The 113385-nt window shown below is 64.1% G+C and carries 104 protein-coding genes, 1 tRNA gene, 1 pseudogene and 1 riboswitch (1 of these 107 only partly in view); of the genes and pseudogenes, 58 read left to right on the top strand and 48 right to left on the bottom strand.

Annotated features, from left to right (window positions below; all coding sequences use genetic code 11):
- The 3 genes from AB7M16_RS15795 to AB7M16_RS15785 form a co-directional block, all read right to left on the bottom strand.
- Positions 1–851: the 5' portion of an ABC transporter substrate-binding protein gene (locus tag AB7M16_RS15795; RefSeq protein WP_172786027.1), read on the bottom strand. The gene continues 4 nt to the left of window position 1, outside the view; 851 of the gene's 855 nt are visible here — the first part of the coding sequence; it begins with the start codon at positions 849–851; its stop codon lies off the left edge, out of view.
- A gap of 417 nt (positions 852–1268) precedes the next feature.
- The gene (locus AB7M16_RS15790; protein WP_172786026.1) at positions 1269–1502 is read right to left on the bottom strand and encodes a hypothetical protein; all 234 of its coding nucleotides are present in this window, start codon (positions 1500–1502) and stop codon (positions 1269–1271) included.
- Between the two features lie 917 nt (positions 1503–2419).
- A complete protein-coding gene (locus AB7M16_RS15785; RefSeq protein ID WP_260381169.1) occupies positions 2420–3298 on the bottom strand; it encodes a GNAT family N-acetyltransferase in 879 nt (292 codons plus the stop codon).
- Positions 3299–3626: 328 nt separating this feature from the next.
- On the opposite strand from AB7M16_RS15785, the gene AB7M16_RS15780 reads away from it, so the two are divergent.
- The 3 genes from AB7M16_RS15780 to AB7M16_RS15770 all read left to right on the top strand — a co-directional run bounded on the left by AB7M16_RS15780 (position 3627) and on the right by AB7M16_RS15770 (position 6574).
- Positions 3627–4550, top strand: a complete 924-nt coding sequence (locus tag AB7M16_RS15780) for a 2-hydroxyacid dehydrogenase (RefSeq protein WP_453944428.1) — start codon at positions 3627–3629, stop codon at positions 4548–4550.
- A gap of 13 nt (positions 4551–4563) precedes the next feature.
- Positions 4564–4920, top strand: a complete 357-nt coding sequence (locus AB7M16_RS15775) for a cupin domain-containing protein (RefSeq protein WP_172786023.1) — start codon at positions 4564–4566, stop codon at positions 4918–4920.
- A gap of 196 nt (positions 4921–5116) precedes the next feature.
- Positions 5117–6574, top strand: coding sequence for an NAD-dependent succinate-semialdehyde dehydrogenase (locus AB7M16_RS15770; RefSeq protein ID WP_453944427.1), 1458 nt, complete (start codon positions 5117–5119; stop codon positions 6572–6574).
- A 102-nt stretch (positions 6575–6676) separates the two neighbouring features.
- Here AB7M16_RS15770 and AB7M16_RS15765 read toward each other — a convergent pair whose 3' ends face one another.
- A complete protein-coding gene (locus AB7M16_RS15765) occupies positions 6677–7366 on the bottom strand; it encodes a haloacid dehalogenase type II (protein WP_453944426.1) in 690 nt (229 codons plus the stop codon).
- Between the two features lie 336 nt (positions 7367–7702).
- On the opposite strand from AB7M16_RS15765, the gene AB7M16_RS15760 reads away from it, so the two are divergent.
- Complete coding sequence (locus tag AB7M16_RS15760) at positions 7703–9079, top strand: aminotransferase class III-fold pyridoxal phosphate-dependent enzyme (protein ID WP_453944425.1); 1377 nt, start codon at positions 7703–7705, stop codon at positions 9077–9079.
- Between the two features lie 16 nt (positions 9080–9095).
- On the opposite strand, the gene AB7M16_RS15755 is transcribed toward AB7M16_RS15760, so the two are convergent.
- Both AB7M16_RS15755 and AB7M16_RS15750 read right to left on the bottom strand, forming a co-directional pair.
- Positions 9096–9557: an Lrp/AsnC family transcriptional regulator gene (locus AB7M16_RS15755; protein WP_453947194.1), complete on the bottom strand. Its 462-nt coding sequence runs from the start codon at positions 9555–9557 to the stop codon at positions 9096–9098.
- A 129-nt stretch (positions 9558–9686) separates the two neighbouring features.
- Positions 9687–11012 (bottom strand): NAD(P)/FAD-dependent oxidoreductase, encoded by a 1326-nt coding sequence (locus AB7M16_RS15750; RefSeq protein ID WP_453947193.1) that lies wholly within the window; start codon positions 11010–11012, stop codon positions 9687–9689.
- Positions 11013–11655: 643 nt separating this feature from the next.
- Here AB7M16_RS15750 and AB7M16_RS15745 point away from each other — a divergent pair.
- The 9 genes from AB7M16_RS15745 (at position 11656) to AB7M16_RS15705 (ending at position 23640) form a co-directional block, all read left to right on the top strand.
- A complete protein-coding gene (locus AB7M16_RS15745; protein ID WP_453944424.1) occupies positions 11656–13347 on the top strand; it encodes an ABC transporter ATP-binding protein in 1692 nt (563 codons plus the stop codon).
- Complete coding sequence (locus tag AB7M16_RS15740) at positions 13344–15014, top strand: peptide ABC transporter substrate-binding protein (RefSeq protein WP_453944423.1); 1671 nt, start codon at positions 13344–13346, stop codon at positions 15012–15014. Before AB7M16_RS15745 ends, AB7M16_RS15740 begins: the two co-directional genes overlap by 4 nt.
- A 59-nt stretch (positions 15015–15073) precedes the next feature.
- A complete protein-coding gene (locus AB7M16_RS15735; protein ID WP_453944422.1) occupies positions 15074–16024 on the top strand; it encodes an ABC transporter permease in 951 nt (316 codons plus the stop codon).
- 37 nt (positions 16025–16061) lie between these two features.
- Positions 16062–16940, top strand: coding sequence for an ABC transporter permease (locus AB7M16_RS15730; protein ID WP_453944421.1), 879 nt, complete (start codon positions 16062–16064; stop codon positions 16938–16940).
- A 55-nt stretch (positions 16941–16995) separates the two neighbouring features.
- Positions 16996–18306 carry an NAD(P)/FAD-dependent oxidoreductase gene (locus tag AB7M16_RS15725; RefSeq protein ID WP_453944420.1) on the top strand — a complete coding sequence of 437 codons (1311 nt, stop codon included), beginning with the start codon at positions 16996–16998 and terminating at the stop codon, positions 18304–18306.
- 286 nt (positions 18307–18592) lie between these two features.
- The gene (locus AB7M16_RS15720; RefSeq protein ID WP_453947192.1) at positions 18593–19360 is read left to right on the top strand and encodes a GNAT family N-acetyltransferase; all 768 of its coding nucleotides are present in this window, start codon (positions 18593–18595) and stop codon (positions 19358–19360) included.
- A 26-nt stretch (positions 19361–19386) separates the two neighbouring features.
- The gene (locus AB7M16_RS15715; protein WP_453947191.1) at positions 19387–20565 is read left to right on the top strand and encodes an alanine racemase; all 1179 of its coding nucleotides are present in this window, start codon (positions 19387–19389) and stop codon (positions 20563–20565) included.
- 22 nt (positions 20566–20587) lie between these two features.
- Positions 20588–22051, top strand: coding sequence for an aldehyde dehydrogenase family protein (locus AB7M16_RS15710; RefSeq protein WP_453947189.1), 1464 nt, complete (start codon positions 20588–20590; stop codon positions 22049–22051).
- A 266-nt stretch (positions 22052–22317) separates the two neighbouring features.
- On the top strand, positions 22318–23640 hold the full coding sequence (locus tag AB7M16_RS15705) for an NAD(P)/FAD-dependent oxidoreductase (protein ID WP_453944419.1): 1323 nt from the start codon (positions 22318–22320) through the stop codon (positions 23638–23640).
- A gap of 165 nt (positions 23641–23805) precedes the next feature.
- Here the strand turns inward: AB7M16_RS15705 and AB7M16_RS15700 are convergent, their stop codons facing one another.
- From AB7M16_RS15700 to AB7M16_RS15675, 6 genes are all read right to left on the bottom strand, one after another.
- Complete coding sequence (locus AB7M16_RS15700; protein WP_453944418.1) at positions 23806–25245, bottom strand: FAD-binding oxidoreductase; 1440 nt, start codon at positions 25243–25245, stop codon at positions 23806–23808.
- 216 nt (positions 25246–25461) lie between these two features.
- Positions 25462–26859 carry a dihydrolipoyl dehydrogenase gene (gene lpdA, locus AB7M16_RS15695; protein WP_453944417.1) on the bottom strand — a complete coding sequence of 466 codons (1398 nt, stop codon included), beginning with the start codon at positions 26857–26859 and terminating at the stop codon, positions 25462–25464.
- Positions 26860–26863: 4 nt separating this feature from the next.
- Entirely contained in the window at positions 26864–28138 is a 1275-nt protein-coding gene (locus AB7M16_RS15690; RefSeq protein ID WP_453944416.1) for a dihydrolipoamide acetyltransferase family protein, read from the bottom strand.
- A gap of 1 nt (position 28139) precedes the next feature.
- On the bottom strand, positions 28140–29153 hold the full coding sequence (locus AB7M16_RS15685) for an alpha-ketoacid dehydrogenase subunit beta (protein WP_453944415.1): 1014 nt from the start codon (positions 29151–29153) through the stop codon (positions 28140–28142).
- 3 nt (positions 29154–29156) lie between these two features.
- Positions 29157–30416 (bottom strand): 3-methyl-2-oxobutanoate dehydrogenase (2-methylpropanoyl-transferring) subunit alpha, encoded by a 1260-nt coding sequence (locus AB7M16_RS15680; protein WP_172786220.1) that lies wholly within the window; start codon positions 30414–30416, stop codon positions 29157–29159.
- A gap of 1 nt (position 30417) precedes the next feature.
- On the bottom strand, positions 30418–30777 hold the full coding sequence (locus tag AB7M16_RS15675) for a hypothetical protein (RefSeq protein ID WP_453944414.1): 360 nt from the start codon (positions 30775–30777) through the stop codon (positions 30418–30420).
- A gap of 32 nt (positions 30778–30809) precedes the next feature.
- On the opposite strand from AB7M16_RS15675, the gene AB7M16_RS15670 reads away from it, so the two are divergent.
- Positions 30810–31322, top strand: a complete 513-nt coding sequence (locus AB7M16_RS15670; protein ID WP_172786005.1) for an Lrp/AsnC family transcriptional regulator — start codon at positions 30810–30812, stop codon at positions 31320–31322.
- A 107-nt stretch (positions 31323–31429) separates the two neighbouring features.
- Here the strand turns inward: AB7M16_RS15670 and AB7M16_RS15665 are convergent, their stop codons facing one another.
- Positions 31430–32761, bottom strand: coding sequence for an MFS transporter (locus tag AB7M16_RS15665; RefSeq protein WP_453944413.1), 1332 nt, complete (start codon positions 32759–32761; stop codon positions 31430–31432).
- A gap of 635 nt (positions 32762–33396) precedes the next feature.
- On the opposite strand from AB7M16_RS15665, the gene AB7M16_RS15660 reads away from it, so the two are divergent.
- From AB7M16_RS15660 to AB7M16_RS15650, 3 genes are all read left to right on the top strand, one after another.
- Positions 33397–34290, top strand: coding sequence for an NAD(P)-dependent oxidoreductase (locus tag AB7M16_RS15660; RefSeq protein WP_453944412.1), 894 nt, complete (start codon positions 33397–33399; stop codon positions 34288–34290).
- 37 nt (positions 34291–34327) lie between these two features.
- Positions 34328–35809 (top strand): aldehyde dehydrogenase family protein, encoded by a 1482-nt coding sequence (locus tag AB7M16_RS15655; protein WP_453944411.1) that lies wholly within the window; start codon positions 34328–34330, stop codon positions 35807–35809.
- Between the two features lie 147 nt (positions 35810–35956).
- On the top strand, positions 35957–37036 hold the full coding sequence (locus AB7M16_RS15650) for an isocitrate/isopropylmalate dehydrogenase family protein (protein ID WP_453944410.1): 1080 nt from the start codon (positions 35957–35959) through the stop codon (positions 37034–37036).
- 11 nt (positions 37037–37047) lie between these two features.
- On the opposite strand, the gene AB7M16_RS15645 is transcribed toward AB7M16_RS15650, so the two are convergent.
- Positions 37048–37944, bottom strand: coding sequence for a LysR family transcriptional regulator (locus AB7M16_RS15645; protein WP_172786001.1), 897 nt, complete (start codon positions 37942–37944; stop codon positions 37048–37050).
- 56 nt (positions 37945–38000) lie between these two features.
- Here AB7M16_RS15645 and AB7M16_RS15640 point away from each other — a divergent pair, with 56 nt between their 5' ends.
- Positions 38001–38255 carry a hypothetical protein gene (locus AB7M16_RS15640; RefSeq protein WP_453944409.1) on the top strand — a complete coding sequence of 85 codons (255 nt, stop codon included), beginning with the start codon at positions 38001–38003 and terminating at the stop codon, positions 38253–38255.
- 27 nt (positions 38256–38282) lie between these two features.
- On the opposite strand, the gene AB7M16_RS15635 is transcribed toward AB7M16_RS15640, so the two are convergent.
- Positions 38283–38367, bottom strand: a tRNA-Leu gene (locus tag AB7M16_RS15635).
- A gap of 154 nt (positions 38368–38521) precedes the next feature.
- On the opposite strand from AB7M16_RS15635, the gene AB7M16_RS15630 reads away from it, so the two are divergent.
- Positions 38522–39061, top strand: coding sequence for a disulfide bond formation protein B (locus AB7M16_RS15630; RefSeq protein ID WP_453944408.1), 540 nt, complete (start codon positions 38522–38524; stop codon positions 39059–39061).
- 3 nt (positions 39062–39064) lie between these two features.
- Here the strand turns inward: AB7M16_RS15630 and AB7M16_RS15625 are convergent, their stop codons facing one another.
- Together AB7M16_RS15625 and AB7M16_RS15620 are read right to left on the bottom strand one after the other, a co-directional pair.
- Positions 39065–40150, bottom strand: coding sequence for an AbrB family transcriptional regulator (locus AB7M16_RS15625; RefSeq protein ID WP_453944407.1), 1086 nt, complete (start codon positions 40148–40150; stop codon positions 39065–39067).
- Positions 40151–40250: 100 nt separating this feature from the next.
- Entirely contained in the window at positions 40251–40541 is a 291-nt protein-coding gene (locus tag AB7M16_RS15620) for a PsiF family protein (RefSeq protein WP_453944406.1), read from the bottom strand.
- A gap of 199 nt (positions 40542–40740) precedes the next feature.
- Between AB7M16_RS15620 and AB7M16_RS15615 the strand changes: the two genes are divergently transcribed.
- Positions 40741–41223 (top strand): hypothetical protein, encoded by a 483-nt coding sequence (locus AB7M16_RS15615; RefSeq protein WP_453944405.1) that lies wholly within the window; start codon positions 40741–40743, stop codon positions 41221–41223.
- 124 nt (positions 41224–41347) lie between these two features.
- Here AB7M16_RS15615 and AB7M16_RS15610 read toward each other — a convergent pair whose 3' ends face one another.
- Positions 41348–41896: a TetR/AcrR family transcriptional regulator gene (locus AB7M16_RS15610; RefSeq protein ID WP_172785996.1), complete on the bottom strand. Its 549-nt coding sequence runs from the start codon at positions 41894–41896 to the stop codon at positions 41348–41350.
- A gap of 107 nt (positions 41897–42003) precedes the next feature.
- Between AB7M16_RS15610 and AB7M16_RS15605 the strand changes: the two genes are divergently transcribed.
- The 3 genes from AB7M16_RS15605 to AB7M16_RS15595 all read left to right on the top strand — a co-directional run bounded on the left by AB7M16_RS15605 (position 42004) and on the right by AB7M16_RS15595 (position 43657).
- On the top strand, positions 42004–42432 hold the full coding sequence (locus tag AB7M16_RS15605; RefSeq protein ID WP_172785995.1) for an acyl-CoA thioesterase: 429 nt from the start codon (positions 42004–42006) through the stop codon (positions 42430–42432).
- Between the two features lie 3 nt (positions 42433–42435).
- On the top strand, positions 42436–42885 hold the full coding sequence (locus AB7M16_RS15600; RefSeq protein ID WP_172785994.1) for a PaaI family thioesterase: 450 nt from the start codon (positions 42436–42438) through the stop codon (positions 42883–42885).
- A 112-nt stretch (positions 42886–42997) separates the two neighbouring features.
- On the top strand, positions 42998–43657 hold the full coding sequence (locus AB7M16_RS15595) for a DsbA family protein (protein ID WP_453944404.1): 660 nt from the start codon (positions 42998–43000) through the stop codon (positions 43655–43657).
- An 81-nt stretch (positions 43658–43738) separates the two neighbouring features.
- On the opposite strand, the gene AB7M16_RS15590 is transcribed toward AB7M16_RS15595, so the two are convergent.
- The 3 genes from AB7M16_RS15590 to AB7M16_RS15580 all read right to left on the bottom strand — a co-directional run bounded on the left by AB7M16_RS15590 (position 43739) and on the right by AB7M16_RS15580 (position 46095).
- Positions 43739–43945: a hypothetical protein gene (locus AB7M16_RS15590; RefSeq protein WP_453944403.1), complete on the bottom strand. Its 207-nt coding sequence runs from the start codon at positions 43943–43945 to the stop codon at positions 43739–43741.
- Between the two features lie 81 nt (positions 43946–44026).
- Positions 44027–45097: a carboxylesterase family protein gene (locus AB7M16_RS15585; RefSeq protein WP_453944402.1), complete on the bottom strand. Its 1071-nt coding sequence runs from the start codon at positions 45095–45097 to the stop codon at positions 44027–44029.
- 26 nt (positions 45098–45123) lie between these two features.
- Positions 45124–46095, bottom strand: a complete 972-nt coding sequence (locus tag AB7M16_RS15580) for a S1C family serine protease (protein ID WP_453944401.1) — start codon at positions 46093–46095, stop codon at positions 45124–45126.
- 282 nt (positions 46096–46377) lie between these two features.
- Here AB7M16_RS15580 and AB7M16_RS15575 point away from each other — a divergent pair, with 282 nt between their 5' ends.
- The 6 genes from AB7M16_RS15575 to AB7M16_RS15550 all read left to right on the top strand — a co-directional run bounded on the left by AB7M16_RS15575 (position 46378) and on the right by AB7M16_RS15550 (position 53674).
- Entirely contained in the window at positions 46378–47796 is a 1419-nt protein-coding gene (locus tag AB7M16_RS15575) for a M20 family metallopeptidase (protein ID WP_453944400.1), read from the top strand.
- Between the two features lie 258 nt (positions 47797–48054).
- A complete protein-coding gene (locus tag AB7M16_RS15570) occupies positions 48055–49845 on the top strand; it encodes a peptide ABC transporter substrate-binding protein (RefSeq protein ID WP_172785988.1) in 1791 nt (596 codons plus the stop codon).
- A 26-nt stretch (positions 49846–49871) separates the two neighbouring features.
- Complete coding sequence (locus AB7M16_RS15565; protein WP_172785987.1) at positions 49872–50831, top strand: ABC transporter permease; 960 nt, start codon at positions 49872–49874, stop codon at positions 50829–50831.
- The gene (locus tag AB7M16_RS15560) at positions 50797–51714 is read left to right on the top strand and encodes an ABC transporter permease (RefSeq protein WP_172785986.1); all 918 of its coding nucleotides are present in this window, start codon (positions 50797–50799) and stop codon (positions 51712–51714) included. Before AB7M16_RS15565 ends, AB7M16_RS15560 begins: the two co-directional genes overlap by 35 nt.
- Positions 51714–52709, top strand: a complete 996-nt coding sequence (locus AB7M16_RS15555; protein WP_172785985.1) for an ABC transporter ATP-binding protein — start codon at positions 51714–51716, stop codon at positions 52707–52709. Before AB7M16_RS15560 ends, AB7M16_RS15555 begins: the two co-directional genes overlap by 1 nt.
- On the top strand, positions 52706–53674 hold the full coding sequence (locus AB7M16_RS15550; protein ID WP_172785984.1) for an ABC transporter ATP-binding protein: 969 nt from the start codon (positions 52706–52708) through the stop codon (positions 53672–53674). The genes AB7M16_RS15555 and AB7M16_RS15550 overlap by 4 nt, the downstream gene beginning before the upstream one ends.
- A gap of 60 nt (positions 53675–53734) precedes the next feature.
- Here AB7M16_RS15550 and AB7M16_RS15545 read toward each other — a convergent pair whose 3' ends face one another.
- Positions 53735–54382 carry an HAD family hydrolase gene (locus tag AB7M16_RS15545; RefSeq protein ID WP_453947188.1) on the bottom strand — a complete coding sequence of 216 codons (648 nt, stop codon included), beginning with the start codon at positions 54380–54382 and terminating at the stop codon, positions 53735–53737.
- Between the two features lie 49 nt (positions 54383–54431).
- Complete coding sequence (locus AB7M16_RS15540; RefSeq protein WP_246708857.1) at positions 54432–55463, bottom strand: helix-turn-helix domain-containing protein; 1032 nt, start codon at positions 55461–55463, stop codon at positions 54432–54434.
- 148 nt (positions 55464–55611) lie between these two features.
- On the opposite strand from AB7M16_RS15540, the gene AB7M16_RS15535 reads away from it, so the two are divergent.
- Positions 55612–56064: a YncE family protein gene (locus tag AB7M16_RS15535; RefSeq protein WP_453944399.1), complete on the top strand. Its 453-nt coding sequence runs from the start codon at positions 55612–55614 to the stop codon at positions 56062–56064.
- 101 nt (positions 56065–56165) lie between these two features.
- On the opposite strand, the gene AB7M16_RS15530 is transcribed toward AB7M16_RS15535, so the two are convergent.
- From AB7M16_RS15530 to AB7M16_RS15495, 8 genes and pseudogenes are all read right to left on the bottom strand, one after another.
- Complete coding sequence (locus AB7M16_RS15530; RefSeq protein WP_453944398.1) at positions 56166–58070, bottom strand: sensor domain-containing diguanylate cyclase; 1905 nt, start codon at positions 58068–58070, stop codon at positions 56166–56168.
- A 160-nt stretch (positions 58071–58230) separates the two neighbouring features.
- The gene (locus tag AB7M16_RS15525; protein ID WP_172785980.1) at positions 58231–58452 is read right to left on the bottom strand and encodes a dodecin; all 222 of its coding nucleotides are present in this window, start codon (positions 58450–58452) and stop codon (positions 58231–58233) included.
- 265 nt (positions 58453–58717) lie between these two features.
- Positions 58718–59275: an HNH endonuclease gene (locus tag AB7M16_RS15520; protein ID WP_172785979.1), complete on the bottom strand. Its 558-nt coding sequence runs from the start codon at positions 59273–59275 to the stop codon at positions 58718–58720.
- A 203-nt stretch (positions 59276–59478) separates the two neighbouring features.
- Positions 59479–60455, bottom strand: a pseudogene (locus tag AB7M16_RS15515) (peptidyl-alpha-hydroxyglycine alpha-amidating lyase family protein).
- Between the two features lie 137 nt (positions 60456–60592).
- Positions 60593–62380 (bottom strand): flavin-containing monooxygenase, encoded by a 1788-nt coding sequence (locus tag AB7M16_RS15510; RefSeq protein ID WP_453944397.1) that lies wholly within the window; start codon positions 62378–62380, stop codon positions 60593–60595.
- Positions 62381–62543: 163 nt separating this feature from the next.
- Positions 62544–64070 carry an acyl-CoA synthetase gene (locus AB7M16_RS15505; RefSeq protein WP_453944396.1) on the bottom strand — a complete coding sequence of 509 codons (1527 nt, stop codon included), beginning with the start codon at positions 64068–64070 and terminating at the stop codon, positions 62544–62546.
- 23 nt (positions 64071–64093) lie between these two features.
- On the bottom strand, positions 64094–65278 hold the full coding sequence (locus tag AB7M16_RS15500; RefSeq protein WP_453944395.1) for an ABC transporter substrate-binding protein: 1185 nt from the start codon (positions 65276–65278) through the stop codon (positions 64094–64096).
- A 51-nt stretch (positions 65279–65329) separates the two neighbouring features.
- Positions 65330–66304 (bottom strand): NAD(P)H-dependent flavin oxidoreductase, encoded by a 975-nt coding sequence (locus tag AB7M16_RS15495; RefSeq protein WP_172785974.1) that lies wholly within the window; start codon positions 66302–66304, stop codon positions 65330–65332.
- A gap of 180 nt (positions 66305–66484) precedes the next feature.
- Here AB7M16_RS15495 and AB7M16_RS15490 point away from each other — a divergent pair, with 180 nt between their 5' ends.
- Entirely contained in the window at positions 66485–67372 is an 888-nt protein-coding gene (locus AB7M16_RS15490) for a LysR family transcriptional regulator (RefSeq protein ID WP_453944394.1), read from the top strand.
- On the opposite strand, the gene AB7M16_RS15485 is transcribed toward AB7M16_RS15490, so the two are convergent.
- Complete coding sequence (locus AB7M16_RS15485; protein WP_212256380.1) at positions 67369–68022, bottom strand: DNA-3-methyladenine glycosylase family protein; 654 nt, start codon at positions 68020–68022, stop codon at positions 67369–67371. The two genes, AB7M16_RS15490 and AB7M16_RS15485, sit on opposite strands and share 4 nt — an antisense overlap.
- Before the next feature lie 192 nt (positions 68023–68214).
- Between AB7M16_RS15485 and gluQRS the strand changes: the two genes are divergently transcribed.
- Both gluQRS and AB7M16_RS15475 read left to right on the top strand, forming a co-directional pair.
- Entirely contained in the window at positions 68215–69084 is an 870-nt protein-coding gene (gluQRS, locus tag AB7M16_RS15480; protein ID WP_453947187.1) for a tRNA glutamyl-Q(34) synthetase GluQRS, read from the top strand.
- A 100-nt stretch (positions 69085–69184) separates the two neighbouring features.
- Positions 69185–70444, top strand: a complete 1260-nt coding sequence (locus AB7M16_RS15475) for an ATP-binding protein (RefSeq protein ID WP_453944393.1) — start codon at positions 69185–69187, stop codon at positions 70442–70444.
- On the opposite strand, the gene AB7M16_RS15470 is transcribed toward AB7M16_RS15475, so the two are convergent.
- The gene (locus AB7M16_RS15470; protein WP_172785971.1) at positions 70371–71264 is read right to left on the bottom strand and encodes a YihY/virulence factor BrkB family protein; all 894 of its coding nucleotides are present in this window, start codon (positions 71262–71264) and stop codon (positions 70371–70373) included. The two genes, AB7M16_RS15475 and AB7M16_RS15470, sit on opposite strands and share 74 nt — an antisense overlap.
- 235 nt (positions 71265–71499) lie before the next feature.
- Between AB7M16_RS15470 and AB7M16_RS15465 the strand changes: the two genes are divergently transcribed.
- From AB7M16_RS15465 to AB7M16_RS15440, 6 genes are all read left to right on the top strand, one after another.
- Entirely contained in the window at positions 71500–71694 is a 195-nt protein-coding gene (locus AB7M16_RS15465) for a twin transmembrane helix small protein (protein ID WP_028178512.1), read from the top strand.
- A 2-nt stretch (positions 71695–71696) separates the two neighbouring features.
- Positions 71697–72281, top strand: a complete 585-nt coding sequence (locus tag AB7M16_RS15460; RefSeq protein WP_439364781.1) for a cob(I)yrinic acid a,c-diamide adenosyltransferase — start codon at positions 71697–71699, stop codon at positions 72279–72281.
- A gap of 126 nt (positions 72282–72407) precedes the next feature.
- A complete protein-coding gene (locus AB7M16_RS15455; protein WP_453944392.1) occupies positions 72408–73157 on the top strand; it encodes an electron transfer flavoprotein subunit beta/FixA family protein in 750 nt (249 codons plus the stop codon).
- Positions 73157–74101 carry an electron transfer flavoprotein subunit alpha/FixB family protein gene (locus tag AB7M16_RS15450; protein WP_453944391.1) on the top strand — a complete coding sequence of 315 codons (945 nt, stop codon included), beginning with the start codon at positions 73157–73159 and terminating at the stop codon, positions 74099–74101. Before AB7M16_RS15455 ends, AB7M16_RS15450 begins: the two co-directional genes overlap by 1 nt.
- A 208-nt stretch (positions 74102–74309) precedes the next feature.
- Positions 74310–75191, top strand: a complete 882-nt coding sequence (locus AB7M16_RS15445) for a 3-hydroxybutyryl-CoA dehydrogenase (protein WP_172785967.1) — start codon at positions 74310–74312, stop codon at positions 75189–75191.
- A gap of 196 nt (positions 75192–75387) precedes the next feature.
- Positions 75388–75582: a hypothetical protein gene (locus AB7M16_RS15440; RefSeq protein ID WP_212256295.1), complete on the top strand. Its 195-nt coding sequence runs from the start codon at positions 75388–75390 to the stop codon at positions 75580–75582.
- 3 nt (positions 75583–75585) lie between these two features.
- Here the strand turns inward: AB7M16_RS15440 and tlpA are convergent, their stop codons facing one another.
- A complete protein-coding gene (gene tlpA / locus AB7M16_RS15435; protein WP_453947186.1) occupies positions 75586–76251 on the bottom strand; it encodes a thiol:disulfide interchange protein TlpA in 666 nt (221 codons plus the stop codon).
- Between the two features lie 100 nt (positions 76252–76351).
- Here tlpA and argH point away from each other — a divergent pair, with 100 nt between their 5' ends.
- The 3 genes from argH to lysA all read left to right on the top strand — a co-directional run bounded on the left by argH (position 76352) and on the right by lysA (position 79425).
- Positions 76352–77749, top strand: a complete 1398-nt coding sequence (gene argH / locus AB7M16_RS15430; RefSeq protein WP_453944390.1) for an argininosuccinate lyase — start codon at positions 76352–76354, stop codon at positions 77747–77749.
- Positions 77750–77842: 93 nt separating this feature from the next.
- Positions 77843–78136, top strand: a complete 294-nt coding sequence (gene lptM / locus AB7M16_RS15425) for an LPS translocon maturation chaperone LptM (RefSeq protein ID WP_172789438.1) — start codon at positions 77843–77845, stop codon at positions 78134–78136.
- 23 nt (positions 78137–78159) lie between these two features.
- Entirely contained in the window at positions 78160–79425 is a 1266-nt protein-coding gene (lysA, locus tag AB7M16_RS15420; protein ID WP_453944389.1) for a diaminopimelate decarboxylase, read from the top strand.
- Positions 79426–79606: 181 nt separating this feature from the next.
- Here lysA and AB7M16_RS15415 read toward each other — a convergent pair whose 3' ends face one another.
- Positions 79607–80515 carry an NAD(P)-dependent oxidoreductase gene (locus tag AB7M16_RS15415; protein WP_453944388.1) on the bottom strand — a complete coding sequence of 303 codons (909 nt, stop codon included), beginning with the start codon at positions 80513–80515 and terminating at the stop codon, positions 79607–79609.
- 136 nt (positions 80516–80651) lie between these two features.
- Positions 80652–81035, bottom strand: coding sequence for a carboxymuconolactone decarboxylase family protein (locus AB7M16_RS15410; protein WP_172789435.1), 384 nt, complete (start codon positions 81033–81035; stop codon positions 80652–80654).
- Positions 81036–81204: 169 nt separating this feature from the next.
- On the opposite strand from AB7M16_RS15410, the gene AB7M16_RS15405 reads away from it, so the two are divergent.
- Entirely contained in the window at positions 81205–83892 is a 2688-nt protein-coding gene (locus AB7M16_RS15405; protein ID WP_453944387.1) for a TIGR02302 family protein, read from the top strand.
- Positions 83893–84091: 199 nt separating this feature from the next.
- On the opposite strand, the gene AB7M16_RS15400 is transcribed toward AB7M16_RS15405, so the two are convergent.
- Complete coding sequence (locus tag AB7M16_RS15400; protein WP_025033579.1) at positions 84092–84466, bottom strand: response regulator; 375 nt, start codon at positions 84464–84466, stop codon at positions 84092–84094.
- Between the two features lie 37 nt (positions 84467–84503).
- A complete protein-coding gene (locus tag AB7M16_RS15395) occupies positions 84504–85382 on the bottom strand; it encodes an MJ0042-type zinc finger domain-containing protein (RefSeq protein ID WP_453944386.1) in 879 nt (292 codons plus the stop codon).
- A gap of 181 nt (positions 85383–85563) precedes the next feature.
- Here AB7M16_RS15395 and ftsE point away from each other — a divergent pair, with 181 nt between their 5' ends.
- From ftsE to AB7M16_RS15375, 4 genes are all read left to right on the top strand, one after another.
- Positions 85564–86223, top strand: coding sequence for a cell division ATP-binding protein FtsE (gene ftsE, locus AB7M16_RS15390; protein ID WP_018646542.1), 660 nt, complete (start codon positions 85564–85566; stop codon positions 86221–86223).
- Positions 86216–87184 (top strand): cell division protein FtsX, encoded by a 969-nt coding sequence (locus tag AB7M16_RS15385; RefSeq protein ID WP_453944385.1) that lies wholly within the window; start codon positions 86216–86218, stop codon positions 87182–87184. Before ftsE ends, AB7M16_RS15385 begins: the two co-directional genes overlap by 8 nt.
- Before the next feature lie 71 nt (positions 87185–87255).
- Positions 87256–87960, top strand: coding sequence for a YdcF family protein (locus AB7M16_RS15380; RefSeq protein WP_172789431.1), 705 nt, complete (start codon positions 87256–87258; stop codon positions 87958–87960).
- Positions 87961–87971: 11 nt separating this feature from the next.
- A complete protein-coding gene (locus AB7M16_RS15375) occupies positions 87972–88742 on the top strand; it encodes a lysophospholipid acyltransferase family protein (RefSeq protein ID WP_453944384.1) in 771 nt (256 codons plus the stop codon).
- On the opposite strand, the gene AB7M16_RS15370 is transcribed toward AB7M16_RS15375, so the two are convergent.
- The gene (locus AB7M16_RS15370) at positions 88739–89350 is read right to left on the bottom strand and encodes a gamma-glutamylcyclotransferase (protein WP_212256308.1); all 612 of its coding nucleotides are present in this window, start codon (positions 89348–89350) and stop codon (positions 88739–88741) included. The two genes, AB7M16_RS15375 and AB7M16_RS15370, sit on opposite strands and share 4 nt — an antisense overlap.
- A 110-nt stretch (positions 89351–89460) precedes the next feature.
- On the opposite strand from AB7M16_RS15370, the gene AB7M16_RS15365 reads away from it, so the two are divergent.
- Positions 89461–90645, top strand: coding sequence for a DUF2125 domain-containing protein (locus AB7M16_RS15365; protein WP_439401653.1), 1185 nt, complete (start codon positions 89461–89463; stop codon positions 90643–90645).
- Positions 90646–90770: 125 nt separating this feature from the next.
- Here AB7M16_RS15365 and AB7M16_RS15360 read toward each other — a convergent pair whose 3' ends face one another.
- From AB7M16_RS15360 to AB7M16_RS15350, 3 genes are read right to left on the bottom strand one after another with little or no spacing between them, the layout of a single operon-like run.
- Complete coding sequence (locus tag AB7M16_RS15360; RefSeq protein ID WP_453944383.1) at positions 90771–91706, bottom strand: prephenate/arogenate dehydrogenase family protein; 936 nt, start codon at positions 91704–91706, stop codon at positions 90771–90773.
- Positions 91703–92800: a histidinol-phosphate transaminase gene (hisC, locus tag AB7M16_RS15355; RefSeq protein WP_260381121.1), complete on the bottom strand. Its 1098-nt coding sequence runs from the start codon at positions 92798–92800 to the stop codon at positions 91703–91705. Before hisC ends, AB7M16_RS15360 begins: the two co-directional genes overlap by 4 nt.
- Positions 92801–92833: 33 nt before the next feature.
- Positions 92834–93682: a chorismate mutase gene (locus AB7M16_RS15350; protein ID WP_172789425.1), complete on the bottom strand. Its 849-nt coding sequence runs from the start codon at positions 93680–93682 to the stop codon at positions 92834–92836.
- 156 nt (positions 93683–93838) lie between these two features.
- Positions 93839–93918: riboswitch (SAM riboswitch) on the top strand.
- A 94-nt stretch (positions 93919–94012) separates the two neighbouring features.
- Between AB7M16_RS15350 and metX the strand changes: the two genes are divergently transcribed.
- Positions 94013–95215: a homoserine O-acetyltransferase MetX gene (gene metX / locus AB7M16_RS15345; protein ID WP_453947185.1), complete on the top strand. Its 1203-nt coding sequence runs from the start codon at positions 94013–94015 to the stop codon at positions 95213–95215.
- A gap of 2 nt (positions 95216–95217) precedes the next feature.
- Positions 95218–95880, top strand: coding sequence for a methionine biosynthesis protein MetW (metW, locus tag AB7M16_RS15340; protein ID WP_453944382.1), 663 nt, complete (start codon positions 95218–95220; stop codon positions 95878–95880).
- Positions 95881–95997: 117 nt separating this feature from the next.
- On the opposite strand, the gene AB7M16_RS15335 is transcribed toward metW, so the two are convergent.
- Positions 95998–96861: an alpha/beta fold hydrolase gene (locus AB7M16_RS15335; RefSeq protein ID WP_453944381.1), complete on the bottom strand. Its 864-nt coding sequence runs from the start codon at positions 96859–96861 to the stop codon at positions 95998–96000.
- 215 nt (positions 96862–97076) lie between these two features.
- Here AB7M16_RS15335 and AB7M16_RS15330 point away from each other — a divergent pair, with 215 nt between their 5' ends.
- Positions 97077–97736: a TIGR02594 family protein gene (locus AB7M16_RS15330; protein ID WP_453944380.1), complete on the top strand. Its 660-nt coding sequence runs from the start codon at positions 97077–97079 to the stop codon at positions 97734–97736.
- Between the two features lie 251 nt (positions 97737–97987).
- Here AB7M16_RS15330 and AB7M16_RS15325 read toward each other — a convergent pair whose 3' ends face one another.
- A complete protein-coding gene (locus AB7M16_RS15325; protein ID WP_453944379.1) occupies positions 97988–98776 on the bottom strand; it encodes an MOSC domain-containing protein in 789 nt (262 codons plus the stop codon).
- A gap of 242 nt (positions 98777–99018) precedes the next feature.
- Here AB7M16_RS15325 and clpB point away from each other — a divergent pair, with 242 nt between their 5' ends.
- On the top strand, positions 99019–101658 hold the full coding sequence (gene clpB / locus AB7M16_RS15320) for an ATP-dependent chaperone ClpB (protein ID WP_453944378.1): 2640 nt from the start codon (positions 99019–99021) through the stop codon (positions 101656–101658).
- Positions 101659–101700: 42 nt separating this feature from the next.
- Here clpB and AB7M16_RS15315 read toward each other — a convergent pair whose 3' ends face one another.
- Positions 101701–102141, bottom strand: coding sequence for a nuclear transport factor 2 family protein (locus AB7M16_RS15315; RefSeq protein WP_246709097.1), 441 nt, complete (start codon positions 102139–102141; stop codon positions 101701–101703).
- 33 nt (positions 102142–102174) lie between these two features.
- Between AB7M16_RS15315 and AB7M16_RS15310 the strand changes: the two genes are divergently transcribed.
- The 6 genes from AB7M16_RS15310 (at position 102175) to AB7M16_RS15285 (ending at position 108494) form a co-directional block, all read left to right on the top strand.
- Entirely contained in the window at positions 102175–102987 is an 813-nt protein-coding gene (locus tag AB7M16_RS15310; RefSeq protein ID WP_453944377.1) for a helix-turn-helix domain-containing protein, read from the top strand.
- Positions 102988–103515: 528 nt separating this feature from the next.
- Complete coding sequence (locus AB7M16_RS15305) at positions 103516–104151, top strand: bacterial transcriptional activator domain-containing protein (protein WP_212259982.1); 636 nt, start codon at positions 103516–103518, stop codon at positions 104149–104151.
- A gap of 209 nt (positions 104152–104360) precedes the next feature.
- Entirely contained in the window at positions 104361–104600 is a 240-nt protein-coding gene (locus AB7M16_RS15300) for a hypothetical protein (RefSeq protein ID WP_212259984.1), read from the top strand.
- A 15-nt stretch (positions 104601–104615) separates the two neighbouring features.
- Positions 104616–105995, top strand: a complete 1380-nt coding sequence (locus tag AB7M16_RS15295; RefSeq protein ID WP_453944376.1) for a hypothetical protein — start codon at positions 104616–104618, stop codon at positions 105993–105995.
- A 40-nt stretch (positions 105996–106035) separates the two neighbouring features.
- The gene (locus tag AB7M16_RS15290) at positions 106036–108075 is read left to right on the top strand and encodes a hypothetical protein (protein WP_453944375.1); all 2040 of its coding nucleotides are present in this window, start codon (positions 106036–106038) and stop codon (positions 108073–108075) included.
- A 239-nt stretch (positions 108076–108314) separates the two neighbouring features.
- A complete protein-coding gene (locus AB7M16_RS15285; RefSeq protein WP_453944374.1) occupies positions 108315–108494 on the top strand; it encodes a transglycosylase SLT domain-containing protein in 180 nt (59 codons plus the stop codon).
- A 186-nt stretch (positions 108495–108680) separates the two neighbouring features.
- Here AB7M16_RS15285 and AB7M16_RS15280 read toward each other — a convergent pair whose 3' ends face one another.
- The 3 genes from AB7M16_RS15280 to AB7M16_RS15270 form a co-directional block, all read right to left on the bottom strand.
- A complete protein-coding gene (locus tag AB7M16_RS15280; RefSeq protein WP_212259992.1) occupies positions 108681–108932 on the bottom strand; it encodes a hypothetical protein in 252 nt (83 codons plus the stop codon).
- Positions 108933–109015: 83 nt separating this feature from the next.
- The gene (locus AB7M16_RS15275) at positions 109016–110635 is read right to left on the bottom strand and encodes a hypothetical protein (protein WP_453944373.1); all 1620 of its coding nucleotides are present in this window, start codon (positions 110633–110635) and stop codon (positions 109016–109018) included.
- A gap of 154 nt (positions 110636–110789) precedes the next feature.
- Entirely contained in the window at positions 110790–112853 is a 2064-nt protein-coding gene (locus AB7M16_RS15270) for a M23 family metallopeptidase (RefSeq protein ID WP_453944372.1), read from the bottom strand.
- Positions 112854–113385 lie beyond the last annotated feature (532 nt).

Genomic DNA, 113385 nt, shown 5'->3' with positions numbered 1-113385 from the left:
TCGATCACCTCGTCAGCTTGGGCGAGCAAGGTGGGCGGAACGGTAAGGCCAAGGGCGTTCGCAGTCTTGTTATTGATGACAAGCTCGAACGTGGTTGGTTGCTCGACGGGAAGATCGGCAGGCTTGGCGCCCTTCAAGATTTTGTCCACGTAGGTGGCGGCGCGTCGGAACAAGACGACGAAGCTCGCACCGAACGACATTAAGCCTCCATCCTTCGGAAACTCACGAAGTCCGTACACGGCCGGAAGTCGGTGAGCGGCAGCGAGAGCAATGATCCGGGGTCTATGCACAATAGTCAGAACGTCATCGAAGACGATGAGAGCTTGGGCGTTGCCTCCCGTGGCAGCGGCGAACGCCGCATCAAAATCCTCCGGCCGTCCCACTTCGAGAGGTTGTAGCGCTACGCCCAGAGTGCGTGCCGCCACCTCAGCGGTCTGCCAGAAGGTGGCGTGGATAGAGACTGTCGGGTTCTTCATCACAGCGATCCGCGCAAGGCCTGGCGTCATCTCCTTCAGGAGTTGCAGACGCCTTGCGATCATTGCCTCATTGAAATAGCTCAACCCCGTCACGTTTCCTCCGGGTCGCGCCAAATTTTCCACGAGCCCAAGTCCAACCGGATCGGCCGCCACCATAACGATGGGGATTGTTTGAGTAGCGTTCTTGGCCGCTATGGCAGCGACGCTGTTGCCCGCCACCAGCACATCCAATTTGAGACCGATAAGCTCGGTCACCAGGCCGGGGAGCCGCTCGGCACGTCCCTCGGCCCAGCGCACCTCCAGCGCGATAGATCGACCCTCGACGTACCCTAGTTCGGTAAGCCGCTGCCTGAATGCCGCGAAGATATGTCCCATCGTGGCCTCATCGGCGCCGGCAATGTACCCGACCCGCCGAACCCTTGCCGGCTCCTGCGCGCCCACCGCGACAGGCCATGCCGTAGTGGCCGTTGCACGGCCCAGGAGTGCCATGAATTCTCGTCGCCGCATGCTCTCCCCCGTTGACAACAAGCAAATCCTAACACGGCCTCTTGCCGATCAGACAGTGGGCTTGAGGCTGGCGGGCTATTCGATGACTTCGTCGGTACGGGCAAGCAGCGTCGGCGGAATTGCAACGCCGAGCGCGTTTGCAGCCTTCAGATTTATCGCGATCTGATCCTTGGTGTGAAATTCGACGGGCAAATCTGCAGGAAAAGCCGCCGATCACGCTCAAGCCGGGTGACTTCCGCTTTCTCTTGCGGAGCTGACGGTCATGAGTACACACCCTAGCCCGGCTTACGAAAGATCGACTCGCGGCGGCGGATATCGCCGCGCCAGGACCGACAGCGACAGCGGCCGTTCGTCTTCCGGCAGCTCCAGATAGGCCAGCACGAGTGGCCGCTTCCAATCGCCGACGCCGAAATCCATCGCCGTCCATTTCTGCGGCTCGGGCCCTTCGAGCCCCCGAACCCAGACGAAATAGCGGGGGAGGTCGTCGGCGTCGGTGCCCCTCGTGCGTGTTCTGGCCATCGAAGCTGTCCGCTGCGTCAAATCGTTCCCGCAGGATATAGGGATTGGCGCGGGGAAGTCGAATGGCCCCGGTCGCGTAATCCTCCTCGTCATTGCGAGCGCAGCGAAGCAATCCAGAGCGTCGCCGCGGAGGCATTCCTGGATTGCTTCGCTGCGCTCGCAATGACGATGTGGAGACAGGCGGGTCAAGAAGACGCTACTGGGCCCGGCAGATAATTCCCGCCAGGAGCACCTTCTGACCGCCTGTCGCATTGTCCTCAGATATTCTGCTTGACCGAAATTCGGAAATATCGTATATGCGTCGGCATCCTGGCCCAGGATAAGGGGCGTTTCGCGACCGTCACGATACGCGGGCCGGGTGGCGGTGGACGTGGAGTGCATCGGCGCGCCAGCAATTGCAGGGCGGGTTTGGCCCGTGAGCGGTTGAGCAGCGCGCACACGACCGGTGCGGTTCGCGTACGGCAAAAGCGTGTGGTCCTGACGCCCCGGGGTCTGTGCGTCAAGGCTTGCGGTGGTGAGGCGGCCCGACCGGGCACGTGCACCAGCCATCCGCAAGGCGACGGGGGCAATAGTGCATCGCTCCCCGGGGAGAGCGCGCCATAAGCCGTCAAACCACTGCGCAGGGAAGGCCGGGATGTCCAGGCTGCCCTGTATGCCGCTGTGCATCCGTCTTCGCGCAATCTGCGCACAGCGGACCGCGGGTGCCAGCCGGCGCCCGGTCTTCCCTGCGCCCTTTCCGATGAAGGGGCGTCGAGAGCAGCGCAAAACTCGGGTGTGATGCGCCGCGAGACTGGAGAGGTGTGTCTTGAGTAGTTCGAGTTTGCTGAAAATGCGTCAACGGCTGGCAAGCACAGAATCCCCGTCGGACGTGGGAATAGGTCCGTCGCCTCAGCCCTTCTCGTCCCATGCTCACAGCTTCAGCTCAAGGCGTGACCGGCCAATCCGTAGACCCACGGCTCGTTTTCCTTTCGGTTCAGGAATCGCCGTCCCTTGGACATGGTGGTGACTGTGTCGTTCATCCCGAGGCGGCTCTGTTGAAGAAAGTCCGCAAACAGACCGGTCTGCTCCCGCGTATCCACGCGGGCGAACCTTCCGGCGAGATCCTTGAGATGCACGGCCGTAAGATGGATCGCGTCAGAATCATTGCTGGCAACGATCGGGCCAATCACATGGCCGCGCCCGAATTCGCGCTTCATGGAATAACCGACGGTCGCACCGCCACGGCGCAGGACGCAGATTGACGCACCTTCAGAAAGCAATGCAAGCAACTTCTGACGGCTGGCTCCAAACGCGCGTTCGTCCAGTGCCGCGATCTCTCCGATGTTCGCCGTGGACAGCGAGCTCAATTCGCCCTCCAGGGTCGGCACCGGCGGAGTTGGTGAGGCGACCTCACCTTGCCACTGATACACGGTGGCTTCCTTCGTGAACCCGAGCGACAGATAGAGGTGATAGGCGGCGTGGGTTGAGTTGAGGGTCAAATTCCGGTCACCACACCGCTCGAAAACCTGCTCCATGAGCCAGCGGCCAGTCCCCTGAGCCTGGGTCCGAGGCGATGTGATCACCAGGCCAATGGTCGCGAATTCGCGGTCACATGGGAACCACATCGCGCTGCCGAAGACGCGTCCAATACCATCGACGGCTACGATGCCGTGACCTGCGCGGCGCAAGAAATCCCAATCCTTGGGTCGATGCGGCCAGCCAACGCCGGTCGAGAGTGCGTGGAGCAGCGTCACATCAACGTCGTTGATGTCCTTCGCGGCCAGCTCAAAGGACTTCACGCGTACCGTTCGTCCCATCTCGACTCGTCCATTCCTTCGCGGGGTGCCAATCGCTCGCACATCGCGCCTTTTCTCTTCCGCCACAATGGGGTAGCGGGCGTATTTCGCCGCACTATTGCACGAAAAGCCAGCAGGTTTCCCCTGTTTGGGCTTTCTTTTCGAAATCTTCGGCTTGTATTGCAACGTAATTCGGCAGGGAAAGCTCCGGCGTGCAGCTACCCTCTCGGTGTTCGGCAAGAAACTGTGCCGGCAGAGCGGATCGCCGGGAATCCCCAAGAAAGTCTTGCAAGGCTAATCGCTCTTCCTGGCGTCGTCGACATGCCGAGCGAGGCGGAGGCGTGCATCGATGGCATTTCTTTTCAATTCTGATGCTGCCAGGGGGGCAGTCTTCCGCAAGGCTTTTGCGTGCGAGCTGCCTGACCTGGAATTTTACCATTGCAGCGAATCCATCGACCCGGAAAAGATACGGTACCTGCTGACCTGGAACGTGCCCGACGATGTCTCGCGTTTTTGTAATCTGGAGGTGCTTTTTTCCATCGGGGCTGGCGTTGACCAGTTCAAGCCGGAAACCATACCCGAGCAGGTGAAGCTCGTGCGCATGGTCGAGGATGGCATCATACGCATGATGCAGGAATACGTCGTCCTTGGTGTGCTGACGCTCCATCGCGAGATGCTGGCTTATCAAGGGCAGCAGAGAAGGGGCCTTTGGCAAGCGCTTGCAACGTCCCAGGCGACCGATCGGCGTATTGGCTTCCTGGGGCTTGGCATGCTGGGGCAGGCTGCAATCGACCGCCTGAAGCCGTTCCAGTTTCCCATCGCCGCGTGGAGCCGCAGCGAAAAAGCTGTCGAGGGAGTCGCCTGCTTCCATGGCGACGACCAGCTTGGCGACTTCCTGCGAGGAACGGATATCCTCGTCTGTCTTCTTCCCCTGACGGAGCAAACGAGCGGCATCCTGAACGCAAGGCTTTTCTCGCTTTTGCCGGTGGGAGCGAGGCTGCTGCATGTCGGCCGCGGCCCGCAGCTTGACCAGGGCGCGCTCATCGAGGCACTGGACAGCGGGCATTTGGCAGCAGCGATGCTCGACGTCACCGATCCCGAGCCGCTGCCGGAAAATCATCCACTCTGGTCCCATCCGAAGGTGATCATCACGCCGCATATCGCGTCCGTGACCCAACCGCATACGGCGGCACAATCGGTCATAGAGAACATCCGGCGCCACCGCGCCGGACGAAATCCGATCGGCCTCGTCGATCGAACACTCGGCTATTAACAGGAAAAGCGCCATGTCACTTCTGGTCACCATCGACACCAATCCGGACTTCACACCAAAGAACGCATTGCCTGCCCCGGAGCGGCTCATTTCGGGCAATCCATCGTTCAAGACCTGGGCACAGGACGCCTCGAAAGGCGAGAAGGTGCTGACCGGCGTCTGGGAAGCGACGCCTGGCGAGACCCATTCCATCAAGGGCACCACCTTCGAGTTTTGTCACATTCTCTCTGGCCTGATCGAAATCGAGGAAGAGGGTGGTGAGATCAGAAGATACCGTGCCGGCGACAGCTTTGTGATGAAGCCTGGCTTTGTCGGGATCTGGCGCACGATCGAGACCGTGCGAAAGATCTACGTCTGCCATTACGACTGAGGCGATGCTGAGGGCGGCCGTTGGAATATTCAACTTTCAAGCCAGCATCTGACGAGATTCAGCGCGGCCAGGCACTTCATGATCAATGAAAAATGCGGCGTGCGGGCATGTACTGCTCGCATGAGAGGGCTTCGTCCCGTCACTCGCAAATCCAGGCAGTGACGGCGGAGTCGGGCACGAAGCAAGGAGCAAGGCGATGATTGCATTGAAGGACAAGGATCTGTTTCGCCAGCAAGCGCTGATCGGCGGCACTTGGCGGGATGCGAGCACGAAAGTCTGCGTTGATGTCATCGATCCTGCCAGCCAGAAAGTGCTTGGCACCATCCCCGATATGGGCCGAATTGAGACCAGGGCAGCAATCGAGGCGGCGGCCGCTGCGTTCAAGCAGTGGAAGACCAAGGCTCATGCGGAGCGTGCTGCGCTGCTGGAGCGTTGGTACGAGCTCATGCGACGCCATGAGCAGGATTTGGCTCTTCTGCTCACGCTGGAACAGGGCAAGCCGCTTGCTGAATCGCTCGGAGAGATCCGTTACGGGGCATCCTTCGTCAAATGGTTTGCGGAAGAGGCCCGCCGCATCAACGGATCGACAATCCCGGCGCCCAGTGTTGATCGCCGCATTCTGGTGCTGAAAGAACCGGTCGGCGTCTGCGGGATCATCACGCCCTGGAATTTCCCCAACGCGATGATCACGCGCAAGGTGGCACCAGCGCTTGCCGCGGGCTGCACAGTCGTCATCAAGCCATCCGAGTTTACGCCTTTTTCAGCTCTCGCCATCGCTGTTCTGGCTGAACGGGCCGGAATTCCAGCGGGCGTGATCAACATCGTGACGGGCATGCCGACGGACATCGGCGCGGAGCTGATGGCCAACGAAACCGTCCGCAAGATCTCGTTTACCGGATCGACCCGCGTCGGTGCCTTGTTGATGAAGGGTGCTGCTGACAACATCAAGCGGCTGAGCCTCGAGCTCGGTGGCAACGCGCCGTTCATCGTCTTCGACGATGCCGATATCGACCGAGCGGTCGAGGGGGCAATTGCGTCAAAATTCCGCAATGGCGGGCAGACGTGCGTCTGCTGCAATCGCATTCTCGTTCAATCCGGCATTTACGACGCCTTCGCCCAGAAGCTTGCCAGCCAGGTCGCAAGAATGAAGGTCGGTCCAGGCACGGAAGACGACGTTGCGATTGGGCCGATGATCAATGGCGCGGCAATCGAGAAGATCAAGCGGCACGTCACGGACGCCCTGAACAAGGGCGCAAAGCTCATCGCGGAAAGTGAGTCGGTGCCGGAAGGGCGGCAATATGCCCGCCCTGTCGTGCTCGGCGGGGCGACCACGGAGATGCTCCTCGCTTCAGAGGAGACCTTCGGGCCGGTCGCGCCGCTGTTCCGGTTCGAGACCGAGGACGAGGCGATTGCGATCGCCAACGGCACGCCGTTCGGCCTTGCCGCCTATTTCTACACTGAAAACCTCAAGCGCTCCTGGCGTGTTGCCGAGGCGCTCGAGTTCGGCATGGTCGGGCTGAACACCGGCCTGATCTCGACCGAGGTTGCGCCTTTCGGCGGCGTCAAGCAGTCGGGCCTCGGACGCGAGGGATCCCAGCTCGGGATCGAAGAATATCTCGAGACCAAGGCGCTCCATGTCGGTGGACTGGACTGAGCGGCCCTTCAGATCAATATCCGAAACAAGAAAAGGGGGCGGTCGAACCGCCCCCTTTTTTCCGTCACAACGCAAGTCGTGAGAGGCCGAAAAGAACTGCGCTCACGCGCTTTTGCGAAGAGGCTCCAAGCCGACGGCCGCGGCAAGCCCTCCGATGTCAGCGACTTCGGTGTATTCATAGAAGGGGTTCGCGGGCTCGTGACCGCGGTTCACCCAGACCTTGCTCTTGATGCCCAAGTCATAGGCCGTCATCAGGTCGTAGCGGAAGGAGGAGGAGACGTGGGTGATGTCCTCCGGGCCGCAGCCCAGCTTGTCCAGCATATACTCGAAGCCCTTCATACGCGGCTTGTAGGCGCCGGTCTCCTCCGCGGTGATGACCATGTGGAACGGAGCGCCGAGCTTCTCCACGTTCGACATGATGAGGTTCTTCATGGAGTTCGACAGGATGACCAGCGGAATCTCCCTGGCAACTTTGGCAAGACCCGCCGGGACGTCGGGATGTGGACCCCATGTGTGGATCTCTTCATTGATGCGCTGGGCATCCTCCGGCCGAAATACGATACCGTTGCGCTTGCACGCGCGCTCTACCGAATTATGCACGACCTCGAAGTACGGCTTCCATGCGCCAAGAACCTCGTCCAGGCGATAGGCAGCGAAATCCTTGATGAAACTTGCCATCGTCGTGGCAGAAAGTTGAGAGCCATAGACTCTCCTTGCCGCGCCGGCCATGTCGAAATTGGTCAGCGTGCCGTAACAGTCGAAGGTGATGTACTTGGGTCTAAACGTTGCCATGGCTCGATCCTTTTCGGTCCTCACGCACCGTGTTCCGGTACGACAGGCATCATAGCGGGCAGGCGGCCGGATAAAGCACCGCTGTCGCGGCGACCGGGAGCAGATTGTGTCGTATCGGATCGGCGCTGTGGCAGAGAGTTGTGTGAAAAGGCGCCTCCGACTTGTGCCTTGCGCGGCCCGATGCCCGCATAAGATGCGGCGCCGGTCGTCAATGATAGTCAAAATGCCCTTCGTCCATGGTCAGCCCGGGAGCAACTGCTGTCCTGGGCGTCTTACGTTGAGCTCCGAAGACATCGTGGTGGCCGCACAAGCAGTGCGGTTGAGCTGGAGGGCGACATGTTGAGCAACTCGCTGATTGAACTCGATCGCGCGCATCTGATTCACCCGGTCTCATCGTTTCGCAGCCACGAGGCGACGGGCGTCCGCGTGCTGAAGTCAGGGAAGGGCGCGACGCTGACCGATCTCTCGGGACGTCAATTGCTCGACGGTTTTGCGGGTCTGTGGTGTGTCAATGCCGGCTACGGACAGGACAGCATCGTCGAAGCGGCTTTGAGGCAGCTGCGCGAACTGCCTTATGCGACGGGTTATTTCGGGTTGGGCTCCGACCCGGCCATCCGGTTGGCCGCAAGGCTGGCTGAACTGGCGCCCGGCGATCTGAACCATGTCTATTTCACGCTGGGTGGTTCGGATGCCGTCGACAGCACGATCCGCTTCATCCGGTACTATTATCATGCCGAGGGGAGGCCGCAGAAGGATCAGTTCATTTCCGTCGAGTCCGGCTACCACGGATCGTCGACGGCAGGGGCCGGCTTGACCGCGCTGCCGGCCTTTCATGCGGGCTTCGGGGTGCCATACGACTGGCAGCACAAGATCCCATCGCACTACGCCTATCGCAATCCCGCCGGTTCGCATCCCCAGGCGATCATTGCGGCGTCTGTCGCGGCTCTGCGGGCCAAGATCGCCGAGCTCGGCGCCGAACGCGTCGCGGCCTTCTATGTCGAGCCGGTACAGGGGTCCGGAGGCGTCCTCGTTCCGCCGCCGTCCTGGATGAAGGCCATGCACGCTGTTTGCAAGGAGTACGACATTCTGTTCGTTGCCGATGAGGTCATCACCGGCTTTGGCCGTGTCGGTCCGCTGTTCGCCTGTGAAGAGGATGACGTCGTGCCGGATCTCATGACCACGGCAAAAGGCCTGACTTCGGGCTATGTGCCGATGGGGGCCGTTCTGATGTCGGACCGCGTCTACGACACCATTGCCGATGGTGCCGGCAAGGCGGCCGTGGGCCACGGCTACACCTATTCCGCCCATCCCGTCAGTGCGGCCGTTGGGCTCGCCTGCCTTGATCTCTATGAAAACGGCTTGCTGGAAAACGGCCGGAAGGCCGGGCACCGCCTGATGCAAGGCCTTCGCGCGTTGTCCGATCATCCGCTCGTCGGCGATGTCCGCGGTCGCGGCATGCTGGCGGCAATCGAGCTCGTCACTGACAAGGAGCGCAAGACGCCGCTGCCGGCGGAAGCCGATCCAGCGCGCCGCATTTTCGACCGCGCATGGGACAACGGCCTCGTCATCCGCGCCTTTGCCCAGGGCGTGCTGGGCTACGCGCCGCCGCTCTGCTGCACGGATGCGGACATCGACGGCATCATCGAGCGGACCAGGACGACGCTGGACCAGACGCTCGAAGACAAGGACGTCCGCGCGGCCATGAAAGGATAAGGACCGAGCCTGTCCTTTAGCCGTTGAATATGCTTTCGAGAGGCAGATGGGATTTCACGATCGGGGACTTCAGCACGACAAAACTGAAATATTTGTCGATGCCGATATCCATCTCGACCAGCCTTTCCATGACGGCCTGGTATTCGCTGATCCCCGCCGTGATGAACTTGACGAGATAGTCGTACCCGCCGGAAACGAGATGGCATTCGACGACGGAATCGATCTTTTCGATGGTCGTGAGAAAGCGCGCGAAATCGATCTGCCGGTGATTCTTCAGGGTGATTTCCGCGAACACAGTCAGAGTTTGTCCGAGCTTGGCAACATCGATCTGGGCCGAATAGCCGGTGATGAAGCCCTCCGTCTGGAGTCTCTTGACCCGCATCAGGCACGGGCTTGGGGAAAGATTGATCAGCTCGGCGAGCTCGACGTTGGAAATCCGCCCGTTCTTCTGCAGTTCGCATAAAATCCTGATGTCGATCTTATTCGAGCTTCATAGCAATGCCATCAGATGGGGCCGATAACGGCGTGAGGGCTTTGAGATTTCAGCGTCATATGCATTGTCATAGCATCAACCAGCACCTTTTCCCACCGAGGCAGAAGCTGCAATTCAGAACTCGCTGACCTTGCCCCAGGCGCTCATTTTCAGCCGCTCCGGCCTGTAGGGGCGCGGGTCGACGATCGGCGGACTGCCCGTGATGATGTCGGCGATCATATGCCCCGCGCCTGGGCCAATTCCAAAACCGTGGCCGCTGAATCCCGCCGCAAGGATGAACCCTGGAATGGACTCAACTTCACCGATTGCGGGAATGCCGTCCGGCGTGCTGTCGATGTAGCCGGCCCAGACGTTTGAGATTGCGACGTGCTGGAGTTCCGGCACGAGCTCACAGGCTCGTCGATGCGTCAGCCGAATCTGCCTCATGTCAGGGCGAGGATCGAGCGTCCGGTTCAGCTCCATCGGGGTCACCGCGTCGAGCCGCCACTTCGCCAGAGATTCATGACGCTGCCTCAAGCCTTCAAAGGCCCCAGGGCTGAGACTTCGCCACCGGCGGGCGAACATGGGCAGGAATTCGCGGCTGAACCTGAACTGCTGCGGCGTCGGATCGACTCGCGCGCGCCCGCTGATTGCCAACGTGTATCCGCCGTTGCCGCGTCGCGTCGCCGATACGAGCCCGGCGTACAAGGCGTCAGGCAGGCCGGCTGGGCCCGGGGCCAGGGACAGAATGGAAGAGCGTACGGATGCCTGTGGGAAGCGAATGCCGAGCTGGTTGCAAAACGACGAAGCCCATGCACCGCCTGCCATGACAGCCGTCTTCGTCCGGATCGTGCCCGCCTCGGTCACCACTGCGCTGACCCGGCCGGCAGTGAGCTCCAAGCCGCGCGCCGCGCATTGCTGGTGCACCGTGCCGCCCGACGCCATGATCGCGCGCGCGGCAATGGGCACGGCCCTGGACGTGTCTGCCGTCCCGTCTGTCGGCGAGAAGACGCCGCCCTTCCACTTGCGACCGGTCGCCCTGCCTCGCTCGCTCGCTTCACCCGCACTCAGCATGTGCGTCGTGACCCCGACGGTCCTGGCGAAGTCGCGCCACTTTGCCCAGCCGGCCAGCTCATTCTCGTCGTTCGACAGATACAAAAGCCCACAGCGGCGAAAACCCGTATCATCACCAGTCTCTCCGGCAACCCTTTCCCAGAGATCCAGGCTCTTGGTGGCAAGCGGTAACTCGCGCGCATCTCGGTTCTGTTGGCGGCACCATCCCCAGTTGCGGCTGGACTGCTCGGCGGCGACGCGGCCCTTTTCGAGCAAAGCAACCTTGAGGCCGCGACGAGCGAGATAGTAGCTCGTGAACACGCCCACCACGCCGCCGCCGATGATCACGACATCTGCCTCACGAGGTAGGGATGGACTGGATTCGATATGCAGGAGCGGCGCGCTCATCGGACAAGGATCTCCGGTGGTTGCCGTAGCGTAACCGAGGAATTGCCGCAGCCCCCGCGGACTTTCGTCGTGAGACCGAATATCCTGCGGTTTACTGTCTTTGACACAGGCAATTGTTGCGAAAATAACTTTGCTTGCACCGCACTTGCAGGCGGCGAGACCGACGCTCGCGCTCCCGCAATCCATTGCGCGCCTTCCCGGCAGGGGCCACGGCGACTTGGCGGCGCAGACTGAAATGCCAAATCGGACTTCGTTTTCAGAAGTTCCTGCTGCTTCGATGCCGGCTTTCGGCGACTCCGGGGTGATCGACATCGTCAAGATCGGCTGAACCAACCGATCGATGGTCGAAGTTCAAAGAGGCAACTTGCATGAGCCTTGTCCAGGAGCAGGCCTTCGCGGAAGGGATCAAGCCATGAAGGAGCTTCGCTTCGATCGAGGTAGCCGAACGGGTCGGCGCGGCGCTCTGAGCAACGGCTCTTGCTTCTTGCGCGAAGAGGCCTGAACCATGTCGCAGCCTCCAATTAAGGAATGGCAAGTTGAGCGGCGAATTATTGACCTGTCCAAGGAGCGCGGAGGCGCAAGGAGCCGAAGGCGCCGGCCGCAGCAAGATGACGGCACTGGCTTGAAAAAGGAGGATGCTCTCATGGCCTCTGGCATCCAGGTGGCAAGCCCCGTCGATGTCGCGCTGTCGGTGCGCGAACTGACCGTGAGTCTGCCGGAAGGAATGGAGCGGGCATACGCCGTCGAGAACATCTCATTCGATCTGAAACGCGGACAGATTCTCTGTATCATCGGGGAATCCGGATCGGGCAAGTCGGTCACCGCGAATGCGATCATGGGGCTTCTACCGAAAGCGATCCGGGTCTCCTCGGGTGCGATCCACCTGGACGGGATGAACATCGTAGGTCTCTCGCCCAACAAGCTCCGCGGCCTGCGCGGCCGCGTCGTTTCAATGATCTTTCAAGACCCTCTCTCGGCGCTCAACCCGCTGATGACCGTGGGCGCGCAAATCGAGGAGGTGATGGCTGCGCACGACGTTGGAACGCCGGCCTCCCGTCGCAGCAGGGCAATTGACCTGTTGATTGAAGTGGGTCTGCCAGATCCGCAGCTCATGTATCACCAGTATCCATTCCGGCTTTCAGGCGGACAGCGGCAGCGCGTGATGATCGCCATGGCTCTGGCTCTCGAGCCCGCGATCCTGATTGCAGACGAGCCGACCACCGCCCTGGACGTGACGACCCAGGCGCAGATCCTCAAATTGATCCGCGACATTCAACGCCGCAAGGGGATGAGCGTCATGTTCATCACTCATGACTTCGGTGTCGTGGCTGAGATCGCCGATTACGTTGTGGTGATGGAGAAAGGCCATTGCGTGGAGCAGGGCAGTGCCGAGCAGGTGCTGAAGTCGCCCAGCCACCTCTATACGCGCCGCCTGATCGCAGCCGTCCCGCACCTGACCGGCAAAAACCGTGTGCCCTTGGAAGCTGCTGAGCCAGTGGCCATTCTCAAGGTCGAGTGCCTCGCAAAGACCTATCGCAGCGGCAGCGCGCTTTTCCGCACGCAGCGCATCGTGCCTGCGGTCAATGGGGTCAGCTTCGACCTCACGTCGGGCCGCACGCTCGGCGTCGTGGGGGAGAGCGGTTCGGGCAAGTCGTCGCTCGGTCGGCTGCTGATCAAGCTCATGGCGTGCGACAGCGGCTCGATTCTGTTCGAAGGGCGCGACATCGCTGGGCTTTCCGAGGCCGAGTTTCGATCGCTGCGGCCCAGGATCCAGATGATCTTCCAGGATCCCTTTGCCTCGCTGAATCCACGATCGACGGTCGGACATATTCTCACGGTCGGGCCCGTCGCGCATGGGGTGCCATACAGCGAGGCTGCCGAGCGGGCGCGGGAGCTTCTGTCCCATGTCGGCCTCGATTCAGGAGCCTTCGACCGCTATCCGCACGAGTTCTCTGGCGGGCAGCGCCAGCGCATCGGCATCGCGCGGGCGCTGATGTTCAAGCCGAAGCTGCTGATTGCCGACGAAGCCGTCTCCGCGCTCGACGTATCGATCCAGGCCCAGATCTTGAAGCTGCTGGATCAGATTCAGCGCGAGACGGGCGTCTCGATGATCTTCATCACCCATGATCTGCGCGTCGCAAGCCAGATCTGCGATGAAATCGCCGTCATGCATCGAGGACAGATCATTGAGCGCGGACCGCCGTCCCAGATCTTCCTCGACCCGAAATCCAGCTACACCCGAGAACTGGTGGCCGCGATCCCCGGCGAGCAGCCCGGGAACATGCCCCAGGATGAAAGCCGCGTCGGACACCACAGGCAAGGAGAGACGTTATGACCAAGCGTTCTGCGACGACATCGAACTACTCGCGGCGCGATGCCCTGCGCATGGTGGCGATTGGTGGAGCTGCCGGCCTCTTCGCGCCCAATCTCTTGGGCAAGTCGGCCTTCGCGCGTACTTCTTCGGCAAAGCCAACCGGCCGCGTCATCGTCGGACTTGGACAGGAGCCGACCGTTTTCAATCCGCTGATGGCCCACATTGAAGTCGACGATGGCGTGCATTTCTCGGTTTTCGACGCGCTTTTCCGCATCGATCCCCAAGGTGTCATTCAGCCCAACCTCGCCCTGGAAGTGCCGAACCAGAAGAACGGCGGCATTTCGGAAGACGGTCTCAAATGGCGCATTCGTTTGCGTGACGATGTCCGCTGGCACGACGGCAAGCCTTTCAGCGCCGAGGACGTGAAGTTCACGCTCGAACTGATCACGAACCCCAACTTCCGGGCTTGGCGCACGTCCGGTCACACTCTCGTGCGCGACATTACGGTGGTCTCGCCCACGGAGATCTCGTGGCGAATGGAAGAAGCCTTTGCGCCGTATCTGTCGTTCCTCACCGAAACCTTCATCGTGCCCAAGCACATCCTGGAGAAAGAGGCCAATCCGAACAACGCGGCCTTCAACCAGGCGCCGGTCGGCACCGGCGCGTTCAAGTGGGGGAAGCGGGTTGCTGGTGATCATCTCGAGCTCGTGGCCAATACCGAATACTTCGGTGAAGGCCCCCATATCGAGCGGCTGGTCTTCAAATACATTCCCGATCTCACCGTCCTCTACACCCAGTTCAAGAGCGGCGACATCGATCTCGTCGGTCAGCCCTACATCACTCCCGATCACTATGGTGAAGCCAAGACGCTGCCGAACCGCGTGGTGACGCTGGTCCCAAGGGCCTCGTTCGAGTCCTTCTACCTGAACCTCGAGCGCCCGCAGTTCAAGGAACTTGCGGTCCGCGAGGCGCTTTATGCGGCGATCGACAAGGAGGCGATCATCCAGGGGCTCTACTACGGCGTGCCCACTCCGACGGAGACCTTCATGCCGCGGCAGTCCCTCTACTTCAACGCCAATCTGCCGCTGCACCAGTTCGACCTGAATCGCGCGCGCAAGATCCTCGATCAGGCCGGCTGGGCCCCGGGACGGGACGGCATCCGGACCAAGAACGGTGTTCGTCTGTCCTTCACCAATTCGACCACCTCCGGCGATCCGCTGCGCGAGCAGGTGCAGCAGTTCCTGCAGCAAACCTTTGCGCAGCTGGGCGTCGAGATGAAGATATCGAACCTGCCCGCCGCCGTGATGTGGGGCGAGTTCTGGATGCAATCGCAGTTCGATTCCGTGATCGTCGGTAGCTCGTATCTGATCGGCGCCGATCCCGATGTCACCAATCGCCTGCACTCGCGCTCGATCGGAGCCAAGGGCGGCCGCGGCTCGAACAATGCGCAGTTCGCAAATCCGGAAGTCGACGCCCTGCTCGACAAGGGCGCGCGCACCTTCGATCCTGAGGCCCGGCGCGCGATCTACTCTCGCGTCCAGGAACTCGTTCGTCGCGACCTACCGTTCCTTCCGTTGTACCAGAGCAATGCGGTCGAAGGTCTCAAGAAAGGCATCAACGGCTTCGTGCCGAACGGCAATACGCGCACGGAATCCTGGAATGCGCTGGCCTGGTACTGGGCGAGCTGATGTCTTGCCGCCGAACCTGCAAGCCGGCGGCAGCGCTGTCACGCTAACGGAGGGCTCGAATGTCCGCCTTTCTGCTCAATCGTCTCTCGCAGAGCGTCGTGCTGCTGGTGATCGTTTCGATCATCGGCTTCACGGTTCTCAACCTCATGCCTGGCGGTCCTCTCGCGCAATTCGGGCTCGATCCCGGCATGACCCAGAAGGACGTCGAGCGCCTCGCAGCGCAGCTTGGGCTGAACCGACCCCTGTGGCTTCAGTATCTCGACTGGGCCTGGCGACTGATCCGGGGCGACTGGGGACACTCCTTCCGCGATGGCTCTGCGGTGCTGGCGGTGATCGGCCGACATCTGTCGGCGACGCTGCTGCTGATGGGCACGTCCACTGCATTGGCGATCGCGGCCGGCACCTGGATCGGCATCCGCGGTGCTACCCACCGCTACTCCCTGTTCGACTATTGCGCGACGGTGGGTGCCATGGTGGCACTTTCGGTCCCGACGTTCTGGTTCGGCCTCATCGGCATCTACATCTTTACGCTGAAGCTCGGGTGGGTTCCTGCGGGCAACATGTACACGATCGGCGACGGCTCGGTGCTGGATTATCTGCACCATCTGATCTTGCCCAGCCTGGTGCTGTCGCTGGTTCATGTCGCGATCTGGAGCCGCTACATGCGCACGGCGACGCTCGAAGCGCTGAGTCAGGATTTCGTCAAGACCGCCCGCGCCAAGGGCGTGAGCGAACGACGCATCCTGCTGAAGCACGTCGTCGGCAATGCGCTGCTGCCGATGATCACGCTGGCGGGGATGCAATTGCCCAGCATTCTGACCGGCGCATTGGTGACCGAGACTGTCTTCACCTGGCCGGGAATGGGTCGGCTGTTTCTCGATAGTCTCGGTTACAGCGACTATCCCGTCGTGATGGGGCTGCTGATATTCTCGGCCATCCTGGTCGTGTTGGGCAACCTGATCGCAGACATCGTCATCGCCACCTTCGACCCGCGCATTCGCCTGGGCTGAGCCCGCCGGCTCACCCTGTTACCAGGAGGCAGCAGATATGACCGCCATCGTCGTGCACGCAGCTCCTACTCGCTGGTGGCACAGCCGTGCGGTGGCGCGCTTCATGCGCCATCATCTGGCACTCGTCGGGATCGCGATGATCACCCTGCTTGTGCTGGCGTGCGCCATTGGCCCTTATGCCTTACCTTACGACACGCTCCAGATCGATTTGCGCGCCCGCTTTGCGCCACCTCTCACTGGTCACCACTATTTCGGCACCGACCCTTTGGGTCGTGACTTGGCCGCACGGCTATTGACGGCCGGGCGCGTCTCGCTGCTGGTGGGATTCTCCGCGATGCTGCTATCGACGCTGATCGGCACCCTGGTCGGCGTGACCGCAGGCTATCGCGGCGGCTGGGTCGGGGCTGCGCTGATGCGCACGGTGGACGGCTTTCTTTCCTATCCCTCGATCTTCCTCGTGCTGGCGCTGGCCGCAATGCTGCGGCCGAGCCCGGTGATGATCACCGTCATCATAGCGGCCACGAGCTGGATGGAGACCGCCAGAATCGTCGAAGCCGAGGTCCGCTCGCTGCGCGAGCGCGAGTTTGTCCAGGCTGCACGCATGGTGGGACTGAGCCGAAGGCACATCATGTTCCGCGAGGTCCTGCCCAATGCCATCGGCCCAATCATCGTCGCCGCAAGCCTGGCGGTCGCCCGTGCGATTCTTCTGGAAGCCTATATCAGCTTCCTCGGCTACGGCATCCAGCCGCCGCTGCCGAGTTGGGGCAACATGCTCAACGGCGCCCAGCAATATCTGGCGAGCGCTCCATGGCTCGCCATCATTCCCGGCGCCGCGATTACGATCGCGGTGACGAGCTTCAACTTCATCGGCGATGGGTTGCGTGATGCCCTCGACGTTCGAAACGACCATATCTGATCAGCTCGAGCCAAGGCTCGGCTGAACACGACAAGACTTTAGAAAAGCAAACGCCATGCATGCGCCCAGAGTAGACGAGAAGGCGACGCCATACTGGTGGGAAGCCGCCCCGCTGAAGCCGCTGCCTCCGCAACCCTTGCCCACGAAGCTCGACGTGCTGATCGTGGGCGCGGGCTACGCCGGGCTGTCGGCTGGTTTGGTGCTCGCGCGCGAGGGGCGCTCGGTTGCAGCCTTTGATGCAATGGATCCGGGCGAAGGAGCCTCGACGCGCAACGGCGGAATCACCAGCGGATCCATTCGTCCGGATTACGCGGCGCTCACGCGACGGTTTGGTGAAGAGAAGGCGCTGGCGATCGAGGCGGAAGGCAAGGCCGCACGCGAGTTCCTGTACGATTTCATCAAGACGGAAGGCCTCGCCTGCGACTTCCAGCCGGTGGGGCAATTCAAGGGCGCCTTCGGCTATGAGCAATACGAAGCCATGGCGCGCACTGCTGAGAGGCTGGCGAACAAGCTGAAGATCGAGGCTTATGCGGTTCCCTATGCCGAGCAGCGCAAGTACATCGGCACGGATGTCTATCGCGGCGGCACGGTTCGGATGGACATCGGCGGACTGCACCCGGCCAAATTCCACGCCGAGCTGCTGCGTGTCGCGCTGGCTTCGGGATTGGCGGTCCACGCGCGGACGCCGGTGATTTCGATCGAAAGAGATGGTGCCGAATTCCGCGTCGTCACCGCGGCGGGCACGGTGACGGCGCGTCAGGTGCTGGTTTGTACCAACGGCTACACCGATGGTGCCGTGCCCTTCCTGCGCCGCAGATTGGTCCCGGTCCGCAGCCGGATCATTGCAACCGAGGAGCTCGCGCCCGACGTCATGGCGCGGCTGATGCCGAAACGGATGATGATCATCGAGAATCGGGGGGTCGGCTTCTATTACCGACCTTCGCCGGACGGCAAACGCATTCTGCTCGGTGGCCGCGACAGCTCCCGCGTCGGCGATCCAATCGCTCCGAAGCTGCTGCTCCGCAAGGGCCTGGTCAATCTGTTTCCGGAACTGGAGAGCGTTCGCCTCTCGCACAGCTGGTTCGGCAACGTGGCGATGAACCGCGACATGATCCCTCGCATCTTCCAGAAGGACGGCATCGTCTATGCCACCGGCTTTTGCGGCTCGGGCGTGGTTTGGGCCCCATGGATCGGTATGCATGCAGCCCACAAGCTCATGAGGCATGAGGAGCGGGCACGCACGGCTTTCGACTTCCGCCCTCCGGCCTTCATCCCGTTCTATCGTGGGGATCCGTGGTTCATGCCGGCCTTCATCCAGAGCTATCGCATGCGGGACCGGATCGCGTTGTGGCGCGCCAGCCGCTGACAGCAGATTGGTCGTCCTACCGCACAATCCATGAAATCCTGTGCCGAACTTGGCTCCAGTGCGACGCGTAATGCTGTGGGGTGCAAGATAGGCTGCAGATCATGCGAGATCATCGGATAGTCGGTGCCCGTCAGGCATTGGCGATTAGGCCGGCAAACCGAGCAAGAGACGTCGATTCAATATGACAACCGCAGCTTACCAGGCCGATCGTCACGTCAATGAAGACGTGGTCCTGCTTCCATTCGCTAGATCGCACCTGGAGGGCGCCCTGAAGCTCTCGCAGGAGATGTCTTGGCCGTACCGGATCGAGGATTGGGACGTTGCGCTGCAGCTGGGTCATGGGTTTGTTCTGCAGCGCGAGGGGACGGTGATCGGAACCGCGGCGTGGTGGCCATACGGCGAGACTCACGCGTCCGCCGGCATGATCATCGTCGCGAAGGCCGCTCAAGGCCGCGGCTATGGGGCGCGGCTGATGGATGCGTTGCTGGCGTCCGCGCGCCCACGGACCATCGCGTTGAATTCGACGGCCGAAGGCATCACGCTTTATCGCCGCCGCGGTTTTCTGCCGACCGGGATCATCCATCAGCATCAGGGAATTCGACGCCAAAGCCACGAGACGCCGCGATCGGGCCTCCTCAGACCGATGGCCGCATCGGAGTTCGAGGCGATCGCGCGGCTCGACCGCACTGCTACCGGGTTGGAGCGGCGGCAGTTGCTGAATCGGCTGTTCGATAGTGGTGACGGTTATGCCCTGCTGCGTGACGGCATACTTTGCGGCTACGCCATCTCTCGGCTCTTCGGCCGAGGGTATGTCATCGGTCCCGTGGTGGCCGAGAGCCCGACCGATGCACGCGCGCTGATCGAGTTCGCGATCGCGCGGCTCGGGCCTGTCTTCGTCCGGATCGATACTCCGGCCTCCTCGCAGCTCGGGGAATGGCTCGAAAGCATCGGCCTGCAGCAGGTTAGTGATGCCACCACCATGGTGCTGGGGACGCCGGCTGCATGGACTGGACCGGCCCGCATGTTCGGGCTCGCCAACCAGTCATTCGGCTAAGGGATATCGGGATGCTACACGTGGAGATAGACAGGACGGATGTCCCGAACGCCGGGCCGGGCGAGACGGCCGCAACGATTGGTGCGCTGGCAACACCGGCGCTCCTGCTCGACAAGGACCGGCTGGACCGCAATCTGGCGCGCCTGTCCTCTCGTATGGCCCGGCAAGGCGTCGTGCTGCGTCCCCATATGAAGACGGCGAAATCCATTGACGTCGCCCAACGCGTCTATCCATCGGGGGCGGGACCAATCACTGTCTCAACCTTGGCGGAGGCGGAGTACTTCGCGCAGCATGGATTCCGGGACATCACCTATGCCGTGGGTCTGGCGCCCCACACAGCTGGAAGAGCGATGCGTCTGCGCAAAGCAGGCATCGACCTCAAGGTGCTGCTCGATTCGCCGGAGCAGGCGATCATCCTCGGCGCGGCCGCTCGTGCCGCCGGCGTAGCGCCGTCTGCTTTCATCGAAATCGACTGCGACGGTCACCGTGGCGGGCTGACCGCTGAGGATCCCAAGCTCATCGCCGTCGCGGCCGCCGTGGCCAAGGCCGGCGTCGACCTCGTAGGCATTCTCACCCATGCCGGCGAATCCTACGGCCTCAGCACGCCCGCGGCCCTTGTCGCGGCTGCGGAAAACGAGAGGGCCGTGGCCGTCGCTGCGGCGGAGAGGTTGCGCGCGGCGGGGCATGAGTGCCCGGTCGTCAGCGTCGGCTCGACGCCGACCGCCCATTTTGCCGAAGACCTGACCGGCGTCACGGAAATGCGAGCCGGCGTCTACATGTTCTTTGATCTGGTGATGCACGGTGTCGGTGTCTGCACCACCGACGACATCGCGATCTCTGTGCTCGCCACCGTGATCGGCAAGAAGCCCGAGAAGGGCTGGATCCTGGTCGATGCCGGGTGGATGGCGCTGTCGCGCGACCGCGGCACCGCGGCGCAGCGGGTCGACCAGGGATACGGTCTGGTCTGCGACGTGGCCGGCAAAGTCTTTCCTGACCTGATCGTTTCGCAAGCGAGCCAGGAGCACGGGATCCTCGCCGTCAGACCCGGGTCGGCGCAGGCTTTGCCCAATCTTCCGATCGGCGCGAAGGTCCGCATCCGGCCCAATCACGCCTGTGCGACGGCGTCGCAACACGAACTGTACAACGCCGTCTCCGCCGGCAGCGACGCGATCGCAGCGCGATGGCCACGGATGCGCGGCTGGTAGGTTGTCGAAAGGATCGCTTCCAATGACCTCTCCCCTTCGACACCTGACGGAAGCCGGCTTCCTCGGAAAATTCTACATCGACGGAGGATGGCGGAAGCCGGTCGGATCAGTCGTGGCAGCAGCAACCGTCGTCAATCCGGCGACGGAGCAGCCGATCGCCGACGTCGCGCTCGGCGATGACGATGATGTGGACTGCGCCATAGGAGCTGCCAGACGAGCCTTCGCAGGCTGGTCCATGACACCGCCTGCTGACCGAGCGGTGCTGCTCGACCGGATTCACGGTTTGCTGCTCCAGCGGCTGGAGTTGTTCGCGCAGGCGCTCACGTGCGAGATGGGAGCTGCCATCACCTATGCGCGTCGAGCCCAGGTGCCGCTGGCTGCCGAACATATTCGTGTCGCTCGCGACAATCTCGCGAATTATCAGTTCATCGCCGCGCGCGGCAGCACGGCGATCATGCGCGAGGCGATCGGTGTCTGCGGTCTCATCACCCCCTGGAACTGGCCTCTCTACCAGATCACAGCCAAGGTCGGTCCCGCGCTCGCAGCCGGTTGCACGGTGGTGTTGAAGCCGAGCGAATTATCGCCGCTGAGCGCCTTGCTATTCGCTGAGGTGATGGACGATGCCGGCTGTCCGCCCGGCGTCTTCAACCTCGTCAATGGAACGGGTCCGATCGTCGGCGCTCGTCTGGCGTCGCATCCGCAGGTAGACATGATCTCGATCACCGGCTCGACCCGGGCCGGCGTTCTCGTCGCGCAGGCCGCGGCGCCCACTGTCAAGCGTGTCGCCCAGGAGCTCGGCGGCAAGTCGCCGAACATTATTCTGCCGGACGCCGATCTCAGCCGTGCTATTCCGCTCGGCGTCGGCGCCGCCTTCCGTAATCTCGGCCAATCCTGCAGCGCTCCGACGCGCATGCTCGTGCCTCGCTCACACATGAAAGAGGTCGAGACCTCGGCGGCAGTGGCCGCTTCAGAGCTAGTGGTCGGCGATCCGCTTGGGGAAAGCACGACCCATGGCCCGATCGCCAACCGGCCGCAGTTCGAGCGCGTGCAGACCATGATCGGTGTCGGCCTGGATGAAGGCGCCAAGCTCGTCATCGGCGGGCCCGGGAGGCCCCGCAACCTTCAGATTGGTTTCTATGCGCGGCCGACCATCTTCTCGAACGTCCGTTGCGACATGAGGATCGCGCAGGAGGAGATCTTCGGCCCGGTGCTGTCGATCATTCCCTACGATACCGTGGACGAAGCGATCGCGATCGCCAATGACACCGTCTACGGACTCGGCGCCCATGTGCAGGGCACCGATATGGAGACGGTGCGGGCCGTCGCCAGGCGGATCCAGTCGGGTCAAGTGCATCTCAACCATCCCCACTGGGACCCCAACGCACCTTTTGGCGGCTACAAGCGCTCCGGCAACGGACGCGAATACGGCCGTGAGGGCATGGAGGAGTATTTGGAGACCAAGGCCGTCCTCGGATTTTACCGATGAAGGCCAGCGATCTACTGGAGCAATCGATGCAGATCGGGGAATTTCCGAGGGCCACAAGCGCGCTCCAGCGGACGGGCAGGTCCCGCCGCCTTCCGCCGAACTGGGACTGGTCGGGCCTGAGCAGCCCGTATCATTCAAGCGGCCAAAAACCCGAACATCTTGCGAAGCCCGAGATGATTTCAGCACATTCTATTGCGCGCACGATGCGATGATGGGCTGATCGGGACTTCGCTTTCGTATTCCCGGCAGCCGAGGTTCGTTGAAACATGTCGCCCCACGTCGAGCGCATTCACAGCGATGAGCGTCTTCCGGCCGCGGCCGACGTCGTCATCGTCGGCGGCGGCATCCTCGGCTCTACGGCCGCCTATTACCTGGCGAAGCGCGGCCTCTCTGTGGCGCTGCTCGAGAAGGGCCACGTGGCCTGTGAGCAATCGAGCCGAAACTGGGGTTGGTGCCGCCAGCAGAACCGCGACCGGCGCGAACTGCCGCTCTCGGTGATCTCCATGCGGCTATGGGACGAGCTCACGCGCGATATCAATCGGGACCTCGGATTTCGGCGCTGCGGTCTCGTCTATGCGACTCACGACGAGGCTGTGCTCGCCGGCTGGGAAAGGTGGCGCGAGGTCGCCAGGGAGTACGACGTCGACACCCGCGTGCTGAGCCGGGCGGAGGTGGCCGAGCGCGTCCCCGAAGCGCGCGACAGCTGGGTCGGCGGGACCTATTCGGAGCGGGACGGCAAGGCCGAACCTGCGCTCGCCGCGCCGGCTATCGCCGAGGGGGCCAGAACTCTGGGCGCCACAATCCACCAGGAATGCGCTGCGCGGGGGCTCGACCTGGCCAACGGCAAGATCGCGGGCGTTCAGACGGAGAAGGGCTATATCAGAACCAGCGCGGTGCTGTGCGCCGCCGGCGCCTGGTCGTCGCGCTTGCTTCGGCCGCTCGGGATCAGCTTCCCCCAGGCGAGCATCCGTCAGACCGCGCTGCGTTCTACCCCGACAATCAACATAGGCGAGGCGGTCTCCACTCCCTACTGCACGATCACGCGCCGACTGGACGGCAGCTATACGCTTGCGATCAGCGGCAAGGCGAACCTCGAAATCACGCCCCAGGCGATCCGATACAGCCGGGAATTCATGCCGCAGTTCTTGCGTCGGCTGAAGAACGTCAGGCTCGGCGTTGGCCGATCGTTCGTTTCGGGACCGGATTCGATGTCGGCGCTGCTGACCGACGACGATCGGATCTTCGAGCAGAATCGCGTGCTGGATCCACCGCCCTTGAAATGGCTGGTGAGCCAAGTGGTGGAGAGTGTCCGGAAAACCTTCCCCCAACTCGGGGAAATCAAGATCGATAGCGCCTGGGGCGGCTTCGTCGATTGCACGCCCGATGCAGTGCCTGTTGTGTCGCAGGTGGACGGGGTGAAGGGCCTCGTCCTCGCAGCGGGCTGCTCGGGTCACGGCTTCGGTCTGGGCCCAGGGCTCGGCTATCTGGCCGCACAGCTCGTCGTCAACGACACGCCTTGCGTCGATCCCGCACCGTTCCGGCTGTCGCGTCTGACCGACGGCTCGAAGCTGGATATCTCCGCGATCTGAGATCGAGCCGGAAGTCAGGCCCTGCAGTCCCTAAGGAGCGTTTCCTCCCCAACTCGAGCCACTCCTTCGGAGTGGCTCTTTCTTTATGGACACAAGACGATTTGGCTGATCGAGGTGCATCGAAGCCCACCGTTTGGAAAGCATCGCCAGCTCGCGGCCCATGGTTCAACGGACAGACTTCTCTCCCAACGGGCGAACGACCGCGCCGGCGTTCATGATGTCCGCCGGATCAAAGGCAGTCTTGATCCGGCGCATCGCCGCGATACGCCCGACATCGCCGTACCGCTCCAGAAGGTGCTTCTTGAAACGACCGACGCCGTGCTCCGCGCTGAACGTGCCGCCGAGCGCCGCGGCCGTGTCGTAGAGTTGCAGCGAGAGGCTGCTTTCGATCCGCCTGGTGAATTCGAGCCGGTCGACATCGCGAGGAACGAGCACGTTGTAGTGCAGATTGCCGTCGCCCACATGGCCGTAGACGGACAGTTCAAGGTCGGCATCATACGATCGCACCTGCGAGCCGGCCAGATCCAGGAAGCGCTGAATGGAGGAAAGCGGCACCGAGATGTCGTGCTTGACGGATCCGTTCCGGCGCTTCTCGCCCTCGGGGATGGTCTTGCGGAGCCGCCACATCGCGGTCCGCTGTGATCCGCTCTGCGCCAGCAATGCGTCATCGATCCAGCCGGACTCGATCGCCTCGGCCAGAACGGCTTCCATCAGTTCGTCCAGATCGATATGCCGTGAGGAAGAGGCGATCTCGACGAGGACGGCGCCTGCTGGGCTTGTTCGAAGGGAGGGCGGGTCGGTCATTGCTTCGGTCGCGAGCGCGATGGATCTGGCCGCCATGAATTCGAACGTGGTCAGCAGGTCTGCGGATTCGCGGCGGACCAATGCGAGAAGCTCGGCGAGCGGTGCCCCGTTCGCGAGCTTCAGCCAGGCAGTCGCGCGACGGGTCGGCAAGGGCGCGAGACGCAACACTGCGCCGGTGACGATGCCGAGAGTCCCCTCGCTTCCGACGAAGCACTGCTTGACGTCGTAGCCGGTGTTGTTCTTCCGCAGCTTGCGCATGTCGGAGACGACCGTGCCGTCCGCCAGGACCGCCTCGATCCCGAGCAGCAGATCGCGCGTCATCCCGTACCTGACGACTGACAGCCCGCCGGCGTTCGTGCCGATGTTGCCCCCGATCCGGCAACTGCCTTCCGCGCCGAGGCTGAGCGGCAACAGAAGGCCGGCAGCCGCCGCGGCGTCCTGTACGTTCTTCAGGATGGCGCCGCCATCGACAGAGATGCTCATGGACACGGGATCGATTTCGCGGATCCTGTCCATCCGCTCGAGGCTCACGATAATCTGGCGTCCGGATGCGTCCGGCGTAGCGCCGCCGCAATAGCTGGTGTTGCCGCCTTGCGGAACGATTCCGATCCCGTGGTGCGCCGCCAGCCGTACCACGTCAGCGACTTGCTGTGTCGTAGCCGGCTTCAGCACGGCAAACGTCGACCCCGTGAAGAGCTGGCGTTGATCCGTTGTGTAGGTAGCGATCCCCTCTGGGTCGTCAACGACACCTCGGTCGCCTACAAGGTCGCGAAAGGCCCGAACGTGTACTGACTGGGACATGCTCAGCTCCCGATTGGCATCGGGTGATCTTTGCGGGTTTGTGCCGCATTGGCTGCCGTTGAGAGGGCATTCCGAAGAAAACAATGCCGAATTACCACCGATGCCGGCAGCTTGCAGCGGGTGTCGAACGCCTTCATCGCCTATGCCGTTCCGGACTCCACAATTCCTCCGACGGGAGGCGCCGCCGCGGCGCGGGGCATGGGAGTTCCTATACGCCTAAATATGAATCGCATGTCCCAGCGACTTCAGCGCGGCCTCGTGAAAGGCTTCGCCTTGGGTCGGATGCGCATGGATGGTCATGGCGACATCCTCGAGGCGCGCGCCCATCTCCAGCGCAAGACCGAAGGCTGCCGAGAGCTCGGCGATGCCGGCGCCAACGCCCTGGATTCCCAACAGGAGATGATTGTCGGCTCGCGCGACGGTTCGGATGAAGCCGTCTTCCCGATCCAGCGTCAGTGCGCGGCCGTTGGCCTTGAACGGGAAGAGGTCCGTCTTGACCTCGAAACCCCTGCTGCTCGCCTCGTTGGGTGACAGGCCGACCGTGACAATCTCGGGGTCAGTGAAGCAGATCGCCGGGATCGAAATGCGGTCCCAGGCGCGACGGCGACCGGCAACGATCTCAGCCACCATTTCGCCTTGCGCCATGGCGCGATGCGCCAGCATCGGCTCTCCCGTGACGTCTCCGATCGCGGAGACGCCGTGCATCGAGGTACGGCATCGGTCGTCGATTCTGATAAAAGGTCCATCCATGTCGAGATCGAGAATCTCGAGCCCGAAGCCGCTTGTCGCGGGTCTGCGGCCGACCGTAACAAGGATCTTGTCGGCTTCGAGTGACGTCTGCTCCCCGCTGGCGGTCTCGATCGCCAGCGCCGCGCTTTCCGTGCCGAGTGCTTGCACCTTTGCGCCAGTCAGAACCGTGACTCCGAGCGCGGTCAGGCGCCTTGCGATGGGCTCACTTAGGTCGACATCATATTGCGGGAGAATGCGCGGCGCAGCCTCGACGACCGTGACGGCTGCGCCCATTTTCGCGAGCGCAGTGCCGAGCTCGAGGCCAATGTAACCGCCGCCGACCACGACAAGCTTCTTCGGGATTTCGGTGAGCGCCAAAGCCTCGGTCGAGGAGATCACGCGGCCTCCGAAGGGAAGGAACGGCAGCGCAACCGGCTCGGAGCCCGTCGCGATCACCACCGTTTCGGCACGGATCACCTGCCGGCCGGATGGCGTTTCGACCTCGACGGTCTTGCCGTCGCGAAAGGAGGCGCGACCAGCCACGTATCTGGCGCCGGCTCTTTTCAGTAGACCAGCCACGCCGCCGTTCAGGCGCCTCACGATATCATCCTTCCAGGCGATGGTCCTCGCGAAGTTGAGTGATGGCGGCGCAGCGGAAATGCCGAAGGCATTCTTGCCATCGGCGGCCCGCGCGATGGTTTCATACTCACCGGCCGCATGGATCAAGGCCTTGGAAGGAATGCAGCCGACATTGAGACAGGTTCCACCCGGCTTTTCGGCCTCGACGATGATCGTATCGATGCCGAGCTGGCCGGCACGGATCGCGCAGGTGTAGCCGCCGGGGCCCGCGCCGATGACAAGGAGCTTGCAGGTGATTTCGGTCATTGTCTTATGCGTCAATGAAGATCATGGCCGGTGTCTCCAGCTGTGTCTTGATCCGCTGCACGAACTGGGCTGCATCGAACCCATCGATCACCCGGTGATCAAAGCTGGACGACAGATTCATCATCTGACGCGGAACGAAGACGGCGCCATCCCAATGCGGACGGATGGCGATGCGGTTGACACCGACGATTGCGACCTCCGGATGATTGATGATGGGCGTCGTCGCGAGCCCACCCAGCGCGCCGAGCGACGTGATCGTGATGGTCGAGCCGGTGAGTTCGTCGCGGGTGGCGCTGCCGTTCCGCGCCGCTTCCGCGATCCGCGCGACCTCGGCGGCGCAATTCCAGAGGTCGCGCGCTTCCGCATGACGGACGACGGGGACCACCAAGCCGGTCGGCGTTTGCGTGGCAATCCCGATATGAACGCCCGCGTGCTGGTGAACGATCCCGGCCTCGTCGTCGAAATGGGCATTGAGATGGGGCAGCCCGGTGATCGCGCGCACCATGGCGCGCATCAGGAACGGCAACAATGTCAGTTTGGGCCTGCCCGGCTGCTTCTGGCTGTTGAGCTTCGCGCGCAAATCCTCGAGCGCGGTGACATCGACCTCTTCGATATAGGTGATGTGCGGAATGCGCGAGCTCGCAATCGACATCTTCTCGGCGATCTTGCGGCGTAAGCCGACGATCTTGATGTCGGTCACCGCGGTTTGCGCGGGATACGGCGTCGCTGTCGTTCCGATACCGCCGCGCGCGAAATGGGCGTCAAGATCATCGTGGGTGACCCGCCCGGCCGGGCCCGTTCCGCGAATCTGACGCAAGTCGACGCCTGCTTCCCGCGCGCGGAGCCGAACCGCCGGGGCGGCCAAAGGCCGATCGCTTGCGTGGCGGAGTAGCGCCGCTGATGGCTGCGTCCTCCGCGCATTGGGCGGCTCGCTCGCCGGCACGCGCAGGGCGCTTGCGGCATGATCAGACTTTTTGGCCGAAGCGCTTGCCGCGGACGATGCGAGCTTCACCGCTTCCGTCGCGGGCGCGCTCTTGCCGTCGACCTCCAGCCGAACGAAGTCCGAGCCGATTGCGAGAACGTCGCCCACACTGCCGGCGAGCCAGATGACCCGTCCCTCGGCGGGCGAGGGAATTTCCACCGTCGCCTTGTCGGTCATGACTGCGCCGAGCACGGCGTCCTCGCGCACGACATCGCCGACCTTCACGTGCCATTCCACGAGCTCGGCTTCCGCAATGCCTTCGCCGACGTCGGGCAGCTTGACCACGCGCTCGGCCATTTCAAGCCTCCAGCGTTTCGATCAGCGCACGACTGACTCGCGCCGGGCCCGGAAAGTAGTCCCATTCCTGTGCGTGTGGGTAGGGCGTGTCCCAGCCGGCGACCCGCGCGATGGGGGCTTCCAGATGATAGAAGCATCGCGTCTGGACCAGTGCGCAGAGCTCAGCACCGAATCCGGAGGTCAGCGTTGCCTCATGCACGATCACGCAGCGCCCGGTCTTCTTGACCGAGGCTTCGATTGTGTCGAGATCGAGCGGCAGCAGCGAGCGAAGATCGACAATCTCGGCATCAATACCGGCTTCGGTCGCGGCGGTCTCGGCGACATGAACCATCGTGCCGTAGGCGAGGATGGTGACGGCCTCGCCGTGCCGGCGGATCGCGGCGCTACCGAGCGGAATTGCAAAATGTCCGTCGTCGACTTCGCCGAGATCATGCTTCGACCACGGTGTCACCGGCCGGTCATGATGACCGTCGAATGGCCCGTTATAGAGCCGCTTCGGTTCGAGAAAGATCACGGGATCGGGGTCCTCGATGGCGGAGATCAGCAGACCCTTGGCGTCGCGCGGGTTCGATGGCACGACGGTCTTGATGCCGCAGACATGGGTGAACAGAGCTTCCGGGCTCTGGCTGTGCGTCTGCCCGCCAAAGATGCCGCCGCCGGTCGGCATGCGCACGACGAGCGGGCAGGTGAACTGGCCATTCGACCGATAGCGTAGCCGCGCGGCCTCGGAGACGATCTGGTCGTAAGCCGGATACATGTAATCGGCGAACTGGATTTCGACGCAGGGTTTCAGGCCATAAGCTGCCATGCCGACCGCGATGCCGACGATGCCGAGTTCGCTGATCGGGGTATCGAAGCAACGGCTCGTTCCGTATTTCGCCTGTAGACCCTGGCTGGCGCGAAACACACCGCCGAAATAGCCGACATCCTCGCCGAACACGACGACATCGTTGTCGCGCGACATCATCACATCCATCGCGTCGCGAATCGCCTCGATCATGGTCCGCCGTGTCATGATTCAGACTCCGGCTTCCTGGCGCTGACGGCGCAGATGTGGCGGCATATCTGCGAATACGCCCTCGAACATGTCACGCGCCGAAGGACGTTGCTCGGAATGAAGCGTGCCGTAGCTCTCGGCTTCCTTTTGGGCCGAAACGACTGTGTCCAGGATCTCCGCCTCAGCCTGCTTGTGCCGCTCCTCCGACCAGGCGCCGCGGACGATCAAATGGTTCTTCAGCCTGATCACGGGATCTCCGAGCGGCCACGCTTCGGATTCTGTCTTCGGCCGATAGCCCGCTGGGTCGTCCGAAGTAGAATGCGCACCGACGCGATAGGTTACGTGCTCGATCAGGGTAGGGCCGAGGTTGCGGCGTGCGCGTTCGCAGGCCCATTTCGCGACCGCATGGACTGCAAGGTAGTCGTTGCCGTCGACACGTAGTGCCGGAATGCCGAAGCCGAGACCGCGCGCTGCAAACGTGCCGGAGCCGCCGCGTGCGATGCCCTGGAAGGTCGAGATGGCCCATTGATTGTTGACGATGTTGAGCACGACCGGCGCGCGATAGGTGGAGGCGAACACCAGTGCGGCATGGAAGTCGGATTCGGCAGTTGCCCCATCGCCGATCCACGCAACTGCGATCTTGGTGTCGTTCTTGATCGCAGACGCCATCGCCCAGCCGACCGCCTGGATGTATTGGGTGGCGAGATTGCCGGAGATCGAGAAGAAGCCGTGCTCCCTGGAGGAATACATCACCGGTAGCTGGCGCCCCTTCAGGGGATCGTGCGTGTTGGAGTAGATCTGACAGGCCATCTCGACCAGCGAGTAGCCGCCGGCGATCAAAAGCCCCGCCTGGCGATAGGTCGGAAAATTCATATCGCCCGGAAGAAGCGCCTTGCGGAAGGCGCAACTCACGGCCTCTTCGCCCATATGCTGCATATAGAACGACGTCTTGCCCTGACGCTGTGCTGTCTGCATCCGCGCGTCAAATGCACGCAACGTCATCATGTGACGCAAGCCCTCGAGCAGTTCGCTGTCCGAGAGGGTGCCTGCCCAGGGCCCCACGGCCTCGCCATCGCGATTGAGCACGCGAATGACGGAGAAGGCGAGATCACGAATCGTCTCGGCGTCCACGTCGACTGCGGGACGATTGACCTGGCCTGCGCGCGGAATGCGGATGTTCGAGAAATCTGGCGTGCCGCCCGGGCGCACCGCTGGTTCCGGCACGTGCAGCCTCAGTGGCGGATGCTCGGCGGATTGAGCCGCTTCGCCTTGCGGGATCATGTCATGGATGAGGTCGGGGTCGGGCATTGCTTTCACCTCTCACCTCGATTGCATCGATGCAGAATAACGCACCAACGCGGCGAACGAGCCGGTCGACGACGTCGCGGTCATCGATATCTATGGAAGCCGAGATGCGGCAGGCGTTCGAATCCACGCGCGCGCTGACGGCGGCAAGCCGCAGCCCCGCGACACGGGTCTGGTCGAGCAGGCGGCCGAGTGCGGCGTGCATATCGCTGGTCTGGAGTTCGAGAAAAAACACCGCATACGTCTCGTTTTGTAAGTACATCGTACTGGCAAGGACCAGGATTGTTGTTCTTTTGATCTGGGTATAGCCTGGATATGCGATAAGGATATTCCACATGTCAGCCGTAAGGCCAGAATGGAGTTCTTGGTATGGTGCCGATCGGACGTGCCTCGAGGCCGGTCAAGGCCCCGCGCAAGGATGCGCTTCGGCTAGACGAGATCGATCGCAAGATCCTGCGCGCCTTGCAGCAGGATGCACGCCTGACGACGGCGCAACTCGCCGACAGGATTGGGCTCTCCACCACGCCATGCTGGAACAGGCTGAAGCGTCTCGAGACGCAGGGCTATATCGATGGCTACGTCGCGCTGCTCAATCAGGACAAGCTTGGCCTGCCCGAAACGGTCATCATAGAGCTGACGCTCGATCGTCACGACGAGGAGATGCTCGAACGCTTTGGCCAATTGCTGACGAATTTGCCGGAGGTGATCGAGGCCTATCTCACCACCGGCGATTACGATTACATTGTGAAGGTCGCGGTCGAAAGCACCGCCGGCTATGAACGCTTCCTGCGCGAAAAGCTCTATCGCATCCCTGGCATCCGCCACAGCCGGTCGTCATTTGCGTTGCGCTGCCTGAAAAAGCTAACCTCGGTCCAGGTCTAGCAAAGGATCGGGGCACTCCAGTCGAGCCCTCATCGCTCCTGACGGCAGTCGTCCCCATCCCCCAAGTTGGGAATGGGGCTAGGATCTACCGGGCGATGCTGCAAAGGCTACCGTTCCGGCTCGCCGAACTCGTGCTTGCTGTCGTGGCCGCCGATGAACACCAGGACCCCGGCGATCAGCGGCAGGACCGCAAGCACGAGCAGGCCGGTCGAGGTTTGCCCCGTCGCTTCCTTGACCCAGCCGATCAGATAAGGACCGCCAAAGCCTGCGAGGTTGCCGATCGAGTTGATCAGCGCGATGGCGCCGGCGGCCGCCGTGCCGGAGAGCCAGGCGGTCGGCAGGGTCCAGAACACGCCGAAGCAGCAGAACACGCCGATCGCGGCGACCGTCAGCACCACCATCGTCAGCGTGGGATCGGTGAGATAGGAGGAGATGCCGAGCGCAATCGCCGTGAGCAGCAGCGGCGCGCCGACATGGAACACGCGCTCACGCGTGGCATCGGAATGCCGCGCCCACAAGATCATGGCGATGGTGCCGAACAGATAGGGAATCGCGGTGACGAAGCCGGTCTGTGTGTTCGTCAGGCCGAACGCCTTGACGATCTGCGGCAGCCAGAACTGCATGCCGTAGAGCGCGCCGACGAAGCCGAAATAGATCAGGCTGAGCGCGATTACCTTCGGTGAGGTCAGCGCTTTGCCAAGAGACAGATGTTTGACCGCCTTCTTGGCCGCAGCCTCCGCATCAAGCTTGGCCTTGAGCCAGGTCTTCTGCTCGGGCGAGAGCCAATCTGCCTTCTCCGGCTTGTCGGTGAGATAGAACCAGGTGGCGATGCCGAGCAGCACCGACGGGATGCCCTCGATGATGAACAGCCATTGCCAGCCCTTCAACCCCATGAGGCCGTCGAGGCCGAGCAGCAAGCCCGAGATCGGTGCGCCGATCACGGTGGATACGGGGACCGCGATCGCAAAGGCCGCGATGAAGCGGCCGCGGTACTCGGCCGGGTACCAATAGGTGAGATAGAGGATGATGCCGGGGAAGAAACCGGCCTCGGCGACACCGAGCAGAAAGCGCAGAATGTAGAAGCTGGTCTCGCCGCTGACCATCGCCATCAGCGCCGAGATGATGCCCCAGGTCACCATGATCCGGGCGATCCAGCGGCTGGCGCCGAATTTCTCCAGCGCCAGATTGCTCGGCACCTCGAAGATGAAATAGCCGATGAAGAAGATGCCGGCGCCCCAGGCGAACACCAACGGGGAAAATTTCAGGTCCGCGTTCATGGTCAGCGCGGCAAAGCCGAGATTGACGCGGTCGAGATAGGAGAAGAAGTAGGCCAGCACCAGGAAGGGAATCAGGCGCCAGGAGATGGCGCGAATGGTCGAAGTCTCGATCGCCGACTTGGCAGCGCCAGCGGCACCGGCATAGGTGGTGGTCTGACTCATCGCGGTTCCCCCGTCTGTCCGCCAAGTCGACTTGGCTTCGTTATGATTGATGTTTGCGGATCTAATTCTCGGCAGAGTGCTGAAGCAATGCTGGCGTAGCGCAGTAATTCTGAACGGGGTGTCAGTTTTTCTCACGGGCCGATGTCCGGGTGACACTGCGGCCCTCATTGGACCGTCGACGTGCCTCGGCATGACGGAAGTAAACCCGTGGGTTTTTCCGACCACCGGGGGAAAGGCCGGCAGATCAGAAAAACCAAACGGGAGGTCAGAAAAAGCGCCTTGCATGGAACCGGACGACGCCGCTCATCTTGCGCCATCAAGAAGGAAGCCTGTCGCAGGCGAGGAAACGATGGTTGCAAGCGGCCTATCCAGCGCAAGAGCACGGCTCGGGTCGGCCTTCAAATCCGGTCGCGCCGCCACGGGTCGGCGCCGCAACGTTGCGCCGGCCAAATGAGCCGCGCGGAGCATCTGCGGATGCGGGCTCGGCTAGCGTCGTGATCCGCTCTTACCTGCCAGAATTGCTGGCGCTGTCCATCGGATCGTGGTCGCCAAGCGCTCGTCGACGCGATCAGGCGACAGAGCAACAGATCATCTACGCCGCCATTCACGAGAGGCTTGCATGAACGATGAATGAGATGACCAAGCTGAGAGTCGGAATTGTCGGTGTAGGTCTGATGGGCCACGGAATCGCAAAGAATGTCCTGGCGCGGGGCAGCTTTCCTCTGGCCTTTCTCGACCACCCGGGCAATCAACCCGTTGACGATCTCCTCAGCCTCAGGGCCACGGCCTGCAAGACGCCCGGTGAGGTCGCGAGCGCGTCGGATGTTATCATCCTCTGCGTAACGGGTTCGCCTCAGGTCGAAGCAATCCTGACGGGCGAAGCGGGCGTTCTGTCTGGCCTCCGTAAGGGCACCATCATTGTCGATTGCTCGACGGCGCTGCCGGACTCGACATTGCGGATGGCCGCCGCGGTCGAGGCGGCGGGTGGACGCTTTCTCGATGCGCCCATGACGCGCACCGCCAGGCACGCGGAAGAAGGAACGCTGAACCTTCTGGTTGGCGGCGACGAAGCCGACCTTCGCAGCGTCCGCGCGGTTCTTGCCTCTTTCACCGAGGGTGTGGAACATGTCGGCCCGGTGGGTTTCGGCCACCGGCTCAAGCTGCTCCATAATTATGTATCGATCGGCTTCATGGCGCTGCTTGGCGAAGCCGCGGCGCAGGCCGCCGATGCAGGCGTCGATCCGGCGGTCTTCGTCGACGTCCTTGCCAAAGGAGGCGGGGCTGGCGTTGCGCTCCAGCGCATGGCGCCCGCAATCGTGACGGGCGATACCGGCACGATCCCGTTCTTTATCGATAATGCGCTAAAGGATATCTCCTACTACCGGATGATGGCGAGCAACTCCGGCGCATCCAAAGCGATCGCAGACGGTGTCGGCACTGCGATCGCGGCTGTGGTCGAGAGCGGCCATGGCCAAGCCTATATTTCCGACCTGGCGCGGCTCCTTCGAAAAACGAAGCCGGCAGCCTAGACCGAGAACGAGTGTTGAGACAGGGACGACCGATCCAATGACAATGACCGATATCCGATTTCCCGTAGATGGCCGAACTCGCAAGATGTTCGTCGATGGCGCGTGGGTTGAGGCCCGCTCGGGAAAAATCCTCGAGACGCGCAATCCCGCGACTGGCGAGGTGATCGGCCGTGTCCCGCGTGGCGATGCTGGCGACATCGACATTGCAGTTAGCGCCGCCCGGCGCGCCTTCGTGGGACCGTGGAGCCGCTTCAAACCGTTCGAGCGACAGGCTCTGCTCCTGCGCATTGCCGATCTATTCGAGAAGCATTGGGAGGAGATCAGTCGGTCCGACACCGCCGACATGGGTATGCCGATCGTCAGGACGCGGGCGAACAAGCTTCGCGTGCTCGGCATGCTCAGATACTACGCCGGCATGGCGACGGCGATTCATGGGCAGACGATCGACAATTCGCTTCCCGGCGACATAGTTTCGTTCACGCGGAAGGAGCCGGTCGGCGTGGTCGGCGCGATCATCCCGTGGAACGCGCCCACCGCTGCGTCGGTTTGGAAGATCGGACCTGCGCTCGCGACCGGATGCACCATCGTGCTCAAGCCTTCCGAAGAGGCGCCGCTAACGCCCCTCCTGATCGCGGATTTGATGAACGAGGCAGGTGTGCCGCCCGGCGTCGTCAACGTCGTGACCGGGACCGGCCCGGAGGCCGGCGCGCCTTTGGCCGAACATCCCGGTGTCGACAAGATCGTCTTCACGGGATCCACTGCCACGGGCCAGGCGATCATCCGAGCGTCGGCCGGCAATCTCAAACGGGTATCCCTCGAGCTTGGCGGAAAGTCGCCGGTCATCGTCTGCGCCGACGCGGACCTCGACAAGGCTGTCCCGATTGCCGCGATGGCAGCGTTCGCCAATTCGGGCCAGATCTGCATCGCCGGCTCCCGCCTGTTCGTCGAGCGAGCGATCCACGACGAGTTGGTCGAACGGCTCGGAAAGTTCGCTTCGGCCCTCAAGATCGGCGACGGAGCTGATCCCATGACGGAGATCGGACCCCTCGTTTCCGAGCGACAGCTCGACAAGGTCGAAGGCTTCCTGAACAGCGGACGCGACCAGGGCGCGAAGGTCGTGACCGGAGGCCGAAGACTGAGAGAGGGGAGTTTCGCGAAGGGCAACTTCGTCGAGCCGACCGTGTTCGCCGGCGTCTCCGACGACATGCAGATCGCCCGTGACGAAATCTTTGGTCCGGTCATTTCCGCACTGCCCTTCGACACGCTCGATGAAGCCGTGGAGCGCGCCAATGCGACACCATACGGGCTTGCGGCGGGTGTCTTCACGCGTGACGTGAGCAAGGCCCACATCATTTCGCGCAGTCTCCGGGCGGGATCGGTCTGGGTGAACACCTATCACGCGATCGATCCTGCATTGCCTTTCGGCGGCTACAAGATGAGTGGATATGGCCGTGAAGGCGGCACCGAACAGCTCGACGAGTACCTCAATACGAAGGGAGTCTGGATCAAGCTGGACTGACCCGATCATTCTGTCGGCTTCGCGATCAGTCGCGACGATACACATCTGATCGACGCTTCACCCAACGTGGCGCGCCGATGCCTGACCTTGCGCATTCGTGGCTGCGAGGGAAGAGACGAGACCACTACAATCAACCGAGCGAGTATCATGAAGGACAGTTACAAAATTGCGGTCGTGCACGGAGATGGCATCGGACCGGAAGTCGCTCGTGCGGCGGTTGCGGTGCTGCAGGCTGGTGTCCAGACCGGCACGCTCCAGTTCGTGGAATACCCGGCGGGTGCCACTCACTTTCTCGAAACGGGAGACTCCTTTCCGGCGACCTCGTTCGAGGGCTGTCGCGGGGCCGACGCCATTCTCCATGGTGCGGCTGGCATTCCCGGTGTGGTTCACCCTGACGGAACCGAAGCCGGACTTGATTTCACGCTCTCACTTCGCTTCAAGTTGGATCTGTATGCCAACGTGCGGCCCATTAGGCTCTACAAGGGCGTGCCGTCTCCGCTCGGGCATCCGGGGTCGATCGATTACGTCATCGTCAGGGAGAATAGCGAGGGGCTCTATGCCGCGCGCGGCGCGGGTGCGCTGCTGAGGGAGGAAGTCGCAGTCGACACGCTCGTTCAGACTAGGAAAGGTATCGAGCGTATCGTCCGGTTCGCGTTCGGCCTCGCCAGATCGCGTAACGGCTCGCCAAAGGACGGCCGGCGCCGGGTCACCTGTTGCGACAAGGCCAATGTCCTGCGCACATATGCGTTCTTCCGTTCCGTCTTCGACGAGGTGGCCAAGGACTATCCCGACATTGAAGCCGAGCACGTCCTTGTTGATGCGATGACCGTTCATCTCGTCAACAAGCCATCGCACTTCGACGTCATCGTCACCGAGAACATGTTCGGCGACATCATTTCCGATCTCGGTGCCGCGACGGTCGGCGGGATGGGCATGTCTCCGTCGGAAGAAGTCGGTGATGGAATCGGCTTCTTTCAAGCTTCGCATGGCTCGGCGCCCGACATAGCAGGAAAGGGGCTCGCCAATCCCTATGGAACGATCCTGGCTGCGATACTGATGCTGAGACGCCTGGACCGGCGCTATCGCGATGATCGGCTGCGCCTTGGTGCCGACAGGATGGAAGCTGCCGTGTGCGCCGGGTTGGAGGATGCAGCGCTGAGGACACGGGACATCGGCGGCAATGCGACGACCAGTCAGGTCGTGGATGCGCTCCTGAAGCTGCTCTGAGCGGGAGGGCGTCAGCGCAGCTGGGAAAGACTTGAGCGGATCAAAGAGATCAGCTGCTCGGTGTTCGGGCGCCTGACCGAGTTGCGCGTGGTAATCAAGCCAATCTGGCGAAGCTTGATTTGATCGGAGAGCGGGACCACACGAAACCGCTGCACGCCGGCCTGCACCAGCGCGACTCGTGGCACGATCGCGATGCCGAGGCCGGACGCGGCCAGTGCCACCGCTGTCGTGGCGGCCTGAACTTCAAATTGAACATCGAGCCGGACGTGGAGCGTCTCCAGCGTCTCGTCGATCAACCCTCGCACGGCTGTCGTTTTCGACAGCAGGATGACCGGCTTGTCCACCAGATCGGCGAATCCTGTGCTTGCTTGCCCCTCGTCGAACACCGGCGGTACGCAGGCAAAAAGGGGGTCCTCAAGCATCGGCTCGAACTCATAGTCCCCCATGTCGGGGACTTGCGGACCAATACCGAACTCGACATCCTGCCGCTTGAGGAGTTCAAGCATAGGCGTCGTGGAGAGCTCCATGAGCTGGACCTGGCTCCGCGGATAGCGGACCTTGAATGTCGCCAGGATGTTGGGCAGCCATCCGGACGCGAGCGTCGGAACGCAGGCCATGCGAATGTGACGGCTGCGGGACTGTGCTGACTCGCTCAGCAAATCCAGCCCGGACTGAACTTCCTGGAGGGCGCGCTTTGCCTGCTCGAACAGAATTCGCCCCTCAGATGTCAGCAATACTTTCTGCGGCGTTCTGCGAAAAAGGAGGACGCCGATCTGCTCCTCCAAGTCGCGGATCTGCATGCTGACCGCAGAAGGAGACCGGTTCGATTCCTCGGCGGCCTTCCGGAAGCTTTCGTGCTCAGCTGCAAGCAGGAAGGTATGGAGAAGCTTGAGATTGATGTTCGACAAGTCCTATGCCCTGCTTCTGCGTTTCCGCGCATGTGACGGGGAGGGACAAAGCCCCCGTGCGCCGGAAGACCGATCTGTTCACAATATCCAGCGGCGATTGGTACGTATATCGACTGGAAAGTTCAGCCGTCGTTCCTGGGGGCCATCTGCTCAATTCCCTCGTCGGGAATAGCGAAATTCGCCATGAACGTTTGTTCGCCCGATACCGACAAAATGCCAACAAAACGGACGGCTGGAGCGAACTTTTACTTGTGGTTTCAATGCATCGCGAAGATTTTCCGGAGAAATCCGGGATCGAACCGACGGCTTAAGGCATAGTTATTATTAGTGTTTTATCGTGGTGCCCCTGGCCGGAATCGAACCAGCACTCCTTGCGGAACTCGATTTTGAGTCGAGCGCGTCTACCAGTTCCGCCACAGGGGCCCTCGGTCGGCCCCATAGGCGGCGTCGCGAAGCCGGCGGACTATAGCCATGGACGGGGCGGGGTCAACCCGCGCCAAAGTGATGTCAGCCGTTCTCGACAGCCGCATGGGCCGGGGCTAGAGGCTGGGGCGCGAGAGATGCCAAAGAGGCTGCCGTGACCACCGAGAGTGCCGCCATACCTGCGTTCAAGCCGGCCGCCACGAGCCCCGCGCTGACCGCCGCGGTCCTGGTCACGCTGGTCGCCGCAGCCACGATTGCGGGCGCCTGGTTCTTCCAGCTCGTCCTGGAGATCCTGCCCTGTCCATTGTGCCTGGAGCAGCGCTACGCCTACTACCTCGCAATACCGCTCGGTGCGCTCACGGCGCTGGCGGCGCGGAGCGGTGCGCCGCGGCCGCTGCTGCTGGCGGGGCTCGCGATCCTCGCCCTGGCGACGCTCGTCAATGCCGGTCTCGGCGCCTACCATTCCGGGGTCGAATGGGGGTTCTGGAAGGGGCCGACCGACTGCTCCGGGCCCGTCGTCAATCTCGGCAGCGCCGCCGATCTCTTGTCGAAGCTCGACACCGTGAAGGTGGTGCGCTGCGACGAGGTGCAGTGGCGCTTCCTCGGCCTCTCGCTCGCCGGCTACAACGTGCTGATCTCGCTCTTGATGGCCGCGATCGCCGCGTGGGGATTGGTGCGGACGGCGAAGCGCTAAAGCTCAATCGTCCACGTCGTCCTGCGTGCGCCCGAACAGGTGCACGATGCCCGGCGTTGCGATCGTCACGAAAACGAAACGCGACAGGTGATGGGCGCCGACGAAGATCGGGTCGATGTGCAGCGTCAAGGCCAGCGCCAGCATCGCATCCATGGCGCCGGGCGCGAAGGCGACGATGACGTCGGAGAATTTCACCTGGGTGGTGAGCGCCACGATGCCGACGAAGATGGCGGAGACGGCGATGGCCACGGCAAACGAGCCCAGGGCCGCGCTGAGGTGGCCGGCGAGCGTCTTGATTCGCATCCGCGCGAAACGGCTGCCGATCAGTGCGCCGATCCCGATCAGCGCCACGCCGCGCACCCAATCCGGCAGGCCGCCCTCGACCCATCCGGCACCATGCAGCACGCTGGAGGCGATCATCGCGCCGAACATCCAGCTTGCGGGAAACCTGATCAGCCGCAACACGAGCGCTGCCGCCAGCGACGCGGCGGCCAGCTCGAGGAGATCGAGCGGCGAGGCGATGGTCGTTGCCAGCGACGGCGCAGCCGAGGGCGCGACGCCTGCAATCGCCAGCACCATCGGCAGCGCGGCGGTCAGGATGATGACGCGCATGGTTTGCACCACCGCAATGCCCGGCAGGTCGGCGCCGCGCTCGACCGCCAGGATCGTGATCTGCGACAGCGCGCCGGGGCTGCCGGCCAGGAAAGCCGAGGTGCGGTCCCAGCCATGGATGCGCTGGAGGTAATAGCTGGAGCCGAACGTGGAGCAGAAGGTGGCGAGCGCCAGCAGGCCGATCGTGAGAGGATAGGCGCTGACCTGCTGAAGCAAATGGCGCGAGACGACCGAGCCCAGCGAGATGCCGAGCAGCACCAGCACGATCTGGGTCAGGATCGGCGGCAGGCTCAGCTGGCGGCCGGCGATTGCGGCGATCCCGACCGCGATCATCGAGCCGGAGATCAGCCCGCCGGGCAGGCCGGCGAGCAGAAACGCGAGGCCGCCGGCGGTGCCGATGACGAGCGTCTCCACCGTGCTCAGGATCTTGGCACGGCTCGGCCATTCGAACGACAGGGAGGCGGTGATTTGCTTCACGCCACCTTATCGCAAATCCGCCCGAGCCGCACAATTGCAGGCTCGTCATGCCGCAATGCGCGACGTCTTCCGCGGATGCTCGGAAGGAAGCGTGACGGGCTTATTTCTTGTCGGCGGCGGGAGCTGCGGGAGCGGCGGCTGCGCTGCCGGCCTTCGCCTCCTTTTTGCATTCGCGACGGAATTTCTTGCGCTCCTTCCCCTTCAATCCCTTGGCGTCCGCTTGCTTCGAGCATTCCAGCGATTCCGCCGATCGCTCCTTCGTTGCCTTCTTGTCGGGGACAGTGGCGGCAGTGTCGGTCTTGGCGGCCGGTGCGGCGGTCTGCGCGAAGGCGGTGCCGGTGAGGAGCAGGGAGGCGAGCGCGACGGCGGCGAGGCGGGACGTGAAGGTCATGTGGTGCACTCTGCTTGCGAGAATTGCGAAGGGCTGAAACGTCGGCTCGTGTTGCTGAACGCGACATGAATGAGTGAAGCGGCGGGATCACTATATTTTGCCGGCGCAACTCATCGCATCCTTGTCGCAAGCGTCCGGCACGCTAGGATAGCATCCTCAATTCACTTCCCTCAGGGAAGACCAAGCAGGAGACCCAAGGATGACCATTCAGACGAAATTGTTGTGTGCGATCGCAGCGTCGGGTGTCGCGGCATTGCTGGCGAGCGCGCCGGCGCAGGCATTGACCGCGCAGGAGTGTAGCGCGAAGTACCAGGCCGCCAAGAAGGACGGCTCGCTCGGCACCACGAAGTGGAATGACTTCCGCAAGGCCCAATGCGGTGCCGATGCAACGCCCACCGCTGCGCCGACCGCGGCAGCGCCCACGGCTCCCGCGGAGCCGAAGCAGGCCAAGAAGGAGGCGGCGCCCGCCGCGGCGCCGGCCCTGCCGGCGGGACCTGCGATCTACCCGAACGCGGTCGATCCAAAATATGCCAAGGAGCCCATCGGCAAGGCGCGCCTGCACACCTGCGTCGACCAGTACAATGCCAACAAGACCACCAACGGCAACGGCGGCCTGAAGTGGATCCAGAAGGGCGGCGGCTATTACAGCGAATGCACCAAGAAGCTGAAGGGCGCCGCCTGAGCTTCGAAATGCTACGAAGGCCGGAGCAACGCTCCGGCCTTTTCGCCTGTACTTTGGCGCACGATCTTTTCGGAAAACCGCTGCACCCTTGACGCTTACGCGGCCCTTCGGGTCCGGATCTGGCTCAGTCGAGCAGCTTCTCGGCCGATTTCGCCACGAGCTGCGACCGCTTGCGCGGACCGCTCTCGACGAACAACAGGCTCTGGCCGAAGATGAAGCAGTAGAACAGGAAGGCCTGCGCGTCGGCCTCCTCGGTCGCAAGGCCGGTGGCGCGATAGAGGTCGCCGACGTGCTTGAGCCGCGCCGCATCGACGCTCGCCACCGCTGCCGCGGCGTTCTCGTCCGAGCGGGCCCATTGCCGGATCGCAAGCTCGATCGCCATGCCTTCCGGATTGAGCCGCTCGGAATAGAGCTGGATCACCGCCTTCAGCCGTTCGCGCGGCGCTTGCCCGTCAAGGCTTGTCTGCTGCGCGATCGCGGCAATGCGGCCCTTGCGCCAGGCTTCCAGCATGGCCTCGAGCAGCGCGGCGCGATCGGCGAAGCGTCGGTAGAACCCGCCCTTGGTGACGCCGAGGTTCTTGGCGAGCACCTCGACCCGCACGCCCTCCACCCCCGCACGGGCGAGCTCGGCAAATCCAGCCTCGACCCAGACATCGCCCTTGCCGTCGCTCATGAAGGAAGCCTCACCCGGACTTGATACGGTGCCGTATTGCTAACGCGACACGGGTTTGATACGCTACCGTATCAACGATCAAGGACGAAATTGCGGGAGGAATTGCGATGGAGCAGGAGGCAACCTATCGCGGCACGGTCTATCCATGGCAATGCGACCATGTCGGACACATGAACATCATGTGGTATGTCGGCAAGTTCGACGAGGCCAACTGGAATCTGTTCGCTCGCATTGGCCTGACGCCGAGCTATTTGCGCTCCTCCGGCCGCGGCATGGCCGCGGTGCAGCAGAACATCGCCTACAAGCGCGAGCTGCTCGCCGGCGACATCGTCGAGATCCGCAGCCATCTGCTCGAGATCAGGGACAAGTCGATCCGCTTCCGGCACGACATGACGAATGCCGAGACTGGCGAGCTCGCCGCGACATGCGAGATCACCGGCGTGCACATGGACCGCCAATTGCGGAAGTCCGCGCCGTTCGCCGATGCCATTCGCGAAGCGGCCTCGAGGCATCTTGCGGAACCTGCCGAGGTGTGAGCCATGACAGCCTTCGAGCCGAAAAACCCGGGCTACCGCGCGGCGGCCATCGCCATGTTCGATGGCCAGCCGGCCATGCGCACGCTCGGCATCGTGATCGTCCGCCTCGCACCGGGCGAGGTCGAGCTGGCGATGCTGCATGCACCGGCCCTCACACAGCAGAACGGTTTCATCCATGCCGGCATCATCACGGCCGGGCTCGACAATGCCTGCGGCGTTGCGGCCTTCAGCCTGATGCCGCCGGAGGCCGGTATCCTCACCGTCGAATTCAAGACCACGCTGCTCGCGCCCGCCCGCGGCGAGCGCTTCGTCTTCAAGGCCGAAGTGGTCAAGCCCGGCCGCACGCTGACCTTCTGCGAGGCAAAGGCCTACGCCGAGCATGACGGCAAGACCACGCTGATCGCCACGATGAGCGGGACGTTGATGGCGATGCTGCCTCGCGCGGCGGCTTAGCTGGACCGGGTGCGATTCGCGTGGCAATCGCGCCCGCGGCATTCTATATGACCCGTAACATGGCCGGTCCGCGGGCGTATATCCGCAAGATGGGGCCGGAACGGGACGAGATATGACCGGATTTGGGAAGAGTGGCCTTGCGCCGACGCGGCGCGCAGCCTTGACGCTGATCGGAGCGGGTGCTCTCGCGGTGGGTGGCATCGTCCCGGCGCGCGCGGCGGCCGGTGATGACGAGGTGCTGACCGAAGCCAAGGTGCTGCGCGATCCCGACACGCCCGTCGCAGGCAATCCCGACGGCAACATCACCATCGTCGAATGGTCCGACTACAATTGTCCCTATTGCCGCAAGCTCGAGCCCGAGCTGCGCCAGGTGGTCCAGGACGACGGCAAGGTGCGGCTGGTGATGAAGGACTGGCCGATCCTCGGGCCGGTTTCAGTCACCGCGGCGCGGAGCGCGCTGGCGGCCAAATTCCAGGGCAAGTATCACCAGGCCCATGACGCCATGATCGGCGTCAGCTCGCGCCTGACCGAGCCGCGCATCAACGAGCTGCTGGCGGCCGCCGGGGTCGACATGGACCGGTTGAAGCGCGATCTCACCGGGCACACCAAGGACATCGACGCCATCCTCAAGCGCAACAACGAGCAGGCTGAAGCGTTCGGCTTCCACGGCACCCCGTCCTTCATCGTCGGCAAGTATCGCGTGCCCGGCGCGCTCAGCATGGCCGAGTTCGAGCAGGTCATCGCCGACGCCCGCAAGGCCAAGATGAACTGAGCCGCCGATATTTCAGGACGCAACAGAAAGGCGCCGTCGCGGAGTTCGCGACGGCGCCTTGTTCATGTCGATCGAACGAAATTACTTCGACGAGATGCGGACCCAGTCCTTGTGCGCGCGGTCGCGCAGCGCATCCCAATCGGCCTTGGCGACGTCCCAGTTCACGATGGTACGGTTGGTCGTCGCGACCTCACCCTTGGCGACCGACGACGTCTGCATGGAATCATAAACGTAGACGCCGCACGCAAGCAGCAGCGCGCCCAGGATCATTCCAAAAAAAGTCTGCATGGCGAACCTCCGGTGACGGGCAATAACGTCGGCCCGGAGTGATGGTTCCGCGACCATGCGGCGCATCTAAGGAGAGGTTGTTCATTCTGCATTCAGCCACTCCATCAGCTCCGCATTGATCTCGCGCGGATAGGTGTGGCTGAGGTCGTCGACCTCGCGATAGGTGACGTCGGCACCGCCGGCGGAGAGTGCCGCCTGCGTCTGCCGTGCGGTCTGCACCGGAAACATCCAGTCGAGCTTGCCGTGAGTGATGAAGACCGGCAGGCCTTGCAGGCGCGTTGCGTCGGCCATTTCCGCCATCAGCGGATGGAAGGTCGCCGCAACAGGCGCGAGATGCGTGAAGGGCGAGGCGCCGTCGAGGCCGGTGACGTAGCAGAAGGTGCCGCCATCGCTCATGCCGGTCAGCAGCATGCGGGAGGGGTCGATGCTCCAGCGGCCGCGCACCGCTTCGAGGATGCGCATGAGGTTCGGCGTGTCGGTGTCGTCGCCCATCAGCGCCCAGGTCGGCCCGGTCGCAGTCGGCGCCACCAGGATCGCGCCAAGACTGCGGGCGTCGCGGAGCCAGCTCCACAGAAAGCCGCGGCCGTTGCCGCTGCCGCCATGCAGCGCCATCACCAGCGGCATGGCACGCTCGGGCGTGTAATATTCGGGGACATAGACCGAGAAGCCGCCGCGACTGCCGGGCTCGTTGTGGTCGTGGAAGATGCCGGTATCTTCGCTCGCGCCGGCTTCGAGCTTCGACAACAAATCCGCATTGTCGCGATTGGCGGCGTTGAGGAAGAAGCCGCTCACGGGCGGAAACTTAACCGCCAGCGGATAAAGCGCCTCCTGCGCGCGCGGGACATGGCGCAGGGCGCGGAACACCGCGACGAGATCGCCATGGCCCCGCTCGACTTCACGAATGCCGGCAAAGGCAGCGAGCGTCTCGCCGCAGGCGCGATCGAGCCGCTCGCGCAGGCCAGCGAACTGCTCCGGCCAATCCCCGATTGCGGCGTGCGCCGTCTGCAGCGCCTCGTCCGGCGTGCCGATCGCATCCATCACCGAGGCGAAGGCTGGCGGATGCAGATGCCGTTGGAAGAAGCCGAGTGCTTCCAGCGCGTTGAGCAGCGGCGGCAGCACGGCCACGATGTCGTCCACCACGGCCTCGGTCATCGCCCGCTTCCTCAAAGCCCTTGAGATCAGTGCAGCTTCGGCGCCTTCAAGAGCTTGAAGCGATCGGTCGACGTCACCGTGACGTCGAAGGTGACGCCTTCATGATGAACGGTGAGCGGCACGTCGACGCCGGCGGCGCCGAGCGCCCACATCTTCTTGTAGAAGGCGGTCTGGCTCGTCACCTTGTCGCCGTTGACGGCGAGGATGACGTCGCCGGTCTTCAGCTCGGCGCGAGCGGCCGGGCCGTTGGCGGAGATCCCGATCACCACCACGCGGTTGTCGATCTCGGTCGAGTACAGCCCGAGCCAGGGCCGTGCCGGCTTGTTGACGCGGCCGAATTTGCGCAAGTCCTCCAGGACCGGCTTCAGGAGGTCGATCGGCACGATCATGTTGACGTGCTCGGCCTTGCCGTCACGTTCGCGCTCGAGCTGGAGCGAGCCGATGCCGATCAGCTCGCCGCGTTCGTTGAGCAGCGCCGTGCCGCCCCAGTTCGGATGTGCGGGAGAGGTGAAGATGGCCTCATCCAGCAGATATTCCCAGTAACCGGCGAATTCCTGTTTCGCCACGACCTGGCTCGCGACCGAGCGCGTGCGTCCGCCGGCGCCGCCGACCACGACGCGGTCGCCGATCCGCGTCGCCGCCGACGAGCCGAGCGGCAGCGGCGCAATGTCGAGCTGGCCGAGCGCCTGCACCAGCCCGAACCCGGTCTCGGAATCGAAGCCGAGCGCATGGCCCTCCACCACGCGCCCATCGGCGCGGTGCAGCCAGACTGACTCTGCCTCGGTGATGAGATAGCCTATCGTGAGAACCAGGCCGTCGTCGATCACGACGCCGTTGCCGGCGCGTTCGGTGCCCAGCGTCTCGGCACTGAACGCGTCCGGGGGGATGATGGCGTGCAGGCCGACGACGGAGCCGAGCGCGCGGTCGAGATCGAAACCGTAGTCGCTCGCCCGCGGCTGGTTCGCCAGCGGCACTCTCCATTCGGTCAGGGTGCTCATCGAGTTCTCCTGGCTGAGAGCATCGCTCCGGCAAGGCAGGCGGAGCGACGCGCGAAGCACGCCTAATTTAGGCCGGAGCAGGCGGTCTTGAAAGCCTCGTTCCCAACTATTCGGGAGAACGCTGCGTGAAATTTTCGAAAGGCCTGGAAACCCCTCTTGCACGGGACGTCATGTCATCCGGCCGCCGCCGCATGGCTGCTGTCCGGCGCGGTGCTAGGCGCCGTGCAGTGAAGCTGCTAACCATTGCCGCTTCGTTGGACCAAGGGATCACGGACGACAAGCATGGACAACCGCAGCGACATCTGGCGTGGCATCGATACGATCAAGGGACGTTTCATCGACCTCAGCGACAGGGTCTGGGGCATGCCTGAGGTCTGCTACACCGAGGCGCGGTCCGCCGCCGAGCATCTCGCCGAGCTGCGCCATCAGGGATTCCGCATCACCGAGAACGTCGCCGGCATCCCGACTGCGCTGATCGGCGAGTGGGGCGAGGGCGGTCCGGTCATCGCCTTCATGGGCGAGTACGATGCGCTGCCGGGCCTCAGCCAGGAGGCGGGTGTTGCCGAGCATCGTCCGATCGAGACCGGCGGCCATGGCCATGGCTGCGGTCACAACCTGCTCGGTTCCGCCGCGCTGCTCGCCGCGACGGCGGTAAAGGACTGGCTGGCGGAGAACAAGGTGCCCGGCCGCGTGCGCTATTACGGCTGCCCTGCGGAAGAAGGCGGCGCCGCCAAGGCCTTCATGGTGCGCTCCGGCGCGTTCGAAGACGCCGACATCGCCATCACCTGGCACCCTCACAGTTTCTGGGAAGTGGCGGTGACGCCGTCGCTCGCGAACACGCGCGCCGATTTCACCTTCACCGGCCGCACTTCGCATGCGGCGGCCTCGCCACACCTCGGCCGATCGGCGCTCGACGCGGTGGAATTGATGAATGTCGGCGTGAACTACATGCGCGAGCACATGCCGAGCGACGCGCGCGTGCACTACGCCTTGCTCGACACCGGCGGCATCGCGCCCAACGTGGTGCAGGCCCATGCGCGCGTGCGCTATTCGATCCGCGCGCGCGATCTTCCCGGCATGAACGAGCTGGTCGAGCGCGTGTCCAAGATCGCGCAAGGCGCGGCGTTGATGACCGAGACCAAGGTCGAGATGAAGATCATCTCCGCGGTCTCGAACATCCTGCCGAACGCGCCGCTGGAGCAGGCGCTGCACCAGGTGATGGAAGAGCTCGGACCGCCGCATTTCGACGATGCGGACAAGAGCTTCGCCGGCCAGATCCGTGCGACCTTGAGCGACAAGGACATCGCGTCCGTCTATTACGCGATCGGCATGGAGCCGACCGATCGGCCGTTGGCCGACTTCCTGGTGCCGCTCGATGCCAAGCGCAACCCGCTCGTCGGCTCGACCGATGTCGGCGACGTGAGCTGGGTGGTGCCCACGGTGCAGGTGCACGCACCGACGGTTGCAATCGGCACGCCCTTCCACACCTGGCAGGTGGTGGCGCAGGGCAAGAGCCCGCACGCGCACAAGGCCATGGTGCAGGCGGCCAAGGCCATGGCCGGTCTCGGCATCAAGGCGCTGACGGAACCGGAGCTGATCAAGGCCGCCAAGACCGATCTCCAGAAGCGGACGGCCAGGACACCTTACGTCTGTCCGTTGCCGGATCAGGTCGCTCCGCCGCTCGACATGTCCGTGGCGTAGAATCGGCCTCGATACTTCGTCTGATCCAGCGAACAAATTTTCCGCAGTGCAGCGCGCAATCCAGCAGATTTTGCTGCTGGATTGCCGAACGGATGGGCTGCGGAGCGCAATTTTGCCCAACGGACAGCCAGAAGACCGTTTGCATACACACGGTCCCAGTTGACGTGCACCCCATTCGGTGTGCCATCTACCGCCAGCCAAACCCGGCGGTCGCGAGCGGCCGCCTGCATCCATGCCGGAACCAGACGGGGGACAACCATGCTGGACAAAGAGCTGCGTTCGATGATCGGTCAGGTGAAGGACGGGCGGATGGACCGCCGCGCCTTCGTCAAGCGCCTCGCCGCGGTCGGTCTCACCGCTCCCCTTGCCAACCAGCTCCTCGCGCTCGGCGGCGTTGCCATGGCGCAGAGCCCCGCGGTCTACAAGCCGACCAAGCGCGGGGGCGGCGGGCCTCTCAAGGTGCTGTGGTGGCAGGGGCCGACGCTACTCAATCCGCATTTCGCCACCGGCACCAAGGACCAGGACGGATCGCGGGTTTTCTACGAACCGCTCGCGAGCTGGGACGCCGACGGCAATCTCAACCCCATCCTCGCTGCAGAGATTCCCTCGGTTGCAAACGGCGGTCTCGCCGCCGATGCCAAGTCGGTGGTCTGGAAAATCAAGCCGGGAGTCAAATGGCACGATGGCAAACCGCTGACTGCCGACGACTTCGTGTTCACCTGGCAATACGCCAGCGATCCTGCCACGGCTGCCGTCAGCATCAGCACCTATGGTGACATTACGGTCGAGAAGGTCAGCGATCTTTCGATTCGCATCCTGTTCAAGACCCCGACGCCGTTCTGGGCCAACGCGTTCGTCGGCGCTTATGGATGCGTCATCCCGAAGCATCTGTTTGCCGACTACAAGGGCTCGAAATCCCGCGAGGCGCCGAACAATCTGTCCCCGGTGGGCACCGGTCCCTATAAATTCGTCGAGTTCAAGCCGGGCGATGTGGTCCGTGGCGAGCTCAATCCCGACTATCACATGCCCAATCGTCCGCATTTCGACACCATCGAGATGAAGGGCGGCGGAGATGCCGTCTCGGCGGCGCGCGCGGTGATCCAGACCGGCGAATTCGATTTCGCCTGGAACATGCAGGTCGAAGACGACGTGCTGCTGCGTCTGGAGAAGGGCGGCAAGGGCAAGACCGTCTATGCCACCGGTGGCGACATCGAGTTCATCGCCATCAATTTCACCGACCCCAACGTCGAGATCGACGGCGAGCGATCCTCGATCAAGACCAAGCACCCGATCCTGTCGGATCCGAACGTGCGCAAGGCACTCGCCCTGCTCGTGGACCGCGAGTCCGTCAAGAAAGCGATCTACGGCCGGGCCGGACGCACCACGGCCAACTACCTCAACGGTCCCGAGAAGTTCGTCTCCAAGAACACCTCGTGGGAGTTCAACGTCGAGAAGGCGTCGAAGATGCTCGATGACGCCGGCTGGAAGGTCGGCGCCGACGGCATCCGCGAGAAAGACGGCAAGAAATTCAAGCTTCTGTACCAGACCTCGACCAACGGTCCGCGCCAGAAGACCCAGGCCATCGTCAAGCAGGCCTGCCAGAAGGCCGGCATCGACGTGGAACTGAAATCGGTGGTTGCCTCGGTCTTTTTCTCGTCCGACGTCGCCAACCCGGACACCTACCCCAAGTTCTATGCCGACATCGAGGAGTTCCAGATCCCGATGACGCAGCCGGATCCGGCCCTGCACATGCGCCGCTACATCTCCGCCAATGTGGCCACCAAGGAGAACAAATGGCAGGGGCAGAACTTCCCGCGCTATGTCAACAAGGAGTATGATGACGCCATCGCTGCGGCCGAGACCGAGACCGATCCGGTCAAGCGCGCCGCGCTCTACATCAAGTGCAACGACCTGTTGTGGCAGGACACCGTGTTCATTCCGGTAATGCATCGTCTGCTGGTGGATGCCTGCTCCAACACGTTGCGGCCGGCGCTCTCGGGCTGGGCCAATCGGACCGACAACATCCAGGATTGGTACCGGGAGGCATGAGCGCAGGCTAAACGGGATTCTTCCCTATGAGTCAGTATGTCCTGCGTCGCCTCCTGATTGCCGTTCCGAGCCTGCTGGCGATTTCGCTGGTGCTGTTCGTCGTGCTCGCGCTCGCCCCCGGCGATCCGTTCTCCGAACTGGCCACCAACCCGAACGTGCCGCCCGAAGTGCAGGCGGCGCTTCGGGCCAAGTTCGGTCTCGACGATCCGATCTACCTCCGGTACCTGCACTGGCTCAACGCCATGCTGCACGGCGACTGGGGCTTCTCCTTCGTCAGCCGGATGAACGTCGACACGCTGATTCTGCAGCGCCTGCCGGCCACACTCTACGTGATCGGCTCGGCGCAGATCCTGGCGCTGCTGATCGCGATTCCGGTCGGCGTCTACGCCGCGACCAGGCCGTATTCGCTGTTCGACCAGATCGCGAATACGCTCGCCTTCGTCGGTTTCTCGCTGCCGACCTTCTTCACCGGCATCCTGTTCATCCTGATCTTCTCGGTCACGCTGGACTGGCTGCCTTTCGTCTACACCACCGACATCAAGGCGACCGGCATCCGCTGGGTGCTTGAGATGATCCGTCAGGCGATCATGCCGGTGGCGGTGCTCGGCCTGTTCCAGGCGGCGTCGATGACGCGTTTCGTGCGCTCGGCGATGCTCGACGTCATTCGGCTCGACTACGTCACCACGGCGCGGGCCAAGGGCCTCGGCCAGGCCACGGTGATCGTCAAGCACGTGATGCGCAACGCCATGATCCCCGTGGTGACGCTGATCGCGTTGCAGATGCCCGCGGTGTTCGGCGGCGCCATCGTCACCGAGCAGATCTTCCGCATTCCCGGCATCGGCTCGCTGCTGATCTCCTCCATCCTTTCCAACGACACGCCGGTGGTGATGGCCGTGACCTTCGTCTTCGCGTGCCTGGTCGTGCTGTTCAATCTCATCGCGGACGTCCTTTATGGCTGGCTTGACCCTCGCATCTCCCTCCGCTGAGCGGCGCGCCTATTCGCCCTGGCGCGAAGCATGGCGACGCTACAGCCGCCACCGGCTCGCGGTGGTCAGCGCTGTCCTGCTCCTCATCCTGGTGCTCGCCGTCTTGCTCGGGCCGTTCGTGTGGCGCGTGAAGATCAACGAGATCGACATCGTCGCGGGCCTGCAGGGTCCGTCGCTCGCCCATCCCTTCGGCACCGACGATCTTGGCCAGGACATCCTGGCGCGCATGATCTATGGCGGCCGCATCTCGCTCGCGGTCGGGCTCGCCGCGATGCTGGTCGCCGTCATCATTGGCACGCTGATCGGCGCGCTCGCCGGCATGTCGCGCGGCGCGCTCGGGCATGGGCTGATGTGGCTCACCGATCTGTTCCTGTCGCTGCCGCAATTGCCGCTGCTCCTGCTCCTGATCTATCTGTTCCGCGACGGGCTGAAGCAGGTGTTCGGGCCCGAAGGCGGCATCTTCATCCTGATCGTGCTGGTGATCGGAGGCCTGCGCTGGATGCCGGTGGCGCGGCTGGTGCGTGCCCAGTTCCTGTCGCTCCGCGAGAAGGAGTTCGTCGAAGCCGCGCGCGCGCTCGGCGCCAGCCCGGTGCGGCAGGTGGTGCGGCACATCCTGCCCAATGCAGTCGGGCCGGTGATTATCGCCGGCACCATCGACGTCGCCGCCGCCATCATCGCGGAATCGACGCTGTCCTTCCTCGGCCTCGGCTTCCCGCCGGATACGCCGACCTGGGGCCGGCTGCTGTTTGATGCCAAGGATTTTCTCGACATCGGCCCGCACTGGGCGCTGTTCCCGGGCGGCGCGATCTTCATCGCGGTGGTGGCCATCAACTTCATGGGTGATGGTCTGCGCGACGCGCTCGATGCGCGACGGGTGATCTGATGGCGCCGCTGCTCGAGATCAAGGGCCTGAAAACCCATTTCTCCACCGACGACGGCATCCTCCAGGCCGTCGACGGGGTCGACATCTCCATCAACAAGGGCGAGACGCTTTGCGTCGTCGGCGAATCCGGCTGCGGCAAGACCGTGACCGCGATGTCGATCCTGAAGCTGATCGCGATGCCGCCGGGGCGGATCGCGGCAGGCCAGATCATCTTCGAGGGGCGCGATCTCGTGCCGCTGACCAGCAATCAGCTCGACGAGATCCGCGCCAAGGAGATCGGCTTCATCTTCCAGGAGCCGATGACCTCGCTCAACCCGGTGCTCACGATCGGCGAGCAGATCGCCGAGAGCCTGCGGCGGCACGAAGCGGTGACCAAGAAGCAGGCGCTTGAGCGCACCATCGAGATGCTGAAGCTGGTGCAGATCCCCAATGCCGAAGGCCGCGTGCACAATTATCCGCATCAGTTCTCCGGCGGCATGCGCCAGCGCGTGATGATCGCGATGGCGCTCGCCTGCAAGCCGAAGCTGATCATCGCCGACGAGCCCACCACCGCGCTCGACGTCACCATCCAGGCACAGATCCTCGACCTGTTGCAGGACATGAAGGACCGCTTCGGCATGGCGGTGATGCTGATCACCCATGCCATGGGCGTCGTCGCCGAGACCGCGCAGCGGGTCGTCGTGATGTATGCCGGCAAGGTGGTGGAGGAGGCGCCCGTCGACGATCTCTTCGGCGATCCCCGTCACCCCTATACGCAAGGCCTGATCCGCTCGATCCCGCGCATCGATCTCGACAGCGAGCACAAGACGCGGCTCGAGGCGATCGGCGGCTCGGTGCCGATCCTCATCAACCCGCCGGTCGGCTGCCGCTTCGCGCCGCGCTGCAAGTTCGCCATGAATGTCTGCACCGAGAAGGAGCCGCTGCTGCGCGAGATCGCGCCCGGTCACCGCATGGCCTGTCATCTCGGCGATCCGAACCTGGGAGCCGCGTCATGAGCGAGCCCTTGCTCCGCGTCAGCGGCCTGAAGAAACATTTTCCTGTGCTCGGCGGCCTGCTGTCGCGCCAGGTCGGCACTGTCTATGCGGTCGACGGCGTGTCGTTCTCGGTCAACCGCGGCGAGACGCTCGGTCTCGTCGGCGAATCCGGTTGCGGCAAGTCGACCACGGGACGCTGCGTGCTGCGCCTGATCGAGCCGACCGACGGCGAGGTCGTCTTCGACGGCCAGGACGTGCGCAAGCTCGGAGGCAACGATCTGCGCGCCATGCGGCGGAACATGCAGCTGGTGTTCCAGGATCCGTTCGCCTCGCTCAATCCGCGCATGACGGTCGGCGCCATTCTCGGCGAGGCCTTCACCATCCACAATCTCGCCTCCTCCCCGAAAGAGCGCGAGGAGCGCGTTGCGGGCCTTCTGGTCAAGGTCGGGCTCAAGGCCGAGCACATGCGCCGCTATCCGCACGAATTCTCCGGCGGCCAGCGCCAGCGCATCGTGATCGCCCGTGCGCTTGCGGTGGAACCGAAGCTGATCGTCTGCGACGAGCCGGTCTCCGCGCTCGACGTGTCGATCCAGGCGCAGGTGATCAACCTCCTGGAGGACCTCCAGGCCGAACTGAACCTGACCTATCTCTTCGTCGCGCACGACCTCTCGGTGGTCGAGCACATCTCCGACCGCGTCGCGGTGATGTATCTCGGCCGCATCGTCGAGCTCGCCAAGGCCAGCGATCTCTATCGCAACCCGCAGCATCCCTACACCAGGGCGCTGCTGTCGGCGGTGCCGGTGCCCGATCCCAAGCTGAAGCGCGAGCGCATCCGCCTCAAGGGCGACGTGCCGAGCCCGATGAAGCCGCCCTCCGGCTGTCACTTCCACACCCGCTGCCCGATCGCCCAGCCGCGCTGCGCGGAAAGCGCGCCGGTGTTGAAGGAGGGCGCGGGCGGGCACTTCGTGGCGTGCCATCTGGCGTAGTACCATGAATCCGTAGGGCGGCCACTAGCGCTTGCGCGCGCTTCCGCACGCTACGCTTGTTCATCCATGAAGCAGGCCATGTTCCGAAAGAGCCTGCCTGAAAGCCTGCACGGACGTGTGATGATGCGCGAAAAGGCCCGCCTTTCGCGCGCCGGCGACGTTGGCCGCGAGGTCGTCGACGAACAGGACGGCTTCCGGCCTCACGTCGAGATCCGAAAGGCAGAGGCGATAGCAGCGCGGGTCCGGCTTGGCCGTCTTGAATTGGGCCGAGGCATAGATCCGCGAGCCGAACAGTGGACGCAGGTCCGGCAGCAGCGTGTCGATGTGGTCGGCGATCAGCGTGGTATTGTTGGTCAGGACCGCAATATCGACGGTTTGCCGCAAGCTCCCAGCAATCTCCAGCATCGCGCGATCCGCCTCCATTGAGCGGCGCCGCGCCTCGACCCACTCGTCGAGCGACAACGGATAGCCAATGCGCTCACCGAAGCCCCGCAGATAGTCCGCGGCCTCGAGCGCGCCGGAATCGCCGAGCGCTTCAAAGCCACTGTCCCAGATTGCCGCGTGGACGGCTTCGCTGGTCGTCCCCGCAAGCTCGGCGAGACATGCGACGCGCTTACCCCTGTCGTAATCGCATAGGACGTTGTCCATGTCGAACAGGACGAGCTTGATGACGTCAGTCACGGCGGCACTCGCGGATTGGCCGAACATCGGCCGTGAGTGCACTCATATCCCGCCGGAACGCGGGCGACAAATCCCGCTACGGCCGCGATCCGCGCCGCCGTGCGAGTTGATGCAGCACCGTGTCGACGGCCGGCACCGCTCCGGTCTCACGCAGCCAGGCGTCGGCCAACTCCCTGAGCTCGCCCGGCGTCAGGCCGAACTTGCGGCGGAATGCGCGAATGAAGGTGGAATCGCTGCTGAAGCGCATGTCGACGGCGAGCTCGATCAGGCGGCCGTCCTGCGCGGACGGCGATATCAACCGCCGAAACGCGAGATTGAGCCGCTGCTCCCGCACATAATGGGCAAGTCCGCCCTCGGCCTCGAACAGCCGGTAGAGGGTCGCGCGCGAGATCTGGAAATGGCGGCAGAGCTCTTCCGCGGTGAGCGCATCGGTTTCGAGATTGTTCGCGATGTGGCGCTTGATCAGCGTGATGTAAAGATGGCGCTCGGCGCGCTCGAGGCCCGCGACGATTTCAGCCGTCCCGCCGGCTGCGGCCGCGACGAGGTCGGCGATCGCCTCAACCGTGGCCTCGGCATGGCCGGTCGCGGTGTCTGTCCCGGGCCCGGAGCGCAAGGCGAGCGCGGCGTAGTGGCTGGCGAGCAGGCGGGCATGAGGATGGTTCGAGGGCAGCAGAGTTGCCGTCGCCGCATCCGGATGGGCGAGCCGCGGTGCCAGCATCGCGCGTTGCAGGACGATCGACATCAGGCGGGTGCGGCCGCCCGCGGCGCGCAGCGCGGTCCGGTTCGGTTGCGCCATGTCGATGAGGACGATGTCGCCGGGCCGCAGCGTGACCTCGCGCCGGCCCGAGCCGAACTTCATCTCGCCCTCAAGGCAGAGGGTGATCTGAAAATGATCCATGACGCCGCGGGCGACGTGTGCGGCCGAGCGGTCATAATCCTGGTCGGTGGCACGCGTGTCGATCAGCAACGCGTTGCGAGTCATCATCGTCACGGTGGTGACATGAAAATCGTCCTCCGCGGTATGCGGAATGACCTCGCAGATGTCGATCGTCATCGCGCGCAACCGCGCGAGCGCCTCCGGGCCGCGCCCGGGAATGTCTGCCGCCATGCTCACGTTCAACGCTGTGTCGTCCACATCCCCTCACGACGCGGAAGAACCGCACGCAACTGAATTCCCGAGATCGGCGGCAAGCCAATGTCGCGTCTGGATGTAGCCATTCGGAAATCGGTGTGCAAGCGAGGGCGAGGTAGAGGGAGTGAGTGACATTGTGCAACTATTACGAGATTTAGGTGGATCTTGCCTCGCGCTGAGACGTTGGGCAAGGACCCGGGTCTATGTCGCCAACGAGAACTCTTCAAACATCTCGATCATCGACGCCGCGTCGAAGACCGTCATCGGCACGGTCGGGGTCGGAAGCGCCCCCTCCGGCATCACGATATCTTCGGACGGAAGCCGGATCTATGTGGCCAATCAAGGCAGTGGCAGCGTCACGGTGATCGATGCAGCGTCGCAATCGGTGGTGACGACGGTTTCGGTCTCAGGAGCCCCCTTGAGTGTTGCGGCCAGCCCGGACGGGTCGCGGATCTACGTCACGACGCAGTCCAGCCAACTCGTGGTCATCAATGCTCTGACGAACACGGTCACGGCAAACGTGACCCTGTCCGTAGTCGCACAGGACGTTGTCCATGTCGAACAAGGACGAGCTTGATCGCATCGGTCACAGCAGAATCTCTCGGACCGGCCAAGTATCGAGCCGTTGCCTACGGTCATATCCTGCCGGATCGCGAGCGGCAAATCCGGCCGTGCAGCTCACGCGGTTTTCGCGGGCCATGGGATCACCTGGCCCGACATCACCAGCCGGTCTCGGCCGCTCTCCTTGGCGGCGTAGAGCGCACGGTCGGCGGCGGCGACCAGCGTGCTAGAATCCATCGCAGTCTGGGACGGAAGAGCCGCGGCGCCGCCGACGCTCGCAGTCACGAGCCGGGAAGGCGGATTTTGCGCATGCAGCATCGCGAGATCGTGCAACGCCTGGCGAATCGCTTCTCCAACCTCGGCGCAGCCTTCGGGGCCGGTGTTCGGCAGCAGCACGGCGAATTCCTCGCCGCCATAGCGCGCCGCGAAGTCGGCTGGACGCCTGGCCTGGGCGGATAGAATCCGGGCCAGCGCGCGCAAGCAGGCGTCGCCCGCCAGATGCCCGTAGAGGTCGTTGAATTTCTTGAAATGATCGACATCGATCAGCAGCAGCGAGAGCTGCGTTCCGTCGCGGCGAGCCCGCGCCCATTCGTCGGCAAGGCGGTCGTCGAAGGCGCGGCGGTTGGCGAGGCCGGTGAGACCGTCGGTGGTTGCCAGCGAGGCGAGCCTGTCCTGAAGATCCTTCTGCTCGGTCATGTCGCGCACGACTGCGACGACGCCGTCGACCACGCCGCTGTCGGACGCCACGGTCACATGTAGCGCCGCCTCGGCCCAGATCTCGCCCCTGTCGCGATGACGCTGCCGATAGACGAACCGCGCTTCCTCCGCCTCGCCTTTCTTCAGCGCGGCGATGGCCTGCTCAACCCGTTCCATGTCGTCCGCGTGAATGCCGGCGAGGGCCGAGGTGCCCAGCAGTTCTTCGGCCGACCGGCCGGTGATGCGCGCGCAGGAGGGAGAGACGTAGAGCAGCCGGTTATCGAGCCCGATGCGGGTTACCATGTCGCTGGATTGTTCGGCCAGCAGGCGGAAATTGGCTTCCTTGGCGACCAGGGCCTGTGCCGTGCGCTGCCGCTGTAGTAGCTGACGGACGAGATAGTAGCCGATCACCGCGATCAAGAGCACGAGTCCGAGAACGAAGCTCATGCGTGTTGCTGCTGCGCGCCGCCAGGGGGCGAGTACGTCGTCCTGCGACTTGCTCGCCAGCACCATCAGCGGATAGCGGCTGCTGCGCTGGTAATAGCTCAGCCGCGCCACGCCATCGAGCGGCGATTTGAAATAATAAACCGCCGCGGCGGGGCGGCTCTTCCAGCTTCTGAACAAGGGCGCATCGGACAGGTCGCGTCCGACGAAGGCGCCGCTTTCGTCGCGGCTGCGCGCCAGCATGATGCCGCTGCCGTTGAGCAGAGATGCCGAGCCGTTCGGCCCGATGTCGAACCGCTCGTAGAACTTGACGAAATAGCTGACGTCAATCGTGAGCAGGGCAACGCCGGCGAAGCCGCCGTCGGAATCGTTGATCCGGCGGGATGCCGTGATGATCCACTGGCCGCCGGAGCGGCTCTTGATGGGCCGCCCGATCAGCGTGCCCGCGTCCGGAGAATCGCGATGGCGCTGGAAATATTCGCGGTCGCTGTTGTTGAGCTTGGAGAAGTCGAGGCGCTCCGTCGTGGCGAGCCAGCGGCCGGTCCCATCATAGACGAAGATGCCGCGGATGCGGTCCGATGATTTGCGGGTCGGCAGATAGGCCTGGAGCTTCGTAATCGTGTCCGGACCCGTCCCGTCGAGTTCGAGCCGGTGGACCAGCCCGACAAGAATCGTATCGGCAAGCTCGAACGTGTCGTCCGCATGCTGGATCAGCGAATGAGCAACGTTGGCGACGTCGATTTCGGCGTTCCTCAGATCGGCGTTGCGCGCCTCCCATTCGCGCCAGGCACTCAGGCCGAGGATGGTCACGCAAATCAGCACGACGAATCCGGCCGCCCAGAGCGGAAGGCGCGTCTTGCCGAGTTCGCGGCTCGTGACCATCAGGCTTGCTCCAAATCGGAGCAAACCTCTCACTTTCGCCTTAACGGCCTATTGCAATATCCGCGATGATTGTGCGGGGTCTGTACTGGACCGGGGGAACCATCGATATATCTTGGTTCATTCGCGTCAGCGGATGTTAACCTCGCTCCAGCCTAAGGCTTCATCCTTCCAACGTGAAACCGACGCGCAGCGTCACCTGAAAATGACGCACGGCGCCGTTCTCGACATGGCCGCGCGTCTGCACGACCTCGAACCATCTTATCTCGCGAACAGTCTTCGAGGCGCGGCTGATGGCGTTCTTGATCGCATCCTCGATCGAGGTCTCAGACGATCCGACGAGGTCCAGGATCTTGTAGACGTGATCGTGCTCGGGTGTGGGCATGGCCTTTCCCTTGTTTGATATGTTGCCATTCGAAACATGTATGGCGGAACGTGCGCAGGCGAGCGTGCCTGGCCCACGGTCTGAACGGTCGTCGAAGCTTCGGGTTCCTTGCTCCGCGATGGCCCGCATCCAGCCGAGGTGGAGCGGCCCGCGCCGGCCTGCTAAGCGTTGGGGATGGACACGGCGCGACGCGACGATCGGCTCTCTCTGCCTCTGCGTGACGCTGGCGTTGCAGCGAAGAGAGCAGAGCGCACCAGCTCGAACCCTACGGATCCAGCTCCGTATCCCAGTACAGATAGTCCAGCCAGCTGTCGTGCAGATAGTTCGGCGGGAAGAGGCGACCGTTGCGGTGGAGCTGGTGCACGGTCGGTGCGAACGCGGTCTGGCGCGGAAACATCTTCGCCTGCGCCGGCGTGAGATTGCCCTTGCGCAAATTACACGGCGAGCACGCCGCGACCACGTTCTCCCAGGTAGTCTGGCCGCCTTTGCTGCGCGGGACGATGTGATCGAAGGTGAGGTCTTCGGGCGAGCCGCAATATTGGCAGGCGAAACGATCGCGCAGGAAGACGTTGAACCGGGTGAAGGCGGGGTGGGTGGTCGGCTTGACGAAGGACTTGAGCGAGACGACGCTGGGCAGCTGCATTTCCAGCGTGGGACTTCGAACCGCCTGATCGTAATGTGCGACGATGTTGACGCGGTCGAGGAACACCGCCTTGATCGCGTCTTGCCACGACCACAACGACAGTGGGTAGTAACTCAGCGGCCGGAAGTCCGCATTCAGCACCAACACCGGCCAACTGCCTTGCGAGACATGTGCGTTCAAGTAACGCTCCCGGCCTCCAATGTACGCTGCGAAGCAGCATGTATTGACATACTACATGCAGCGTGACGGGATTGTGAAGCCCGTTGAGCGACTTATTCAGCCGCGGCCAATGCGGCGGCGGGGTGGCGAACTGCCCAAAAACGCCGTGATTCGGAGAGGGCCAGGCGAGGCTTGGCGCGGAACCGCCGGGCAGGCGCCGATCCTCATTCCGGTACCCGCTCCAGCTTCTGCAGGCATCGCGTTGCGCGCACCGCGGCCGGCATCTCCTCGTCCGGAAAGCTGGTCTCCCAGTTGGTGACGCCGACCTCGCCGACATAGATATCGCCCTTCGAGTCCAGCGCGATGCCGTGTGGCGCCAGGAATTTGCCGCTGGCGACGCCTGGTCCCTCCTCGCCGCCGAGCCGCGCGATGCGATTTCCCCTGGCGTCCACGATCGACAGCCGCGGGCCGAGGTTGGGCACATTGCGGTTGATGGCGAGACCGGGGCCGAGCTCGCCAATCACGAAAGTCGGGCTCTTGGCCCCGCCGCAGCGGCACAGCGCGCAGGGGCGGTGCAGATTGTTCCACTGCGTCTCGTACTTGCCCTCGCCGTCGAACACCTGGACGCGATGGTTCTCGCGATCGGCGACATAGACCCAGCCGTCGGCATCGGTCGCGATATTGTGCACGATGTTGAACTGGCCGGGATCGGTGCCCGGCTCGCCCCAGCTCTTGATCAGCTTGCCATCGGGTGTGAATTTGTGCACGCGCGCATTGCCATAGCCGTCGGAAACGTAGATCTCGCCCTTCGGCGACTGGGCGGTGTGGGTGCAGCGATGGAACGGCTCGCCGCTCATGAACGGTGCCGGCTTTGCGGGGATGCCGATCGTCAGCAGCACCTTGCCGTCGGTGGTGCATTTGCGCACGGTGTGGTCGCCGTCATCGGTGCAATAGAGATTGTCGTCGGCGTCGAGTGCAGGCCGTGCGCGCGCGAGAACAGGCCTTCGCCGAAACTGCGCAGGAAATTGCCCTCGCGGTCCAGCACCACCATCGGGTGGGCGCCACGGTTGAAGACGTAGACGCGGTCCTTGCTGTCGACCGCGACCGAGGCGACGTCGGTGAGCTGCCAGCCCTCCGGCAATTTCGCGAAGTTGTCGACGACGCGGTAGCGATGCTCGCCGCTGCCGAGAATGGCTGGCATGGGTGGTCCTTTCCTTTAGTTGCTTCTGCCGTGCAGGTCTGCATCCGCGTCGTCATTGCGAGCGCAGCGAAGCAATCCAGACTGTCTCCTCGGAAACATTCTGGATTGCTTCGCTACGCTCGCAATGACGGTGTTGCTCAAGCTGTGCTCAGCGGCGTAGCCACAGCCCTTGGCAAAATCCCTTCCTCGATCGCCTTGATCTGCAACGCCAGATATTTCGAGTTGATCCGGCATTGCGCGAGGCTCCCGGCGATGAACCAGAGGCCGGGCTGCTTGGTGCGCGCATACATGTTGCGCAGCTCGAAGCCGTCGCCAAAACCCCAGATCGGGCCGACGCGGTCGGCGATGCCATCGCCGAACAGCTTGCGCACCAGATATTCCTGCGGCTTGTAACCGGTCGAGAGCACGATCAGGTCGGCGGCAATGATCGAGCCGTCCCTCATCCGCGCGCCGTCGGCGTTGAAGCTTTCTATGTCGGAAAACTGCCTGAGCCCGATCTTGCCCTCGACGATCAGGTTGGAGCAGCCGACGTTGAAATAATAGCCGCCGCCGCGGGTGAGGTATTTGAACTGCCAGCCGGTGCCGGCCTCGCCGAAATCGAGCTTGAAGCCGACGCGCGAGAGGCCGTCGAGCAGCTCCTTGTCGAGCTGCTTCGACTGCTCGGTCAGCATCACATGCGTCTTCCTCGCGAGCGGCGTCGGCATCGAGGCCGCAATCAGATCGTTGTCCTCGAGCGTGCCCTCATTGTAGGTCGCATAGGCCAGCTGCGCCGACGGCTCGATGTTGGTGACCAGCGTGGGCGAGCGCTGCACCAGCGTCACCTCGGCGCCGCTGGAATGAAGATCCTGCGCGATGTCGTGACCGCTGTTGCCGGTGCCGATGACGATCGCGCGCTTGCCGGGCCAATTCTCGCCGTCCTCGTAGCGGCTGGAATGCAGCAGCGTGCCCTTGAAATTGTCGAGCGTCGGAATGTCTGGAATGTTGGCGATGCCGCTGACGCCGGTCGCCATGATCACATGGTGCGGATGCATAGTTCGCTTGCTGCCATCGGCGCGCCGCAGCGTGACAGTCCAACGGCCGCTGGCCTCGTCATAGGCGCCGTGCTCGAACTCGGTGCCGGTCCAGAAGTTCAGCTCCATGGCGTCGACATAGGCCTCGAACCAGTTGGCGAGCTTGTCCTTGGGGATATAGACCGGCCAGCTCGGCGGAAACGGCATGTAGGGCAGGTGATTGACCTGCACCTGGTTGTGCAGGGTCAGCGCGTGATAGCGCTTGCGCCAATTGTCGCCGATCCGCATCCCGCGATCGACGATCAGGGTATCGACCTGCAGCTGCTTCAGCCGCGCCGCAATCGCGAGCCCGGCCTGCCCGCCGCCGACCACCAGCACAGCGGGATCGCGCTCGGCATAGGCGCGCGCGGCATTGCGCTGGTCGAGCCAGTTCGGCCCGCGGAAGTCGCGCGAATAGGCCTGGCCGCGCGGCCGCGAGGTGCCGAGCTGTTCCTCGAAGCCTTTGAGCTCGTCGAGCGCGGTCAGCAGCGTCCACGCCTTCAGGCGGTCGCCGTCGGCCGTGTCAGGGATGAGCCGCACGATGCCGCTGCCGCGGCCGATCGCGGTCTCGAAGTGGAAGATCGCTTCGATGCTGTTGGTGCCGGCGCGCGTCACCCAGCGCGGCGGCGCCCGGTTCGGAGCGATCCTGAAATGGGTCGGCGCCGCCCTGGGCGCGCGCGCTGTCAGCTCCTGCGTGATCGCGTCGCGGCCCGCGACAGTCTGCAGGTTCCAGCTCAGCGCCAGCACGTCGCGCCAGAAGCCGTCAGCGAGGAAGAGCGGGTCCAGCGTCGCGGGGTCAGGTCTGCCCAGGATGCGCTCGAAGTCGTCGAGCCAGCCTTGCGCGGCGATGGAAATATCCTGCGTCCGGTCCAGCATGCGCGACCTCATGGCCGTCTTCGCGGCGTTTCCTCAGAGATCGAACGCTATACGGTTTCGTCGTCCGCCAAAAGCCGCGAACCCGAGCGAGGCCGGCATGCGGCCCTGCCCGGATGGAATATGGCCCGGAATTCCACGCGTGCGGACGCGGCCGGAGAACGACTTAAGCGCCGCCCGGCCTCTGGTCCGCCCAATAGGGATCGCGCAGCTTGCGCTTGAAGATCTTTCCAGTTGCCTCGCGCGGCAGCGCATCCAGGAACTTGACCTCCTTCGGTACCTTGAAGTTGGCCAGCCGCTCGCGCAAGAAAGCCTGCACCGCGCCCGCGGAGAGCTGCGCGCCGGTCTCGGGCTCGATGCAGGCGCATAGCCGCTCGCCATATTCGGCGTCGGGAATGCCGAACACGGCGCAATCGCGCACCCCACGCATGGCGATCAACACGTTCTCGATCTCGGCGGGATAGATGTTGACGCCGCCCGAAATCACCATGTCGCGCTTGCGGTCGCACAGGAACAGGTAGCCGTCCTCGTCGAAATAGCCGACGTCGCCGACGCTGACGAGCCCGTCGCGCCCGGCCTCGGCGCGCGCCTGCGCCTTGCCGTGGTAGTCGAAATCGGGCACCGCGGTCTGGCGCATGTAGATCTCGCCGACCTCATTGACATCGCAGAGGCTGCCGTCATCGCGAAAAATCTTGACGATGCCGCCTTCGATGGCGCGGCCGACCGTGCCGGGCTTCTTCAGCGCTTCTTCGGCCGAGTGCCAGACCGGGATGCCGGTCTCGGTCGAGCCGAAATATTCGTTGATGACCGGTCCCCACCATTCGATCATGGCCCGCTTCACCTCGGGCGGGCAGGGCGCCGCGCCATGCACGACGAAGCGCAGCGATGATAGGTCGTAGCGCTGCCTGACAGCGTCCGGCAGGCGCAGCAGGCGGACGAACATAGTCGGCACCATGTGGATATGCGTCACACGGTGGCGCTCGATCAGCGCCAGCAGCTCCTCGGCATCGAAGCGGGGCTGGAGGGCGATGGTGCAGCCGTTGCGGAAGGCCATCATGCCATAGGAATGCGGCGCCGAGTGATACATCGGCCCGTTGATCAGCACGACCTGGCCCTCGCGCGGCTTGATGCCGTAGGCGATCGCGCCGACCCGTTCGGACGCGGCGGCCTGCTCCGGCGGCATCGGCATGCGCCGCACGCCCTTCGGCATGCCCGTGGTCCCCGAGGTGTAGATCATCGCCGCGGCACGCCGCGGCGGCTCCTGGGTCTCGGTGTGGCCGTCGCGCCAGCGGTCCCAATCGGTGAGGCCCGCCGGCACCTCGGTCAGCTCATGGGAAATGGCGAAGGTCGTCGCCAGCTCGGGCGGTGTCGCGACCACGAGCAGGCGGACATCCTCCGGAATGCCGCCGCGAATTTGCGGCAGCAGGTCGGCGTGGCAGATCAGGATCTTCGCGCCGCTGTCGGTCAGGATGTAGCGGACCTCCTCGGCCTTCAGGTGCCAGTTGATCGGCACCACCGGGCTCCCCAGTGCGGCGGAGGCGGCGACCACCTCGAACAAGGCGAAATCGTTGCGCAGCATCATGGCAACCGGCGCGCCTTCGGCAAGGCCGAGGGTACGCAGCCCGCTCGCCGCGCGTTTGATGCGCGCCTGGATCTCGTCATAGCCGATCCGGCGTTCGCCACTGATGATCATGGTGTGTCCTATTCCGTTCGAGGCTAGCGATCGTCCAGCACGTCGCCGAAGCCGACCCAGCTCTTGCCGTTGAAGCGCCGCAGCTGCAGCTGCTGGAACGGCAGATAGTCGTCGGCGCCGGTGGTGACGGACATGCCGGGCAGCAGCAGCGGCAGCTTCACGTCCTTCAGCGAAGCGGCCTGACGCAGGATGTTGTCGCGGCTGAAATCATCCTTGCATCCCTTCAGCACCGTCATCAGCAGCGTCGCGTAGTGGTAGCCGGCCGCATAGTTGGAGTTGGAGAGGTCCGCATTCGGCATGTACTGCTTCATGAAGGCGAAATATTCCTTCACGCCGGGATCGCTGGCCCATTGCGGGTCCATCGTGTCTTTCTGGTTGCTCGACGAGATCAGGCCGACGGCGTTGTCGAGCCCGGCCGGCTCCAGGAACGAGATCGACGAGGCCGAGGTCGGCACGAAGAACAGCTCGGGCTTCCAGCCGATCTCGGCGACGCCCTTGATCATCTGCGAGGTGAACTTGCCGAGCACGACACCGAACAGCACGTCGGCGCCCGATGACTTCAGGGTCGAGAGCTGCGAGCTGATCGTCGGCGCGCTGGTCTCGTAGGTTGCTTCCGCAACGATCATGCCGGCGGCCTTGTCGCCGAGCGCGCGCTTGAAGCCGGCGACATAGTCGCGGCCGAAATCGTCGTTCTGGGAGAGGATGGCGATCTTCGCGCCTGGCTTGGTGCGCAGCACGTGCTTGGCGTAGACTACGCCCTCGGATTCATAGGCGGCCATGCCGGGCATGGTCCACGGATATTTCTGCGGATCGGCCCATTTGGTCGCGCCCGAAAGCACGAACATCTGCGGCACCTTCTTGCCGTTGAGGTAGCGCTGCACGGCGCTGTTGGTGGCGGTGCCGAGCGAGCCGAACAACATCAGCACCTCGTCCTGCTCGACGAGCTTGCGGGTCTGCTCCACCGTCTTCGGCGGCGAATAGGCGTCGTCCAGCGTGATGAACTTGACCTTCCGGCCGTTGATGCCGCCTTCGGCATTGATCTTCTCGAAGAACGCCTCCTGCGTCCGGCCGATCGCGCCGAAGCCGGAGGCCGGGCCGCTATAGGGCAGGGTCTGTCCAATGCGGATCTCGTCCGTGCCTTCGGCATAGGCGCCGCCGCCGGCGAGCGCCAGCAGGGACAGGCCGATCAATGCGGCTGCCAGCTTCATGATGTCCTCCCGTTTTTGTTGCCAGTCCAATCCTGTTGTCGGACCACGCCTTCAGGCGCTGACGCGCATCAGGAAATCTTCTCTCGCCTGATCGAATTCACGCTTCATGCGCTCGACGAGCTCCGCGACGGAGGGGACATCGGTGATCTGGCCGATGCCCTGGCCCGATCCCCAGATGTCGCGCCACGCCTTGGACTTCATGTTGCCGCCGGAGCCAAAATTCATCTTTGATTTGTCTGCGGCGGGAAGATTGTCCGGATCGAGGCCGGCGGCGGCGATCGACGGGCCGAGATAATTGCCGTGCACACCGGTGAACAGGTTGGTGTAGACGATGTCGTGCGCGGCGTGCTGCGTCAGCGCCGACTTGTAGGTCTCATCCGCATTGGCTTCCTGCGTCGCGATGAAGCGCGTGCCCATATAGGCGAGGTCTGCACCCAGCGTCAGCGCCGAGGCGATGGCATAGCCGTCGCTGATCGCGCCCGACAGCAGGATGGCGCCGCCAAACCATTGCTTGACCTCGCGCACCAGCGCGAAGGGCGACAGCGTGCCGGCGTGTCCGCCCGCACCGGCGCAGACCAGGATCAGGCCGTCGACGCCCTGCTCGGCGGCTTTGCGCGCGTGCTTGACGTTGATGACGTCGTGGAACACCAGCCCGCCATAGGAATGCGCAGCCTCGACGATCTCCGCCGGCGGCCGCAGCGAGGTGATGATGATGGGCACCTTGTGCTTGACGCAGGTCTCCATGTCCTTCATCAGCCGGTCATTGGAGGCATGGCAGATCTGGTTGACGGCGTAGGGCGCGACCTTCTTGCCGGGATTGCGCGATTTGTATTCGCCGAGCTCGTCCTCGATCCGGCTCAGCCATTCGCCGAGCATCTCGACGGGGCGGGCATTGAGCGCGGGAAAGGAGCCGACGACGCCGGCCTTGCACTGGGCGATCACCAGTTCCGGGCCGGAGACGATGAACAGCGGCGAGCCGACCACGGGCAGCTCGAGCGAATCCTTCAAGAGAGTGGGCAGTGCCATCATGTCCTCCCGAAACGCGGCCCCGCCGGCGGGCGGATGACGAGGCGTTTCCGTTTTGATTGTCGCGCGGGCGGATAGGCCGCCCGGGGCCGCGGATTTGATCCCATTATAAGGTTGGACTGCGCGGCCGGGCCGTTCAATAATGAACGGATCATCATTCAGGTATGAACAGGGCCGCCGATGGATTGGGACCTTTGCAAGACCTTCGTCGCGGTCGCCGATACCGGCAGCTTCACCGCCGCGGCCCGCCGGCTGCACACCAGCCATCCCACCGTCAGCCGCAAGATCGCGGCGCTTGAAGCCCAGCTCGGCACCCGATTGGTGGCGCGCGCCGCCGACGGCCTGGCGCTGACCGCGGATGGGAGGACCTTGCGCGAGCACGCCGAGGCCATGGCGGCCGCAGCGCTGCGGGCCGAGACCGCGGTCGCCGCGGGTGGACACAAGGCGCGCGGCATCGTCAAGCTGTCGATCGGCGTGACGCTCGCCTCGCACTGGCTGATGCCGCGTCTGCCTGCCTTCCTGCGTGCGCACGATCATATCCAGCTCGAGATCATCACCCATCCGTTTCCGGCGAGCGTGCGCCGGCGTGAGGCCGACGTGGTGCTGCGGCCCTTCGACAGCGGCGAGGAGAACCTGGTCGGCCGCAAGATTGGCCGTCTCGGCACGGGCTTCTATGCCTCGCGCGATTATGCCGCCGGGCGGCCCCTGCCTGAACGGCGCGGCGATTGGAAGGAGCACAGCGTCATCGGCTTCGCCGACCAGACGTCCAATGCGCAGCTTGCGCGCTGGAGCGACGTCGTCACGCGGCAGGCGAGGGTGGCGATGCGCTGCTCGTCCCAAGGGGACATGCTGGCGGCGGTCCGCGCCGGCATCGGAATCTCCGCGCTGTCGTGCTTCGTCGCCGAAGCCTATTCCGATCTCGTGCGCGTCGCCCCGCAGAAGCTCGCCAGCGTCGCGGATCTCTGGCTGCTGGCCCATCCCGACCTCGTCGAGCTGCCGGCGGTGCGCGTCGTGATCGACTTCGTCGCGGAATGCGCCCGGACCGACCGCGCGCGGCTGCGCGGTTAGCCAGATCCCGCGAGCACGCCCTCGCGCTTCTTCACCGCGCGGTAATAGCTCCACCACAGATGCGCCGCAGCACCGCGCAGCGGACGCCAGGGCTCGGCGATCGGCGCCATCTGCTTCTCCGTCGGCCGCGCCTTGAGGCCGAGCCCGATGCGGATGCCTTCCTGCACGGCGAGGTCGCCAGCCGGCCAGGCATCGCCGTGGCCGAGGCAGAACAAGAGGTAGACGTCGGCCGTCCAGGGACCGATGCCGGGCAGCGCGATCAGGGTGTGGTGCGCCGCGTCGGCATCCTCCTCCGCGAGCACGTCGAGGTTCAGCCGTTGCGCGGCGATCTCGCGGGCGAGATGCTTGAGCGTCTTGATCTTGGCGGCGGAGAGGCCGAGCCGTCCCAGCCGGTCGGTGCGGGCGCGGCGCACTGCCTCATGATCGAACGGATCGAACGCCGCCGACAGCCGTCCCCAGATCGCCGCGGCACTCGCGGTGGAGAGCTGTTGCCCGCAGACGATGTGCGCGAGCCCCGTAAAACCCGGCTCGCGCCGCCGCAATGCCGGCATGCCCGCGATCTCGAGCACGGATTTGAGACGCGGATCGCGCTTGATCAGCGCGTGAACGGCCTCTTCGAGATCGGACTGGGTTTCGAGGTGGATGGTCATGGTGTTTGGCGGGCTCTCTCCGGCGTCATGGCCGGGCTTGTCCCGGCTATCCACGTCTTTCTCACCGCGAGGCACTGTGTAGCATGAGCGGTGGTCGTGGCGCTTGTTCGTGAGGTTGACACGATCGGTCTGTGGTACCGAAGAACGGGAATGGCCGGGGACAAGCCCGGCCATGACGAGATCTATCGCACAATGCCACCCGTTTTCCGATTCGCCCCGAGCCCGAACGGCTTCCTGCATCTCGGCCACGCCTATTCCGCGCTGCTCAACTTCGATCGCGCGCGCGAGGCCGGCGGGCTTCTGTTGCTGCGGATCGAGGACATCGACGCGACGCGCTGCCGGCCGGACTATGAGACGGCGATCTACGAGGATCTCGCCTGGCTCGGAATTGCCTGGGAGACACCGGTGCGGCGGCAGTCCGAACATCTCGCCGATTATCGCGCCGCGCTGGAACAGCTCTCGGCGCTCGGTCTCGTCTATCCCGCCTTCGAAAGCCGCGCCGAGATCGCAAGGCTGGTGGCGGCGCGCGAGGTCGACGGGCCGTGGCCGCGCGATCCCGACGGCGCGCCGCTTTATCCGGGCGACGCCAAATCGCTCTCGGCCGACGAGCGCTCGCAGCTGATCGCCTCGGGCGCGCCCTATGCGCTGCGGCTCGACATGGCGGCCGCCTGCCGCCGCGTCGCCGGTCTGAGCTGGAACGAACTCGGCGAGGGGCCGGATGGCGAGCGCGGCATCGTCCCGGCGCGGCCGGAGGCCTGGGGCGACGTCATCCTGGCCCGCAAGGAGACGCCGACCAGCTACCATCTCTCGGTTGTCGTCGACGACGCGCTCCAGGGCGTCAGCGAGATCGTGCGGGGGCAGGACCTGTTTCACGCCACCGCGGTGCACCGCCTGCTCCAGGTCCTGCTCGGCCTGCCCGAGCCGGCCTATCGCCATCACCGGCTGATTTGCGATGAAGGGGGTCGGAAGCTGTCGAAATCGGGTCGCTCGACCGGGCTGCGCGACTTGCGCGCGGCCGGCTTCACGCCTGCCGCGATCCGCCAGCTGGTGGGATTAGGTTAAGTTTCTCTGGGGGTTAGCTCAACGTCGCCGTGACTCCGGGTGTTCCTCCGTGCCATGCTTGGCCGCGCGGGGTTCGAAGAGGGTACTTCGAAGGGGATTCATGGCGGCGAAGACGCGTCCAGTGCGCACCACCCGGACATCCAGGCGGCGGCCGCTTCGGAAGCGGGCCGGGCCGGCCGGCCGGGTGCGCAAGCGCAGCACCAAGGTGGTTGCGCCGGATGTCGTCCAGGCGGCGCTGGCCGCTTTTGCCCATGAGGTCCGCACCCCCCTGACCGGCATTCTCGCGATCAGCGACCTGCTCGCGACCTCCGATCTCGGCGAGCGGGAGCGGCGCTGGGCCGACACCATCAAGGCCGGCGCCGAGCATCTGGCGAGCCTCGCCACACTGTTCGTGGATGCTGCCAAAACGGGGAAGGGCGGCAGCACGCCGCGGCAGGACCTGTTCGATCTCAAGGCGCTCGCCCGCACCGCCGGCGATTCGCTGGCCGGCCGCGCCGCGGCCAAAGGTCTCCAGGCCAAGGTCGCGATCGCCGAGAAGATCCCCGCGCTCGTGGTCGGTGATTCCGTCCGGCTGCGCGCTGCGCTCGAGAACCTGATCGACAACGCCGTGAAATTCACCGACCAGGGCGGCGTGGCGCTCGCGGTCGAGCCTTGGCGTCCCGCCAAAGGCAAAGCAAAGGGCAAAGGAAAGGTCGGCGTCGCCTTTGCGGTGTCCGACAGCGGCATCGGCCTGACCATGGCCGAGATCAAGCGGCTGTTCCGCCCCTTCACCCAGGCCAATGTCACCATTGCCTCACGCTTCGGCGGTGCCGGCTTGGGCCTCTCCTCGGTCAAGCAATTGGCGCGGGCGATGGGCGGCGACATCACCGTCGCGCCGCGCCGGGGTGGCGGAGCCACCTTCACATTGACGGTGTCGCTGGACGCGGCGGGACCGGGCAAGACCCGCAAGGCAAAGGATGGCAGCGAGCCGGAGGCGGTCGCTGCGCTCCGCGTGCTCAGCGTCGAGGACAACCCGTTCGGCCGCGTTGTGCTCAACACCATCCTGACCGAGCTCGGCCATCATGCCGAGTTCATCGGGCGCGGCGAGGACGCCGTGAAGCGGCTGGAGCAGGGCGCGTTCGACGCGGTGCTGATGGACATGGTGCTGCCGGGCATCGACGGCATCGAGGCCATCCGGCGGATCCGAAAGCTGCCGACACCGCTGGCTCAGATCCCGATCATCGGCGTGTCCGGCCGCGGCGAGGACGAGGCCGCCTCGCGCGAAGCCGGAGCCGACGCCTTCCTGGTCAAGCCTGTGTCTCCGCGGGCGCTAGCGACTGCGCTGCTTGAAGCGACACGCCGTGAGGAAGCCGCGACTTGATGATCGCGGCGTTCAACTCGCCGCCGTAAACGAAGATCGCGGCGATGAAGTACAGAAACACCAGCGCGATGATCACCGAGGCGAGCCCCGCATACATCGTCACGTAATTGTTGGCGAAGCGCGCCAGATATTGTCCGAACACGATGCCTGATATCAGCGACGCCACGATGGTGAAGACGATGCCGGGCAGAATCTGGAAGAAGCTGCGCCGCCCCGCCGGCAGCCAGACATGCAGGATGATGAGCGCCACCACCAGCGCACTGATGGTGATGCCGTAGCGCAGCCAGGTGAGAATGCTTTCGTTGGATTCCACGAACAATGGAATGTGGCGCCGCGCGGCCTCGATGATCAGCGGACCGAGCACGATCAGGAACGCCATGGCGAGCGCGGTGAAAGCTGCGATCAGCGTATAGACGATGGATTCGAGCCGCAGCCAATACCAGCTCCGCATCTCCACCACGGCATAGGCACGGTTGAGCGCCACCCGGAGCGCCTCGACGCCGTTGGAGGCGAAATAGACCGACAGCGCCGCGCCGATGGTCAGAATGCCGGTGCGGGTGGTGGTCAGCACGTCATGAACCTCGCCCGAGATCGAATCGGCGACCTGCTTGGGCCAGATCTGGAGCATCAGGCTGGCGGCTTGGTCGGCAAGTTCCTTGGAGCCGAAAAAGCCGGCGAGCGAGGTCAGCACGATCAGGAACGGGAACAGCGCCATCAGCGTCGACAGCGCGATGTGGCTTGCGATCGCCCAGCCGTCGTCGGCCAGGAACGTATAGAACGCGTCCTCCAGCACGCAGTAGATGTAGCGGACCGCTTTCACGTGGCACCTACAGCGCTGCTCTCTCCCCCTGCGCGCAGGGAGAGATCGGGAGAACAGGCAATGGGCGCAAATCGGAAATCATCGCGCTACCATCTGATATTATTGGCCCAAAAGCCAGTTCGCGAAGCGCCGCGCCGGTCATTCCGGGCTCGATGCTTCGCATCGCCCCGGAATGACGCCGGAGGCTGTCGCGGCACCATGGCGGACCGGCACGCACGGTGTTATCTACCCTCAAATGGCATCTCTCCTGAGTACTTTCATCCTGCCGGCGGCCGCCGGCGCCGTGGCGCTGGTGCTGCTGCTCGGGCTCATCAACATGATGCGCGGCGGCTCGCCCAACACCTCGCAGAAGCTGATGCGCTGGCGCGTGCTGCTTCAGTTCGTGGCGATCATCATTGCGATGCTCGCGGTCTGGGCGATGGGGCGTTGATCATGGTGGTGCTGAACCGCATCTACACGAAGACCGGTGACGACGGCACGACGGCGCTCGGAACCGGCGAGCGGCGTCCGAAATACGATCTGCGCATCGAGGCCTATGGCACCGTCGATGAGACCAATGCCGCGATCGGCGTGGTCAGGGTCCACACCGGGGAGATGCCCGAGCTCGACGCGATGCTCGGCCGCATCCAGAACGATCTGTTCGATCTTGGTGCCGATCTCGCGGTGCCGGAGCGCCAAGACAAGGACAAAGGCAAGGCGGAGCGGCTGCGGGTGGTGGCGAGCCAGGTCGAGCGGCTCGAGCGCGACATCGATACGCTCAACGACAAGCTTGCCCCGCTGACCTCCTTCGTGCTTCCCGGCGGCACGCCGGCTGCGGCCCATCTGCATGTGGCGCGCACGATATGCCGCAGGGCGGAACGCCTGATCGTGGAACTGGCGGCCCAGCCCTGCGAGCCGGTCAGCGCGGCTGGCATCCAATATATGAACCGTCTGTCGGACTTTCTGTTCGTGGCCAGCCGAGCCGTGAACGGCAATGGTGCCGGCGACGTGCTCTGGGTTCCCGGCCAGAACCGCTGACCCATCGCGCTCCCGCATTTCAGAAGGCCAAAATTAGACCCGTTCGCGCGTTGACCGGGGCAGATCAGGCCTTTAGGTTCCGCGCCAGTTGATAACCCCCCTCCCAAATTGAGTGAAAGAGGATCGATGAAGGTCTTAGTGCCGGTAAAGCGGGTGGTCGATTACAACGTCAAGGTCCGCGTCAAGGGCGATGGATCGGGCGTTGAACTCGCCAACGTCAAGATGTCCATGAACCCCTTCGACGAAATCGCAGTCGAGGAAGCGCTGCGCCTGAAGGAAGCCGGCAAGGCTACCGAGGTCGTGGTGGTCTCGATCGGACCGGCGCAGGCGTCCGAGACGATCCGCACCGGTCTGGCCATGGGCGCCGATCGCGGCATCCTGGTGAAGGCGGAAGGCACCGTCGAGCCGCTCGCCGTCGCCAAGATCCTGAAGAAGGTTGCGGAAGAAGAGCAGCCGGGCCTGATCATTCTCGGCAAGCAGGCGATCGACGACGACTCGAACCAGACCGGCCAGATGCTGGCCGCGCTGCTTGGCTGGTCGCAGGCGACCTTCGCCTCCAAGCTCGAGGTCGAAGGCTCCGACTTCAAGGTGACGCGCGAAGTCGATGGCGGCCTCCAGACCGTGAAGCTGAAGGGACCGGCGATCGTCACCACCGACCTCCGCCTCAACGAGCCGCGCTACGCCTCGCTGCCCAACATCATGAAGGCGAAGAAGAAGCCGATCGCGGAGAAGACGGTCGCCGATTACGGCGTCGATATCACCGCGCGCCTCGAGGTTCTGAAGACAGCTGAGCCCGCGGGCCGCAAGGCCGGCGTCAAGGTCAAGGACGTCGCCGAGCTGGTGTCGAAACTCAAGAACGAAGCCGGGGTGCTCTGATGACGACGCTTCTGATTGCCGAACACGACAATGCGTCGCTCAAGGACGCCACCAACAAGGCCCTGACCGCGGCTGCCGCGCTCGGCGCGGATGTCGAGGTGCTGGTCGCCGGCCAGAACGCCAAGGCCGCGGCGGATGCCGCCGCCAAGCTCGCCGGCGTGAAGAAGGTGCTGCTCGCCGATGGCGACCTCTACGCGCACGATCTCGCCGAGCCGCTGGCTGCCCTGGTCGTGTCGCTGGCGTCCGGCTATGACGCGATCGTCGCGCCGGCGACCTCGCGCTTCAAGAACGTGATGCCGCGCATCGCCGCTCTGCTCGACGTCATGCAGGTCTCGGAGATCACCAAGGTGGTCGCGCCCGATACCTATGAGCGTCCGATCTATGCCGGCAACGCCATCCAGACGGTGAAGTCGAAGGACGCCAAGAAGGTCATCACGGCCCGCACCTCCACCTTCGCCGCAGCGGGCGAGGGCGGCAGCGCCCCGGTCGAGACCGTGGCGGCGGCGGCCGATCCGGGCCTGTCGACTTTCGTCGGTGAGGAAGTCGCCAAGAGCGATCGTCCCGAGCTGACCTCGGCCAAGATCATCGTCTCCGGCGGCCGCGCCATGCAGAGCCGCGAGAATTTTGCCAAGTACATCGAGCCGCTCGCGGACAAGCTGGGCGCCGGTGTCGGTGCTTCGCGCGCCGCGGTCGACGCCGGCTATGCGCCGAACGACTGGCAGGTAGGCCAGACCGGCAAGGTCGTGGCCCCCGAGCTCTATGTCGCGGTCGGCATTTCCGGCGCGATCCAGCATCTGGCCGGCATGAAGGACTCCAAGGTGATCGTCGCGATCAACAAGGACGAGGACGCGCCGATCTTCCAGGTCGCCGATTACGGCCTGGTTGCCGACCTCTACCAGGCGGTTCCTGAGCTGACGGACGAACTCGCCAAGCTCGGCAAGTAAAAGCCGTACAAAACACCGGCCGGAGGTATAAACTCCGGCCGGTGTTTCATTTTTGAGGCGTTTTCTTTCGCGTGGGGCACGCCTTCGAAGCGATCCAATCTAGGTTTCGAGCCAAGGTTCTGATTAAATCAGGCTTCTGGTCAATCAGACCTCCCGGCTCAGGGGATAGGCAGGGCGCGATAAGCGCGCCGTTCCGGTGGATGACATTATGGCGGCAGTAATCAAGAAGGTCGGCGTGATCGGCGCGGGTCAGATGGGCAATGGCATCGCGCATGTCGCGGCGCTCGCCGGCTTCGACGTGGTGCTCAACGACGTTTCGGCCGACCGCCTCAAGTCGGGCATGGCCACCATCAACGGCAATCTGGCGCGACAGGTCTCCAAGAAGGCCGTCACCGAGGACGACAAGGCCAAGGCGGTCGCACGTATCAAGCTGGCCGAGAAGCTGGACGACCTCGCCGATTGCGATCTCGTCATCGAGACCGCGGTCGAGAAGGAAGAGGTCAAGCGCAAGATCTTCCACGAGCTCTGCGCCGTGTTGAAGCCGGAGGCGATCGTCGCTTCCGATACGTCCTCGATCTCGATCACGCGCCTCGCCGCCGCCACCGACCGCCCGGAACGCTTCATCGGCATTCATTTCATGAATCCGGTGCCGTTGATGGAACTGGTCGAGCTCATCCGCGGTATCGCCACCGACGATTCCACCTTCGAGGCCGCCAAGGAATTCGTCGGCAAGCTCGGCAAGCAGGTCGCGGTCTCCGAGGATTTCCCGGCCTTCATCGTCAACCGCATCCTGCTGCCGATGATCAACGAGGCGATCTACACGCTGTATGAAGGCGTCGGCAACGTCGAGGCGATCGACGCGGCGATGAAGCTCGGCGCCCACCATCCCATGGGTCCGCTCGAGCTCGCCGATTTCATCGGCCTCGACACCTGTCTCTCCATCATGCAGGTGCTGCACGAGGGGTTGGCCGATTCCAAGTACCGCCCGTGCCCGCTGCTGGTGAAATACGTCGAGGCCGGCTGGCTCGGCCGCAAGACCCAGCGCGGCTTCTACGACTACCGCGGCGCCAAGCCGGTGCCGACGCGCTGACCCATTTCCGGCGCCGTAGGGTGGGCAAAGCGAAGCGTGCCCACGGCTTCCAATCCAATTGCGGACAGATGGTGGGCACGGCGCAAGTGCGCCTTTGCCCACGCTGCGGTACGCTCCGCCGTAGGTCGATCGTGAGACATTTCATCTCCCGTTAACCCCTCGCGCCTAGGTTACGGCCGGTACGAGGGTTCGCGTAATGGACATGATGGCAATGGTCAGCACCATGCTGGCCGCACAGCAAGGCGCGCTGCAGTCGAATATTGCGGCGACGCTGACCAAGCAGAACGCGGATATGGAGAAATCCACCGTCCTGACCCTGCTCGGCGCCGGCCAGCCCTCGCTCGCCAATGTCGGCGCTGGCGTCGGCAGCAATCTCAACGTCACCGCCTGAGCTTCAAAGCGACGCGGCGGCCTTGCCGGTCGCCGCCCGGATCAGCTTGAGCGCGTCCTCGCTCGCCCATTCCGCCGGCCCCGCGATCGTCGCGATCTCGCAGCCCTGCGGGTCGACCAGCACCGAGGTGGGCATGCCCAGCGCCCGTCCAACGGCTTTAAGATCCTGAAAAACCTTGGCTTTCTGGTCGCTGAAATAGCCGAGCCGGGTCAGATTGGCCTCTTTCAGGAAGAATTTCGGCTTCTCCGGGTCGCGGGTGTCGATGTTGATCGCCACCACCTCGAAATCCGGGCCCGACAGCTTGCCGTGGAGCTCGTCCAGCGCCGGCATCTCCTTTCGACAAGGCACGCACCAGGTCGCCCAGAGGTTCACCAGCAGGGTCTTGCCGCGGAAGTCGGACAGCTTCTTCGGCTTGCCGTCGGAATCCTCGAAGGCGAGGTCGGGCAGTTTCAGCGGGGCGCTTGCCATGGTCAGCGCCGCGACCTCGCCATGGGCGAGCGGGGCGATCTTCTGCGCCGTCGCCACCGCCGCCTTGCAGGTCGGATCGCCTGAAGGCGCCCGGCTCAGGCCGAACCCGTACAGCGCGGCGAAGCCGGCCAGCCCGCCGATCGCCACGGTGGCGATGACGAGGGGGATGCGGCGCGTGGCTGAGGGCTTCTGGTCGAGCATATCGTTTGTCATCCGGTCGCAGATATGGCTATCAGGGGCCTCTTAGTACGGCTGGCCGTGGCCAGCAAACGTGCGGCAAATCAGGCGTGAGCAGGGGATCATGAGCAACAAGATGTGGGGCGGCCGGTTCTCGGAACGTCCCGATGAGATCATGGAAGAGATCAACGTCTCCATCGACGTCGATCGTCACCTCTACGCCCAGGACATTGCCGCGTCCAAGGCCCACGCCGCGATGTTGGCCAATCAAGGCATCATCACGGCTTCTGATGCGAAAAATATCGGCAAGGGTCTAGACACAATCCTGTCAGAGATTGGCAACGGCGGCTTCGAATTCAAGCGCGCGCTCGAGGACATCCATATGAATGTCGAGAGCCGCCTGTCCGAGCTGATCGGCCCCGCCGCCGGACGGCTGCACACCGCGCGCTCGCGCAACGACCAGGTCGCGACTGATTTCCGCCTGTACGTCCGCGACGTCATCGACGAGACCGATGCCGCGCTCGCGGGGTTCCAGCAGGCGCTGGTGGAGCGCGCGCTGGAGCACGCCGCAACCGTGATGCCCGGCTTCACGCATCTGCAGACGGCGCAGCCCGTCACTTTCGGCCATCACCTGCTGGCCTATGTCGAGATGGCCGCGCGCGACCGCGGCCGCTTCCGGGACGCCCGCAAGCGGCTGAACGAATCGCCGCTGGGCGCGGCTGCACTCGCCGGCACCTCGTTCCCGATCGACCGCCACGCCACCGCGAAGGCGCTTGGCTTCGACCGCCCCATGGCGAACTCGCTCGACGCCGTCTCCGACCGCGACTTCGTGCTGGAGACGTTGTCGGCCGCCTCGATCTGCGCCGTGCACATGTCGCGCCTTGCTGAGGAGATTGTGATCTGGACCTCGCCGCTGGTCGGCATGATCCGGCTCAGCGACAAATTCACCACCGGCTCCTCGATCATGCCGCAGAAGCGCAATCCGGACGCCGCCGAGCTGGTGCGGGCCAAGACCGGCCGCGTCATCGGCGCGCTCAACGGCCTGTTGATCGTCATGAAGGGCCTGCCGCTCGCCTATCAAAAGGACATGCAGGAGGACAAGCAGGGCGCCATGGAAGGGTTTGCCGCGCTGTCGCTGGCAATCCGCGCCATGACCGGCATGGTTCATGATCTCGTTCCCGACGAAGCCAAGATGAAGGCGGCCGCGGGCGAGGGTTACGCCACGGCGACCGACCTCGCCGACTGGCTGGTGCGGACGCTGAAGATGCCGTTCCGCGAGGCCCACCACGTCACCGGCCGCATCGTCGCCAAGGCCGCCGAGGGGGGCGTCGCGCTGCACGAGCTGCCGCTCGAGGAGATGCAGGCGATCGCGCCCAAGATCACGAAGGACGTGCTCGGCGTGCTCTCGGTCGAATCGTCGGTGAAGAGCCGGACCAGCTTCGGCGGCACCGCGCCGAAGAACGTGACGTCCCAGGCCAAGGCCTGGGCGAAGCGGCTGGAAAAAGAGCGAAAATTGGGCTGAGGGCAAAATTTCGCTTATGTTTCATGGTCATCCGGCTCTCGCCAGAACGCGCCAATCTCTGTATGGTGCGCCGCGCGTAGTGGGGATTTCGTCGTGACGTCAAAGTTTCGCCCGGCCGGCTCGGGGTGGGCCATCATTGTCTTGAGCCTGACGGCGCTCGCGCTTGCCGGCTGTGGCCGCAAGGGCCCACTGGATCTGCCGCCGACTGCCTCCAACGCGCCTGTGGCCGCCGGCGCCGCGCCCGTCGATACCGAGACCGCAGCCCAGAAGACGCCGAGCCTGTTCGACCCCACTGCCGGCGCGGATGCCGCGCCCGCAGCGCCCAAGGGCCGGAAGAAACCGTTTATTCTCGACCCGCTCCTGGACGAACCTCCCGGCAAGAAATAAGCCGGGACAACCGAGCCTGCGCCATGAACCATTTCGACTATCGCAACGGCGTGCTGTACGCCGAGGCGGTGAACCTGTCCGAGCTGGCAGCCACCGTCGGCACGCCGTTGTATTGCTATTCGACGGCAACGCTGGAGCGGCACTACCGCGTCTTCACCGAGGCCTTTGCCGGCGAGAAGGTGCTGGTCTGCTACGCCATGAAGGCGAACTCCAACCAGTCGGTGCTGCGGACGCTGGCCAAGCTCGGCGCCGGCGCCGACGTGGTCTCGGGCGGCGAGCTCAAGCGCGCTTTGACCGCAGGCATTCCCGCCAGCAAGATCGTCTTCTCCGGCGTCGGCAAGACGGAAGCGGAGCTGCGCGCGGCGCTCGCCGCCGACATCCTCTGCCTCAACGTCGAATCCGAGCCGGAGCTCGAGCTGCTGTCGCGCCTCGCGGTCGAGATGGGCAAGACCGCGCGGATCTCGCTCCGCGTCAATCCCGACGTCGATGCCGGCACGCACGCAAAAATTTCCACCGGCAAGTCCGAGAACAAGTTCGGCATTCCGATCGTCCATGCCCGCGAGGTCTACGCGCGCGCGGCGAAGCTGCCCGGAATCAAGGTGACCGGCACCGACGTGCATATCGGCAGCCAGATCACCGATCTCTCCGGCATGGAGACTGCGTTCCGCATCCTCTCCGAATTCGTGCAGACGCTGCGGACGGACGGCCACGACATCAGCCACGTCGATTTCGGCGGTGGTCTCGGCATTCCCTATTACATGGACCGCGAGGCGCCCCCGGCGCCGGCCGCCTATGCCGCCATGGTCAAGCGCGTCAGCCACAATCTCGGCTGCACGCTGATGTTCGAGCCGGGCCGCATGATCGTCGGCAATGCCGGCATCCTGGTGACGAAGGTGATCTATGTGAAGCACGGCGACGGCAAGAACTTCGTCATCATCGATGCGGCGATGAACGACCTCATTCGCCCGACGCTGTACGAGGCGCATCACGACATCCTGCCGGTGAAGCAGCCCGCCAAGGGCGCCGCCACCATCAAGGCCGATGTCGTCGGCCCGGTCTGCGAGACCGGCGACTATCTCGCGCTCGACCGCACGCTGCCGACGCCCGCGCCCGGCGATCTCCTCGCCATCATGACCGCGGGCGCCTATGGCGCGGTGCAGGCCGGCACCTACAACACCCGGCCCTTGGTGCCCGAGGTGCTGGTGAAGGGCGACCAATACGCCGTGGTGCGCCCGCGCATCGAGGTCGAGCAGCTGATCGCGATGGATACGCCGGCGCCGTGGCTGTGAGGTGACGACGTCCACTCAACAAGCTCGGTGTCGTCCCCGCGAAGGCGGGGACCCATAACCACAGGGAGTGGTTGCTTGGCGAAGCTGTAACTCCGAGTCCTCGTAATCACATCCGCCTGTGGTTATGGGTCCCGGGCTCGCGCTTCGCGCGCCCCGGGAGGACGGAGAGAGCGTGGGATGGCTACTTTCCCGCCAATCCGCCCTTCGCTCCGCCCACCACGACGCCCGCTTTCTTCTCGATCGGCTTGATCGCCGCGGTGAAATCGGACTCGGCGCCTTCCGCGCTGATCACGGTCTCCCACAACCGCCCGACCGCGTCGGCAACTTCCATCGACAGGCCGAGCTGCTTCATCTCCTCCAGCGCCAGCCGCACGTCCTTCACCATCAGTCCCGTGGCGAAGCCGAAGTCGAACGTGCGCGGCAGCACCGCACGCGGAAACTTGTCGCGGCTGGCGGTGTTCATGCCCGAGCCGGCATTGATGACGTCGATCATCACGGCGGGATCGAGCCCGGCTTTCACGCCCATCACCACGGCTTCCGACGTCGCCACGATCGCGGTGGCCGACAGGAAATTGTTGGCGAGCTTCATGGTCTGCGCCGCGCCCGGCTTCTCGCCGATGAAGAACACTTTTCCGATCACCTCGAGCGCGGGCTCGAGCAGCTCGAACTCGGCTTTCGGGCCCGACACCATCACAGCAAGCGTGCCCCTCTCGGCGCCGCCGACGCCCCCGGAGACGGGACAGTCGATCTGCACGATGCCGCGCTTGGCGAGCAGGCCGTGAATCTTCGCGGCCATCGCCGAGCCGACGGTTGAGAGATCGACGAAACGCTTGGCGCGCTTGCCCTCGATCACGCCGCCAGCGCCGGTGGCAACGTCCAGGGAAGCCTGCAGCGAGGGCAGGCTCGCCATCACGGTCTCGACCCGGTCGGCGGCGTCCTTCGGCGACGACGCGGCACTGGCACCTCGCGCGACCAGCCTGTCCATGACCTCCTTGCGCGTGTCGAACACGACGAGCCTGTGTCCCGCCTCGATCAACCGCCGCGCCATCGGGAAACCCATGTTTCCGAGCCCGATGAATCCGATGTCCATGGTGTTCTTTCCTCCCGTCGTCATTGCGAGGAGCGAAGCGACGAAGCAATCCAGGAATGTTTCCGCGGAGGATGTCTGGATTGCTTCGCTTCGCTCGCAATGACGGAGCAATACGATTCAGAGCGGTCAGCCTGTCTCACGCCTTGGCGTCGATCTCCGCGAACACCTCGCGCGCAATGCGGAAGCTGTCGACCGCGGCGGGCATGCCGCCATAGATCGCGACCTGCATCAGGATCTCGCGGATCTCCTCGCGGGTGACGCCATTGGTCAGCGCGCCCTTGAGATGTGCGCGAAACTCGTGCTGGCGGTTGAGGATGGCGATCATGGCGATGTTGAGCATGCTGCGGGTCTTGCGCGGCAGCTCCTCGCGGCCCCACACCGTGCCCCAGCAATATTCGTTGAGCATCTCCTGGAACGGGCGGTTGAAATCGTCGACGTTCTTTAGGGCATTGTTGACATAGGCCTCGCCCAGCACCGCTTTGCGGACTTCCAGGCCCTTGTCGTGCATCTTCTTGTCCATGGCGTTTCCTTCATTTCCCCCGAGATTGGCGCGCGGAAATTACGGGGTTGCACCCGGCCAGTCACGTCCTCGTGTTATGCGGGAAAAGGAGGCGCTCCCGTACAGGAACGGATGCCTCAGTGCTGCCGTTGTGATAGGCTCTTCTCTACCGGGCAACCTGGAGAGTTGATTGAACGGCCTCACCCCCGAGCCGTCAGACCCGACCCGCGGCAGTGATGCGCTGTCGCGGCTGAAGCTGGCGCAGGCCCTTGATCGGGCAACTTATGCCATCGCATGGGAGCGTGCCTGGCCCAATGCGGCGCGCCTTCTGACCGTCGTCGGCCTGTTCCTGGTGGTGTCCTGGGCCGGCCTCTGGCTGGCGCTGCCGTTCATGGCCAGGGCCGTCGGCCTCGCCCTCTTCGCCGCGATCGCGGCGGCCGCCCTGTTCCCGCTGATTCGCTTCCGCTGGCCGAGCCGCGAGGAATCGCTCGCCCGGCTCGACCGTGGCTCCGGCATCCGTCACCGCCCGGCCACCGCGCTCACGGACACGCTGACCTCGCAGGACCCGGTCGCGCTGGCGCTGTGGCAGGCGCAGCGCGAGCGGACGCTCGCCTCCATCAAGCGCATCCGCGCCGGTGTACCGCACCCGCGACTCGCGCTTCACGACCCCTGGGCGCTGCGTGCCCTCGTCATGGTGATGCTGGTTGCGACCTTCTTTGCCGCGGGTGACGAGCGTACGATGCGCCTTGGCGCCGCCTTCGACTGGAACGGGGTGCTGGCGCCGGCCAATGTTCGCGTCGATGCCTGGGTCACGCCGCCGCTCTACACCGGCAAGCCGCCGGTCATCCTGTCGGCCGCTAACAAGGAAGCTGCGGCATTGCCCGCCGGCGGCCCGCTCGCCGTTCCCGCCGGCTCGACCCTGATCGTGCGCTCCTCCGGCGGCAACCTGGATGTCGTCGTCTCCGGCGGCCTCAAGGAGGTCGCCCCGACTGAAGCCAGCCCCAAGGGGACCAACGAAAAGCATTTCGCCATTTCCGGCGACGGCACCGCCCATGTCCGGGCGCCCTCCGGCCAGCCGCAATGGGCCTTCGCTGCCACGCCGGACCGTCCGCCGACGATCGCGCTCGCCAAGGACCCCGAGCGCCAGGCGCGCGGCGCGCTCCAGCTCTCCTACAAGATCGAGGACGATTACGGCGTCACCGGCGCCGAGGCGAAATTCGCCACGCGGTCGACCGACGCCCGGGATGGCGGCAAAGACGGTGCCAAGGATGGTACCAAGGATGGTACCAAGGATGGTGCGAAGGCCGCCGCCGGCGACGGCGACACCAGGACGGCGCCGCGGCCGCTGTTCCAGCCGCCGCAATTCCCGCTCGCGCTGCCGAATGCGCGCACCCGCAACGGCGTCGGGCAATCCGTGAAGGATCTCAGCGAGGATCCCTATGCCGGCGCCGAGGTTACGCTCACTCTCACGGCCAAGGACGAGGCCGGCAACGAGGCTGTTAGCGAACCGTTCAACATGCGCCTGCCCGAACGGCTCTTCACCAAGCCGCTGGCCCGTGCATTGATTGAGCAGCGCCGCATCCTCGCGCTCGATGCCAACAAGAATTCCGACGTATATGCCGCGCTCGACGGGCTGATGATCGCGCCCGAGATGTTCACGCCGGAGCCCGGACAATATCTCGGCCTGCACAGCGTGGCCCGACAGCTCGAGGCCGCGCGTACCGATGATGCCCTGCGCGAGGTTGTGGCGAGCCTGTGGGCGCTTGCGGTGACGATCGAGGACGGCAAGATCTCCGACGTCGAGAAGGCGTTGCGCGCGGCCCAGGACGCGCTGAAGCAGGCGCTGGAGCGCGGCGCGAGCGACGAGGAGATCAAGAAGCTCACGCAGGATCTGCGTCAGGCGCTGAACGATTTCATGCGCCAGCTCGCCGAGCAGTTCCGCAACAACAATGACCCGCAGCAGCTGGCGCGGCCGCTCGATCCGAACACCAAGGTCCTGCGTCAGCAGGATCTGCAGAATATGATCGATCGGATGGAGCGCCTGTCGCGCTCCGGCGACAAGGATGCCGCCAAGCAGTTGCTCGACCAGCTCCAGCAGATGCTGGAAGGCCTCCAGATGGCGCAGCCGGGCCAGTCCGGCGAGAGCGACATGGAGCAGGCGCTCAACGAGCTCGGCGACATGATCCGCAAGCAGCAGCAATTGCGCGACAAGACGTTCAAGCAGGGCCAGGATTCCCGGCGCGACCGCTCGCGCGGCAAGCAGCAGCAGGGCGATCAGTCCATGTCGGAGCTGCAGCAGGACCAGCAGGGGCTGCGCGACCGGCTGAAGAAGCTGCAGGACGAGCTTGCCAAGCGCGGCCTCACCCAGAAGGGGCAGAAAGGCCAGCAGGCACAGAAGGGCCAGAAGGGTCAGCAAGGTGATCAGGGCCAGCCTGGCCAGAACGGCGATCAGGACGGCGACCAGGGCGATGACGACGGCAGCCTGGATGCGGCCGACGGTGCCATGGGCGATGCCGGATCAAAGCTCGGCGAGGGCAATGCCGACGGCGCTGTGGACTCGCAAGGCAAGGCACTCGACGCGATGCGCAAGGGTGCGCAGAAGATGGCCGAGGCGATGCAGCAGGGCGACGGCGACGGCCAGGGCGACGGCCCCGGCCAGCGCGCCGGCCGTCAGCAGAGCGGCGGCAACCAGACCGATCCGCTCGGCCGGCCGCTTCATGGGCGCGAATATGGCGACGATTATACGGTCAAGATTCCTGGCGAGATCGACACCCAGCGTGTCCGCCGCATTCTCGAAGAGCTCCGCCGTCGTCTCGGCGATCCCTCGCGGCCGCAGATCGAGCTCGACTATCTCGAGCGGCTGCTGAAGGAGTTTTGAGGCGCTAGCCCGCTACGTTCTCGCCATTGCGAGCCACCGGGTCCGCGCGGAGCGCGGCCCGATGAGAGGCTCGCGAAGCAATCCAGAGTTTTTCCGCCGAGGCATTCTGGATTGCTTCGTCGCGAGGGCTCCTCGCAATGACGAAGTAGATGCCTTGCGCGCCAGTCCTTCAACGGCGAAGGCGGCTGTCGTTGGGACGCTAACCCTTCTTCGCGGCCAGCGCATCGGCAACCGCCGTGCGGATATCCGCGACCGAGAACGGTTTGGTCACGACGTCATGCACCAGCGCGTTCAGGTTCGAGGCGCGCTCGCGCTGGTCGGCAAAGCCGGTCATCAGCAAAATGGTCAGGTCAGGGAAATCGCGCGCGGCGGAGAGCGCCAGCGCGATGCCGTCCATCACCGGCATCTGGATGTCGGTGAGCAACAGGTCGAAGGCGCCATCCTCGCGGGTCAGGATCTCCAGTGCCTCGGCGCCGTCCTGAGCGGTGACGGTCTCATGGCCGTCCATGGCGATGGCGCGCGCCACCAGCGTGCGCATCGAATCCTCGTCGTCGGCGATCAGGATTTTCGGCATGAGACCAACCTTGGGACAAACGCCCTTGCGGGGGCGATTATACGCTGCCGCCGGCAATGTCGCGCCGGTTGAAGAAACGAACGTCGATGTTGCGGCCCTCCGGCGGCGGCGAGGCCAGGCGCGAGCGGAAGAAGGCGCGCTCGCCGGGCCGCAGCACGGTCTGCTCCAGCACCGCGTTCCAGGCATAGATCTCCGCGCCTTGGGCGTCGCGCACGGCAAAGCGCAACCGCGGAATGTCGAGCGGCTTCTTGCCCTCGCCGACGATCACGCCTTCGATAACCAGCACCTGCTTACCGTCCACGGTCTCGCTGGAGAGCTTGACGTCCTTGAAGGCGAGGCCCCGCAGGTTCACCTCGAGCCCGACCATCTGGTAGAACGCCGCCGTCTGCGGCAGCAGCCGCACCACGTCGCCCCGCCAGATCACCAGTGCCAGCACAAGCGCGCCCATCGCGGCACAGGCGGTGGGCAGGCCAAGATAGGATTTGCGCGGAGCCGTGGGGGCGACCGGACGGCTCACCCGCGCGCCGCGGCGGGGGAACAGGCCGCGGAACCAGGACTGGTGCTGCGCGCCGGCGACCTCCTCTTCGGCCTGCCGGGCCGCTGCTGACCACTCGTCCTCGGTTTCGCGGGCGTGCTCGTCCGGCCAGTCGCTGGCGATCGAGGGGCTATCGACGACGGGTGCATCAGTGGCGCCGTCGTCCTTGGCATAGGAGTTCCATTGTTCGGCGAGGTCGGACTGGTCGTCAGCTCGGCTGGCCGCGGCCATGGCCGGAACGGATGCCTCCTCGATGGCGTCCTCGGCATGGGCGATCCAGGTCTCCTTGCAACGGGAGCAGCGGACCGCCCGCCCGTTTGCCCCAAGGCTCGCGAGCTTGATGGCGTAGGATGTCATACAATGGGGGCAGACGATATGCATGGACGAGCCTTGATGCATGAACGAAGGTCTTGACGATGCCATGGTCGCGGAGAACCGGGCGCCCCTTATGCTACAGGGCGACCGTTAACGAACCGGAAACCATAACGGCGGCAAAACCCGTTGATCGCGTATGGCGGAGCGTCGCAATGCGACCCGCGCCCCCTCTCGAACGGAGCTGAGCTTGGTTCGGTTCGAAAATGTCGGATTGCGTTACGGTCTGGGGCCGGAGATCCTGCGCGACCTCAGCTTCCAGATTCCCGCGCATTCCTTCCAGTTTCTCACCGGACCGTCCGGCGCCGGCAAGACCTCGCTGCTGCGCCTGTTGTTCCTGTCGCATCGACCGACGCGGGGCCTCGTCAATCTGTTCGGTCATGACATCTCGCAGCTCGGCAAGGACGAGATCGCGGACCTGCGCAAGCGCATCGGCATCGTGCTCCAGGATTTCCGCCTGCTCGATCACATGACCACCTATGAGAACGTCGCGCTGCCGTTCCGCGTCATGGGCCGCAGCGAGTCGAGCTACCGCAAGGAGGTGATCGACCTGTTGCGCTGGGTCGGCCTCGGCGATCGCATGGACGCGCTGCCGCCGATCCTGTCGGGCGGCGAGAAGCAGCGCGCGGCGATCGCGCGCGCCGTGATTTCGCGGCCGCAGCTGCTGCTCGCGGACGAGCCGACCGGCAGCGTCGATCCGACGCTCGGTCGCCGCCTGCTGCGACTCTTCATCGAGCTCAACAAATCAGGCACCGCCGTCATCATCGCCACCCACGACATTGGGCTGATGGACCAGTACGAAGCACGGCGGCTGGTGCTGCACCAGGGACGGCTGCACGTCTATGAGTAGGCTGGACGAGCGCGGCGTGCTGGTCGATCTCGGACAGGAGCGTCCGCAGCTTCCGGCCAAGGCGCGCAACATGTCGCCGATCGTGCCGCGCGCCTCGATCCACGGCAGAGCGCTGGTTGCGGTGGTCGCCATCATGACGTTCCTCGCCTCGATAGCCACCGGCACGGTGCTGCTGGTGAGTGCCTCCGCCGCCGAATGGCAGTCGGATGTCGCGAGCGAAATCACGATCCAGATTCGTCCGCAGGCCGGCCGTGATCTCGAGCGCGACACCGCAGCCGTGGCGGAGGCGATGCGCGCGCAGGCCGGCATCGTCGAGGTCAAGCCGTTCACCAGGGAGGAGAGCGGCAAGCTGCTCGAGCCCTGGCTCGGCACCGGCCTGTCGATGGACGATCTGCCGGTACCGCGCGTGATCATCGCGCGCGTGCAGCCGGGCACGCCGCTCGATCTCGGCGCCTTGCGGGCGCGCGTCACGCAGGTCGCGCCGGGCGCCAGTGTCGACGATCACCGCGCCTGGATCGAGCGCATGCGCCTGATGACGAACGCCACCGTGCTGGCCGGCCTCGGCATCCTCGCGCTCGTCATCGTCGCAACCATCATCTCGGTATCGTTCGCGACCCGCGGTGCCATGGCGGCGAACCGTCCGATCGTCGAGGTCCTGCATTTCGTCGGCGCCGGCGACCGCTACATCGCCAACCACTTCCTGCGTCATTTCCTCAGGCTGGGCCTGGAGGGCGGCGTGATCGGCGGCGGTGCCGCCATGCTGATGTTCGGCTTCTCCGAGTCCATCGCAGGCTGGTTTTCCGGGACGCCCGTCGGCGACCAGTTCGCCGCGCTGCTCGGCACCTTCTCGCTGCGCCCGTCCGGCTACATCGTGCTCGCGGTGCAGGCCGTGCTGATCGGCGGCATCACCGCGGTCGCCTCGCGCCAGACGCTGTTCGCGACGTTGAATGACGTCGACTAGGCTTGATAACCGGACTCCACTTCGCCTCAAAACGTCATAAAATCACATCGGGAAGGGATCACCGACATCGCATGACCTCGCCGACCGACGATCGATCGCCGAAACTGCCGCGCGGCTGGCTGCGCGCGACAATCGTGTCGACGATCGCGCTCGCCTTCGTCGGCGCGGCGGCGGGGTTCGTTGCATTCCTGTCGCAATTGCGCGGCGCCGAGACGGTGCCGGACCGCAAGGCGGACGGCATCGTGGTGCTGACCGGCGGCTCCTCGCGGGTATCGGATGCGATGGAGCTGCTGGCTGCCGGCTACGGCAGGCGGCTCCTGATCTCCGGCGTGCATCCGACCTCGACGGCGAGCGACATCTCCCGGACCTTGCCGGAGAACCAGTCCTTCATGACCTGCTGCGTCGATCTCGACCGCACCGCGCTGTCGACCCGCGGCAACGCGGCGGAGGCGCGGCGCTGGGCCGAGGGGCGCCGATTTACATCTCTGATCGTGGTCACCTCGAACTATCACATGCCGCGCGCGCTGGTGGAATTCTCGCATGCGATGCCACGGACGACGCTGATCCCGTTCGCGGTGGTCGGCGAAAAATGGCGCGAGGAGCCGTGGTGGACCTCAGGCTCGACGCTGCGGCTGCTCTTGTCCGAATACGTCAAGTACGTTGCGGCCGAGCTCAGGGTGCGGCTGGAGGATTTCGGGATTGACCTTTGGCCCGAGATGTCGGAGCAGCCTGCAGGTCAGCAACCGAAGCGGCCCGCCACCGCACAGGCCAATTGATCGGACCATCGATGTTTCTGATTTTCCTGCGCTCGCTCGTGTTCAACGTGTTGTTCTATGCCGTGCTGGTCCTTCTCGCGATCGTTGCGCTGCCGACCTTTGCATTGCCGCCGCGCGCCATGCTCACGGTGGCGCAATGGTGGGCCAAGGCGACGTTGGTCCTGATGCGCCTGGTCTGCAACATCAAGGTGGAATTTCGCGGTGTCGAGAACATCCCGACAGGACCGCTGCTGATCGTGGCCAAGCATCAGTCGTTCTGGGAGACCTTCGTGCTGCCGGGTTTCTTCAACCGACCGATCTTCATCCTCAAGCGCCAGCTGATGCAGATCCCGGTGTTCGGTCAGTTCCTGGTCAAGACCGGGATGATCGGGATCGACCGCAATGCCGGCGTGAAGGCGCTTCTGGACATGACGCGCCGCGCGCGCGAGGCGGTGCGCAGCGGAAAGCAGCTCGTGATCTTTCCGGAAGGCACCCGCCGCGCGCCGGGCGCGCCGCCCGACTACAAGACCGGCTTTGCACAGATCTATTCCTCCTGCGGCGTGCCGTGCCTGCCGGTCGCGCTCAATTCCGGCCTGTTCTGGCCGCGCCGCACTTTCATGCGCTATCCCGGCACGCTGGTGGTGGAGTTTCTCGAGCCGTTGCCGCCGGGTCTGCCGAAGGACGAGTTTCTCGCGCGCGTGCAAGCGGCGGTCGAGGACGCGACCGGTCGCCTCGTCGAAGCAGGGCGGAAAGAGCAGGAGCGGTTGATCGGCTCGGCGCCGAGCTACGCGCCGACGGGCTAGCGGCTTTCGCGATCTTCGTGCCGATCCGTCGCGTGCAGCGAGTGCGCATCACCATGCAGCATCAATGCAAGCTGATGCAGCTGGGTGTCGCGAAAGCCTTCGGCCTCGATCGCCTTCACCGTTGCGGTGACGTAATCGCGGTTGGCGCCGGACTGGCCGTGGCCCTGGACGACGTGGCGGTGCTGCTCGGCGAGCGAGAGGCGGCCGGCATATTGCACATGGCCGCGGTCGACGACGTAGGCGAGTGCGGAGACGCGCTGGCGCGCATCGTTCTCCAGCCACACCGAGCGCATCACCTCGCGATAGACCGAGGTGACCTGCTCGCGTGCGCGCAAATATGCGACCACCTCGGCACGGTTCTTCTCGGCGACGCGGAAGGCGATGCCGCGGCAGGCGCCGCCGCGGTCGAGCCCGAGCACCAGGCCCGGCTTCTCCGGCGTGCCGCGATGCACGAACGAATAGACGCAGAGCGCGCGGTGCTCGCCGAGCAGCCGCGCCGGGACGCGCTCCTCGAAGTCGAAGCCCGGCCGCCACATCAGCGAGCCGTAGCCGAACACCCAGAGGTCGCCCGTGGCTGTGGTGACGGAGGGGAGGGTGATTTCCGACATTTCGGGCACGGCTACCAGAACCCTGCGCCCAAGCGAAGCGATTTCTGCGCCTTTCGTCGCAGGCCGGCACCGCTTACATTTGCCTGAATCTGGCGTCAAAGGGTCGCCGCATGTCCAATATGACCGTTGCCACAAGCCGCCGCTCCCGCTGGGGCCTCTTCATCGCCCCCGTTCTCGTCCTGGTCCTTGCCGTCGCCTGGAGCTGCTTCTGGTTCTATGCGGCGTCGCAGGCCGAAATCGCCGCCGACGCCTGGCGGGCGCAGGAGGCCAAGGCCGGCCGCATCTACGATTGTGCCAAACGCTCGATCGCCGGCTTCCCGTTCCGCTTCGAGGTCCAGTGCTCCGGCGCCAGCGTCGCCCTGGTCTCGCAGAATGCGAGCAAGACGCCGTTCACGGCCAAGCTCGACAACATCCTGGTCGTGGCCCAGGTCTACGACCCCAAGCGCATCATCGCCGAATTCTCCGCGCCCGCGACGCTGATCGACGGCGTCACGCAAAACACTTTCACTGTGAATTGGAGCAAGGGCCGCGCCAGCGTGGCGGGCCTGCCGGCGGTGCCGGATCGCGCTTCCATCGTGTTCGACGAGCCCAGCCTCAACCGTCTCGATGGCAGCGTGCAGGTGCCGCTTGCGCGCGCCAAGCAGGTCGAACTGCATGGCCGTCTCGCCGACGGATCACCATCGGATCATCCTGTAATCGAGACCGTGCTCCATGTCGCGCAGGGCAGCATCCAGGGCGTGCATCCGCTGCTCGCCGAGCCGTTCGAGGCGGACACTCGCGCCAAGATCACCGGCCTCTCCGACCTCACGCCAAAGCCCTGGCCGCAGCGCTTCCGCGAGATCCAGGCCGCCGGCGGTCATATCGAGATCGTGCAGTCGCGCATCCAGCAGGGCGAGATGATCGCGGTCGCGGCCGGCACGCTCGGCCTGTCGCCCAATGGCCGGCTCGACGGCGAATTGCAGATGACGGTGACCGGCCTCGAGCGCGTGATCCCGGCGCTCGGCATCGAGAAGATGCTGGAGGAGGGCGTGCCGCAGGCAACGCTCGATCGCCTCGCGCCCGGCGTGAAGTCGCAGGACCTCAACAATCTGTTCGGCGCGCTCGACCGCGCCGTGCCCGGCCTCGGCAAGGTCATCAAGCAGAACGCCAATGCCGGCGTTGCCGCCGGCATCAATTCGATCGGCACCGAGAGCACGCTGGAAGGCAAGAAGGCGCGGAGCTTCCCGCTGAAATTCGTCGACGGCGCCGTGCTGCTCGGCCCGGTCAAGGTCGGCCAGATCCCGCCGCTGTATTGAAGACTCTCTCGTCATTCCGGGGCGATGCGTAGCATCGAACCCGGAATCCATTTCACAGCGTGCGCTGCGGCCCAATGGATTCCGGGCTCGCCCCTTCGGAGCGCCCCGGAATGACAGGGGTGACGCTACGGCTTCTTCAGCGCCGCATGCGGCCGGCCGAAATCGGGCGCGGCTGAATCCTGGCCGATCTCGACGATGCCGCGGCGGATGGCGCGGGTGCGGGTGAAGTGGTCGAACAGCGCCTCCCCATCGCCGCGACGGATCGCGCGGGTGAGCTTGGCGAGATCCTCGGTGAAGGTGCCGAGCATTTCCAGCACGGCCTCCTTGTTGGCGAGGAAGACGTCGCGCCACATCGTCGGGTCGGAGGCCGCGATACGGGTGAAATCGCGAAAGCCGCCGGCGGAGAATTTGATCACCTCGGATTCCGTCACCTGCGCCAGCTCGTCGGCGGTGCCGACGATGGTGTAGGCGATGAGATGCGGCAGATGGCTGGTGATGGCGAGCACGAGGTCATGATGATCCGGCGTCATCACCTCGACCTTGGCGCCCATCGCCGCCCAGAACGCGCGCAAGTGCTCGGTCGCCGCGGCATCGACGCCTTCGGGCGGGGTCAGGATGCACCAGCGGTTGATGAAGAGCTCGGCGAAACCAGAGTCCGGCCCGGAATGCTCGGTTCCGGCAACAGGATGCGCCGGCACGAAGTGAACCGATTCCGGCAGATGCGGCGCCATGTCCCTGACCACCGCGCCCTTGACCGAGCCGACGTCGGAGACGATCGCCCCCGGCTTGAGATGGGCAGCGATCTCCTGCGCCACGGGTCCGCAGGCGCCGACGGGAATGCAGAGGATGACGAGATCGGCGTCCTTCACGGCCTCAGCATTGGTCGCCACGACCTGATCCACGATGCCGAGCTCGGCGACGCGTGCGCGCGTCTTCTCGGAGCGTGCGGTGGTGACGATTTCACCGGCCAGCCCCTGGAGCTTCGCAGCGCGCGCGATCGAGCCGCCGATCAGGCCGAAGCCGATCAGCGCAACGCGCTGGAAGTGCGCCTGCGCGCTCATTTGCCGCCCATGAAGTCGCGCAAGCCGTCGACCACGAGGCGGTTGGCCTCCTCGGTGCCGATCGTCATGCGCAGCGCATGCGGCAGGCCGTAGTTCTTCAGGCCGCGCAGCACGAGTCCACGCTTGGTCAGGAAGGCGTCGGCGTCGTCAGCGGTCTTGCCCTTGTCCGTCGGGAAATGGATCAGCACGAAATTGGCGACGCTCGGCGTCACCTTCAGCCCGAGCTTGCCGATCTCCTCGGTGAGCCAGTTGCGCCAGGTCTCGGTGAACTGCTTCGACATCGCCTGATGCGCGGTGTCCTCGATCGCGGCGACCGCGGCATACATCGCCGGCGTCGACACGTTGAAGGGACCGCGGATGCGGTTGACCGCGTCGATGATGTGCTCGGGCCCGAACATCCAGCCGATGCGCAGTGCAGCCAGGCCATGGATCTTGGAGAAGGTGTGCGTCACCACCGTGTTCTCGGTGGTGGCGACGAGCTCGATCCCCATCTCATAGTCGTTGCGCGAGACGTAATCGCAATAGGCGGCATCCAGCACCAGCAGCACGTGCGAGGGCAGGCCGGCGCGCAGCCGCTTGACCTCGTCGAACGGCAGATAGGTGCCGGTCGGGTTGTTGGGGTTGGCGAGCCAGACCAGCTTCGTCTTCGGCGTCACCGCCTTCAGGATGGCGTCGACGTCGGCGGTGAGGTTGGTCTCCTTGGCGATGACGTTCCTGGCGCCGACCGCCATGGTCGCGATCGGGTAGACCAGGAAGCCGTGCGTGGTGGAGATCGCCTCGTCGCCTTGGCTGAGATAGGTGTGCGCGAGCAGATTGAGGATCTCGTCCGAGCCGGCGCCGCAGATGATGCGGTTGGGGTCGAGCCCGAACGAGCGGCCGATCGCCTCGCGCAGCACGCGCGAGGTGCCTTCCGGATAGTCTTCCAGATGGTCCGCCACGCGCTTGAACGCCTCGATCGCCTTGGGCGAGGGCCCGAACGGCGTCTCGTTGGCGGAGAGCTTGAACACCTTGCGGCCCGGCTCCGGCACCGGGCTCTTGCCGGGCGTGTAGGGCGCAATATCGAGAATGCCGGGATTCGGCACGGGGCGGGACATCTTGGACTCCGGATAGGCTGGGCGGCTCGCGATTTACGATTTCGGCCCGGTCGGGGGCACCGTATAGCGCGTTGCGTGGCTGCCGACGAGGGCCACAGAGCGAACCGAGGCCCCCGCCTCGATCAGGGCAGCCCTGATTTTGTCGATGCTGGTCGCGCTGGTGACCGAGACCAGCAGCGCCGCGCCGTCGAAGGCGGTATCGGGCACCGCAACGATCTCGGCGAGCGGCGACAGCGCGCGGGCGACCTCGGCGTTCCATCCGGAGACGCGCACGCTGAAGGTCTCGACCTCTGTCACCAGGGCGCTGTCGGCGACGCGCGAGATCGCGAACACCGGCAGCGAGGCCGGATGGTCGGCACGCTCGACGAAGGGCATCCGTGCGATGATCTTGGGCGCGCCGTCGGCTTCGAGCTCTAGCCACCACGGCGTGCGGCTCGAGGTCGCCGAGACCAGCGCCAGGTCGCCCTTGGATTTCGCCACCGCCTCGACCGCGGCCTGCGCGCTGAAATGCGCGACGTAAGGCACGGTGAAGCCGAAATGGAAGCGCACGGAATCGCGCATCGCCGGTTCGCTCACCGAGATGTCGGCATGCACGGAGAACGGCGCCTGCACATAGGTGAAGGTCGAGATGATGACGCGCCAGATGCTCTCGACCGTGTCGAGCGGCAGGATGCCGCGATGACGCTGCACGATCTCGCGCATCATGGAAGCCTCGCGCGCGGGGCGGAACGCCGAGCCGACCTCCTGGGTCTGCTTCACCTGGATCAGCCGGTCGATGATGTCGCCGCGCTGCATGAGGAGGCGATGCATGCCCTCGTCGATCGCGTCGATCTCCTTGCGCAGTTCCTGCAGCGATGGTGGCGCGGGCGGGCGTTGGGACATGTCTGGTCGTCGATCGTTCCGATGGGGGATGTCCTGATTAGGCAGTCGTGGCGGCGAAAGCAAAGAGAAATGACGTGCTTTGCGGACGACGCGACTGAGGCGAATTGGGCCGATCCGGGCCGCGACTTGACGAAAACCGCCCAAGACGGTAGCTTTTGCCCGTTCCGTGGTCATTTGAGCCGGCCGGCTTGCAGCCACGTTAAAAAACTCGCTAAACAGGCCGGGGACGCTTCCGATCCCGGCCGAACCTATCGTTCAGGCCGGGTTTTTCATGGCCTGATGTCAGCGGCGCGCTCGAGCAGCCAGTCGCAAACGAGGTCGATGTCCGAGATGGGTAGCGTCAAGTCGATACCAAGTCCTGCGATCAGCGCCGACGAGCGGTCGCATGAGGTGGACCATCCAAGCTCGCTGATAGCGCATTTCGACACCGAGCAGCCGCTGCGGCTCGATTGCGGCGTCGATCTCACCCCGTTCCAGATCGCCTACCAGACCTATGGCGAGCTTAACGCCGATCGCTCCAATGCCGTGCTGATCTGCCATGCGCTGACCGGCGACCAGCATGTCGCCAACGTGCATCCCGTCACGGGCAAGCCGGGCTGGTGGGAGACGCTGGTCGGCCCCGGCCGCCCCATCGATCCCAAGCACTACTTCATCATCTGCTCCAACGTGATCGGCGGCTGCATGGGCTCGACCGGGCCGGCGTCGATCAATCCCGCCACAGACAAGGTCTGGGGCCTGGATTTCCCCGTCATCACCATCCCCGACATGGTGCGCGCGCAGGCGATGCTGATCGATCGACTCGGCATCGACACGCTGTTTGCGGTCGTCGGCGGCTCGATGGGCGGCATGCAGGTGCTGCAATGGACCGCGGCCTATCCGGAGCGCGTGTTCTCCGCGCTGGCGATCGCCTGCGCGACGCGGCACTCGGCGCAGAACATCGCCTTCCACGAGCTCGGCCGCCAGGCCGTGATGGCCGACCCCGACTGGCACGGTGGCAGCTATGCCGATCGTGGCATCCACCCGCATCGCGGGCTCGCGGTGGCGCGGATGGCGGCGCACATCACCTATCTCTCGGACGCGGCGCTGCATCGCAAGTTCGGCCGGCGCATGCAGGACCGCGAGCTGCCGACCTTCTCGTTCGACGCCGACTTCCAGGTGGAATCCTATCTGCGTTACCAGGGTTCGTCCTTTGTCGAGCGCTTCGACGCCAATTCCTATCTCTATCTGACGCGGGCGATGGACTATTTCGACATCGCCGCCGACCATGGCGGCGTGCTGGCCAAGGCCTTCGCCGACATCAAGACCCGCTTCTGCGTGGTCTCCTTCACCAGCGACTGGCTGTTCCCGACCTCGGAATCGCGCGCGCTGGTGCACGCGCTGAACGCCTCAAGCGCGCGGGTGTCGTTCGCCGAGATCGAGACCGATCGCGGCCATGACGCCTTCCTGCTCGACGTGCCCGAATTTTTCGACATCTCCCGCGCCTTCCTGCAATCGGCAGGCAAGGCCCGCGGGCTCAGCCTCGAGGACCGCTAGCGATGTCCGTTCAGGAAGTGCTGCCGTTGAACGGCGCTGCGACTGCGTCGTCCGGCCAGTTTCGCGCCGATCATCGGCTGGTCGCCGAGATGGTCAAGCCGGGCTCGAAGGTGCTCGACGTCGGCTGCGGCGACGGCGATCTGCTTCAGCTGCTGGAGACCCGCGGCATCGACGGCCGCGGCATCGAACTGTCCCGCGAAGGCGTCAACCGCTGCGTCGCCAAGGGGCTCGCGGTAGTGCAGGGTGATGCCGATACCGATCTCGTCAATTATCCCGACGATGCCTTCGACTACGTGATCCTGTCGCAGACGCTGCAGGCGACGCGGCAGCCGAAGGTCGTGCTGGAGAATCTGCTGCGCATCGGCCGCCGCGCCATCGTCTCGTTCCCGAATTTCGGCTTCTGGAAGATGCGGCTCCAGCTCCTGATCGGCGGCCACATGCCGCGCACGGAGAATCTGCCGGCGACCTGGTACGACACCGCCAACATCCATTTCTGCACCATCAAGGATTTCGTGCAGCTCTGCGACGAGATCAACGTCAAGATGGAGCGCTCGGTCGCGCTCGATCTCTACGGCCGCCCGGTGCCGCTGAACCTGCCCTGGTGGGTGTGGAACATGTTCGGCGAGCAGGCGGTGTTCTTGCTGAGCCGGGGCGGGGGGAAATAGTCCCCGTCGTCATTGCGAGGAGCTCTGGCGACGAAGCAATCCTGGCTGTCTCCGCGGAGGGATTCTGGATTGCTTCGCTGCGCTCGCAATGACGAAGTACTGGGCAGCGCATCTGCCTTAATGCGCCGCCAGCGACCGCGGATCCCGCACCGGCCATCGCCCCGCTTCCACCAGCGTCACGAACCGCTCCACGCTCTCGTTGAACAGCGCGGGCTCCTCCAGATTGAGCACGTGGCCCGACTTCGGAAACATCGCGAGCCCCGCCGCGGGCAGATGCTTCTTCAGGAACAGGCTCGGTCCGATGCACGGATCGTCCTCGTCGCCGCAGATGATCAGCGCGGGTGTTGCTGCGCCTCCGATCGCCTCCGTCATCGTGTAGATCGAGGGACGGCCGCCCTGAAATCCGCGCATGGTACGCGCCGATCCCTTGACATCGTGCCGCGCCAGCGCGGCGTAGAAATCGGCGTGCCCGCGCGGGTCCTTCACCAGGAACGGAATCCGGCTCGGCGCCTCGCGCGTGACTTTTGCGACCTCGGCGGAGCCCAGCGTCTCGAACTGCTCGGCATTGGCGCGGCACTGCTTGCGCCAGGCCTCGAGGTTATCGAGCTCCGAGCCGGAGCCGACGCCGGCCAGCGTCATCGACAGCGCGCGCTTCGGCGCGTTCAACCCGATCTGCAGCGAGGAATAGGCGCCCATCGACAGGCCGACGAGATGGGCGCGCTCGATGCCGAGATGATCGAGCACGGCAAGCGCATCGGTGTAGAAATGCGTGAAGGTGTAGACCTCGCCGTCAGGCACGTCCGAGGGCGTGTAGCCGCGCGCCGAATAGGTGATGCTGCGATGGCCACGCGAGAAGTAGCGCATCTGCGGCTCCCAATTGGTGTAGTCGGCCGCGAACTCATGCAGAAAAAGGATCGGCGTTCCCTGGCCCGCCTCCTCGAAATAAATGCGGACGCCGTCCCTGGTCGTGGCGTGGGGCATTAACCGTTTCCCTCTGTTTCAAGCCGTGCTTCAGGATCGCAGTTAACGCTGTTGTCGGCAATGCGGCAGCCGCAGCCGAGCACAAACACAAAATCATCGCAGCTATTCGCCGACGTCGCGTCTTTTTCTCGCCACATCGGGCGGCTTAACGGCCAAACGGATGTCGGCCATTGCACGGGCCGGCGGGAAGTGGGGGTGTCAACTAGGGATGAAGAATGGTTGAGTTGTTTGCGTATCGCCTGTCGCGTTGTGTTGTCGCGCTGGCGCTTCTCTTCGCGGCGGTCGCCGCGTTCGTTTCTCCGGCCTCGGCGCGGCCGCATCATCGTCATAGCGCAGAGCGGCACGTGTACGTGCACCACGCCAGACATCATTATCACCGCCACCATGCGAGAGGCTCGCGCTTCGGGCGCAGCGCGGCGCAATTGCAGGCGAGCGGTTTCGCCGACACCCAGGCGAGCTACGATCCAAGCGCCAACAATGGCGGCGTGGCCGGCAACGCGCTTGTCCCAAGTGGCGGCTTCGGTGGCGGATCGGGCCTGGTGTCCGAGGCACGCCGCTATATCGGCGGCAATCCGACCGGGCGCGGCAGCCTGTGGTGTGCGCGCTTCATGAACATGGTGCTTGAGCATACCGGCCATAAGGGCTCAGGCTCCGACATGGCGAGCTCCTTCGCGCGCTACGGCACGCGCATCTCCGGTCCGCAGGTCGGCGCCATCGCCGTGATGTCGCGCGGCGGCCGCGGCGGTCATGTCGGCATCATCACCGGCATCGACGCGCAGGGCAATCCGATCATGATCTCCGGCAACAACGGCAATCGCGTCCGCGAGGCCCCGGTCTCGCGCGGCCGGATCTATGCGTATGTGATGCCGAATTGAGGCTCTTCGTCGTCATTGCGAGCGAAGCGACTTGTCCGCCGAAGCCTTGGCGAAGGCGGAAGCAATCCAGAATCCCTCCGCGGAAATACTTTGGATTGCTTCGTCGCTTCGCTCCTCGCAATGACGGGAGTGCGTGGAGACAGGTGCCGTAGGGTGGGCAAAGGCGCGCAAGCGCCGTGCCTACCGGCGGTATGTCAGCGTTCGCTAGCGGCAACGGTGGGCACGCTTCGCTTTGCCCACCCTACGCTAGCTCAGACGAGCCTCGGCTCTTCCACCGCCACCACATCACCCACGCCGACCTCACCATCGGCGATCACCTCGGCATAGATGCCGCAGTCCATGTGGCCGAGATGGCGCGAGAGCGTCGGTGGTATCTCGAGATCGCGCCTGGCGGTTTCAGGGTCGACATTGGTGGCCGGGCAGCGGACGATGCGCTTGATCACCTTCAGCCGGGCCTGCCCGATCGCAAGCGTCTGGCCGACGAGGTCGAGCTCCGACCAGGCCGGCCAGCCCTTGACGTAGAGATTGGCGCGGAAGCGCAGCGGATGTACGGCGACGCCGCCGAGCATGGTCTCGATGGCGCGGACGCTGTTCAGATTGATGATGGAGACGACCTTGCGGGCGACGTCGGAGAAGCTGTGGTCGCGGCCGGAGAGAAGCTTGGGCGGGCCCTTCAACTCGGGCTGGAAGTCGTCGCGGAAATAGGCCTCGATGGCGGCGCGCCCGGCGGCGGTCTCGAGATCGCCGCTGGCGACGATCTGGCCGTCCTTGCGGATGGTCAGCACGTTGCTGGCGTCGTCGAACCGGCTGTCGAGCGCGGCCAGCCGCTCATTGCGCGCCAGCATCAGGAACTGGATTTTCGGCTTCCATTCGGGCGCCTCGGGATCGAACCCGCTCGGGCCGTTCTCGATGGCGTAGCGACGGTCGGCGGGCAAGGTCTCTCCCCGCCGCAAGGTGACGCGGGGCAGGGCTTCCGGCGTCAGGCCCTTGATCGGGTAGCGGTAGAGGCCGGTGATTTCGGCAGTATGGCTGGCTGTCATGCCGCTACTTAGGGGATTCGGCGGGCCGTCGCCAAGCGGTCGGATCAGCGCACGAAATTGTGAACTCGCCTCTACCGATCCGAGGGCACGCTTCCCACATCTGGGTCAGGCCGGCGCCAGCGCCGGCTGATAAGCGACCGCTTGCTGTGTTGAGGAACGTCAACGCATCAGGCGGAAACCCAATGAAGATGCCGTTCGGGGTGCCTTAGAGGGCCCTGAGGGCAGGCCGAGGGACAGAAAAGATGAACATCGAGAAATATACCGAACGCTCCAGGGGCTTCATCCAGTCCGCGCAGTCGCTCGCGATGCGCGAGGGGCACCAGCAGTTCTCCACCCTGCACGTGCTGAAGGTCCTGCTGGACGACAATGAGGGGCTCGCCGCCGGTTTGATCGACCGCGCTGGCGGCAATTCCCGTGCAATTCTGAAGGCGACCGAGGACGCCCTCAACAAGGTGCCGAAGGTCTCCGGCGGCGGCGCCGGGCAGATCTACCTCGCGCCCGAGCTGGCCCGCACTTTCGATGCCGCCGAAAAGGCCGGCGAGAAGGCCGGCGACAGCTTCGTCACGGTCGAGCGGCTTTTGCTCGGGCTGACGCTGGAGAAGACCAGCGAGGCCGGCAACATCCTCAATAAGGGCGGCGTCACGCCGCAAAACCTCAACGCGGCGATCGAGGCGCTGCGCAAGGGCCGCACGGCCGACTCTGCCACCGCCGAGAACGCCTATGACGCCCTGAAGAAATATGCCCGCGACCTGACCCAGGCCGCGCGCGACGGCAAGCTCGATCCGGTCATCGGCCGCGACGAGGAAATCCGCCGCACCATCCAGGTGCTCTCGCGTAGGACCAAGAACAACCCCGTCCTGATCGGCGAGCCCGGCGTCGGCAAGACCGCCATCGCCGAAGGTCTCGCGCTGCGCATCGTCAACGGCGACGTGCCGGAGAGCCTGAAGGACAAGAAGCTGCTCTCGCTCGACCTCGGCGCACTGATCGCCGGCGCGAAGTATCGCGGCGAGTTCGAGGAGCGGCTGAAGGCCGTGCTGCAGGAAGTGACCGGCAGCGAGGGCACCTTCATCCTGTTCATCGACGAGATGCACACGCTGATCGGCGCCGGCAAGGGCGACGGCGCGATGGACGCCTCCAACCTGCTCAAGCCGGCGCTTGCGCGCGGCGAGCTGCACTGCATCGGCGCGACCACGCTCGACGAATATCAGAAGCACGTCGAGAAGGACGCCGCGCTGGCGCGGCGCTTCCAGCCGATCTTCGTCAGCGAGCCCTCGGTCGAGGACACCATCTCGATCCTGCGCGGGCTGAAGGACAAATACGAGCAGCATCATGGCGTGCGGATCACCGATTCCGCGCTTGTGGCGGCGACGACGCTGTCCAACCGCTACATCACCGACCGCTTCCTGCCCGACAAGGCGATCGACCTCATGGACGAGGCCGCGGCGCGGCTGAAGATGCAGGTCGATTCGAAGCCGGAAGAGCTGGATTCGCTCGATCGTGAGATCATCCGGCTCAAGATCGAGCAGGAGGCGCTGAAGAAGGAAAGCGATGTCGGCTCCAAGTCCCGGCTCCAGACCCTGGAGAAGGACCTCGCCGAGCTCGAGGAGAGGTCGGCGGCGCTGACGGCGCGCTGGAGCGCGGAGAAGAGCAAGCTCTCCGACGCCCAGAAGCTGAAGGCCGAGCTCGACGCTCTTCGTGTCGAGCTCGCCAACGCGCAGCGGCGCGGCGAATTCCAGAAGGCCGGCGAGCTGGCCTATGGCCGGATCCCGCAGCTCGAGAAGCAGCTCGCGGACATCGAGGCCAAGGAGAATTCCGGCGAGATGATGGAGGAGGCGGTCACCGCCAACCATATCGCGCAGGTGGTCTCGCGCTGGACCGGCGTGCCCGTCGACAAGATGCTGGAAGGCGAGAAGGAGAAGCTCCTGAAGATGGAGCTGCAGCTCGGCAAGCGCGTCGTCGGCCAGGCCGAGGCCGTGCGTGCGGTCGCAACCGCCGTGCGCCGCTCGCGCGCCGGCCTGCAGGACCCGAACCGCCCCACCGGCTCGTTCATGTTCTTGGGGCCGACCGGCGTCGGCAAGACCGAGCTGACCAAAGCCTTGGCGGAGTACCTGTTCAACGACGAGACCGCGATGGTCCGCCTCGACATGTCCGAATACATGGAGAAGCACTCGGTCTCGCGGCTGATCGGCGCGCCTCCCGGCTATGTCGGCTATGACGAGGGCGGTGCGCTCACCGAAGCGGTGCGTCGCCGGCCCTACCAGGTCGTGCTGTTCGACGAGATCGAGAAGGCGCATCCTGACGTCTTCAACGTCCTGTTGCAGGTGCTCGACGACGGCCGCCTGACCGACGGCCAAGGCCGCACCGTCGACTTCCGCAACACGCTGATCATCATGACCTCCAACCTCGGTTCGGAATATCTGGTGAACCAGCCGGAGGGCGAGGACACCGCGGCCGTGCGCGAGCAGGTGATGGGAATGGTGCGGGCGCACTTCCGCCCCGAATTCCTCAACCGCGTCGACGAGATCATCCTGTTCCACCGTCTGCAGCGCAGCGAGATGGGCCGGATCGTCGAGATCCAGTTCGCGCGTCTCCAGAAGCTCCTGACCGATCGCAAGATCGTGCTCAGCCTCGATGCCGCCGCCCGCGACTGGTTAGCTGCCAAGGGCTGGGATCCCGCCTACGGCGCAAGGCCGCTGAAGCGGGTGATCCAGCGCTACCTCCAGGACCCGCTCGCCGAGATGATCCTCGCCGGCGACATCAGGGACGGCGACAACGTCGCGATTTCGTCCGAAGGCAACGTGCTGACCTTCAACGGCAAGGCGCCGCAGACCGCGGAGATCGCGCAGTTCGAGGCGCCGGTGGCGAAGCGGAAGCTGAACTGATGAAATACACGCCCTTCGTGCCAAACTCGCGGAGGGCGTTTTTCAATCCGCGAAGAACGCGTCCACCACTGCCTGATCGCGGTCGTAGACCCAGCATTCGCTCAGCAGGCCTTCGCGCACGGCATAGACCAGCAGCCGTTCCAGTTCAGCCGTGCGACCGTCCCGGCTGAATGATTCCCGTGCGAGAATGGCGCCGCGCCGCGGTCCGGCCATCACTTCATCGATGCCGAGAAGTTTTCGGTTGGAGCGGCGTGCGACCTCGGCCAGAGTGGCAAGAGCGGCCGTCTTGCCGTGGTGAGTGCCGGCGAGCGGGTTATGGCCGGCATAATGCAGCATGAATTCATCGTGGTAGCAGGCGGCGATCGCGGCGCGGTCACCGGCCTGCCAGGCGGTCGCGTAGCGCGTGACGGCGGCGCGTATCGCGGCGATTTGTGCGGCGTCATCTACAAGAACTCTATTCATCGATGTGATCTCCCGGGTCATCGGCAGCGCTGTGCTGGTGCGCTATGATAAGGCATGACCTCGCCTCCCGACTTTCAGGAACTGGCTATCAGCACGCCGCCCAGCGGCGGGCCGAAGAAGGCGCGGATGCTCGATTGGGACGCGCGGGTGATCTATCTCGGTCCAGCCTTCGGGTTGACTCCCCACCGCAATGCTACCGGCGTGCTGGCCGTCGCGCTCGACGGGGCGATAGGCGTAGCTAACGATCCAAGGGCGCGCTCGCCGTCTTATCGCCAGACCCGCAGCGTGCTGATCATGCCCAACAGTATGCACCATCTCCGCATCGACGCCGGACCGACCGCCTTTCTGTATGTCGATCCCCTCGGGCGCGATATCGAGGCGCTTCGTTCACGAATGAAGGAGGTAGGATCAAGCGCCGCGTTCGACCTGATCGACGAGAGGTCGGTCGTCGCGCTGTTCCGCGACATTGCGGAACGACGCCTCGCATCAGAGGACGCGCGGCAAGCAGCCCGCGATATGCTTGGGATCGGATCAAATCCGCAGCCGGATGCGAGAATTGCCGCCGCCATCGAGCGGATGCGCGAGGAGCCCGGCGGTTCGCACACGCTTGCTGAACTGGGCCGCAAGGCCGGGCTTTCGTCCTCGCGCTTCCTGCATCTCTTCAAGGACGTCACGGGTGTGCCGCTCCGCCGCTACCGCATCTGGTCCCGGGTCGGCGCTGCCGCGCGGGCGGTCGCACAAGGCCAATCGCTGACCGAGGCCGCGCATGGCGCGGGCTTTTCCAGCTCCGCGCATTTCAGCACGGCCTTTCGCGACATGTTCGGCATGATGCCGTCGGAATTGTTCGCACGGCTGCGCGCGGAATAACGTCTGCAACGTGCTGTTCAAGCTGTGCCTCAAAGCCCTCTCCGCCGGCGCGGGGAGGGTTTTCGCTTTTGCGAAGCAGGTCGGGTATCCGCGTGTTGTGTCGTTGAAAAGCCACACGTACTGCGGTTATCCGCTCAGGATGTAAATTGATGTTGAACAACCATAGGCTCCGTTGCCATAATTCCATCTCGGTCGACGCGGCATTCCCGCGGCCAAGAACTCAAGGATTTCACGCGAGTCTTTGAGTAACCGACAATTTTAGACTGAGCTCGCAATTTCGAGCTGCGATGATTGAACGCCACAGGCAGTTTTTGTTGTGTTTTGCGTGGAGGGGCGGCGGTGTTGACCGTTAGTTTGCTGGGGGCCAGCCGGGTTGCGCGCGGTAACGAGCAGATTTGGTTGGATCTCGGTCCAGCAGGACGGAGATTGGCCGGCTTCCTTTTCACCTTTCCGGACCGTCCGCACCGTCGCGAGCGACTTATCGACCTGTTTTGGCCGGAGTTGGACTCCGACAGAGGACGCCGAGCCGTGAACTCTGCGATCTGGCGTTTGCGAAAACTGCTCGCGTCGGCTCCGGAGTACAGAGAGGGCTATGGCCTCAGGACCGTCGGCTCGGAGACTATTCTCGAGAGGACGTCTTGGCTGGACGTCGACACCTGGGCTCTGCTTGAAGCGGCACAGGCCGCTCTCAACGGCGTTGAGGCGCACGTGGATCCTTCCACGATGAAGCAGGTTCTCGCCGTCCTGTACCGCTACGAGGGGCCATTCCTGGACGGCGAAGATGCCGACTGGATATTGGAGGAACGCGAGCGATTGCATTCCCTTTTTGTGCAGTCGGCAATGACCATCGTCCGTCATCTGGGACTTTGTGGCCACTATCATGATGCGATCCTGCTCGCCCGTCACGCGCTGCGCTTTGATCCCTATCGCGAGGAACTGGTTCGACATCTCCTGACGTTGCTTGCACTCGATGAGAGGCGTATCGACGCCATCAGGTACTACGATCACTGGATCGCCATGATCCGGCAGGAGCTGGGAATTTCTCCGCTTCCAGCAACGCGTGCGGTCATTGACGAGATCAGGAATCTGCATAACGCCGACGACGCCCAGCATTTGCGCGTCGGGCTGATGAGCCGCGATGAGCGGCGGCGTGCAGTAAACTAGGCGCCGCAGTCCACAAATCCATCTGATATCGCGAGCCTGACCAGGGCTTGGCCAAGCCATGGCCGGACAGGCCCCTGCCTTGCCCGGCCGTGTCGTGATTCTGTCGTGATCGCTTCGGAATTCTCGCCGCAGGCCGCCGTGAGCGAAGGGCCAGCATCCCGGAACGATCGCGCGATCTGCCCGAGTTCACGGCATGCGACGTTCGGCCCATGAGCTCACAACAGCCGCTCTTGGATCAGGTTTTCATTCTGCGCTTCTGGCGCGAAAGCGCCGACGCCGGCGAATACGCGCGTTGGCGGGTCCTGGTCCGCAACATCAACACCCGACGGCGCGACGTGGTCGACGACGTGCAACGCGCCTTTGCGATCGTCGCCTCGAATTTGAACGCGGCTGCTGGCGAGCATGACGGGCCGGAGCGGCCGGCCAATGCACCATCAGGACAAGACTGAGAGAACGAGACTAGCGTGTCCAGGGGCATTCAAATGATAGGCAGCCGTTTGAAGCGAGGCAAAAGCGCAATTTTTGCATGCGTGGGGTTGGCCCTGTTGCTGGTGGGATGCAGTTCGGCTCTCGAAGAGAAGCTGATCCAGGTGGGCATTGGCACTGAGCTGCCGGTGGAAGATATGGCGGAATCAACCCGCCGACTGGAGGCCTATCTCTCTTATTTGTGTGAGCAGGCCGGAGGGTTCAGGACCGAGACGCCTGATGGCCGCATCTCCTGCGATGCGAGTCGGTATGGCGGCGCCTACTGGACGGCTTTGGTGAGTGCGGGTTTCAACGATATCGATCGTCGCTGCGACAGTTATCTCGCTTGGCTCGCTAGTCGGCGTCGTGACCGAAATGCCATCTTGAGCCAGATTCACGACACGAGGACTTTCACCGAAGCGTTGTTGTATACAACCGGTGTCGGCGCCGCGCCTATAGCCATCGCAGGTTTGGCCTTCGGCCTGGCGAGCAATTCCTTCACAAACTACTACTCGCGGTTGCTTTTCGAGATCGAGAAATCAACCGTCTCGGTTCTGGTCCGTGAGAAACGCCTGCAATATCGCGAGACGTTCAAGGGGTATATCGCATATCAACCCGATGCCGTGCACGTGTTGCGTGAATACATGTTGATCTGTACGCCATTCTATATCGAAGACCTAGTCAACCAGCGGACGCGCGACAGCGTCGCGGGTAACACGCCGGCCGACAAGGGTAATGCCGATCAAATCCGAAGGTCGATGGTGGCAGGCGCGTTGCTCAATGCGATCCCCAAAAGCCCAACAGACCCGCTGGGGGGCGTCGGCAAGAATAAGCCTCTGCCGCGAGAAGATAACATGTCGGGTGGCAAGAACCCCTTCGAACAGAACATGGTCGTACCCATCGGTCAAGAAATCCAGTCGAACCTGTGTGTTTCAAAATCGAAAAGCTTCGACGACCCGACGAGGGCCGCTATCAGGCAGGCCAAACTCGGGTCAGCACAAAGCGGCCCGGGCGAACGACTGTTCGACAATACCGACAACCAGATCAACAGCCAGCTTGAAGCTACAGCAATCCGTCTTGCGGGGGACTGCACCCTCGATAAGACGGGCACGGACCGCGGGTACAGCAACGCATTCGAGAAGTTTGCCTTCCCGACTGGAGCCGGAATAGTGTCACTGCAAAAACTGCTTGCACCCTGCGCCTTTCCTGATCTGAAGGACAAATTCTCGGGCAAAATCGATGCGCTGACCCGATCAGCAATTCAGGCTGCAAAAAAGAAAGCGATCCCGGCTTTGAGTGCCACCCCTATCGAAGCCATTCCGAATACGCTGGACAACAATTCTTACAAAGAGATTCTGACCAAGTGCACTGCTGCATGAAGCCGTTTTCATACGCCTGGTCTAACCTCAGGAATCGAACATGCCCGAGACGTTAATGAAGGGTGATATAACCACTCCACTTCGCACGGAGCCGCGGGGCGCTTCGAGCCTGGTCGAGGTAGGTGAGGTTCCGCTTCTGATTTTTGGCGGAGAGAAGGTCAAGACGGGTGCACAGGCCTCTGTGGTCGAGCAGGTTGATGACCACTCAGTCACGTGGATTTTCGTCGAGGCCATGGGTCCCCCGGATGTCGACAAGCGAAAAGGCTTTGTCAACGCAAGGTTTCTGGTCGACGAGGGCGCCGGTGTTGAAGTCGTGGAGGCCTTCAATCCGTTCACCACACAAGTCAGCAGGGAAGACTTTGCCAGTATTTGTTATCAGCAAGCCACGGCACTTGGGACAAATGTGGCGTATCTTTATGCCCTGGCTTTCGTGTTGAGCGGTGATCAATGGACCGCTACGGATGTCAAGACCGATGATCCCGCCGATGCCCCGGCCATTGGCGTGTATCGTTTCACGAAGGAGACTTGGGCAACTCTGATAGCCACGCCTGAAGCGGCGGGCATTCGCACTGACCAGATCAAATTTCCGGCGGTTCAATGCATCGTGGCAGCGATTGTCGCCGTAAAGGCAGCGGATCTGCTCACGGCTACGATCACCGATCGAGGATTGAACTCAGTCGATCTTTTCCTTGCTCACCTTTTCGCTGGCACCGATGGTTTCGGAGCGGTTGCGTCGGCGAGGGTTTTTCAGGCCAATAACACCGATAATACCCAGAAGGCAAACGCCGTCCTCGGGACAATTTTTCCGAATGCCGCCGCAGCGACTGCGTTCTTCAACCTCAACAAAAGCATCTTCAACGCCACCGGGTCGGCCACCATCAAACAGGTTCTGGAACGATGCGCGGCCAAGATGGGCGCGGGCTTTGACGAGGTTCGCAGGTTTGCTCACGAGATCGAGCAAGATCTCTTTGGCGATGACGTTCCCGCAGGACGGAAAGATCCACTTTCGGGTAGCGAAGAATTCAGCGGTACGCAAACCATCACAGGGATAGCCAATGGCATGGACCGCAGGCAGTTCCTTGGTGAACTCAAAAAGACAGACCTGGTCAGGAAACTGGCCGACATGGTCAAGGGCGAGGTCGGCTGGGGCGCTCCAACGGACACCAAATTCGTTCAAGCTGAAACCGCATTCAATCGAGCCCAGGCGCGTGACCACTCGCTTGCCCGGGCCTTGTGGTCAAAATCGGACAACTTTGACCACGGCTATTATCAGGGCGGCGCGAACGGGACCTATTCGCGTCCGGTCACCGCTGCAGAGTTCGAGGACTTCCTGAAGAACTATCTCCCCGTCCTTGTCGCGGGCTCGAACAGGTCGGAAGCCTTGCTTGGCTTCATTGCGACCGGCAACGCTTCCCCGCCGGTATCCACACAGCAATACGCGAAGGGCACGAGAGGTGGAGATCTTCCTACGGCACAGCCAAATCATCCGGAAAGCTATTTTCTTGAAGGCCCATTCAAGGTGCCAGCCAAGAAGCTGCAAGGAGGGGAATCCATTGCACTTCCCATTGGAGCATCAGGGCCGATATCGGCTCACGGGGAGCCTCCCGAGCAGATGGATGGTGACACGGTAGGCAGCGGACCTGTTGGAGGCAAATTCAACGTGCCGGCAGGTACGCCGATCTCTCCGGCGAGCGAACACCAGACCATCACGTTCACCAATGGAAAGAAGATAGACACCAACAAGTTGGTCGCAGGGCAGTTCCTCGGCTTCTTCAATGACCTCATCGAGCGGGAGGCGCCGGTCCGTGACCTTGGTTGCTTCGGAGAACGACCCAATAATCGTTCGCAACATCCGCGTGGACTTGCGATCGACTGGGCACAGACTGACCGCGATGTTGTTGCTCACGATGTGCGCCAATGGATAGACAGCCACCGCGAGGTACTCAGAAAGCTGGAGCGCCGTTGGGGAATAAGCGGTGGTGAGAACTGGACCGACAAGGATACAGGTCACTTTTCCATCGAGATCATTTTCGGCGATGCGCACCTGAGGGCAGCCAGGGCGGCGAGCGAAAACGACTGATCCCCCTTTACCCCCGGTGATCCGGTCAACGACGTAGTAGTTCGCGCTTCGGCGCACCGCGCGGCCCCGGAACGTGCAGAAATTATCGGGGTTGTGTCGTTTCTTGAGATTCCTCGATGTCTTGAGAGAGATTTCGCATTTCGGCGACTGTATGTTGTTGATGTCCAGCGTAATCACATTTCGGGTCTGCACCCTGTATTGATAGCCGTTGCAGGAAATCTCGCCCGTGCGCGCTGGCATTGGCAAGGCCAGCAAGGAGGGCATTCCGCAGCAATCGGCTGCGCTCGCTAACGCTCGCGGAATCAAACCTGAATCCCAACGCAGTGTCTGCTCCACCCGAGGAGGCTATTGGGTTGTTCCAGCTCAATCGACGGGGACTAGGCACAGGGCACAGCAGAGAAGAGCTAGAGAACCCTTAACAAATATCGGTATCATTCTGTCGGCTGCGCAGAAGGTCATGGAGTTTACGGACGCCTCCACCTTGGAGCAACCTACGATCGCTTGCCTCGCGCGATGCCTGGGGAGGCAGCGCCTCCGAGGGCCGTCTTTCATCGTGTCGGCGCGCGTCTGTTCGAAGAAGCTTCGCTTCTCCGGCCTGCGTCTTGTCACCGGCCCATGGCCGCCGGCCCCGACTCCACGTCCTCCTCCTCGAGCTCCGACAAAATATCCACCAGCTCGCGCACCCGGCCCTGCGCCAGCGGGCGCAGATCGTTGATCATCGGCTCGTCATTGGCGAGCCAGGCCTGGGCTTCAGCGAGTTCTTCGGCGGTCGCGCCGGTTCCGATGATCTGGGCAATGGTCACGTCGTCGGCACGGTCCACGGCCTTGACGACATCGTCGCGTGAGAGGCGCGTCATGGGCGATCCTCCTGCTGGCTTCGGTCAGCGTCTAACCGAGAACCGGCGTGCCGGTTCCCGGGCCAGGCCCGTGCGCGCCATTCCTACTTCTTCACCACCTTGTAGATCGCATTCTCGACATCTGAGCTGAAGTAGATCGTACCCGTCGCGCCGACGGCGACGCCGGTGGGGACATGTGTCGGCAAGCCGCCGGGTGCGCCGGTCAGGCCGATCGGGAGATTGGCGGCGATCTCGGTGATCTTTCCGCTCTCCGGTGCGATCTCGATCAGCCGCTTGGCGCCGACCTCCGCCACGATGAGCTGGCCTTCGGGACCTCTTGCGATGCCTTCCGGCATCTTCAGCTCCTTGGCAATCACGGTCTTTTCACCGTTGCTGTCGATCCTGGAGACGAGGCCCGCAAACGCCTCGGTCAGGTAGACCTCGTCGGATTTCCCGCGAACGAGGCCGACCGGGCCTTCGAGCGCGCCGATCAGCGTGGTGCGGTCCTTGCCGTGCTCGCCGCTCACCTTGACCAGCGACTTGGTGCCGAGCTCGGCCACCAGGATGCTGCCGTCCGCGAGCACGACCGCGTCATGCGGCGCCTTGAAGTCGTGCAGCATCTCGCGCGTCGCGCCGGTCTTGCCGTCGATCACCTGCACGGTGCCGGTGAACCAGCTCGACAGGACCACGTCGTTGCCCTTTGCCGTCGCGCTCATCGGATATTCGAGCGTGACGCCGGCAGCGTGCATGCGCGCCTTCTCGGTGACCTCGCCGGTCGCCGCGTCCACCGTGCGATAGGCGAACAAGTCGGCGACGTGGATGGTGTCCTTGCCGTTCTCCGAGGTGACACCGATGCCGCCGGGCAAAGCGAGCTTGCCGATGATGATCTGCTTGGCCTGGCCGGTCGCGGGATCGACCTCCTGGATGCCGTTGTCGGCCATGTTGGAGACGTAGATGCGGTCCTTGTCGTCGATGGCGAGATTATCCAGCGAGGGCTTCAGCTGCGCGACCATGGTCTTGGCGCCGGACTTCGGATCGACCCGGACGAGCTGGCCGAGCGCGGTGTCGATCACAAAGAGGTTGCCCTTGGAATCGAAGTTCACGGCGGCCGGAACCTTGAAGCCGTCGGCGACGACGCTCAGCTCGGCCTTGTCGACGTCGACCCTAGCGACCTGGCCCTTGAACCAGAGCGGACCATAGAGCTTGTCGTCGGGACCGAACTCGAAGCCGTTGAGGCCGCCCATCTTCTCCATGATCTGGCGTGGCGGTTTGACGCCCTCGACGTCGATCTCGTAGAGCGCATCGCCGAGGAAGACGGTGGTGGCGTAGAGCCTGCCGTCCTTGCGGAAGGCGAGCGAGTTGATGCCGGGAAGCCCGGACGCGAGCTTCTTGATCGGTCCGTCGCCCTTGCGCGCGTAGAGATCGCCGGCGAGGAAGCCGGTCCAGGCCATGGTGCCGTCGGGTGCGAATGCGATGTCATCGGCCATCCCGACCGGTGCTGGAATCGCAACCTTGGCGTTGCCGCCGGCGATGTCGACCTCGTAGAGCGCAGCACCCGCGACGCTGCCGGCAAACAAATGGCCGGCCGTGTCGACACCGAGCCCGTGCACGCCGTGGAACGCCGAGCCCTGCACGAGCCTCGTGACCTCCCAGCCGTCGGCCGATGCGCTCGTCGTGGAGAACAGCGCAGCAACCAAGGCTGCGCAGGCGAGCCTGCTCTTCATGGCGTGACCTCCCGTTTTTTGGAAAGTATTCGCCCGTCCGGCGGCTTTGGCAAACGAAACTTGACGTTGAAACGCCGCGAAGCGGCCCGGCTGCGCAGCGTTCTTGTTTGAAATTCCGTTTGAAAATGCCGGCCGATACCGGCGGGCTGCCGATTTACCGGTTGGTGACCTGCAGCGGCCCGCCGGTCGCGTCCGACATGCGGGCGATGGCGCCGCCGCGGCCGCTCATCATGCCGTCGAGCCGGTCGCGCTCCTTCTCGAAGCTTGCCAGCATCGGGCCCTCCAGCGAACGGCCGCGCGGCAACTTCACGCGCATCGGGTCGACGAAGCGGCCGTTGACCAGGATCTCGTAATGGACGTGCGGGCCGGTCGACAGGCCGGAGGAGCCGACGAAGCCGATCACCTGGCCCTGCCGCACCTTCTTGCCGACCTCCATGCCCTTGGCGAAGGCCGACATGTGGCCGTAGGCGGTCTCGTAGCCGTTGGAATGCTTGATGCGGATGTACTTGCCGTAGCCGCCCTCGGGACCCGCCTTCTCGATCACGCCGTTGCCGGAGGCGAAGATCGGCGTGCCGTAGCTGGTGGACCAGTCGACGCCGGTATGCATCTTGACGTAGCCGAGGATCGGGTGGCGGCGGCCGCCGAAGCCGGAGCGCATGATGGCGTTGTTGACGGGCTTTCTGACCAGGAACTTCTTCGCGCTCTTGCCGGTCTCGTCGTAATAGTCGACCAGGCCGTCGTCGGGGCTCTGGTAGCGGTAGTATTTCTTGGTCTCGCCGCCGACGGTGAGCGAGGCGAACAGCACCTCGTTCTTTTCGCTCGACGTCACGCCCTCGTCCTCGCCGGCGTAGAACACGTCGAAGGAATCTCCGGGCTGCACCTTGCGCTGGAAATCGACGTCGTAGGAGTAGATCTTGATCATGTCCTCGATGACGGGCATCGGGACCTTGTTGCGCATCGCGGTCTCGTAGATGCTCTGGTAGAGCCGCACGCCGGAGCCGTCATCGTCATCATCATCATCGCTGCTGGCGTTGGCCGCAGTATCAGCGACGGTGTTCATGCTGGAGACGTCGACGGCGACGTACTTGCCGAGATCGGACAGCGCCGCGATCGCTTCGACCATCGTGTCGTTTGCAACCACGACGCGATAGGGCTGCAGGCGGGCGCCGGGGCTCGCGGGCGCCATCAGGATGCGAAGCTTCTCGCCTTCCTTCAGGCCGCCGTCGCGGCCGCGCGGTCCGAGCGTCGCGGTGATCGCCTTGATCTCGTCGGCATTGGCGCCGAGATCGCGCAGCACCGAAGCGACGCTGTCGCCCCTCTTGACCATGTGGACGCGTTCGCCGTTGGGATTGCCGCCGGTGATCTGCTCCTTGGTCTTGGGCAGCAGCGTGACGTTTTCCGGCACCACGCGCGTCTCGAAGCCGGCATAAGGATCGGACGGTGAGACCTCGGCCGCGTAGGCGGTTCTGATCTCGGAGGGACCGGTCGCGCCGGAGATGTCGGCGGCCGCATTGGCGAGCGAGGCGTAGCGCACCCCGCCATTGCCGCGCCAATTGGCGGCATCGCGCACCCGCATCAGGATGTCGTCGAGTGCCACCACCGCGGAAATCTTGGCCTTCGGCAGCACCGGCGACAGGTCCTTGGTGACGAAGGACACTTCCGCGTCGGGCTCGACGGCTTCGGGATTGTTGGGATCGTCGGACGCCGTCTTCGGGTCGGAGCCGACATCGGTCAGCAGGCGCTGGGCGTTGAACGGCGGGATCTTCGCCGACAGATCGCTCGTCGTCATCGACAGATTGCCGGCGATCCGCACGAACGGACGCACCCGCATCACGTCACGGTTGCCGACGCGGGCCACGGTCGAGACGCGCATCACGTTGCGCGAGGCCGTGGATTCGCTCGGCGGCGGCAGGCGGTCGCTCTTGTGCAGCGAGGCGGCGCGATCGGCGGCGCCGAATGCTCCGCGCAGCGCGCCTTCGACCCGCTCCGGCACCTTGGCGAAGGTCATCTCGCCGTCGAGCGAAGCGAAAACGGCGCCGCCGATCAGGGCTGCGCCGCAAAGTCCGGTCAAAATTGTCCCGCTGAACCATTGCACCGAGACGCGGCGGCGGTCGATCACGGCGGCTTCAGAACCATCGACGGACAGCGGCGGCTCGTGGCCGAGATCGATGATCCCGGTCTCACGCCCGTAAGCGCCGCGTGACGTCCTGTGGTTCAACCCAAGTCCCCCAATCAACGACCCAAGATGCCCGTTCTCGAACCTGGTCCCGGTTGCCCTCTTGAACGGGGATCGCCGGAAAAGGCAAGCCGCACAGCCATCCGCGCCCAGAACGCCCCTTGATGGGGCCGGCCGAAATTACGAACAGCTGGACGGGTAAAGCTCTCTCGATGTCTTTCGAATGCCGAAGGAAGGTCGCGTCATTTGCAAGATCGCCTTCCTCTGACCCCATGAAAATCGCCGGCAGCCCCCACAGGCATCCCCGCGATTCAAGCTTGTCTCTTATCAGAACGCCGCGGGATTGTGGCTCAAGTACGGCGCCAAATATGGAAAAAGTTTCCTGAACGCCGGGCCGTAAAGACCCTCCGTGCAACCACTGGCGGAGCTCGGGCCGGGCGGGGACAGGGCCCCATCCAGCGGGGGAGCGGGCGTTTGGCCGGGAGCCCTCAGACTGGGAACGGGGCACGCCTGCCCAGGGTTGCGGGGGAGGCGAGGAAGGGGTCCGGGGAGGGGCCCCAAGGCGCCTTCCGGA

This window comes from Bradyrhizobium sp. USDA 372, assembly GCF_053629095.1.
Note: the sequence above shows the minus strand (reverse complement) of the source record. Positions and strands in the feature narration are given on the sequence as shown.

Coding starts and splice junctions, on each gene's coding strand:
- AB7M16_RS15615 (WP_453944405.1), top strand. CDS start 40,741: ATGACCATTCAGACGAAATTGTTGTGTGCGATCGCAGCGTCGGGTGTC.
- AB7M16_RS15745 (WP_453944424.1), top strand. CDS start 11,656: ATGGCCTCTGGCATCCAGGTGGCAAGCCCCGTCGATGTCGCGCTGTCG.
- AB7M16_RS15725 (WP_453944420.1), top strand. CDS start 16,996: ATGCATGCGCCCAGAGTAGACGAGAAGGCGACGCCATACTGGTGGGAA.
- AB7M16_RS15650 (WP_453944410.1), top strand. CDS start 35,957: ATGAAGGACAGTTACAAAATTGCGGTCGTGCACGGAGATGGCATCGGA.
- AB7M16_RS15360 (WP_453944383.1), bottom strand. CDS start 91,706: ATGAGCGCGCAGGCGCACTTCCAGCGCGTTGCGCTGATCGGCTTCGGC.
- clpB (WP_453944378.1), top strand. CDS start 99,019: ATGAACATCGAGAAATATACCGAACGCTCCAGGGGCTTCATCCAGTCC.
- AB7M16_RS15490 (WP_453944394.1), top strand. CDS start 66,485: ATGGATTGGGACCTTTGCAAGACCTTCGTCGCGGTCGCCGATACCGGC.
- AB7M16_RS15370 (WP_212256308.1), bottom strand. CDS start 89,350: ATGTCGGAAATCACCCTCCCCTCCGTCACCACAGCCACGGGCGACCTC.
- AB7M16_RS15780 (WP_453944428.1), top strand. CDS start 3,627: ATGGCATTTCTTTTCAATTCTGATGCTGCCAGGGGGGCAGTCTTCCGC.
- AB7M16_RS15570 (WP_172785988.1), top strand. CDS start 48,055: ATGCTGGACAAAGAGCTGCGTTCGATGATCGGTCAGGTGAAGGACGGG.
- AB7M16_RS15400 (WP_025033579.1), bottom strand. CDS start 84,466: ATGCCGAAAATCCTGATCGCCGACGACGAGGATTCGATGCGCACGCTG.
- AB7M16_RS15495 (WP_172785974.1), bottom strand. CDS start 66,304: ATGGCACTGCCCACTCTCTTGAAGGATTCGCTCGAGCTGCCCGTGGTC.
- AB7M16_RS15450 (WP_453944391.1), top strand. CDS start 73,157: ATGACGACGCTTCTGATTGCCGAACACGACAATGCGTCGCTCAAGGAC.
- metX (WP_453947185.1), top strand. CDS start 94,013: ATGGGTAGCGTCAAGTCGATACCAAGTCCTGCGATCAGCGCCGACGAG.
- AB7M16_RS15380 (WP_172789431.1), top strand. CDS start 87,256: ATGACCTCGCCGACCGACGATCGATCGCCGAAACTGCCGCGCGGCTGG.
- AB7M16_RS15580 (WP_453944401.1), bottom strand. CDS start 46,095: ATGAGCACCCTGACCGAATGGAGAGTGCCGCTGGCGAACCAGCCGCGG.
- AB7M16_RS15365 (WP_439401653.1), top strand. CDS start 89,461: ATGTCCAATATGACCGTTGCCACAAGCCGCCGCTCCCGCTGGGGCCTC.
- AB7M16_RS15395 (WP_453944386.1), bottom strand. CDS start 85,382: ATGCATATCGTCTGCCCCCATTGTATGACATCCTACGCCATCAAGCTC.
- hisC (WP_260381121.1), bottom strand. CDS start 92,800: ATGTCCCGCCCCGTGCCGAATCCCGGCATTCTCGATATTGCGCCCTAC.
- AB7M16_RS15565 (WP_172785987.1), top strand. CDS start 49,872: ATGAGTCAGTATGTCCTGCGTCGCCTCCTGATTGCCGTTCCGAGCCTG.
- AB7M16_RS15335 (WP_453944381.1), bottom strand. CDS start 96,861: ATGCCCCACGCCACGACCAGGGACGGCGTCCGCATTTATTTCGAGGAG.
- AB7M16_RS15540 (WP_246708857.1), bottom strand. CDS start 55,463: ATGGCGGCAGACATTCCCGGGCGCGGCCCGGAGGCGCTCGCGCGGTTG.
- AB7M16_RS15600 (WP_172785994.1), top strand. CDS start 42,436: ATGACAGCCTTCGAGCCGAAAAACCCGGGCTACCGCGCGGCGGCCATC.
- AB7M16_RS15455 (WP_453944392.1), top strand. CDS start 72,408: ATGAAGGTCTTAGTGCCGGTAAAGCGGGTGGTCGATTACAACGTCAAG.
- AB7M16_RS15735 (WP_453944422.1), top strand. CDS start 15,074: ATGTCCGCCTTTCTGCTCAATCGTCTCTCGCAGAGCGTCGTGCTGCTG.
- AB7M16_RS15765 (WP_453944426.1), bottom strand. CDS start 7,366: ATGGCAACGTTTAGACCCAAGTACATCACCTTCGACTGTTACGGCACG.
- AB7M16_RS15560 (WP_172785986.1), top strand. CDS start 50,797: ATGGCTGGCTTGACCCTCGCATCTCCCTCCGCTGAGCGGCGCGCCTAT.
- metW (WP_453944382.1), top strand. CDS start 95,218: ATGTCCGTTCAGGAAGTGCTGCCGTTGAACGGCGCTGCGACTGCGTCG.
- AB7M16_RS15445 (WP_172785967.1), top strand. CDS start 74,310: ATGGCGGCAGTAATCAAGAAGGTCGGCGTGATCGGCGCGGGTCAGATG.
- AB7M16_RS15605 (WP_172785995.1), top strand. CDS start 42,004: ATGGAGCAGGAGGCAACCTATCGCGGCACGGTCTATCCATGGCAATGC.
- AB7M16_RS15750 (WP_453947193.1), bottom strand. CDS start 11,012: ATGAGCGCGCCGCTCCTGCATATCGAATCCAGTCCATCCCTACCTCGT.
- AB7M16_RS15505 (WP_453944396.1), bottom strand. CDS start 64,070: ATGATCATCAGTGGCGAACGCCGGATCGGCTATGACGAGATCCAGGCG.
- AB7M16_RS15655 (WP_453944411.1), top strand. CDS start 34,328: ATGACAATGACCGATATCCGATTTCCCGTAGATGGCCGAACTCGCAAG.
- AB7M16_RS15375 (WP_453944384.1), top strand. CDS start 87,972: ATGTTTCTGATTTTCCTGCGCTCGCTCGTGTTCAACGTGTTGTTCTAT.
- AB7M16_RS15415 (WP_453944388.1), bottom strand. CDS start 80,515: ATGGACATCGGATTCATCGGGCTCGGAAACATGGGTTTCCCGATGGCG.
- AB7M16_RS15510 (WP_453944397.1), bottom strand. CDS start 62,380: ATGCTGGACCGGACGCAGGATATTTCCATCGCCGCGCAAGGCTGGCTC.
- AB7M16_RS15595 (WP_453944404.1), top strand. CDS start 42,998: ATGACCGGATTTGGGAAGAGTGGCCTTGCGCCGACGCGGCGCGCAGCC.
- AB7M16_RS15730 (WP_453944421.1), top strand. CDS start 16,062: ATGACCGCCATCGTCGTGCACGCAGCTCCTACTCGCTGGTGGCACAGC.
- AB7M16_RS15610 (WP_172785996.1), bottom strand. CDS start 41,896: ATGAGCGACGGCAAGGGCGATGTCTGGGTCGAGGCTGGATTTGCCGAG.
- AB7M16_RS15700 (WP_453944418.1), bottom strand. CDS start 25,245: ATGTCCCAGTCAGTACACGTTCGGGCCTTTCGCGACCTTGTAGGCGAC.
- AB7M16_RS15590 (WP_453944403.1), bottom strand. CDS start 43,945: ATGCAGACTTTTTTTGGAATGATCCTGGGCGCGCTGCTGCTTGCGTGC.
- AB7M16_RS15465 (WP_028178512.1), top strand. CDS start 71,500: ATGGCATCTCTCCTGAGTACTTTCATCCTGCCGGCGGCCGCCGGCGCC.
- AB7M16_RS15740 (WP_453944423.1), top strand. CDS start 13,344: ATGACCAAGCGTTCTGCGACGACATCGAACTACTCGCGGCGCGATGCC.
- AB7M16_RS15680 (WP_172786220.1), bottom strand. CDS start 30,416: ATGATCCCGCAAGGCGAAGCGGCTCAATCCGCCGAGCATCCGCCACTG.
- argH (WP_453944390.1), top strand. CDS start 76,352: ATGAGCAACAAGATGTGGGGCGGCCGGTTCTCGGAACGTCCCGATGAG.
- AB7M16_RS15720 (WP_453947192.1), top strand. CDS start 18,593: ATGTCTTGGCCGTACCGGATCGAGGATTGGGACGTTGCGCTGCAGCTG.
- AB7M16_RS15660 (WP_453944412.1), top strand. CDS start 33,397: ATGACCAAGCTGAGAGTCGGAATTGTCGGTGTAGGTCTGATGGGCCAC.
- AB7M16_RS15410 (WP_172789435.1), bottom strand. CDS start 81,035: ATGGACAAGAAGATGCACGACAAGGGCCTGGAAGTCCGCAAAGCGGTG.
- AB7M16_RS15290 (WP_453944375.1), top strand. CDS start 106,036: ATGCCCGAGACGTTAATGAAGGGTGATATAACCACTCCACTTCGCACG.
- AB7M16_RS15775 (WP_172786023.1), top strand. CDS start 4,564: ATGTCACTTCTGGTCACCATCGACACCAATCCGGACTTCACACCAAAG.
- AB7M16_RS15790 (WP_172786026.1), bottom strand. CDS start 1,502: ATGGCCAGAACACGCACGAGGGGCACCGACGCCGACGACCTCCCCCGC.
- AB7M16_RS15675 (WP_453944414.1), bottom strand. CDS start 30,777: ATGTGGAATATCCTTATCGCATATCCAGGCTATACCCAGATCAAAAGA.
- AB7M16_RS15475 (WP_453944393.1), top strand. CDS start 69,185: ATGGCGGCGAAGACGCGTCCAGTGCGCACCACCCGGACATCCAGGCGG.
- AB7M16_RS15310 (WP_453944377.1), top strand. CDS start 102,175: ATGACCTCGCCTCCCGACTTTCAGGAACTGGCTATCAGCACGCCGCCC.
- AB7M16_RS15440 (WP_212256295.1), top strand. CDS start 75,388: ATGGACATGATGGCAATGGTCAGCACCATGCTGGCCGCACAGCAAGGC.
- AB7M16_RS15530 (WP_453944398.1), bottom strand. CDS start 58,070: ATGGTCACGAGCCGCGAACTCGGCAAGACGCGCCTTCCGCTCTGGGCG.
- AB7M16_RS15665 (WP_453944413.1), bottom strand. CDS start 32,761: ATGAGTCAGACCACCACCTATGCCGGTGCCGCTGGCGCTGCCAAGTCG.
- AB7M16_RS15710 (WP_453947189.1), top strand. CDS start 20,588: ATGACCTCTCCCCTTCGACACCTGACGGAAGCCGGCTTCCTCGGAAAA.
- AB7M16_RS15300 (WP_212259984.1), top strand. CDS start 104,361: ATGAGCTCACAACAGCCGCTCTTGGATCAGGTTTTCATTCTGCGCTTC.
- AB7M16_RS15770 (WP_453944427.1), top strand. CDS start 5,117: ATGATTGCATTGAAGGACAAGGATCTGTTTCGCCAGCAAGCGCTGATC.
- AB7M16_RS15575 (WP_453944400.1), top strand. CDS start 46,378: ATGGACAACCGCAGCGACATCTGGCGTGGCATCGATACGATCAAGGGA.
- AB7M16_RS15325 (WP_453944379.1), bottom strand. CDS start 98,776: ATGACAGCCAGCCATACTGCCGAAATCACCGGCCTCTACCGCTACCCG.
- AB7M16_RS15350 (WP_172789425.1), bottom strand. CDS start 93,682: ATGTCCCAACGCCCGCCCGCGCCACCATCGCTGCAGGAACTGCGCAAG.
- AB7M16_RS15685 (WP_453944415.1), bottom strand. CDS start 29,153: ATGACACGGCGGACCATGATCGAGGCGATTCGCGACGCGATGGATGTG.
- AB7M16_RS15330 (WP_453944380.1), top strand. CDS start 97,077: ATGGTTGAGTTGTTTGCGTATCGCCTGTCGCGTTGTGTTGTCGCGCTG.
- lysA (WP_453944389.1), top strand. CDS start 78,160: ATGAACCATTTCGACTATCGCAACGGCGTGCTGTACGCCGAGGCGGTG.
- AB7M16_RS15705 (WP_453944419.1), top strand. CDS start 22,318: ATGTCGCCCCACGTCGAGCGCATTCACAGCGATGAGCGTCTTCCGGCC.
- AB7M16_RS15385 (WP_453944385.1), top strand. CDS start 86,216: ATGAGTAGGCTGGACGAGCGCGGCGTGCTGGTCGATCTCGGACAGGAG.
- AB7M16_RS15280 (WP_212259992.1), bottom strand. CDS start 108,932: ATGACGCGCCTCTCACGCGACGATGTCGTCAAGGCCGTGGACCGTGCC.
- AB7M16_RS15545 (WP_453947188.1), bottom strand. CDS start 54,382: ATGTTCGGCCAATCCGCGAGTGCCGCCGTGACTGACGTCATCAAGCTC.
- AB7M16_RS15485 (WP_212256380.1), bottom strand. CDS start 68,022: ATGACCATCCACCTCGAAACCCAGTCCGATCTCGAAGAGGCCGTTCAC.
- AB7M16_RS15525 (WP_172785980.1), bottom strand. CDS start 58,452: ATGCCCACACCCGAGCACGATCACGTCTACAAGATCCTGGACCTCGTC.
- AB7M16_RS15760 (WP_453944425.1), top strand. CDS start 7,703: ATGTTGAGCAACTCGCTGATTGAACTCGATCGCGCGCATCTGATTCAC.
- AB7M16_RS15500 (WP_453944395.1), bottom strand. CDS start 65,278: ATGAAGCTGGCAGCCGCATTGATCGGCCTGTCCCTGCTGGCGCTCGCC.
- AB7M16_RS15460 (WP_439364781.1), top strand. CDS start 71,697: ATGGTGGTGCTGAACCGCATCTACACGAAGACCGGTGACGACGGCACG.
- tlpA (WP_453947186.1), bottom strand. CDS start 76,251: ATGCTCGACCAGAAGCCCTCAGCCACGCGCCGCATCCCCCTCGTCATC.
- AB7M16_RS15620 (WP_453944406.1), bottom strand. CDS start 40,541: ATGACCTTCACGTCCCGCCTCGCCGCCGTCGCGCTCGCCTCCCTGCTC.
- AB7M16_RS15785 (WP_260381169.1), bottom strand. CDS start 3,298: ATGGGACGAACGGTACGCGTGAAGTCCTTTGAGCTGGCCGCGAAGGAC.
- AB7M16_RS15670 (WP_172786005.1), top strand. CDS start 30,810: ATGGTGCCGATCGGACGTGCCTCGAGGCCGGTCAAGGCCCCGCGCAAG.
- AB7M16_RS15690 (WP_453944416.1), bottom strand. CDS start 28,138: ATGGCCGAGCGCGTGGTCAAGCTGCCCGACGTCGGCGAAGGCATTGCG.
- AB7M16_RS15555 (WP_172785985.1), top strand. CDS start 51,714: ATGGCGCCGCTGCTCGAGATCAAGGGCCTGAAAACCCATTTCTCCACC.
- lpdA (WP_453944417.1), bottom strand. CDS start 26,859: ATGACCGAAATCACCTGCAAGCTCCTTGTCATCGGCGCGGGCCCCGGC.
- gluQRS (WP_453947187.1), top strand. CDS start 68,215: ATGCCACCCGTTTTCCGATTCGCCCCGAGCCCGAACGGCTTCCTGCAT.
- AB7M16_RS15585 (WP_453944402.1), bottom strand. CDS start 45,097: ATGACCGAGGCCGTGGTGGACGACATCGTGGCCGTGCTGCCGCCGCTG.
- AB7M16_RS15550 (WP_172785984.1), top strand. CDS start 52,706: ATGAGCGAGCCCTTGCTCCGCGTCAGCGGCCTGAAGAAACATTTTCCT.
- AB7M16_RS15315 (WP_246709097.1), bottom strand. CDS start 102,141: ATGACCCGGGAGATCACATCGATGAATAGAGTTCTTGTAGATGACGCC.
- AB7M16_RS15275 (WP_453944373.1), bottom strand. CDS start 110,635: ATGAAGAGCAGGCTCGCCTGCGCAGCCTTGGTTGCTGCGCTGTTCTCC.